Genomic DNA, 107,400 nt, shown 5'->3' on the forward strand with positions numbered 1-107,400 from the left:
CACGAATTTTTCGTCGTTGTGGATCGGGCAGACTTTCGGGTCGATCCGCGGAAAGGCGTAGAGCGCACCCATCGGCTTGACGCAACTGACGCCTGGAATGTCGTTGAGCAGTTCCCAGGTGCGGTTGCGTTGTTCCAGCAGGCGGCCAGGCGGCAGTATCAGGTCATTGATGCTCTGGTAGCCGCCCAGGGCGGTCTGGATCGCGTGCTGGCTCGGCACGTTGGCACACAGGCGCATGTTGGCCAGCATGTCGATGCCCTCGATGTAGCTCTGGGCGTGGTGCTTGGGGCCGGAAATGGCGATCCAGCCGGAGCGGAAGCCCGCCACCCGGTAGGACTTGGACAGGCCGTTGAACGTCAGGCACAGCAGGTCCGGTGCGAGCGAGGCGGTGCAGATGTGCACGGCGTCGTCGTACAGGATCTTGTCGTAGATCTCGTCGGAGAACACCACCAGGTTGTGCTGGCGTGCCAGTTCCAGCATGCCCAGCAGGACTTCGCGGGAATACACCGCGCCAGTCGGGTTGTTCGGGTTGATGATCACCAGCGCTTTGGTATTGGGGGTGATCTTGGCCTTGATGTCGGCCAGGTCCGGGAACCAGTTGGCTTGCTCGTCGCACAGGTAATGCACCGGATTACCGCCCGACAGGCTGACGGCGGCGGTCCACAGTGGGTAGTCCGGTGCCGGGACCAGCACTTCGTCACCGTTGTTGAGCAGGGCCTGCATCGACATCACGATCAGTTCGGAAACGCCGTTGCCCAGGTAGATGTCTTCGATGCCGACACCTTCGACCTGCTTCTGCTGGTAGTACTGCATGACGGCCTTGCGCGCACTGAACAGGCCTTTGGAGTCGCTGTAGCCCTGGGCGGTCGGCAGGTTGCGGATCACGTCCTGGAGGATTTCATCGGGTGCTTCGAAACCAAAGGGTGCCGGGTTGCCGATGTTCAGCTTGAGGATGCGATGGCCTTCCTCTTCCAGGCGTTTGGCGTGCTTGAGCACTGGGCCGCGAATGTCATAACAGACGTTGGCGAGCTTGTTCGATTTGCTGACCTGCATGGCGATGTGTTCCCGAAAATGAACGATCCAGACGTCGTATGAACTACCGTACTGGGAATCCTGCGTTCTCACACCAGCCTGGCACCCGGGTTGCGAACAGCAAAATCCGTTTGAGTGCGTGTAACGCGGCTGCCAGACTGGCGTCAAATGAGGCGCAATCATACGTGCCACCCGATCCGTGGAAAAGGTACAGATCGGGCTTTTTCAAATGCCGAGGTGTAACGATGGAAAAGCTGGAAAAAACCCTGGACGAATGGCGTGCGATGCTCGACCCGGACCAGTACAACGTTTGCCGTCTGAAGGGCACCGAACGACCGTTCTCGGGCAAGTACAACGGCACTAAAACCGACGGTGTTTACCATTGCATCTGTTGCAACGAGCCGTTGTTCGACGCGAAGGCCAAGTTCGACTCCGGTTGCGGCTGGCCGAGTTTTTACCAGCCGATCGGCGCGAGCGCGATGGTCGAGATCCGCGACGTCAGCCACGGCATGATCCGCACCGAAGTGGTGTGCGCCAAATGTGATGCGCACCTGGGGCACGTGTTCCCGGATGGCCCGCCGCCGACCGGCTTGCGCTACTGCATCAATTCAGTGTGCCTGGACCTGGTGCCTCGCCAGTAGCATGGGCGGCGCTGGACGGTGATCCATCGTCGTCGAAGGTAATGTCATGCGCGCCTTCGCTGGCGCGCCCGGTGCAGTTGGTCGGTATTCAGGCAATTAAATTGCACGCAATCTAATTGCTCGCTATGTTTGTCTCTTGTCCAACCTTTGGATCAAGGAGCGCCGCGCCATGAGTGACAAACTGCTGAACATTCCGTGCACCACCATCAACGGTGAGCAAAAGACCCTGGCCGACTACGCCGGCAAAGCGGTATTGGTGGTCAATACCGCCAGCGAGTGCGGTTTCACCCCGCAATACAAAGGTCTGGAGGCGTTGTGGCAGACCTACAAGGACCAGGGGCTGGTGGTGCTTGGCTTTCCGTGCAATCAGTTCGGCAAGCAGGAGCCGGGCGATGAGGGGGCCATTGCCGAGTTCTGTGAGTTGAACTTTGGTGTGAGTTTTCCGCTGTTCAAAAAGATCGACGTCAATGGCAGTGATGCCCATCCGTTGTTTGTTCAGCTGAAGAAACGCGCACCGGGTGTGCTGGGTTCTCAGGGGATCAAATGGAACTTCACCAAGTTCCTGATCGGCCAGGACGGCAAGCTGGTCAAGCGCTTCGCCCCCGCGACCAAGCCGCAGGATCTGACCCGCGAGATTGAAGCCCTGCTCAAATGAACGACCTGTCAGCCGATTCGCTGGGGCTCGACAGCCAGCTCTGCTTCAAGCTGTACGCCGCGTCGCGGGCGGTGATCCGTGGCTACAAGCCGATGCTCGATCAACTGGGGCTGACCTACCCGCAATACCTGGTGATGCTGGTGTTGTGGGAGTGGCAGCAGTGCGCCCCCGAACAGCCAACCGTCAAGGCCCTGGGCGAACGTTTGTCGCTGGACTCCGGGACGCTGACGCCGTTGCTCAAGCGACTGGAGCAGATGCAGTTGGTCCAGCGCCAGCGCTCGGCGCGCGATGAGCGCGAGGTGCACTTGAGTCTGTCGCAGGCCGGTGTTTCCCTGCGTGAGCAGGTCGGGCCACTCAAGGCGCGGCTGTTGTGCGACAGCGGCGTCGACCTGCAGCGCTTGAGTGAGTTGCGTGCAGGCCTTGATCAGTTGCTGGGGCAGATCAAGGCGTTTTCGTAGCGGGTGCCCACAGGTCCAGCAGGGCGGCCAGTTCTTCACGACGAAAGGGCTTGGCCAGGTAGTCGTTCATGCCCGCCGCCCGACAGCGTTCACGTTCCTCGGGCATGGCGTTGGCGGTCAGGGCGACGATCGGCAGGTCCGGCCAGCGACCGCTGCGGCGGATGTGCCGGCTGGCTTCATAGCCGTCCATCACGGGCATGTTGCAGTCCATCAGCACCAGGTCGAAGCGGCTCAGTTCCAGCTGATCGAGGGCTTCGGCCCCGTGGGCGGCGACCGTCACGTCGCTGCCCAGCTTGCTGAGCATGCCTTTGGCCACGAGCTGATTGACCGGGTTGTCCTCCACCAACAGGATTCGCGCCCGCTGCCGGGGTGAAAGGCCTTGTGTCGGCGAGTCGCTGACCAAGGACGTGTCAGCTTGCAGGGCGCGGCGCAGTGTGTGGTAGAGCGCTTTGCGAGCCAGGGGGCGAGCCAGTTGTTGCAGGGGGGCCAGGGAGGCGGTTTCCTCGCCAGGCATGAAATTGCCGTAGGCGGTGACCAGCAGGATGGGCGCATCGAACGCCGGTCGGAAGCGAAACAGGCACTCGGGGCAATCGGTGATCAACAGATCGGGATTGTAGCGGGTCAATGGATCGTCAATCGTGCGCTGTTCATAGGCAAGACCCCAGCCGGGAAGCAGGTTGCGCAGCAATTCGGCCAGGCCGCTGCCGGCCGATGTAATGGCCAGGACCTTGCCTGTCAGTGGGGCGTGAGGGGTGGCGGGAGCGTGTGTGGGGAGCGGAAGGTCGGCACAGAACTGGCTGCCGAACCCGGACTCCGAGCTGATGCTCAGACGACCCTGCATGGCATTGCACAGGTTGAAAGTCAGGGCCAATCCCAGCCCGGTGCCACCGAACTGACGGGTGATACCGGCACCGGCCTGGGTAAAGGGTTGGAAAATCTTGACCTGGGCCTCCTGCGCGATACCGATGCCGGTATCGCACACTTCGATTCGCACGCCATCCTCAAGGGTGCTCAAGCGCACATCCACCCGTCCGAAGCGCGTGAACTTGAGGGCGTTCGACAGCAGGTTGCTGACGATCTGGCGAACCCGCGTCGGATCGCCCAGCACCAGGGAGGGAAACTGCGGATCGATCAGGCATGTCAGCTCGACGCTGGGTGCCGCATTCTGTGACAACAGGTTGGCCGTGTCTTCGATCAGTGAGCCGAGGTCGAAGGGAATATGCTCGAGTTCCAGTTGTCCGGCATCGAATTTCGACAAGTCCAGGATGTCGTTCAGCAGTTCCACCAGTACTTTGCCGGAGTCGTGGGCAATCGACAGTTGCTGGCGTTGTTCGGCATTCAATGGGCTGTCCAGTGACAGCGCGATCATTCCCAGCAGGCCATTGAGCGGTGTGCGGATTTCATGGCTCATGTTGGCGAGAAAATCCGAGCGTGCCTGAGCCATGTCCAGCGCGGTCTGTCGCGCGACTTCCAGTTCCCCATTGGTCGACGTCAGGCGAGTGTTGATGGCTTTCAGCTCGGAGGTACGCGACGAGACGATATGCTCCAGCTGGCCGAGGTAGTCGGTCAGCCGGTTTTCCGCGGCGCGTCGCTGCTGGATTTCAATGGCCATGGTCTCGATGTGTTGGTTGGCGACCTTGACCAGTACGCCGATTTCGTCATTTTCATGGTCTGCGGGACAGTCCAGCGGCGGCTGGTCCGCGCTGCGTGGATCTCGCAGGCTCAGCTCGCGAATGACCCGGACCAGCGGCTGGGTGAGCATGACGTAGAACAATGCCAGGAGAATCCCGCTGAGTATCAGGCTACGGAAAAAACCGTTGAGCAAGGTGACTCCAGCTCGATTCAGAAAGCGGGTGCCGAAGGTGTAAGTGTCGACCTCCAGTAGCAGGGTGCCCAGGGATTCGTTGGGCAAGTGTTCGAGGAACAGGCGTTCCTTGAATTGGCGATTGGCGCCAAACAGGAAGTCGCTGATCACCCGGTAGGCGTTTTGTGAGCGCGGTCGCTCTACGTTGGCCAGCACGGTATTGTTGTTGTCTATCAGTTGCGCACCGATCACGGCCGGCGAACGCAACAGGCCGAGCGTCAGCTCCTGAGCCAGTTCGGCATCGATGTTGTAGGCGATCCGTGAGGCGGGGCTATGGCTGATTTCCAGCAGCGACAGGATTTCCCGATTGATGGAGGCGTCTTCACTGGCATAATCGATGCCTATTTGCAGCAGGCTCAGCAGCATGCCGAGAATGAAACCGACCAGCACGGTAAGCCTGGCTTGCTTGTAAGACAGGCGGTTGGTGAATTTGATGTCCATGGGGTGCTGAACCACTTTCGTTTCCCTTCTGGGCGAAGCATAGCTGATCATTACCGGGTTTCGGGCTGTCTGTCGGGTGCGCCATTATCCCCAACGGCCCGACATTGCGCGCTGTTTTTACCGTGCTGTCCCCATCATTACTGTGAACGAGCCTGAGGAGAAGTCGTGGACTCTCGATTGAATGCCTTTCTTGAACGCGCCGATGCGGTCCTGGCTCGTATCGAGCCTCTGCTGCCTGCGCAGCGCACCGCCATCGACTGGACGCAGTGCCTGGCCGCGCGCTGGCAACGTGAAGGGCGCAGCGGTTTTCTATTGCCGCTCGAGGTCAGCCTGGATATGCGTTTGTCCGACCTGATCGGTGTGGACAAACAGTTGGAGCAGTTGAACCGCAACACCCGGCAATTTCTCGATGGCATGCCTGCCAACCATGCACTGCTCTGGGGGGCGCGAGGCACCGGCAAATCGTCGCTGGTGCGGGCGTTGTTGGCCGAGCACGCCAAGGGCGGTCTGCGCCTGATCGAGATCGAGCGCGATCACCTGACGGACCTGCCCCGGGTGGTCGAACAGATTGCCAGGTTGCCTCAGCGCTTCGTGCTGTTTTGCGATGACCTGTCGTTCGAGGCGGGCGAGGGCGATTACCGGGTGCTCAAAAGCGTCCTCGACGGCTCGTTGGAGCAGGCGCCGGACAACGTGCTGCTGTATGCCACCTCCAATCGCCGCCACCTGGTGCCGGAAAAAGAGAGCGATAACGAGAACTGGAAAAGGGTCGACGGTGAACTGCACCCCAATGAGGCGGTGGAGGACAAGATCGCGCTGTCAGACCGATTTGGCTTGTGGTTGTCGTTTTATCCCTTCACCCAGGAACACTTTCTCGATGTGGTCGAGCATTGGGTGGGGCAACTGGCAGCCAAGGCCGGCCTTGAGTGGCAGCGTGATGAACAGCTCGACATCCTTGCGGTGCGCTGGGCCACGGGGCGCGGTAATCGCAACGGCCGTTGCGCGTATCAGTTTGCCCGGTATTGGGTAGGACTCAAATTGTTGGAGCACAAGGCATGATCGATTTGCAAGGCACTGGCGCGGGCCTGGAGGGCTATGGCCTGCTGTGTGCGCAACTGGAATCGTTGCTGGCGGATGAGCGTGACTTTATCGCCAATGCCGCGCAGTTTTCGGCGTTTCTGTTCAACCAGCTCGATGATCTGAATTGGGCCGGGTTCTACCTCAACCGCAATGAAGAACTGGTCCTGGGGCCGTTCCAGGGGCAGATCGCCTGCGTGCGGATTCCGTTTGGTCGTGGTGTTTGCGGTGCGGCAGCGGCCACCCTGACCACGCAAAGGGTCGAGGATGTGCACGCGTTCGCCGGGCATATCGCCTGCGACAGCGCCTCGAACAGCGAATTGGTGGTGCCGCTGGTCAAGGACGGTCGCCTGATCGGCGTGCTGGACCTGGACAGCCCATCCCTTGCCCGCTTCAGCGTCGATGATCAGGCCGGCATTGAACGGCTGGCGGCCATTTTCCTGCGCTTGACCGACTGCTGATCAACTGGCCAGCCCTGCCTTGGCGAGCAGGGTTGCCGAGTCCACGGCATCGATTTGCTGGGGCTCGAGGAATTTGTCGGCGTATTGCTGGTAGATCTTTTCGTTGACGAACAGCGCAAACAACTGCGGGTCGATATGTGCATCACGGCACATGAAGGCCATGATGGCCAGGGCCTCACTCAGGGGCTTGGCCTTCTTGTAGGGGCGATCCGCCGCGGTCAGTGCCTCGAAGATGTCGGCAATGGCCATCATTCGTGCAGGCAGGCTCATTTCTTCGCGCTTGAATTTGCGCGGATAGCCGGTGCCATCCATTTTTTCGTGGTGCCCACCGGCAATTTCCACCACGTTACTCAGGTGCCCGGGAAAGGGCAGGTGGCTGAGCATCAGGATCGTCTGCACGATGTGATGATTGATGATGTAGCGTTCTTCGCGGGTCAGGGTGCCTTTGGAGATGCTCAGGTTGTACAGCTCACCGCGATTGTATTTGTACGGTGGTACGTCGAGTTTGAACCCCCAGGGGTTGTCTTCCGGTATCAGTTCGGCGTCGTTGCGTTCGAACAGATGCTCGGGTCGATCCGCCAGCAGCGACTCGCTGACGGGGAGTCCAGGGGCCGGGGTGCGTGCCTGGCGGCGGTTCTCTTCCCAGGAAACACCCAGTCGGTCATCCAGTGTCCGGGTCCAGGTTCGCTGGGCGATGCCGTGCAGTCGTTGCAGGTCTGCATCGGCCATGGTTTCGCCCCCCAGGTTGCAGCGAGCGATGAAGGCGAAATCGTCATCGAGGGCGGCCAGCCTGGTATCACGTAGTTCACTCAGGTGCGGCTCGTGCCCGCCCAGGGCAAGCGCATGCCAGTAGTCGATCCAGGCATCGCGCTTGAGGACTTCGAAGCGCGTGCGGATCTCATGGATGCGGTCGTTGAGGGTTTCCAGCTTGGTGGCTTTGTCGACCACGTATTCGGGGGTGGTGACTTTGCCGCAGTCGTGTAACCAGGCGGCGATATGCAGGGTTTCCCATTCGTCATCGGTAGGCTGGTAGGCCATGAACTCCGGGGCCTGGCTCGCGGCGGCGGCCTTGGCGAGCATCAACGTCAGTGCGGGGACGCGTTGGCAGTGACCTCCGGTGTAGGGGCTCTTGGCGTCAATCGCGCCGGCCAGCAGCTTGATGAAGGCGTCCAGCAGCTGTTGTTGCCTGGCCTGCAGACGCTGGCTTTCGATACTGATGGCAGCGGCGCCCGAGACCGCCTGGATGAATGCAATCCGGTCTGGTCGAAGCTTCTCCAGGTCCGCGTGTGCGCCCGTGTCGGTGAGCAGCAGGACCAGTGCGCCGACGGTTTCGTTATGACGATTGTGCAGGCGAATGCCAATCAGGTGAGCGCTCGGGCAATTCATGGCGAGCAACACCGCTTGCAGGTCGGCGGCCTGTTCGAACCCGAGCACGGTCACCAGTGAGTCCTGGCTCAGCAGTTGCCGGAACCAGGCAGGGTGCTGGGTGTCGTCAGGGTCAAAGCCGCTGATGTTGAAGGCCGAGAGTGCCTGGGGCTGATCCTCGATGATCAACCCGTGGGGTTCGAGGCGGTTTCCATCGTGTTCACGCAGATAGATCAGGCCAGCTTGCGCCTGGCCGATCTTCACCGTTTCGAAGAGCACCCGTTGCAAGAGGGGTTCGAAGCGGGTTTCCGCAGACAGGCTGTCGGTGATTTCGAAAAAGCTGGCCAGCGTGTCTTTCATGCGTGCCATCGATACGCTGAGCTGGTCGACCTCCAGCACGGGGGAGCGCCGAGTGACCGGGTAGTTGAAGTCGAAGCTGCGGATGGCATCGGCTTCCTGTACCAGTGCGCGCAAGGGTTTGACCAGTATTCTTGAGGTCAGCCAGCCCAGCGGTACGCAGAGCAGCAAGGTGGCCAGGGTAATCAACGCGCCTTGCCAGCGCATTCGATAGGCGTCCACCAGCAACTCGTCTTCGGGAACCATCAGGGCCAGTTGCAAGCCTCGCGGGCCACCCTCGGCAATGCTACTGCGGGCAAAGATCCATTCACGGCTGGCCACCTCCAGCCGTTGACCGCTGCTGGTGTTCTTGAACAGGGCGTCCAGCGCCGGGCTCAGGTCCTTGACCTTGGCCAGGTGCGCCTTCTGATCGTTGATGATCAGTTTATTGCTGTCAGGGTAGGCGACGGCATTGCCATCACCATCAAACAGGACGATTTCGGTGCCGGGCGTTACCTGGTGCCTGGCCAGGGTCGCAGACAGCTGGGCCAGTGTCAGGTCGGCACCTATCACGGCGTTGGCGCCGCTGCGTCGGGCCAGGGTCGTACCGATATTGTGGGTCGAAAAGAAAATGTATGGCTCGGTGGTGATTTGCTCCTGGGTTGCGTTTGCACTGTTGAACCAGGCGCGAGTGCGTGGGTCGTAGGTTTCCTGTGGGTTGTCCCGGCGCTCGATCAGGGTCAGTGACGGGTCGTAGAACAGGGACTGGGAGCGGGTGTGTCCAGTGAGACTGTCACGGTCGATGCTCCAGACTTGAAAGGCGGCAGTTTCAGGTGCGTTGAGGGTCTGTTTCAGGGCTTCGCTGCGCAGCGGGCGGACCATGAAAAAGTCACCGTCAGCGTAGCCTGCATAGAGTGATGCCAGTTCGGTATTGTCATCCAGTGACTGGCTGAAGGGCCTGAGCAGCGCGAGTCGCTGCTCCAGGTCCGTCGCCTGTATCGCGGGGTTTTGTACCAACAGGTTCAGCAGGCGACGAATGGGACGGTAAGTCGTGTGCAGGTCATGCCGAACGTCCTGCTCTATCCGGTTGAACAGTTTTTCGCTGCTGGAGAGGATGATCTGCGTGGTTTGCCCATAGTTGAAAATACCCAGCACAATGCCCGTGAACAGCAGAAGCAAAGTGAACATCACGCTGATATGCACGTGCAGTGGAAATCGGCGTTTCTCCGGGCGCAGTGGGCTGGGCATCGCGGTGTCTCTCCATGGTCATTACACACTGCTGAGCACGCAAGCATAGTAAATGCCGGCCAATCTGCCTTGAGCCGCGGGGCCACCGAGCAAACCAGGGGGGGCGAACAACCTGGCAAGCAGGGGCCGGTTGTTCGCAGGCCCGGCGGCGCTCTGGCTCATCGGGTCGGTGTCAGGTCGGGAGCCTCGACTCGAGAAGTGGCTTGCAGGCTGAGCTGTCGTTGCAGGGCCTGCTCCAGCTCAAGGATGGCGCACCGCATCCGGTTTTTGTGGGTTTGGAGCCCGTCCTGAGAGAAGTTCTCGTGGCACATGCGTTCGAGTGCCTCGCAGCTGTCTATCAGGGGGGACGCCTGGATGATGCGCGCCGCCCCTTTGATTTTGTGTGCGACATCAATGAAGGCTTGCCGCCCGCTCGCAGGTGGCAGAGCAAGTAGCTCCTGCAGGTCGAGGCGGTTGCTGTTGAGCAGTTCGGCGAGTAGTAGATGCGCACGCTGGGGGTCACCTCCTGTGAGTAATTGCAGACCGTCCAGGCTGAAGACCTGGTCCTTGCTGATGGGCTCCAGTGCTTCCAGGCGTTGACTCAGCGTCGTCAGGCCGATGGGTTTGAACAGGCAATCATTCATGCCCGCCTGCAGGCATCGCTGTTTTTCCTCTGGCTGGGCATTGGCGGTGAACCCCAGCACCGCGCAACGTGGGCGCTGCTCTTCCTGCTCGTGGGCACGGATGGCATGGGTGAGCTCGTAGCCGTTCATCAGGGGCATGTTGCAGTCTGCAATCACCAGATCGAAATGGCCCTCTTTCCAGCTCCGAAAAGCTTCTTCACCGTTGTTGGCCGTGGCCCATCGATGCCCCAGGAAGTCGAGTTGCTGGCACATCAGTAATCGATTGGCGGGATGGTCGTCGACCACCAGCACGTTCAAGAGGGTTGCGGTCCTGGTGATCACCGGTTGCGGGGTGTCCCGGGCGACTGCGCCAGGCAGTGCGGTCATCGGCAAGCACACCCGGACCTGTGTGCCAGCGCCCGGTTCACTGGTCAACTGCAAGGTGCCGCCCATCATTTCACACAGGCCGCGGCAGATCACCAGGCCCAGGCCTGCACCGCTTCTGGCCCGGTGCCCGGTGTGGTCCACCTGGGCGAAGGGCTCGAACAGCCGACGCTGATCGTCCTCGCTGATGCCGATTCCGCTGTCACAGACCCATAGCTCCATGAGCCTTCGATCGGACTGCGGCGCGGGTTGCAGGTGGGCCTTGATGGTGACTTCGCCTTGCTCGGTAAACTTGATCGCATTACTGATCAGGTTGGACAGTATCTGTTTGAGACGCAGCGGATCCGTCATGACGTCGGGCAGTTCGTCCGCATCGGGAAACACCAGGATCAGGCTGAGGTTCTTTTGTCGTGCGAGGCCGTCAAAGACTCGCACGACCGCGTCCATGGTCTCGCCAAGGTTCACCCGTTCGGGGGTGAGGCTCAGGCGACCGGACTCGATTCGGGCGATGTCGAGGATGTCGCCAATGAGTTCGAGCATGTCCTTGGCCGAGTTGTAGGCCACTTCGATGGCCGGACGATCAAGGTGGTTCTGATCGGCGCGCCTGAGGGTCAGTTCGAGCATGCCGATCACCGCGTTCATCGGCGTGCGGATTTCATGGCTCATGGTGGCGAGGAATGTGCTCTTGGCGCGATTGGCCTCATCAGCCTGTTCCTTGGCAGACCTGAGTTCATCAAAAAGCTGCCGTCGTTCGCTGATATCGATCCATCCACCAATGATTCCCTGGACGTCGCCCGTCGAATCCCGGTAGGGAAGAATCCAGTGGTAGATCGTCAGCTTTTGCTGACCGATGTGCAGGGGGCGATCAAGAATCAGCGGAATGCCTTCGGTCACCACGCGTTGATAATCAGCGTGGTATTGCCTGGCTTCAAATCCATTGCTCATGGCACCTTGCATCACGTCTTTGCCGATCACGTCCTCGCGTCTGGCGCTGAAGGCTTGCAGATAGCTGTCGTTGCAACTTTTCAGCAGCCCCTGGCGGTCACGTACATAGATGGGGTGAGGTGTCCCGTTGACCAGTGTCTGCATGAATTCGAACTGGTCGCTGAGTGCACGCTCCGCCTTTTGACGCTGCTTGATCTGCCTGCGCATATGGGCATTCCAGGCCAGCAACGTCAGTAGCAGCACGCTGCCGCCGATGACCAGTTGATACAGCAAGCGCTGGTAGGTGCGCCAGGTGCTGCCGGAGGTTCCCGTGTAGCCACGCCAGCGACTGTTGATTATCCCCAGTTCATCTGGCGCGATGCTCAACAGGGCTTTGTCGAGGATGGCGCTCAGTTCGGGGGCGTCGCGCGCGGTCGCCAGGGAAAACGCGGCCTGTCGAGTGCCAATTGTCGCGCTGATCTGCAGCCGGTCCTCGAACACTTGCGAGTCGACGAAGTAGTTGGCAATCACCAACGAATTGACCGCGCCCTCTACCTGACCCTTGGCAAGTAGCTCTACCGTGCTGAAGGTGTCAGGTGTTTCAATCAGATGAATGGTTGGGTGCTCGCGGAGCAGGTCGTCGCGCAACGGATTGCCTTGGGTGATGGCGAGGCTTTTGCCTGCCAGTTGCTCCAGGCTGGTCGGGCTGGAGCCGCTTTTTCGGGTCAGCAAGACAAATGAATTCTCAAGATAGGGCCGAGTGAAGCTCAGCAGGGCTTCACGCTCGGTATTGGGAAGCAGGGCGGCTATCAGGTCGACCCGATTCTCTTGAACCTGCTTGATCATCTCGCTGTCGCTTTGGCTGCGCTGAATCTCGAAGCGCAAGCCGGTGCGCAGCCTGATCAGTTCGAGCAGGTCGGCGGTAATCCCTCTGAATGTTTCATCGGTGTCAAAGAACGTCAGCGGGGCGAAGGCATCGTTGACGGCCACGCGGACCACCGGATTTTGCGCCAGCCAGCGTTCTTCGCGGCGGGTCAGTTGCAGTTTGTGGTCAGTCAGAAGAATGTCGCTGCCGGCGCTCCAGCGCTTGGCGATGTTTTGCCGTTCGCCCGCGGGCACCGCCTTGAGCACGGTGTTGATGATGTGCAGCAGGTTCTGATTGTCCTTGCGAACGGCAAAGCTGAAGCCATAGGCCTCGTGTTTTCCGAAGTTGGCCATTCGCACATTCTTCAGGTAGCCCTTGTTGATCATGTAGTGGGTTGAAATGGTGTCACCCAGAAAGACATCGGCCTGGTCGAAGGCAACCGCATTGATTGCGTTCAGATAGGACGGATAGGGGGTGATGATCGCCTTGGGGTAGAGCGCCTTTACCTCTTCCGGTGGCAGGTAGTGATAGACCATGCTCAAGCGCAGGCCGGCCAGGCCCTCGGTCAACGAACGACTCTCGCTTTCCCGGGTCACCAGGACGGGTTGGTCGATGGCATAGGGGGTGGAGAGTGCGATATTCGAGTACCGGGCCTCGAAGCCATTGGCCGTTCCGAGCAGGTCGACCTCGCCATTTTCAAGTGCCTGGATGGCAGCTTCGCGGGATGGGTAGCGACGGACCTTGATGGGCAACCCCAGGGAGGCGGACAGGATACCGGCATAGTCGGCGGTAAAACCCTCGTATTCGTGGCCGCTGATCGTCAAGTCAAAAGGGGGGTAGTCGGGGGCCGAGCTGCCCAGGACCAGTTCGCGTTGGTTGAGTATCCACTGCCGTTGCGGTTCATCCAGTTGGATGGCCATGTGGCTTGCGGTTGAACGACTGAGCAATGTGTAATGTTCGACTCCGGGTTCGGCGATGGACACTGAGGCATTCAGGTATAAACCTGCGCTCAAATACAATAAATAGTCCTTTAGACACCTTGGCATCCTGTCTCTCACACTAAAGCGTTACGTTTTGCCATCTCGATAAGTTCTACCAGGGACTTGGCCTTGAGTTTCTGCATGAGTCTTTTCTTGTAGGTGCTGACAGTCTTGTTGCTGAGAAACATGCCCTTGGCGATTTCCTTATTGGTGCGACCCTGGGCGAACAATTGCATCACCATCAGTTCGCGATCATTGACGGACTTGAACAAGTCCAGTTCCGCGCAGAGTGCTTCGTCGTCGCGAGACGGGTTCAATGCCTGGCTGGGAAAATAGTTGTAACCGGACAACACGGCTTTGATGGCGCTGAGCAGTTCGCTGAGACCTTCCTGTTTGCAGACATAGCCTGACGCACCGGACCCCATGCAGCGGATGGCAAAAAGAGTTGGCGTTTGAGCCGTCAATACCAGTGTTTTCGGGCGGGTGCTCATGGCGTTGAAACGGGATAGGATTTCCAGCCCGTCAAGTTTGGGAATGCTGATGTCCAGGATGATCAGGTCAGGCATGCATTCGCGAACCATCTGCATCGCATCGACCCCGTTGTCGGCTTCACCTACTACTTTGTAGTCTTCGTGCTCTAGCAACATACGCAATGCAAGGCGAATGACGGGGTGATCGTCGACAATAAAAACTGAGTTCATAATCAAATCCCATACGTGCACAAATAAAGCGAGCACCTTAGCTCAGATATGGGAATCGACGTATGAACGGACGGGGCTGGGGGCGCAATATAAGACTAGTCCTACAATAGAAAGGGCAGAGGATTACATGTCAACTAGGTGGTTGTGGGTGAGGGAGGGTGTTTAGATAATGTATTAACGAATGTAATCAAGGTTGGAGGCGTGCTTGCTTTGTTCGCTAATGGCCGATGTTGGTGAATGAGTGATGGTGTTGTCTATATGTCTTGATGTTCTGCGAAATGATTATCATGGGAGGTTGATGTTGGCGTAATGCAGCGTCAATAAATAAATCAGCTCGGCTTGTGTCAGTGGTTTTGGCAGTAACCCCAATAAAGGCAGGTGTTGCTCGCGGGCCTGTTTTTTCAGCCTGTCCAGTTCGATTGTATCTAGGCTGCTCAGGATAATGGCCTGTTGAATCAGGCCCTGATGGTTGGCGATAGCAATCAAGTCGAGACCTGGAAGGTCTGGCAGGCATTGGTCGCACAGCAATATCTCGAAGGGTTTATGCTCCCGGTTCATCGCTTTTAATGCGGTGTCGGCACTGTCTGCGGTCGTGATATGGGTGAAGCCGTAACTTTCAAGCAAGTATTGGGTTGCCTTGAGTTGAAAGGGGTGATCCTCCACCAGCATGATGCGAAAATTGTATGAGAACATTTAGCTTACCATGCAAAATCGCCAACTTCAGGTGAAGGACAGTGGGGGATTGTTTAATTTGGTGCTAATGTTTTTTTGTTGCCGGATATCTATCTGTTGCAGGGCATCACTCTGTTGTTTCAGTATGGAATAATTGAGTGGTGTTTAGAGAGTAAACAGTAAGTTTACTCGACGTAAGATGTAGGGCGGTTCGCTCATTCTGTTGAACGCTGGAGCGGTGTTCAGTCGCACGCCAGATGACTGGGCGCGACTGAACCTTGGGGCTCAAGGGTGGCGGGAACGTCCGGTCATTTCCAGGGCCATTTCGCTGGCGTAGCTGTCGGTCATGCCGGCAATGAAGTCGATCATGCGTAAAAACGATGCGTGCAAAGGGCCGTGCGGGTCGGGAGCGTTGTTGCCGAGCAGGTCGAGAATGCGACGATTCTTGAATGAGGCCGTACGACCGCCATGCTGCTCCAGCGCGGCCCCGCAAAAACCGTTCAACAGAATCTCCAGGGTCGTATACGCGCCGATTTCATGCAGGGTCTTGCGTTTGTCCTGGAAGATTTTTTTACGCGCCATGTCCTTGGCATTCAGCACGCAACGCTTGGCCGGGCCGTGCATGTGTTCCACCAGATCACCTTGCAAGGTGCCCGCCAGCAGGGCGTCCTGTTGCTCGACGAATGCGCGCGCCGCTGCGTTCGTCAGGTGTTCGATGGCCTTGCCACGCAGGATCGCCAGTTTGCGTCGGCGCGAGTCGTTGGCACCCAGCAGGCGGTAGGTTTCCGGCAAGTCATCACCAACCAGGCCGAGCAACAGCGCCTCCACTTCGGCGTACTCCAGCAACTCCATTTCCAGGCCGTCTTCCAGATCGATCAAGGCATAGCAAATGTCATCCGCGGCCTCCATCAGGTAGACTAGCGGGTGCCTGGCCCAGCGTTGTTCGTCGAGTTGAGGCAGGCCCAGTTTCTGGGCAATTTGCTCCAGCAGTGGCAGCTCGCTCTGGTAGCAGCCGAACTTGTGCTTCTTGTAACCCAGCGAGTCGGCGTGGCGTGCTGTCCAGGGGTACTTCAGGTAGGTGCCCAGTGTCGCGTAGGTTAGCCGGGTGCCGCCATCGAACTGGTGGTATTCCAGTTGTGTGAGGACCCGAAAGCCCTGGGCATTACCCTCGAAGTTGAGGAAGTCATCCCGTTCGACTTCGCTCATGGCATCCAGCCAGCCCCTGCCTGCGGCTTGTTGGAACCAGTACCGGATAGCATCTTCGCCGGAATGACCAAAGGGGGGGTTGCCGATGTCGTGAGCCAGGCAGGCAGATTGCACCACCATCCCCAGGTCGCTGGGCTCGCACCAGTCGGGCAGGGCGCCGCGGATGGTTTCACCGACGCGCATGCCCAGGGAGCGCCCAACGCAACTGACTTCCAGCGAATGGGTCAGGCGGGTATGGATATGGTCGTTGCTGGTGACCGGGTGAACCTGGGTCTTGCGCCCCAGTCGCCGGAAAGCACCGGAGAAAATGACCCGATCGTGGTCTTTGTGGAACGGGCTGCGGCCGAGTTCTTCCGGGCTGTGCACCGGCTTCCCGAGGCGTTCACGATTAAGCAGGGTATGCCAATCCAAGGCCGGGCTCTCCGTAGGGTGACTGATGCGATAGGGTCTGTTGACGTTTGGTGGCGGCCGCGACCAAACGTCAACAGACCCTAGCTTCCCGGTTCGTGCCGCCGGCTGCAAGCGGAACCCGAGCCCGTCGGTATCGATACTCGGTGAACGGGCAGGTGGCATCGAACCTCTCGATAAAGAGATTCGAGCCCGGCAACGCTACAGCCAGTGACAGCGGACTAGTCTTTGCGTGAGGTGCCTTGCATCACCAGCTTGATCAGCGGCAACAGTGAGGTGCCCAGGCGGACCCATCGGGAGACATTGCGCAGGCCTCCACCCTTGGCGCCCTTGCCGGTGAGAAAACCCAGCAAGGTCACGGCGGCCACTCCCCAGAGTGGCGCGTGCTTGATGCCCAGGCCCTCCTGCAGGGTTTGCGACATGCCGCGTATTCGCTGCAAGGGTTGCAGCAATTGCCGGGACTCATGACGTATTTCCTGGCGATGCATTTCCATGCGCAAGCGGATCAGGGCCTTGCGCATTTCTTGCCGCGAGCTGTTCTTGGGGATCTCGGGCAGGCTCATGGCAGCAGGCGCTCCCTGTCGTTGTTCAGCTCTTCGAGGGTGGCGTGGAACGGCGACGACTCGTCGTAGACCGCAGCTTTCAGGCGCATGCCGCAGAACAGGGCCGCGAGCGCATAGAACACGCACAGGCCAACGATGGCCGGCAGGCGATAGGTGTCCCAAAACACAATCAACACCAGTGCCGAAAGACCCACCAGCAACAGCAGGGCGAACACCAGCGCAAGGCCGGCGAACAGCAACAGGCTGACCGTACGCGCCTTTTGCTCTTGCAACTCGATGCCGAACAACTCGACATGACTGTGCAGCAACCCAAGGAACGCGGCGCCCAGGCGCCGCGATGAGGAGCCGGAGTCCGTTTCCGGCGAACCGGATTCACCGATCGCCATATCAGCGCCGAGTCGCCAGCAGGCCAATCAGGAAGCCTACGCCAGCCGCGATGCCCACCGACTGCCAGGGGTTGGCCTGGACATATTCTTCTGTCGCAGAGACAGCGGCCTTGCTGTGCTCGCTCAGGGAGTCCTGGGTCAGTTTCAGGGTCTCGCGGGCGCGCAACAGGCTTTCGTGAATCTGACCGCGCAGTTCGTCGGCTTGATCACCGGCCAGTGTCGCGGTGTGTTCCAGCAGCCGTTCGGTGTCACTGACCAGTGTCTGAAAATCTTCCATCAGGATTTCTTGAGCAGTCTTTTCCGTTTTGCTGACCATGGTGATCTCCATAAGTGGCGTGTGAAGTGTTCGAGTATGAGCCGTTCGCGAAGGTTCAGTGCAAATGGCTGGTACAGCTTTTGCTATGTCGTGGTGCGTCAATCGGTGCTGTTGTACTGAAAACGGGCGTGCTTCGAGAAAACCTTAACCTAAATAATAGTAATCAGCGGAAACATCCAGGCAAGGATTGACCCCGCCGGTTTTTTTGCGCCAAAACGGTTCGCCGTAAGGTGAGTTGATGCCAGGGGAGGTGTCAACTTGGTGCGCAAAAAGACCTGGCGAACTGCTTTGGTGCTTTTCCCGGATTGAAGGTCTGCCAACCCCATGGAAAATCTGCAAAGTGCAGTGGACAGTCTGGTCCACGGTTCCAACACGCTCTTCATCCTGATCGGCGCGGTCATGGTCTTGGCGATGCATGCCGGTTTCGCCTTCCTGGAAGTCGGTACGGTTCGTCAAAAGAATCAGGTCAATGCCTTGTCGAAAATTCTCAGCGACTTTGCCATCTCGACCCTGGCTTACTTCTTTATAGGCTACTGGATCTCATATGGCGTCCATTTCATGCACCCGGCCTCGGTGATCAGTGTCGATCACGGTTATGGGCTGGTGAAGTTTTTCTTTCTGCTGACGTTCGCCGCCGCCATTCCGGCCATTATCTCCGGCGGGATTGCCGAGCGAGCCCGGTTCGTGCCGCAGTTGTGCGCCACCGCGTTGATCGTGGCGTTCATCTATCCATTGTTCGAAGGCATTGTCTGGAATGGCAATTTTGGCCTGCAAGCCTGGTTGCTCGAGCGCTTCGGTGCCGGTTTCCATGACTTTGCAGGTTCGGTGGTGGTGCATGCCATGGGCGGCTGGTTGGCACTGGCGGCGGTGCTCCTGCTCGGGCCGCGCAATGGACGGTATCGTGACGGGCGCTTGGTGGCGTTTGCGCCGTCGAGTATTCCGTTCCTGGCATTGGGCTCGTGGATTCTGATCGTCGGCTGGTTCGGCTTTAACGTGATGAGCGCCCAGACTCTGCAGGGGGTCAGCGGTCTGGTGGCGGTCAATTCGTTGATGGCCATGGTCGGCGGCACCGTGGCTGCATTGATCGTTGGCCGCAACGACCCGGGGTTTCTACACAATGGACCGCTGGCCGGGCTGGTCGCGATCTGCGCGGGCTCGGACCTGATGCACCCGGTGGGGGCCCTGGTGACCGGTGCCATTGCCGGGGCGTTGTTTGTCGGGTGTTTCATTGCCGCGCAAAACCAATGGAAGATCGATGATGTGCTGGGCGTCTGGCCATTGCATGGCTTGTGTGGCGCCTGGGGTGGCATTGCCTGCGGGATCTTCGGCCAGGCGGCGTTGGGCGGGCTGGGCGGTGTCAGCCTGATCAGCCAGTTGATCGGTACGGCGCTGGGTATTGTGGTGGCATTGATCGGGGGGCTGGTGGTGTATGGCGCAATCAAACGCTTGTATGGTCTGCGCCTGAGCCAGGAAGAGGAGTACTACGGTGCTGACCTGTCGATCCACAAGATTGGTGCCGTCAGTCAGGACTGAGGGGTGTCGGGTGCGCGCAGTTCTGCACCCCGATCTGCGCGCGGCTTCACCTCGTCATGGAAGTGGCTGGCGCTCGACGGTTTTTCATGTCCGGCCTAGAATGATCACCCATTCCTCAGTGATCTGTACCTCATGCCTTCTGAATGCCAGTTGTTCGGCACCCTTGGCTGCCATCTCTGTGAACTCGCCGAAGCGGAGCTGATGCCGCTGGTCGAGCACGGATTGTTGGTGGAACTGGTGGACATTGCGGACAGTGACGCGTTGTTTGAAGCCTACGGCTTGCGAATTCCGGTATTGCGCCGGGTCGATACGGGGGCCGAACTGGGCTGGCCCTTCGATGCCGAGCAGGTCGTGGCGTTTTTGCGCTGACCCCCTCGCTTTTGTTGCGACACGGACTCCGTTTGTCGTGATCTGCCTGTAATGCGTTGGCGCGCGCTCGAATATTCGTTTACTGTATGTGCATACAGTTATTCGGGTGGCCGTCATGTCCCTCACCATACTCGCAAGTCGTCAGCGCTTGCAGCTGCCGGATTCCGGTGAGCTGAGCATCAGTACCCTGCATTGTGCCGCTCGAGAGCAGGCGCATTGCGACTTCTCGCTAGACCGGATCGTGGGACTGGGCGCCGAGCAGGTGCGTGCGGTCCTGGTTGATGACGACAGCTTGCTGGGGTTCGGTATTTATCCCGGTGACCGCCTGATCGTCGATCGTTCGATCCAGCCTGTCCAGGATCAATACGTGGTGGCCCATCTCGACAGCGAAAACGATTACTGCGTGCGCCTGCTGGCGGCGGACCCCAAGGGCGGGCTGCTGCTCAAGGCTGCGCGGCCCTCTATCCCCTCGGTCCCCTTTGATGAACTCGACCCGGCCCCGATCTGGGGGGTCGTGCTGTGGGTCGTCAGCTATGTGGGTCGTGGGTGACGGGCTTGATTGGCTGGAACGCCAGGCGCACGCACGGGATTACGAAATGAGAGGGATGCAGCATGGTCAATGTTGAACAGTTGAAAGCCAGCGTGAACCGGATGTCGGTCGACGTGGTACGCGAGGCAGTACGGGAGTTACGCCTGGATGGCCTGGTGACGGAAGGGAAAACACCGTTCAACAAAGTGCACTTCAATACCTGCTTTGCCGAAATCGAGGCTCTGTTCCAGCGTGCGGGGTATCACCGTCAGTTGGACGTGGTCGGTTACCAGGGCCTGCTGTATGCGCTTTATGATCCTGGTCGCTGGGAAGCCGTCGATGTGTTGCGCTGGCTGAAAGAATTCACGGACGCGGCAGCGCTGCGCGAGTCCTTGACCGCGTGACGGACATCAGAGGGACCGTGTGGAATCTGTCCTAGGTCCGTTCAAGCGGTTGTTGGATAATAGCCATCAGAATTAACGGCCAGAGCTTTCGTATGTCCACCTCATCGTTTTCCGCCGCACAGAACCAGGCCAGTACGCTATATCTGCCACCAGGCAGTTGGGCGACCGTACTGGATTGCCTGTGCGAACACTTCAGCGCCATCGGGCGTGAACAATGGCTGGACAGGATCGCCCGCGGTCGCGTGCTCGACGGTCACGGCCAGGCGATTGCCGTGGACCTGGCTTACAAGGAAGGCCTGCGAATCCATTATTTTCGCGAGGTGCCTGATGAGAAGCACATCCCGGTCGTGGAAACGATCCTGTATGCCGACGAGCATCTGGTGGTGGCGGACAAGCCCCATTTCCTGCCGGTGACCCCCGCGGGTGAGTATGTCGAACAGACGTTGCTTCGTCGGTTGATCCGTCGCCTGGACAATCCGCACCTGGTGCCACTGCACCGTATCGACCGGCATACGGCGGGGCTGGTGCTGTTTTCCGCCAATCCGCAAAGCCGTTCGGCGTACCAGTCACTGTTTCCGACACGCACCATCGAAAAGCACTATGAAGCCATTGCCCGTGCGTTGCCGGCGTTGTCGTTTCCGCTGGTACACAAAAGCCGTCTGGTCGATGGTCAGCCCTTTTTTCGCATGCAAGAGGGGCCAGGCATCAGCAATACCGAAACCGCGGTCGAGGTCGTAGAAAAAAATGCTGATCTGTGGCGCTACGCGTTGTACCCGGTGACGGGCAAAAAGCACCAGCTGAGGGTTCACATGGCCGCGTTGGGGGCGAGTATCTGTAATGATCCCTTCTATCCCGACGTCTTGAAAGATGCAGAGGATGACTACGCCAATCCTTTGAAGCTGTTGGCCAAAGGCTTGCGCTTCGTCGACCCGGTGACCGGCCAGGAGCGGGTGTTCGAAAGCACCATCAGCCTGGACTGGTGAGCCGCTCCAGACAACAACAAGCCCGCGCTGGGCGGGCTTGGTCGTGTATCCGGAACGCGTCGCGACTTACAGGTCCTTGACGGTGCGAACCTGATCCTTGTTGATGCGGGTTTGCTTGCCGTCCAGCTGTTCGAACTCATAGAAACCCGACTTGTCATTGTATCTAGGGGTGTCGACAGACTGGATTTCGCGACCGTCATTCAAGGTGATGACTGCAGGTGAGGAGCAGCCCGCGAGGGTGGCCAAGCCCAAGGCAAGCATGAAAGTGGCGAGGGTCCGATGAGTCATGAGATGTCTCCGCTAATGAATTCTTGATGTCTGAACTTGAGACGTACAGCGCGCGTGCAAGTTCCAGAATAGGTCATTCTGGCACGCTGGCATGCAGACTTAACAGCTCCGGGGTATTGAGGTTGGCCAGGCGCCGGTCATTCTCTGGACACTGCAGTGCAATGGCATCAAGCATGCTCATGATACGTCCAGGGCTGCGCTCGCCCGCACTCCAGGCCTTGTCGAACTCATCCGACAGCGCGACAGGAATGATGCACAGCAACGGCTCCCAGTGTTCACCCTGACGCAACATCAAGGGTTTTTCCGGGTGCTGGCGGGCTGCCTCACGCATGGTTTGCAGCAGTTCGGCGTCCAGGCGTGGCACATCGCACGGCAGCACCATCAGGTGCGGGTGGCGTGCGGCTTTCAGCCCGGCGCGAATACCTGCCAAAGGGCCAGGGAAATCACTGTCGTCATCGTGTACCAACTGATCGGCATAGGGCGCATAGCGGTCAAGATTGCGGTTGCAGGAAATGATCAGGTCATCGGTCAAGCCCCGGGTCCGTTGGTGCAGATGCGCAATCAGAGGCAGGCCCTGCCATACGAGCAACCCTTTGTCCTGCCCCCCCATGCGCTGGCCACGCCCGCCCGCCAGGAGCAGGATGGAACAGGGCGGTAACTCAGTATTCAAGGGCATGACGCCTCTCCATCGGTGGGGCAAAAAAACAGGGCTCTGTGATATAACACCGGGCTGTTTCTCCTACAACTGGACGAGCCTATGAAAGCCAAGGCCGATGTACCTTTCGTTGCGCTGAACATCGCGGTGCTGACCGTCAGCGATACCCGAACGCTGGAAACCGATACCTCGGGCCAGGTCTTTGTCGATCGCTTGAACGCTGCCGGCCACCACCTGGCGGCGCGTGTCCTGCTTAAAGATGACCTGTACAAAATACGTGCGCAAGTCGCCACCTGGATCGCCGACGACCTGGTTCAAGTGGTGCTGATTACCGGGGGGACGGGTTTCACCGGGCGTGACAGTACGCCTGAAGCGGTCAGCTGCCTGCTGGACAAGCAGGTCGACGGGTTTGGCGAGTTGTTCCGACAGATATCGGTCGCTGATATTGGCACCTCCACGGTCCAGTCGCGTGCGCTGGCAGGCCTGGCCAATGGCACGCTGGTTTGCTGCCTGCCAGGTTCCACCAACGCGGTGCGAACCGGTTGGGATGGCATACTCGCCGAGCAATTGGATGCGCGTCACCGTCCCTGCAACTTCGTCACTCACCTGAAACAGGCGGCACCCTGTGAATCCCGCGGGTAAGCCAGGCAAGACGGGCAGCTTGATGCCCGTCGAAGTGGCGTTGGCACGCCTGTTGGAAATGGCCGGGGCATCGCCCATTGACGAGCGTGAGCGATTGCCGCTGGCTGCCGTCCAGGGACGTGTGCTGGCCAATGACCTGGTATCGACCCTTGATCTGCCGCCGTGGCCCAACAGTGCCATGGACGGTTACGCCCTGCGTCTGGCCGACTGGACGGGCGAGCCATTGGTGATCAGTCAGAAGATATTCGCCGGGCAAGCACCGGAGCCCTTGGCGCCGGGTACGTGCGCCAGGATCTTTACCGGCGCACCGGTGCCGGCCGGTGCGGACTGCGTCGAAATGCAGGAAAACGCCGAGGTCCTGAGTGACCTGCGGGTACGGTTCACCGAGCCGATGAAGGTCGGGCAGAACATTCGCCCACAAGGTCAGGAAACCACGGTGGGCGAGCAGGTGCTGAGTGCCGGCACCCGTTTGGGACCTATCGAGCAAGGCCTGGCAGCTTCACTGGGGTGCGCGGAGCTCGAGGTGGTGCGCAAGGTGCGCGTCGCCGTACTGTCTACCGGTGACGAACTGATCGAACCGGGGCAGGCCCTGGGGCCCGGACAGATCTACAACAGCAATCGGGTATTGCTGTGCAGTTGGCTGCAGCGCCTGGGCTGCGAAGTGGTGGATGCCGGTATTCTTCCGGACAATTTGCAGGCCACTCGCACGCGCCTCGCTGAGCTGGGTAGCGTTGACCTGATTCTTTCCACGGGAGGCGTATCGGTTGGCGAAGCCGACTTCCTGGGTGTCGCCTTGCGCGAAGAGGGTGAGCTGGCGTTGTGGAAACTGGCCATCAAACCCGGAAAGCCGTTGACGTTCGGTCACTTTCGGGGTGTGCCGGTGATTGGTCTGCCAGGGAACCCGGCCTCGACACTGGTGACGTTCGCGTTGCTGGCTCGGCCTTATCTCTTGCGCCGCCAAGGCGTGCAAGCAGTGGCCCCATTGCAGTTCCAGGTCCCGGCGGGATTTGTCTGGTCCAAGGCGGGCAATCGACGGGAGTACCTTCGCGGTCGGCTGGAGCAGGGCCGGGCGATTATCTATGCAAACCAGAGTTCCGGGGTCTTGCGTAGCGCGGCATGGGCCGAGGGGCTGGTCGAAGTGCTTGAGGGGCGCACCCTGGTCGAGGGCGATTGGGTCAACTTCATCCCGCTAAGTGAAGTGCTCGGCTGATCTTCATCGCGCTACCTTGTCAGGCCCGACAGCGAGTCGAGTGGGCCTGGCTCGCCGCCCTGCGACCCAGTCAGTTGATCAGCAAGACCAGTTGATCGATACGGCTGTTGGCGATCCAGCTGATGAGTCCGATGATCACGGTCATTGCGCCTGTTGAGTACGCAAGCCTCTGCTGGATGGATTTCAGGTCGCTACGCGCCGCTTCCATGTCTCTGCGGATGTGCCTGAGGTGGGCCTCCAGTTCGGCAAGGCGAGGTTCCAGGGTGCTTCCTCTGCTTGAATCGAGGCTACACAGGCATTCCGCTCGCTGATTGTCCTTCGGGGCTGCCGTGCGGATTGCCGGGATTCGCAAGTCATGGCTTGTCATATGGATGCACATCCTTGTGTGTGGCTAATCTGTTTCTGATAACGACTGACACAAGGTGTTCCAATATCAATTGACCGTCAATTCGGCTGATTCGTCGCAGCGTGTAAGAAAAAACTTCACACGTTCAGCGCTGCTGGACGCAGGCACGGTGCAATGCCGATGGCCTGCTGACGACGGGTTCTGGATGTCAGCAATGCGCCGGTGCCGCTGGAGAGGGTGAGCGCCTTCAGGGGAGGCTTGCTTTCGGGGCTGATGCAGATCAGTCGTCGAGGCTGATGATCTGCTCGCGCACGGCAAACAGCACCAGGCCCGCCACATCGAAGATCTGCAAGCGTTTCATGATTTGCGAGCGATGGGTTTCAACGGTCTTGATGCTCAGGCCCAGGCCATTGGCAATCTCGCGAGTGGATTTGCCGCGCACGATCAAGCGCAGGATCTCCAGTTGGCGTGCCGTCAGGTTATGGGTCTCGACGGTTTCCGGCGGTTGTCGGTGTGTCTGTACCAGTGCCTGATTGATCACCGTGTGTGCAATGGCCGGGCTCAGGTAGCGTTCGTTGTTGCGCAAGGCTTCGAGCGCGTGCTCCAGTTCCGTGGCGGTGGTGTCCTTGAGCAGGTAGCCGTGGGCTCCCGATTCCAGGGCACGCATGATCAACGCCGGTTCGGTGTGCATCGACAGGATCAGCACCTTGCTCTGGGGGCGAACCGCCTTGAGCGTTTGCAGCGCTTCGAGCCCACCGATGTCGCGCATGGACAGATCCAGCAGGATGATGTCTGGTCGCAGGTGCTCGACCATTTCGAGCACCTGGGCGCCATCAGTGGCTTCTCCGATGACCGAGTAACCGGGAATGTCCATGACCAGTGCGCGTACACCGGCCCTGATGAGTGAGTGGTCATCCACCAGAAGCAAGTTGCAAGTCAATGTAGAACCTTATTCGTGCTGGCCCGTTCAAGCGCGCGGGGCGCCCAGGGGAAAAGTGCGTCGATCTGCGTGCCTTTGCCGGGCTCACTGGTGACGCTCAGGGTGCCGCCCAATTGCTCGACCCGCTCTGACATCCCGGCCATCCCGCACTGCCCTTCACGGCCAGGATGGACGGCGGGGGAGAACCCCTGTCCGTCGTCACGGATGAACAGCGCAAGCCCTTGGGGGGTACGCTGCAAGCGGACCAACAGGTTATGGGCCTGTGCATGGCGCAGTATGTTGGTGACGGCTTCCTGGGTAATTCGAAACGCCGCCACTGCCATTTCCTCCGGGATGCCGGTCAGGCGCTGGTGGCATTCGAGGCTCCATTTCACGGCGGTATTGGCCAGTGTCTTGAGCAAGTGCGCGCGCAAACTGGCTTCCAGGCCAAGGCTGGTCAGTTGTCTTGGGTTGAGCAACGCGGACATGTCGCGAACTTTTGTCAGGGTTTCTTCCAGGGTTTCACACAACACGGTGCATTGGCTTTGCTGGTCGTCAGGCAGGCGGCGCTTGAGCCATTCGCCTTGTAGTCTGGCGGCTGTCAGTAATTGACCAATGTCGTCGTGCAGTTCACGGCTGAGTCGATGGCGTTCGTTTTCCTGCACTTGCAACAGGCGGTCGGCAAGTTCCTGCGGCTGAAACTTGATGGACCTGCGCGAGTGGCAATACTGCTCCAGGGCACAGCCTGCAGCCACCAGGTTCAACGCCACCAATACCAGTGGCATGGGGATGGAGAGGCCATAAACCAGCATGCTGCCCGCCGCCGAGCACAGGCAAAGCAGCAGGGTGATCCGGCGAAGGTACGTTCGGGACAGGCGCCAGGTTTGGATGGATTTCAGGCCGGCGTGCATAGCTGATGGAGCCAATGAGTGTTCGCTGCGGGCAGGCCGGTCATGGAGGTGACGGGGCTGTGTCTGGAAAAACCGGGTAAATGAATGGTCCGCTTCAAATTAGCGCAGTCTGATTGTCACAATCGGATTTTGCACTTTCCAGAAGGCAATGCCGGGCTGGATTCAGAGTGCCATTAATGTAGCGTCAATTAATTGGACCGCATGTTAACACTTAAGGCACGCCTGGTCGCGTTTGCCCTCTATTGTCCAACAGGCAGTAACAGGCTTGAATCCGAATGCCAGTTGATGACTGTTCACGGCTTTGAACGAGTTGTTCTGGCGTATTCGAAGTGCTCGCCAATCATTGGGCTTACATCGGCCATGTCGTTGTTGGAAATGAGTTATTCAAAGGCGACATGATTAAATGTTACATGGCGTGTCAATAGTTGTTCGGGGGGAGGTGCGCAGTGGGACTCAGGCATGTCTGGCCGTGAGAGTCGCACGCGCATAGCCTTTGGCGGGAACGCTGAACCGCAGGGGGGCACGTCCGATTTCCATCGCGAACGCTTCGAGCAACGACACCTGCTCGGCTTTGTCGAGGCTCAGTTCACCGGTATGGACGTCGACCAGCTCCAGTTGCCAGGCCATCAACGTGTAGCATTCTTTCAAGGCGCAAAGGGCCTGGGCGTGCAGGTCGATGTGAGGGGGCGCCTGGCTGAGCAGTGCGTGGATGGACGTCGCGAACTCCGACACCGTCCCCAGTGCCAGTGCGTCCGCACGGTTGGCCAGCGTGAGTAGCGTGCCGAGCATGCAATCGATGGCATCCTGATCGTTGTTGATCAGTTGCAGGTGGGCCAGGCACTCCTCTGACTTGGCCAGAAGGGTTTCCGCCTCGATCAGGAACTCAGGCAACCGTCGGCTCCAGTTTTTACGATCGTTCAGCATGCTTTTCTCCACGACATCAAGTCAGGTGGCGCAATGGGGTGTCGAGTGAACGGGCGTAAGGTACTGCCAGATAACCAGCCAAGTCTGTAGGACGGTTCCGGTTTTTCAGGATGGATGACGCAAGGTTTGTGTGTGTCTGGCGCGCGCTTATCCATTGCATCGATAGCAACGTGGGCGTGAAGCATGGCTATGGCACGCCCCCGTGAAGCGTGTTCCGATGGGCTGAAATAGAGGCCTGGCGTTGGTTCTGTGATCAAAAACAAAAGCCTGACTCCATTCATGCAATGAGAATGGCGTCACATTAATGGCTATTGGATATCGCGAATATCAGGTTGATCCTGATTGTGCCTAGGGGATTCCCTGATGGCGGGGAACCTGTCGCGCATTTGTTGGTCGCGAAGCCAGGAGAGAGGGGCCATTCAGTAGGATGTGATATTAATATAATATCAATTTTTTGCGGACCTGTATCCGAGGGTCAAGAAGCAGTGGCGCCCGCCGATACGCTGATTTAGTGAATTCATCAGAAAAGCCCAGGAGTCATTAATGGCCGGCATTCTCGACACGGTAGATCAACGCACGCAGCTGGTGGGTGAGAATCGCCTGGAAATCCTCATGTTCCGCCTGGCCGGTCGGCAATTGTTCGCGATCAATGTGTTCAAGGTGCAGGAAGTCCTGCAGTTGCCCAAGTTGACCTTGATGCCGCAGCGCCATCCGTTTGTCTGTGGCGTGATCAATCTGCGTGGCCAGACGTTGCCGGTGATTGACCTGTCCCAGGCCATTGGCATGCGTCCGCTGGTACCCGGCCCCAACAGCACCATCATTGTCACCGAGTACAACCGCTCGGTGCAGGCGTTCCTGGTCGGTGGCGTGGACCGCATCGTCAACATGAACTGGGAAGCCATCCTGCCGCCGCCAACCAGTGCCGGTCGCCAGCATTACCTGACCGCCATCAGCAAGGTCGATGACCAGTTGGTGGAGATCATCGACGTCGAGAAAGTCCTGGCCGAGATCGTGCCCTACAGCGCCAAGGTCTCCCGTGAAAAACTCGAAGATCCGGTACTTGAGCGCGCCCGTGGCCGTGAGGTGCTGCTGGTGGACGACTCCAACGTCGCGTTGTCGCAGTTGCGCGACACCCTGGGTCAGCTAGGGGTGAAAATGCACATTGCCAGCGATGGTCTCAAGGCCCTGAAGCTGCTCAAGGGCTGGGCGGACTCCGGGGTCGAGATGACCGACAAGCTATTGATGGTCTTCACTGACGCCGAGATGCCGGAGATGGACGGTTATCGCCTGACCACCGAGATCCGCAACGACCCTCGTCTGCGTGGCTTGTATGTGGTGCTGCACACCTCACTGTCGGGTAGCTTCAACGACTCGATGGTCAAGAAGGTCGGTTGCGACAACTTCCTGTCCAAGTTCCAGCCCGACAAGCTGGTCGACGTGGTGCGTGAGCGCCTGATGCGCGATCAAGTCCCTGCCTGACAACCGCACAAAAAAGGTGGGCACGCCGTCAGCCTTTGATTCGATGATCAAGCTCGTATAGGGTGGCGTTTTTGCCAATCAGGAGCTGGCCATGTTGCGTCTGAGCGCGCTGTACCGTTATCCACTCAAGTCCGGCAAGGGTGAAACCCTGCAGCGGGCGAGCCTGGACAAACTGGGGCTTGCCGGTGACCGACGCTGGATGCTGGTGGATGAGGCCAGTGGACGCTTCCTGACGCAGCGCGCGGTATCGGCCATGAGCCAGTTATCGGCCTTGTGGAATGCCGGCGGCGGCCTGACCCTCGCGGCGCCGGGCCATTTGCCGATTGAGGTTGCCTTGCCGGCAACGGATGCCGACTTGCGGGGTGTGACCATCTGGGGCGATACCCTGCGGGTGCCGGATGCCGGTGAAGTCGCGGCAGCCTGGGTCAGTGCGTTTATCGGCAAGCCGACCCGGCTGGTGCAGGTCCCCGAGGCGCTGGCCCGCACCACGCAGGCCGGCTATGGCAAGGACGACGATAAAGTGGCGTTTGCCGACGGCTTCCCGCTGTTGTTGATTGGCCAGGCGTCGCTGCAAGACCTGTCGCAACGGGTGGGGCGCCCCTTGGAAATGCTGAGGTTCCGGCCGAACCTGGTGATCGAGGGCAGCGAGGCGTTTGCCGAGGATGGCTGGAAGCGCATTCGCATTGGCGATGTCGAGTTCCGAGTGGTCAAGCCGTGTTCGCGCTGCATCCTGACCACCATCGATCCGCAGACCGGCGAGCGCAGCGAAGACCGCGAACCCTTGGCCACCCTGCAACAATACCGGGCCCGGGAAGAGGGCGCGATGTTCGGCCAGAACCTGGTCAATGATGGCAACGGCGTGCTGGAAGTGGGCATGCCGGTGACGATTCTCGAATAAGTTGCCAGTCCTGCAAGCAAAAATGCCCGTGTCCTTGGACACGGGCATTTTTCATCGCGAAGAGTCTCTTAACCGCGGTATTCGCACAGGTAAGCGCTGTCGACGGCGACCTTGAGCTGGAACTTGCTGTTGGCCGGTACGTTGAACTGGCTGCCGGCGGCGAAGGTTTCCCAGTCGCTGCTGCCAGGCAGCTTGACGGTCAGGGCGCCGGAGACCACGTGCATGATTTCACGCTGGCTGGTACCGAATTCGTATTCGCCCGCCGCCATGACGCCGATAGTGGCCGGACCTTCAGCAGTGCCGAAAGCAATCGACTTGACGGTACCGTCGAAGTACTCGTTGACTTTAAACATGGGCGATTCCTCGAAAAGGGCTAAAAAGGCCGGCCAGTATGCACAAGGCCATTTCGCCCGTCACCTGTTGCCCTCAAGGATTCGCCGGAAGCGTCAGGGGCAGCAAGCGTGCGGTATTTCGCGCGTCCTCCAGTGCCCGGTGCTGTTGTCCGGTGAACTGCAAGCCAGCCAGTTGCAGGGCGCCATTGAGCCCCAGCGGCCGCTCCAGGCGGCGAGCCTTGGCAAACCGCTGCTTGAGATTCATGTGCGGGACACGACTCAGGGCGCTGTCGAGCTGCAGGCGTTGCCATTCCTGAAGCAACTGCTTGCGGTCGTAGTCTCCCCAACTGACCCAACCTTCCAGGCGGGTGTGATGCTGGCCCAGCCAGCGCTCGAACAGCGGCCAGACATCGCTCAGCGGTTGGGCCGCATCGATACTGGCCTGGGTGATATGGGTCAGCTCCCGGCAAAAGGGGGTCAGCAATGGCCGCCGCAATGGCCGTACGAAGCGCTGGAAGTGATCCAGCTCACGGCCCTGGCGATTGACCAGCGTGGCGCCGATCTCGATGATTTCCATCTCTTCTATGGGCCAGCCACCGTCATCGGTTGTCGCTTCTAGATCAATTACCAGCCAATGAGGCATTGCAGGGTTCCTGGTATCCGCGTCCTGATAAGGCTGAGCGTAGCCAACCCCGACGGATCCGCCTAGCGGCTTATTCAACCTCCAGCAAAATCTGCCGGTTTTTGACCTGGTCGCCAGGGCTGACCTGCAAGCGTTTGATCACGCCATCGATGCCGGCCTTGAGCGGGTGCTCCATTTTCATCGCCTCCAGCACCAGTAGCAGTTGACCCTTGCTGACGGCCGTCCCTTCACTGACCAGTACATCGACAATGGCGCCATCCATGGGGGCCTTCAGCGTACCGCTACTGACACTGGCCTGGCCGCCGACTGCCGCCAATGTCCGGTCCTGCAACAGCAGGGCACCGGGGTGGGTAAACAGCCAGAGTTGTCCATGGGCCAATTGATAGCTGTACCGTCGGCGAATGCCGTCGATGTCCAGGTGGACGGAGCGAGGGTCGATGTCGAGCACGGTCAGTTGCAGTGTTTGCCCGGCCACCTGGATGCGTAACTGACCCGCGGCCTGGACCGTCACTTCGCTCGCCCAGCGACTATCGTGCGCACCGATTTGTTGCTGCAACGGGGCATTGGCGTTGTTGCGCCAACCCGTGAGCCCCGGCGCGTGGGCGCGGGCGGACTGCTGGTAGAAGATCGCTGCGGCAACGGCCAGTTCCTGGGCCGTGGGTGTGTGCGGGTGCAGGCTTGGGTGATCGCTGAAGTGTTGCGCGATAAAGCCGGTGCTGAAGTTTCCGGCAATGAACTGCGGGTGTTCCAGTAACCCGGCGAGCAGTCGCTGGTTGGTCTGTAATCCGAGCAAGGCACTGTCTTCGACTGCCCGCAACAGCTTGCGCCGGGCTTCTTCACGGGTCGCGCCGTAGGCGATGATTTTGCCGAGCATCGGGTCATAGAACGGGCTGACCTGCTGGCCTTCCAGCAGGCCGTGGTCAATCCGTACACCGTCCTGCACGGCCGGCTCCCAGCGAGTGATGTGCCCGGTCTGGGGCAAGAAACCCTGGGCCGGGTCTTCGGCATAGAGCCGCACCTCCATGGCATGGCCCTTGAGCGTTACCTGCTCCTGGTTCATGGGCAGCGGCAATCCGGCGGCAACGTCCAGTTGCCAGGCCACCAGGTCGATGCCGGTGATCAACTCGGTCACCGGGTGTTCGACCTGCAAGCGGGTGTTCATTTCCAGGAAATAGAATTGTCCGTGGGCGTCGAGCAGAAACTCGACGGTACCGGCGCCCACGTAATGGACGGCGCGTCCCGCTTTCAGGGCCGCTTCGCCCATCGCTTGACGCAGCTCGGCCGTCATGACTGGGCATGGGGCTTCTTCAATGACTTTTTGATGGCGGCGCTGGATCGAGCAGTCGCGCTCGCCGAGGTAGATCAATTGTCCGTGCTGGTCGCCGAACAGTTGAATTTCAACATGACGAGGGTCGATCAACGCTTGTTCGAGAATCAGTTCGTCGCTGCCAAACGCATGCAGGGCTTCGGAGCGTGCGGTGCGGATCTGTTCCAGCAATTGGTGGGGATTGTGCACCAGGCGCATGCCACGTCCGCCGCCGCCGGCGCTGGCCTTGATCATCAACGGGTAGCCGATGCGCTCGGCCTCGCGACTGAGGGTGGCGTCGTCCTGTTCAGGCCCTTGATAGCCTGCGATGCACGGCACACCGGCAGCCAGCATGGCGATCTTCGACAGGCGCTTGCTGCCCATCAGTTCGATGGCGGCGGGGCTCGGGCCGATAAAGGTCAGCCCGGCATCGGCGCAGGCGCTGGCGAAGTCGGCGTTTTCCGAGAGAAAGCCGTAGCCCGGGTGGATGGCGTCGGCTCCGCTGCGTCGTGCGGCATCGATGATCGCCTCGGCGTTGAGGTAGGACTGGGCAACCGCGGCGGGGCCGATGTTGATCGCTTCATCGGCCATGCGCACGTGCAGGGCGTCGGCATCGGCATCACTGAACACCGCCACCGTGCGATAGCCCAGGGCCTGGGCGGTACGCTGGATGCGGCAGGCGATTTCACCACGGTTGGCGATGAGGATTTTGCGCAGGGTGGGCATGGTTCAATTCCCTTGGTGAATGCGGTGTGTGTGAGGGCCCCATCGTCGAAACGCCGTCGGCTGCGGACCCGTTCGCGATGCCTTCAGGGCGCCCAGCCGGGTTTGCGCTTTTGTACGAAAGCCATCGTCCCTTCGATGCCTTCGGCACCGGTCACGGCTTCAGCGAACCACTGGGCTGCCTGATCGAGCAACGGCCCCGACAGCTGTTCGGTGCTGGCCAGTAACAGGGCTTTGGTCGCGGCGTTGGCGCCCGGTGCGCAGCACAGTACGTGGGCGAGTACCCCATCCAGGCGTTCGGCCAAGGCCTGGGTATCGTGCTCGACAAAATGCACCAGCCCCAGGCGCCGTGCTTCGTGGCCATCAAAGCGGGCGGCGGTCAGTGCCAGGCGCCTGGCCTGGGTCAGGCCGATGCGCTGGACCACGAACGGCGCGATTTGTGCTGGCAGCAGGCCCAGGCTGGTTTCCGGCAGGCCGAATTGCGCGTTGTGTTCAGTCAGCGCAATGTCGCTGACACACGCCAGGCCAAACCCTCCGCCGAGCACCGCGCCTTGCAACACGCTGATCAGCACTTGCGGTGCATGCTGGGCCTCTTCCAGGAGCGAGCCGAACGCACGGTTCAATTCACGGTAAGCCTCCAGGCCTTGGGCCCGTGCGTTGGCCATGTCCTTCAGGTCGCCGCCGGCACAGAAGTGGCCGCCGGCACCGCCCAGCACCAAGGCTCGAACATCCCGGTCATCGCGCACCGCCGCCAGCACCGCACGCAACTCAGTGACCATCTGCAGGCTCATGGCATTGCGGCAGTCCGGACGGTTCAAGGTGATGTGCAGCACGCCGTTGTGCTGCTCCAGCAACAGGGTCTGGCAAGCGGGCAGGGTGCTCATTGTTTCTTCCCGGGCAGGATGCCCATCAGTTTGCAGATGATCCCCAGCATGATTTCGTCGGCCCCGCCGCCGATCGACACCAGCCGCACATCGCGATAGGCACGGGCCACCGGGTTGTCCCACATGTAGCCCATGCCGCCCCAGTATTGCAGGCAGCTGTCACTGACCTCGCGTCCCAGGCGCCCGGCCTTGAGCTTGGCCATGGACGCCAGGCGGGTGACGTCCTGGCCTTTGATGTACTGCTCGGTGGCCTGATAGACCAGGGCCCGCAGGCATTCGATTTCAGTCGACAACTCGGCGAGGCGGAAGTGGATGACCTGGTTGTCGATCAGCGCGTTGCCGAAGGTCTTGCGCTCCTTGCAGTACTCGATGGTGCTGTCGACACAGTACTCCAGGCCCTTGATCATGTTGGCGGCCCCGAACAGGCGTTCCTCCTGGAACTGCAGCATTTGCATCATGAAGCCGGCGCCTTCGTGGCCAATGCGGTTGCGTTGCGGAACGCGCACGTTGTCGAAAAACACCTGGGCGGTTTCCGAACTGCGCATGCCCAGCTTGTCCAGGTTCGGACTGAGGCTGATGCCGGGGGTGTTCATCGGCACCATGATCAGCGACTTGTTGATGTGCGCCTTGTCGTCCGAGGTATTGGCCAGCAGGCAGATGAAGTCGGCGTTCGGCGAGTTGGTGATCCACATCTTGCTGCCGTTGATCACGTAATCGTCACCGTCCTTGCGGGCGGTGGTTTTCAGCCCCGCGACATCGGAACCGGCACCGACTTCCGAGACGCCGATGCAGCCGACCTGCTCGCCGCTGATCGCCGGGCGCAGGAATTCCTCGCGCAACTCATCGGAACCGAAGCGGGCCAGGGCCGGGGTGCACATGTCGGTCTGCACGCCGATGGCCATCGGTATCCCGCCGCAACGAATGGTGCCGAACTCTTCGGCGGCGACAATCGAATAACTGTAATCCAGGCCCATGCCACCGAATTTTTCCGGCTTGGAAATCCCCAGCAGGCCGAGCTCGCCGGCCTTGCCGAAAATCTCGTGGATCGGAAAGCGCCCGGCTTTCTCCCACTCGTCGACGTGGGGGTTGATTTCGCGCTCGACAAACTGGCGGACGGTACGGCGCAGTGCTTCGTGTTCCTGGGTAAAGATCATTGTTGTTGTTCTCCTGGCGAACCCTGATCGCTCCCACGCTCTGCGTGGCAACGCTTCTTTGGACGTTCTGCGTCCGCTGTTGGGACGCAGAGCGTCCCGGGCTGCATTCCCGCGTGGCGCGCGGGAACGACCGACCGACTAAAACCGTGCGACACCAAAACTGTTGGACTGCAGCTGACGAACATCGGCCTCGTGACAAACATCCAGTAAGTAGCCCAACAGCGTACGGGTGTCCCGTGGATCAATCAGCCCGTCGTCCCACAGGTTGGCACTGCCATAGAGGGCGGTGGACTGGCTGTCGAGTTTTTGCGCGGTGACCTGTTCCAGCATGTCGAGCATCTTCGGATCCGGGACCAGGCCGTCCTTGAGCTGTTTGGCTTCGGTGACGATGCGCAGCACCTTGCCGGCCTGGGCCCCACCCATCACTGCCGTACGGCTGTTGGGCCAGGCGAAGATAAAACGTGGGTCCAGGCCCCGGCCACACATCGCATAGTTGCCGGCGCCATAGGAGCCGCCGACCACCAGGGTCAGCTTCGGTACCCGTGCGTTGGCCACCGCCTGAATCAGCTTCGAACCATGCTTGATCACCCCTTGCTGTTCCGACTCGGTGCCGACCATGAAGCCGGTGGTGTTGTGGAAAAACAGCAGGGGGGTCTGGCTCTGATCGCACAACTGAATGAACTGCGCCGCCTTGCTGGCGCCTTGGGGGGTGATCGGGCCGTTGTTGCCGATAAAGCCGCAAGGTCGTCCCAGGATGTTCAGATGACCGCAGAGGGTCTGCCGGTCAAACTCACCCTTGAACTCCAGAAAGCGCGAGCCATCGGCGATGCGGGCAATGATCTCGCGCACGTCGTAGGGCTTTTTCGGATCATCGGGAATCAACCCCAACAGTTCATCGATGGGGTAGAGCGGTTCGTCCCAGGGCTGGGCGGCGAGCCGTGGCAGTCGCGCGTTCCACGGCAACAGGCTGACGATCTCGCGCACCAGGCGCACACCGTCGGCATCATTCTCGGCCAGGTACTCGGCGGTGCCGGCGATTTGCGCGTGCATTTCGGCGCCGCCGAGTTGCTCGTCGGTGGCGACCTCGCCCGTGGCGGCCTTGAGCAGCGGGGGCCCGGCAAGAAACAGTTTGGCCTTGCCGCGCACCACCACCACGTAATCCGACAGCCCTGGCTGATAGGCGCCGCCGGCCGTTGCCGAACCATGCACCACGGTAATCTGCGGCAAGCCCATGGCCGACATCCGCGCCTGGTTGGCGAAGCTGCGTGCGCCCTCGACAAAGATCTCGGCGGCGTAGTTGAGGTTGGCACCGCCGCTCTCGGCGAGGGTAATCACCGGCAGTTTGTTTTCCATGGCGATCTGCTGCAGGCGCAAGGATTTCTTCAGGCCACTGGGGGAGATGGTTCCACCCTTGATCGCGCTGTTGTTGGCCACCACCAGCACCCGCACGCCGGACACATGGCCAATCCCGGCGATCAGGCCGCCGCCGGCCTGGCTACCGTCCTTGTCATCGTGCAGCTTGTAGCCAGCCAGGCTCGCCAGTTCGAGAAACGGCGCGCCGGGGTCGAGTAACAGGTTCAAGCGTTCGCGCGGCAACAGCTGCCCGCGCTTGTCGAACTTCGCTTTGGCTTCGGCGGCCTTGCTCAGCAGGTTGCGCTCCAGTTGGCGGATCTGCTCGATACCGTCGAGCATCGCCTCGCGGTTTTGCGCAAACTGCGGGCTGAGGGGGTCTAGCAGGGATTCGATGACTGGCATGGATCACCCCTCGTCCTTGAGCACGTCGGGTAAATACGCTCGATGGAAACCATTGAACGACTCACTGTGTTGCGCCTTGTGCAGCGGCCACGCCCGGCTGCCAAGACTGGCGGCGCCGTCGATGCGCAAGGTGCTGCCGCTGACAAACGCGGCGGCCGGGCTCAGCAGGAACACGATCGCCGCGCTGACCTCCGATTCGGTGCCGATGCGTTTGAGGGGGACATGCTCACGCAGGGTCGGGATCACGGCCTTGAAGGCACCTTCGTAGGTGTCCATGCCACTGGAGGCAATCCAGCCCGGCGCTACCGCGTTGACGCGGACCCCGGCATAACCCCATTCGAAGGCGGCGGTCTTGGTGAAGTTGTCCATGCCCGAGCGCGCGGCCCCCGAGTGGCCCATGCCGGGCATGCCGCCCCACATGTCGGCGAGCATGTTGACGATCGCGCCGCCGGTCTTGCACATGGACTGGTTGAACACTTCCCGGGCCATCAGGAAGCCGCCCACCAGGTTGGTGCGCAGCACGGTTTCGAAGCCCTTCTGATTGATCGAGGCCAAGGGCGCCGGGTATTGGCCACCGGCATTGTTCACCAACCCCTGGATCGGACCATGTGTCTCGATCAATTGCGCCACCAACTGCTTGACCACTTCTTCATCGCGAATGTCGCAGGCCTGCCAACTGGCCTTGCCGCCGTCTTCGGTGATTTCAGCGGCGACCTGCTGGAGCTTTTCCGGCTTGCGCCCCACCAGCAGCACATGAGCACCGAGGGCCGCCAGTTCATGGGCGGTGCAACGACCGATGCCACTGCCACCGCCCGTGACGAGGATGTTCTGGCCAGCAAACAGATCGGGTTTGAATATTGAGTCGAAGGCCACGGTGACAGTCCTCTAGTTGACTTGGTCAGCGATGCTTTGCGGCACCGGGATCTGGATTTCCAGCAGCTGTTGAGCGAATGCCTTGCCTTGCGGGTCGATCCGCAGGCTGGCCACGCCACCGCCACCGAGGGCGTTTTCCAAGAGAAAGTTCAGGCTGTGGGTACCGGGCAGGTACCAGCGTTCGACACGCCCATGGACCGGGTCGAGTACGTGGCTCATCCAGTCGACCATCACCTCGGGCGTCAGCGCTTCGGCAATCCAGGGCAGGTAGTCGGGCGAGCGGGCCATCACGCCGATGTTGCTGTGATTGCCCTTGTCGCCGGAGCGTGCCACCGCCAGTTTCACCAGCGCCACACTGGCGTCGGCCCGGCCCTGGGGTTTGGGCGGGGCAAAGGGCACCGGCAGGGTGGCAGTATCGAGGTGATCGAGGGCGGGCAGAGGGCAGGCATGACGCTGGCCTTGCAGATCGACTTCCAGTGCGCAGGCGGTTTTGTCGATCAGGAACGAATACAGACGGATCAGCGGGTACACCGTCGGCCGGCCTCCGACGATGCCGGTCAAGCCCGGTGCCATGCCGGTGGCCGCCTGGGCGATCTCGCGGGAAAACAGGATCAACGCGTGCTTGTTCGGGTGCCGCACCGCGAGTTTGATCACCACCTCGCGGCTGTCCTGGCGCTGGCCGTGGGGGCCGTAGGTCGCTTCGCTGCCGAGCAGTTCGATGTTGACTTCGCTGTAGGGTGCCCAGCCACGTTGGCTGAACATCTCCGAGGTCCTGGCGATGATTGCGTCGCTGACTCGGCGGGCCTTGGCTACCGCATCGATGCCGGCGATCAGACAGCTGGCGGTACAGCGAAAGCCATCCGGATAGGTGGCGCTGACCTTGTATTGCGCCGAAGGGGGCAGACCCTTGGCGCCGTGCACCTGAACAAGGTGGTGGCCGTGCTGCTGGAGTTTGACCTGGCTGAAATCACACACCACGTCGGGTAGCAGATAGGCGCGTGGGTTGCCGATTTCATACAGCAGTTGCTCACCTACCGTCAGCGGGGTGACCAGCCCGCCGGAGCCTTCGGGTTTGCCGACCGTGAACTGGCCATCGGCGCTGACTTCGACGACGGGAAAGCCGATGTGCTCATAGTCCGGCACTGCTCGCCAATCGGTGAAGTTGCCGCCGGTGCACTGCGCTCCGCATTCAATGATGTGCCCGGCCAGTGCGGCCTGGGCCAGTTTGTCGTAGTCCTGCCATGACCAGCCGAACTCATGCACCAGGGCGGCGCTGACCACGGCGCTGTCGACCACGCGCCCGGTAATCACAATGTCCGCGCCCAGGCGCAGGGCTTCGACGATGCCGGGAGCGCCCAGGTAGGCATTGGTCGAGACGCACATCGGCGGCAGGGGCGCGCCGCTGAACATTTCCTGCACGCCGCGGGTCGCCAGTTGCTTGAACTGTGGTTGCAGGTCATCGCCCAGCAACACGGCGATTTTCAGGGGCACACCGGCCGCCTCGCATGCACCTTGCAGCGCGGCGGCGCAGGCCAGTGGATTGACCCCGCCGGCGTTGCTTATCACACGGATGTGCTGTTGGCTGATGCGGCCTAGGAGCGGAGCGAGCACCTCGACGAAGTCGGTGGCGTAACCGGCCTGGGGATCTTTCAGGCGGGCGCCGGCCAGCAGCGACATGGTGATTTCCGCCAGATAGTCGAACACCAGGTAGTCCAGCCGGGCGCCTTCGACCAACTGCGCAGCGGCGGTCGAGGTGTCGCCCCAAAAGGCACTGGCACAGCCGATACGAACGGTTTTGGTCATTGCGAGCCTCCGACAGAAGTGTTTTGAGACTACCAAGCAAGCGCTTGGTTTGTAAATGCCGGTTACAACTTCTGCCCAAGCGCTTGCTTGGTTTGCCCGGCCAGCTTAAATTGCCGCGCAACCCACTGCGTTGGCGGTGTGGCCGCACATTTGATTGAGCGACTGTAGGAGAGAACGGGTGGACGAGCAAAAAGCCCTGCTGGTAATGCGCGAGTTGGTCGACAATGGGCAACTGACCGACCCTGACAGCGCTCGTGGCAAACTGCTGCAGACGGCCGCTCACCTGTTTCGCAACAAGGGCTACGAGCGCACCACGGTGCGTGACCTGGCCAGTGCGGTGGGGATTCAGTCAGGCAGCATTTTTCATCACTTCAAGAGCAAGGATGAAATCCTGCGGGCGGTGATGGAAGAAACCATTCGCTACAACACCGCCTTGATGCGCGCGTCACTGGCTCAGTCCCCCACGGTGCGTGATCGGCTGCTGGCGCTGATCCGCTGCGAGTTGCAGTCGATCATGGGCGGTAGCGGTGAGGCCATGGCGGTACTGGTCTACGAATGGCGTTCGTTGTCCGAGGACGGGCAGGCCCAGGTGCTGGCATTGCGCGACATCTACGAGCAGATCTGGTTGCAGGTACTGGGGGAGGCCAAGGACGCGGGCTTCATTCGCGGCGATGTATTCATTACCCGACGTTTCCTGACGGGGGCCTTGTCCTGGACCACCACCTGGTTTCGCCCGGACGGCAGCATGAGCCTTGATCAATTGGCCGATGAAGCGTTGATTCTGGTGCTGGATGAGAAATGACGGGTTGACCAAAAACTAATAAATAGCCCTCCGTACATTGTCTAAGTGGGTGAAACCGCCTAGCGTGATGGGGGAGACAGTCTTTTCAGGGGTGGTGTTTTTGATGGCTTCGCCAGTGTGGACGGCTTCGCGGATCTTACTGATGGCGCTGGGTGCGTTGTTCGTACAGCCGACTTCGGCTGCCCAGTTGGTGCGAGTCGGTGCGGCGCACTTTCCGCCTTACACCGTCCGCCCGGAAAGCGGTGCCGACACCGGGTTGTTGCCGCAATTGGTAGTAGCCCTGAACCAACTGCAAACCGACTATCAATTTATCCTGGTACCCACCTCGATCCCGCGTCGCTTCGGTGACTTCACCCAGGGGCGGGTCGACATGGCGATCTTCGAGAACCCGGCCTGGGGCTGGCAGGAGATTCCCCACACAACCGTCGACATGGGGCTGGAAGATGCGGAAATCTTTGTCGCCCAACGACGTCCCGGTCGCGAGCAAACGTATTTTGCCGACCTGCAAGGTAAACGGCTGGCATTGTTCAGTGGATATCACTATGCCTTTGCCAATTTCAACGCGACCCCGAAGTTCCTCGCAGACGAATACAACGCCACGCTGACCTACTCCCACGACAGCAACCTGCTGATGGTCTTGCGTGATCGCGCCGATATTGCGCTGGTCACCCGTTCGTACCTGTTCGATTATTTCTTGCGTAACGAGGCGGTCGCGCAACAGTTGCTGGCGTCAGAACGCATCGATCAGGTCTATCACCATTACGCACTGATTCGCCCGACGGCCCCGATCAGTGGCGAGGCGTTCGGCAAGTTGCTGCAAGGCCTGCGGGACAATGGGCAGATGCTGAAGATCTTCGATCCATACAAGATTGCCATCGTCCCGGTGCCCAAGGGCTGAAGTCCGGTGCGCCCGCGCCGATTTGCCGGCCTGCCCTACATTTCCCTGTGCCGCTCACGTCACATCAACCAACGGTCGATGATTGCCGTGAGCCCGGGTTGCCCCCCTGTTCCTGGATGATCCGCGCACGCAACGGGTGGTGGCCGAGCCGCGCGCCGACGATGCGAAGATGATCGGGCACCTGCACAACCAGTGCTTGCACTGCGAAAAGGCATTCGATTTTCCCCACAAGCACGCGGCGCTGATGATCCTTGGGGCGTGAACGGTTTTTTGATCGTTGCGCGTTGGCGTGATTCGTTAGCCGGGAGCGCTTTTGTGGCGAGGGAGCTTGCTCCCGCTCGGCCGCGAAGCGGCCGTAATCTAATAAAGCGGGGTGCAGGTTCAGGGCCGCCTTGCGCCCCAGCGGGAGCAAGCGCCCTCGCCACAGGGGATAGAGTGTTCGGGGTCAACGACGGGCGTAGGTATCGCTGTGAGTGCCCGAGACCTTGCGACAATGCACCAGCGCATCACGGATCATGAAGTTCACCAGGGTGGGCGACACGCCCAGTTCCTTGGCGATGTCCTTCTGGGGCACACCGTGCAAGCGATACATCTCGAAGGCGTAGCGGGTGCGGCTCGGCAGTTTGCCGAGGGCGTCGGCGATATGTTCCAGGGTCGAGAAGTTGATGTGTGACGTTTCTGGCGAAGCCCCATGAATAACCACGTTCAAACCTTCTTCTTCAGTCCCTGAAAATTTCTGCTCCAACGCCTGTTTACGGTAGTGGTCGATCGCCAGGTTGCGCACGATCTGGAACAGGTAGCTGAGCTGCGCCTTGAATGAGGAGGTGATCTGTGGCGCCGACTGCAACCGGAAGAACGCATCCTGGACCACGTCTTCGGCGCGGGATCGGCAACCGGTAATACGAGCGGCGATCTTCACCAACGTCAGTCGGTGATCAACGAACGCCTGGATTAAGGGTGAATCGCACGTACTTGTGCAAACGGGTTCCGTCATGGAAGTCACCTTGCTACAGAAAGTTAATAGGACGACAAGGGATTTGGAGTCGTCCTACGTATCGAGCGACAAGCTATGACGAATGATAATTATTGTCAATTGCGGCGATGGTTAATTCTTCCAAACGAAGCGTCTTGCGAACGGCATCACGCTGGCAGGTCGTGAACCGCTGTGCGTCAAGCTGTCCTGCAGTGTGCGTCAGTGGTTGAGCGAGCTGCGCAAGGGCCAACCCCTGTTCGACAGCCTGTTCGTGTTGCGTCGAGGCGGAGGGTCGGTAGCGATTGTGCTCGCAGGCCTTGTCACATGCGCTATTGAAGCCGGAATTGACGCTCATGCGTGCGCGGGGCAGTCTGCCGGAGCATTTCTGACAGGCACACTGTGCAAAGGAGACAACGGATGCCCTTCGTTACGATTGATGGACAACCCCTTCACTATATTGACCAAGGTGTGGGTCCTGCGGTGTTGTTGGCCGGTAGTTACTTGTGGGACCAGGCTATGTGGACGCCACAGATTGCGGCCTTGTCGCAACAGTATCGGGTGATTGCCCTGGACCTGTGGGGGCACGGTGAGTCCGGGCCGCTGCCCCAGGGCACGGCCTCTCTGGATGACCTGGCGCGCCAGGCCCTGGCGCTGCTCGATCACCTGGACCTTGAGCGTGTGACGCTGGTCGGCCTTTCGGTCGGCGGCATGTGGGGGACGCGCCTGGCCCTGTCTCACCCGCAGCGCATCAACGGCCTGGTGTTGATGGACACCTACCTCGGCGCCGAACCCGAGGCCACCCGGCAGTACTATTTTTCGTTGCTCAAGCAGATCGAAGAGGCGGGTACGATTACGCCGCAGATTCTCGATATCGTGGTACCGATTTTCTTCCGGCCGGGAATCGACCCGCAGTCACCGCTTTATCAGCAGTTTCGCGCATCACTGGCAGCCTTGCCGCCTGAGCGTTTGCGCGAGAGCATCGTACCGCTGGGGCGGATCACGTTTGGTCGAGAGGGTGTGTTGGCGTGCCTGGGTCAGTTGAACCCGCAAGCCACGCTGGTGATGTGTGGTGACCAGGACACACCAAGACCGCCTTCGGAAACCATAGAGATGGCAGAGTTGATTGGTTGCCCCTATCGACTGGTGCCTGACGCCGGGCATATTTCCAATCTGGAAAATCCGCGGTTTGTCACTGAGGCCTTGTTGGCGTTCCTGGCTGACAGGCATCCGTGCAGCGGTTGATTGGAATTCGCAGGCCGCCCCCATTCGGGGCGCGGTACTGCACGGATCAAGCGCAGGCGAGCGGGCCCGCGATGGAGGGTCACTCGGCCCTGCGATCCGGCTCGCAGCCCTTGAGCACCAGGCGAATGATCGTCTGCGCCGCCGCTTCGTAATCCTCTTCATCGAGCTTGGCCTTGCCGGTGATGGCGGTGATCTGCCAGTCGAAGTCGGCGTAGGTCTGGGTCGCGGCCCAGATGCTGAACATCAGGTGATGGGGGTCGATGGGGGCGATCTGGCCGCGATCGATCCAGGTCTGTATGCAGTCGATGTTGTGCCTGGCCTGGCCGTTGAGTTGCTCCACCAAATCGGCGCTCAGGTGCGGGGCGCCGTGCATGATTTCGCTGGCAAACACTTTGGAGGCAAACGGCAGGTCGCGGGAGATGTGGATCTTCGAGCGAATGTAGCCACCGAGCACTTCACTGGGCTCTCCGTCGGCGTTGAACGGCGTCGAGGCCTGCAGGATCGGCTCGATGATGCTTTCCAGAACCTCGCGGTAGAGGTTTTCCTTGGATTTGAAGTAGTAATAGACGTTGGGCTTGGGCAGCCCCGCCTTGGCCGCGATATCGCTGGTTTTGGTCGCAGCGAAGCCCTTGTCGGCAAACTCTTCACTGGCGGCACGCAGGATCAGTTCTTTATTGCGCTCGCGGATAGTGCTCATAAAACAGGTGATTCCTTGCCTGTACTGGCGGTTGCGCATGGTAGCACCGGCCTCGCGCGACGCTCAAGAATGCCCTTACGCAGCGTGGCAGGCTATGCTGCACATCACTTATTGACGAAGGACACCCTGAGCCATGGCAGGAAGCAGTTTGCTGTTGTTGATCGATGACATTGCCGCGGTGCTCGACGATGTTGCGTTGATGACCAAGTTGGCCGCGAAAAAGACCGCTGGCGTCCTCGGTGACGATCTGGCGCTCAATGCCCAGCAGGTGTCTGGCGTGCGCGCCGAGCGGGAAATTCCAGTGGTCTGGGCGGTGGCCAAGGGCTCGTTCATCAACAAGCTGATCCTGGTGCCGTCGGCGCTGGCCATCAGCGCATTCGTTCCCTGGCTGGTCACGCCACTGCTGATGCTGGGGGGGGCTTACCTGTGTTTCGAAGGGTTTGAAAAGCTGGCGCACAAGTTCCTCCACAGCAAGGCCGAAGATCAGGCCGAGCATGCGCAGTTGGTCGAGGCCGTGGCCGACCCGGCGGTCGACCTGGTGGCCTTCGAGAAGGACAAGATCAAGGGCGCGGTGCGCACTGACTTCATCCTCTCGGCGGAAATCATCGCCATCACCCTGGGTACCGTGGCCGACGCGCCGCTGACGCAGCAGGTGATCGTGCTGTCGGGGATTGCCATCGTCATGACCGTCGGCGTTTACGGCCTGGTGGCGGGCATCGTCAAGCTCGACGACCTCGGCTTGTGGCTCACGCAGAAACCGGCGCAGATGGCCAAAAGCATCGGGGGCGCGATCCTGCGAGCTGCACCGTACTTGATGAAAAGCCTGTCGGTGATCGGTACGGCCGCGATGTTCCTGGTTGGGGGCGGGATTTTGACCCACGGCGTGCCTGCGGCGCATCACTGGATTGAAGGTGTGAGCCAGAGCGCTGGCGGCTTCTCGTGGATCGTGCCGAGCTTGCTGAATGCCGTGGCCGGGATTGTGGCGGGGGCGGTGGTGCTGGCCGGTGTGATGATGGTGAGCAGGGGCTGGCGTGCGGTCAAAGGCTGAACAAGCAATGTACGCACGCTCCCACAAAGGACAGGGGATGACAGGTGCATGAAAAAGGCCATTCGATGCGAGTCGAATGGCCTTTTTGTTACCGGCGTGATTACTCGGCGATCTGCAGCTTGCGGGCTTCGCTGTACACGTAGCGTACCTTCTCGTACTCGAACGGCGAGTTTGTCTGGCCGTAGCGGAAGCGGGTCTGGTAACGCTTGTCGATGCCACGCAGGATCAAGATTTCCGGATGGTTCTCGCTGACTTCCGACACGTTCAGGAAGTTGACAGCGGACTCAGCCGTATAGTCGACCACCAGCCCGCCGGTGTCGCGCAGGTTCGAGGGGCCGAGGATCGGCAGCATGAGGTAGGCGCCACCCGGAACGCCGTAGAACCCCAGGGTCTGCCCGAAGTCTTCGTTTTGGCGTGGCAGGCCCATCGAGGTCGCCGGATCCCACAGGCCGGCAATGCCGATCGTGGTATTGAGCAGCAGGCGCCCGGTGGTCTCCAGTGAGCGCTGGCCCTTGAGTTGCAACAGGCTGTTCATCAGGTTGGGCACATCGCCCAGGTTGTTGAAGAAGTTGCTGACACCGGTGCGCAGAAAGCTCGGGGTGATATAGCGGTAACCGTCGACCACCGGCAGGAACACCCACTGGTCGAAGCGGTAGTTGAAGTGGTAGACCCGACGGTTCCACGACTCCAGCGGGTCATAGATATTAAGGGCGCTGAGGGTCGAACGCTCGAATTCGCGCTGGTCCAGCCCCGGGTTGAACTTGAGTTTGGTCAAGGGTTCGGTGAAGCCGTCCGGATCTACCACGGTCGGGGTGTTGGCCTTGCTGTTGTCGGCATTGGCATAACCTGCGCAGAGCAACGCAGCGAGAAACAGGAGAGGTTTAGCCACGGAAGAACTCCAGCATGTCGTCGGCGTTGACGCGATAGTTGAGGTTGCCGCAATGGCCGCCGTGAGGGTAGACCGTCAAGCGGTCGCCGAAAGTCTTGCGCAGGAAGCCCAGGTCGCCAGGGCCAAGGATCACATCGTCAGCGTTGTGCATGACGGCGATTTTCGGGCTGTCGCGCAGGTAGTCCTTCAGTGCGTACAGGCTGACCTGGTCGATCAGTTGCAGCAGGCTGCCGCCGTCGGTACGCGCGCGCCACATGGGAATCACCTGCTCGGTGAGGTAGCAATCGAAGTCGCATTGCAGGGCGCGTTTGAAGAACGGCGTCAGGCTGGTGCCTTCGGCGATCGGGTACTTGGGCGGGGTGATCAGGCCGCGGCGGTTGACCAGGTCCGAGGTGTAGGCGATGTCGGCGGCCGAGAAACGGAACGAGGTACCGATCAGCATGGCCATCTGTTCGTTGGTCAGATGCTCTTTTGACTGCTGGAAGTCATAGACCAGCGCATCGTTGAGGTCGATGTAGCCTTTTTCCTGGAAGTAGCGGGTCAGCTTGTTGAGGACCAGTTCATAAAACGTGGTGCTGTTGTTGATGCCCTTGACCTCGGTTTGAACCATCTTGTCGAGGTTGGTCACGGAGGTATAGAGGTTCACCGGCGGATTGAGCAGCAGGACTTTCTTGAAGTTGAAGCTGCGCCGGGTTTCGTCCAGATGGGCGACGAAGGCGGCATCCAGTGCGCCCAGGCTATAACCGGTGAGGTAGTAGTCAGTGACCGGCAGATTCGGGTTGTGCGCGCGCACGGCTTGCATCACGCGGTACATGTCCTCGGCATCTTCCTTGCTCACGCCCGGGGTGGCGAAGCGGGACGCGGAGGCAATGAAGTCGAAGCTGGTGGGCGAGGACAACTGGACAACGTGATAGCCGGCCTTGTAGTAGAGGCGCTTGAGGTATTCGTTGAGGCTGCTGTCGTAGCGTGCGCCGGTGCCGGCGATCAGGAAGATCAGCGGTGCGGCGTGGTCCTGGGTGGCCATGCGGTAGGTGAGTTTCTTCACCGCCCAGAAATTGTCCGGCAATTCGAAGGCGCGCTCGGGGCGCAGTGCCAGGCTGTAATCACCTTGGTTGATATCTCCGTCCAGTGGCAGCTCTGGTCTCAGCTCTGGTGGTGTCGTGGCAATCGTCGCTTCAAACGGGTTGGTAAGCGGGTAGCCATAACTGGCGGCATCGATATCTACCGCCAGTGCGGACGCACTCAAGATAAGGCCGCCGAAAAGGGCAGCGAAGCGCAAGGAACGGAGCATGACTAAATCCCTTAGAGGAAGGTGCCTAATGAAGTTCGCAGGCTATGACCACAGGTTTCGCGCCAAAGTGCCATGCATCGGTACTAAAGTGGCTGAGTGGTGGTCAATAGTAGCTGGACGATACACTTTGCAGGCATTTGATGACCAGTTATCTATTCATTGCGCTTGCTTCGCGGCCTCGTGCGATTAAGCTGGGCGCCGTTTTGCCTATCGGAGAGTTTCATGTCCCGCCGTTTACCCGTGATATTGCTGTGCATCGTACTGCCGCTGTGGCTGGCCGCCAGTTATGGCGCGCGTTATGGCTTTATGGAAGATGCCCAGTGGGTCGGCATTTGCGTGGATCAGGCCAGCCGCTGGGAATGCCAGTTGCGCTCCGGGCTGGGGCTGATGATTCACTTCAAGGTCATGGGCTGGGCCGCGTTGGCCGCAGCGGTGAGTGGTTTTGTCGTTCCGGGGCGGGCGGGCTGGTGGCTGGCGATGCTGGCGCTGGTGTTCGGCTTCCCGGCACTGGCCTTGTACAACACCAGCCTGGCGGTGTTTGCGGTGGTGATTGCGGGGTTGCGGTTGGTGCGGGCGTCTCGTAGCGCCTGATCTGTGATCATCGCGAGCTTACTCGCGATGGGGCCGTTACTGACGCTGAATATTGCACAGGCGAGTTCCACTCACTACCTATCAGTTCTGATAGTAGACGTCCGTCCCGATAACTCCGAATCTAGCCATCCGAACACCGGATATGAAACGGATGCCGCCATGACTGTTCAGCGAGACACGTTGTTGTGCCGCTATCACTATGATCCATTGGATCGGGTTGCAAGTTGTGCGCCGCTGAATCAACAGAGCATTCAGCGCTTTTACCGAAAAGGTCATTTGGCCACTGAGATGCTAGGGCAGGTTCAGTATTCGGTGTTCGAACACGAAGCACGGCTCCTGGCACTGCAACAGCATCAGGCGGGAAGAGTTGACTGTGCCTTGCTGGCGACCGACCTGCAACGCTCGGTTCTACATTCCGTCACCGTTAGCCAGCATCAGCAACCTGTTTACTCCCCATATGGTCATCGTTCTCCCGAAAGTGGCTTGATCAGTCTTCTGGGGTTCAATGGTGAGCGTAGGGATCTAGTGACCGGGCATTATCTGCTTGGGATCGGGTACCGTGCTTTCAATCCAGTTTTGATGAGATTTAATAGCCCGGACAGTCTGAGTCCGTTTGAGGATGGTGGGGTGAATGCGTATGCATACTGCTTGGGGGATCCGGTTAATCGTGTGGATCCGAGTGGACATGGTCCCTGGCGTGCTGCTTATTTTAGTTCTAAGCAGCACGCGGCGGGCAATGCGGTTTTCGGCGCCTTCGGTAACACCGTAAGCACGCCACTTCTTTCAGTCAAAGCCGTTGGAAACTCTGCCGTAAAAAGATCTGCAGGGTTGGTTTCAAAATCTGGAAGCCTGAATGTTTCTCAGATTGACGCACTAGACTTGGCACTTCCAGAGGCTCTTGATCATGGAAGGATGCGCAATGCATTGGCGGTGAGAGTGCAAGCACAAGAAACATTGGATACTGCCCGAGAACAGTACTCAGTTCTTCAGCGTTTTGCCGCATCCCCGCCAAGGAATAAAGACGGAACTGTGGCGGTAGAGAATTTCGCCCCTTCAGACATCGTGAACCAACCAGCCGCTAAACGGCTCGATTTTGCTATGCGTGGCGCTGCTGATGCGCAAGCAGTTTTTGAACACGTGAGAGGGGAGTACTTCACTAGGTACCCCCAGAGCTTCAAGGCGTTTGTCACTCATATTCGGTCCACCAAAAGACGGCGGTCTATCTAGAGTTCAAGAAGATTTTTTCGATCAGCGCTGACCTTTGCTCGCTCGCAAGCTCCGCCACAGTGCCGCTACCATAATCAGACTGACCAGTGCCCAGCCCCAAGCTTGCTGATTGAGCAAGCCTTCGCGGTACAGCTGCGGGGCGATGCTGGCGCCGATGATGAAGGTCAGCAGGGCGATTTCACGGCGAGGAGCACTGACCGGGCGAGTCAGGTAGACCAGTGCTGGCAGCAGCAGGGCGGCGCTTGGGAAGCTGCGATACCGCGGTTCGAACACCAGTCCCAGCATCATCACCGCACCGGCAAAACCGGCCGCGGCCAGCAGCCAGCCGGCGCGACGCTCCAAAGCATTGAAGGCGCGTGCACGCCAGCCGGTCCTGGCGCTCAGGCCAAGTGCCCCATGGACCAGGACCAGCAGGTTCAGTGCGACCAGCAAACTAGCCCAGATCCATTCATCGGCAGAGCGGCTGGTGACGCGCGCCAACTCGGCGAAGGTTCCGATAGAGCAGGCCGCGACGGCGCCCAGCAGCGGCAATATCAATGCTGAGCGGGTGCTGCGCACGCGGCCTCCCAGCATCAACGCGCCGAGGAAAACCAGTCCGCCCACGGCCAGCAATTGCGGCCAGTACGGCAGGTTGCTGACCGGGCCTGCGAGAACACCCTTGTCCTGACGGTCTGCGTCGAACAACCCCCAATATCCACCGACCGCGCCTTCGCTGCCGCGTTTCCAGGGTTGGTCGAACGCTTCGATCAGGTTGTAGTGCCAGCCTTGCTGTTCGGCCATGGCGACAAAGCCGCGAATGAAGCGGGCTTCGTTGACCCGGCTGGGCACGGCGGTTTCCCGCTGGCGGCCTTCGCTCGGCCAGCCGGTTTCGCCAATCATCACGTCTTTGGGCGCGAAGCGATTGCCGAACACCTGGCGTACCTCGGCGACGTGTTGCAGGGCGGCGTCGATGTTCGACGGATCGTCTTCCCAGTACGGCAGCAGGTGAATGGTGAGGAAATCCACTGTCGGGGCGATTTCAGGATGTTTGAGCCAGAATTCCCAGACGTCGGCGTAGGTCACCGGTTGTTTGACCTGGCTTTTGACGTGATTGATCAGTTTGGCCAGTTGCGTGCCAGTGATTTCCTTGCGCAGCAGGGCCTCGTTGCCGACGATCACCGCAGTGACCACGTCCGGGTGGGCGTTGGCTTCGGCGATCAGCAGCTCGACTTCCTTGGCGGTGTCCACCGGGTTGCTGTTGACCCAGGCGCCGATCATCATTTTCAGGCCGTGCTTGCGCGCCAGGTCCGGCAGGGCTTCGAGGCCGGTCATCGAGTAGGTGCGGATGCACTCAAAGCGGGTCGCCAGCAGTGCAAGGTCGGCGTCCATGCGCTCGGGACGCAGGTTGAATGGCTGGTCGAACGGCGATTGGTCTTTATCGAACGGAGTGTAGGAGGCGCACTGCAGTTTGTGCGTGGCGCTGGCGGCATCCGGCAATACCACCGGTTGGCCGAGGCCGTACCAGTAGCCACACAGGGCAAACAGGCCGAGCAGGCAGGCAAACAGATAAGCGAAAAAAGGGAAACGCGAGCTGGCGGGCATGGTCAAGCCATCCGGGAACAAAGCCGCGCATCTTACCTGTATTTGCCAGAGGCTTGGTGGGCTGCATGATGTTGCTATGCAAAGTTCGGGCGGGAGTTGCCCGGGTAATTCGCCGAGGTGTCGTTACTGGATTTCCGATGTCGTTTCTCGCTGCCTTGAGGTCGCTCGCAGAGCAGGTCGCCGAGGTCGCGCGGTTGATGATCGAGGCATCAGTACTCCGCTGATGTTCGAACGAGTTTGCGGTGAGGCGTGATGGAGGCGCTGTGCACATACGTTGACGCTGCTCGGCATTCGTCGGGCGCAGCACTTTCGGGGAAGTAACGATGAAGATGCGACGACTCTTAGGCGCCGGTGCCGCTCTGGCACTGGCGATCGGCTCCACGCAGGCATTTGCCGACAGCAAAACCCTGAGCATCGGCTATGTCGACGGTTGGTCCGATAGCGTGGCGACCACTCACGTGGCGGCGGAGGTGATCAAGCAGAAGCTCGGCTATGACGTGAAACTGCAAGCCGTGGCGACCGGGATCATGTGGCAGGGCGTGGCCACGGGCAAGCTCGATGCCATGCTCTCGGCCTGGCTTCCGGTGACCCACGGTGAGTACTGGGCGAAGAACAAGGACAAGGTGGTCGACTACGGTCCCAACTTCAAGGACGCAAAAATCGGCTTGATCGTGCCGGAGTACGTCAAGGCCATTTCCATCGCTGACTTGAAGGATGACACCACCTTCAAGAACAAGATCGTCGGCATCGATGCCGGTTCAGGCGTAATGCTCAAGACCGACCAGGCCATCAAGGACTACGGCCTCGACTACAAGCTGCAGGCCAGTTCCGGCGCCGGGATGATTGCCGAGCTGACCCGCGCGGAAGAGAAGAAAGAGTCCATTGCCGTGACCGGCTGGGTACCGCACTGGATGTTCGCCAAGTGGAAGTTGCGCTTCCTTGACGATTCCAAGGGCGTTTACGGCGCGGCGGAAACCGTCAACAGCATCGGCAGCAAGGGGCTGGAGAAGAAGGCGCCGGAAGTCGCCAAGTTCCTGCATAACTTCCAGTGGGCCTCGAAAGACGAAATCGGCGAAGTCATGTTGGCGATCCAGGATGGCGCCAAGCCGGATGTCGCGGCCCGGGATTGGGTGGCCAAACACCCGGAACGAGTGGCCGAGTGGGTCCAGTGATTTAATTCGACGCGTCTAGTCAGCACCTTCCAGGCCCGCTTGGCATTTTTGCCTCGCGGGCCTTTGTTTTTGTCCGCGTTCAATGGGTGAAACCGACACTTTGCGTTCTAAGACTAAGGTCGTCTGGAACCTCTCCTTGAGCCGCATACAGTGGATAACGTTCCAATACATATCTGTGCTGCGAGGATAAAAACAATGAACGACAGCATTTACCTCTCGATTCAAAACAGCCCGCGCTTCAAGGAGCTGGTTCGTAAAAGGGAAAAGTTCGCCTGGATACTCTCGGCGATCATGCTTGGGCTGTACTCCGGATTCATTCTTCTGATCGCTTACGGGCCGCACGTACTGGGGGCGAAGATCGGCCCTGAGTCGTCGATTACCTGGGGCATCCCGATTGGTGTGGGGCTGATTGTTTCGGCCTTCATTCTGACCGGCATCTATGTACGACGCGCCAACGGCGAGTTCGACGATCTGAACAATGCGATTCTGAAGGAGGCCAAGCAATGATCCGGCGCCTATTTGCAGTCCTGGGCCTTGCCGCCTTCGCTCCCGCCGTTTGGGCGGCCGAGGCACTCACCGGCGAAGTGCACAAGCAACCGCTCAATATTTCGGCAATCCTGATGTTCGTGGCCTTTGTCGGCGCGACGCTGTGCATCACCTACTGGGCCTCCAAGCGTAACAATTCGGCTGCCGACTACTATGCGGCGGGCGGCAAGATCACCGGTTTCCAGAACGGCCTGGCGATTGCCGGTGACTACATGTCGGCGGCGTCCTTCCTGGGGATTTCCGCGCTGGTGTTCATGTCCGGCTATGACGGTCTGATCTACTCGATCGGCTTCCTGGTGGGCTGGCCGATCATTCTGTTCCTGATCGCCGAGCGTCTGCGTAACCTGGGTAAATACACCTTTGCCGACGTGGCGTCCTACCGCCTCGGGCAGACCCAGATCCGCACCCTGTCTGCCTGCGGTTCGCTGGTGGTGGTGGCGTTCTACCTGATCGCGCAAATGGTCGGTGCCGGCAAACTGATCCAGTTGCTGTTCGGTCTCGATTACCACGTTGCGGTGATCCTGGTGGGTATCCTGATGTGCATGTATGTGTTGTTCGGCGGCATGCTGGCGACCACCTGGGTACAGATCATCAAGGCTGTGCTGCTGCTGTCCGGTGCTTCGTTCATGGCACTGATGGTGATGAAGCACGTCAACTTCGACTTCAACATGCTGTTCTCCGAGGCGATCAAGGTTCACCCGAAAGGTGAAGCGATCATGAGCCCGGGTGGCCTGGTGAAAGACCCGATCTCCGCGTTCTCCCTGGGCCTGGCGCTGATGTTCGGTACCGCGGGCCTGCCGCACATCCTGATGCGCTTCTTCACCGTGAGTGATGCAAAGGAAGCTCGCAAGAGCGTGCTGTATGCAACTGGCTTCATCGGCTACTTCTACATCCTGACCTTCATCATCGGCTTTGGCGCGATCCTGCTGGTCAGCACCAACCCGGCCTTCAAAGACGCTGCTGGCGCCTTGCTGGGCGGTAACAACATGGCGGCGGTGCACCTGGCCAACGCGGTGGGTGGCAGTATCTTCCTGGGCTTTATCTCGGCGGTAGCGTTCGCCACCATTCTGGCGGTGGTTGCCGGCCTGACCCTGGCCGGTGCATCGGCGGTGTCGCATGACCTGTATGCCAGTGTGATCAAGAAGGGCAAGGCCAACGAGAAGGATGAAATCCGCGTTTCGAAAATCACCACCATTGCCCTGGCGGTGCTGGCGATCGGCCTGGGTATCCTGTTCGAAAGCCAGAACATCGCGTTCATGGTAGGCCTGGCGTTCTCCATTGCGGCGAGCTGCAACTTCCCGGTCCTGCTGCTTTCCATGTACTGGAAGAAGCTGACCACCCGTGGGGCGATGATTGGCGGCTGGCTGGGCCTGATCAGTGCGGTGGGCTTGATGGTGCTGGGTCCGACCATCTGGGTGCAGATCCTGCATCACGAGAAGGCGATCTTCCCGTATGAGTACCCGGCGCTGTTCTCGATGATGATTGCGTTTGTCGGGATCTGGTTCTTCTCGATCACCGACAAGTCGACGGCGGCGGACAATGAGCGGGCGCTGTTCTTCCCGCAGTTCGTTCGTTCGCAGACCGGGTTGGGGGCGAGTGGGGCGGTTTCGCACTAAGGCTTCAGCGAACTACACATAAGCTGCGTTAAACGAAATGCCCCGGTCCAGAGACCGGGGCATTTTTGTTGGGCGTTGATTAAAATGCCAGGACAGTGGCGGCTCATCGCTTGAATCACAGCATTGGGCGCCACCAACGTGCGCTGCCCGGCATCACCCCTCACGGCCCTCTTTGGACCATTACTGGCCGGATGCCCCGTCGGTAGCTGAAGCCACGCCGCGAGCGAAGTCCAAGGGCTACGCATTACCCGCTCGTGTATCTTGAAACGCCCTTCCCGACGCTATCAAGTGAAATGCACGGCGCCTATTCAGGCTCCCACTGCTTCGACGCGCGTATGCCCTCGGGCAAAGCGGGTCGCCGATGTCTGCAACAACAGAGCGACGGTCAATGTGACCAGCAGCACCGGCGTGGCCAGGGCATTCGCCCGGCTGACATACAAGCCCACAGCGGCCTCGCTGTAGCGGCAGGCGATGGCGACACGGATATGCACCCGCGCACCGCCGAAAGCCATGCCGAGAATCAACAGGCTCAGTGCTTTCAGTAACAGAGTGTCTGGCATCAGCAACCACATTGACGTGGAAATCACCGATAGCGCGATCAGGGCTGACAGATAAGCCAACAGGTTACGACCGGTATTGGCAATGATGACCAGCACCCCGATCAGCGCCATGCCCATGCCAAACACCGCATCGAGCACACCAAGTTCAAACAGCGCCCAGCCGTGGCTCGACACATAGACGGGCAGCATAAAGTTGAACGCCCCCGAGGATTGGCCAGATAAGTACCATCGGCACAAACAGCGTCAGTGGAAGCCTGGCTGGAGCCGCTACTTCGCCAGCCGCCCGTCGATTCATATTGAAGTACGCGCAGGACGCGCGCCCATAGCATTGAAAATACGCTGTCCATAGAGGCCGACGGCCAGGCCGAGCACGATCAGCACCACCGCCAGTACTTTGCTCAGCGGCACACTTTCGTTGAATACGAAAACAGAACCGAGCATGCCGAAGATCGGCACCAGCAACGACAGTGGCGCTACCGTTGAAACGGGATAGGTCTTGAGCAGCGAGTTCCATATCCAGTAGGCGAACAGGGTATTGGGGTAGACCTGAAACAGAATCGACAGCACGGCGGTCGTGTCTACCTGATTGACGAACGTGGTATAGCCGGCGCTGCCGTTAACCGCGTAGTCGAGGGCGAACAACGGGATCGGCGAGAAGGCGCTGGACCAGACCAGAAAGCCGAAGACATCCTTGGTGCTGGCCTTCTTGTTGATGATATTGGCTACGCTCCATGAGGCTGCGCCAACCAGTACCAGAAGCACGCCTGGCAGGCTGACCGAGCCATCGCTGATCATGATGATGCACAAGAGCCCGGCGAGTGCGATCAGCATGCCCAGCACCTGAAAGCGTGTCAGCGCTTCCTTGAACACCCACCCGCCCAGCAGGAGGGTGAAGAACGCGCTGAACTGCAGCACCAGCGAGGCGATTCCTGCCGAGAGTCCGGCCTTGATGCCCAGGTTTACCACGCCCCACAGACCGATGCCGAACACCAGCCCGTAACCGATGATGTAGCGCCAGGGCACATCGGGCTTGCGGATGAAGAAGATCGCCGGTAACGCACAGAGACTGAAGCGGATACCCGCCAGGATGAACGGATCTACGGTTGCCAGTCCCAGTTTGATCACCGAGAAATTGACACCCCAGATTGCCGTGATCAGTACAGCCAACACTACGTGCAGTGGTTTCATTGATGAGTTGCCTTCATGATGGTGGGCTGTGTCACGCTACGGACGTCAGGCTATCGGCGAGGCTCACTCGGGAAAACAGCGCTTGCATCCAGGCCTGGGCTCTACCTGGAGGTCGATTATCTGGTCAATTTCCCCGCGCGGATTCACCGAAGCGGCGGCGTTGAGAAAAGGAGTGCGATCACCATAACCAACATTCTTTACACGGTTAAGCATAATCAAACCTCTTTTAGTTTGTTTAAACGCTTTAAATAAAGACCGGACTGCAACTGCAACGATCAGCTAATGATATCAATGGCTACTTCACCTCTTATCCGGCATTGACAGGCCAGTCGGTATTCTTCACCGCTGTAACCCAGTACCTCGATAAAAGCCTCTTCATCATCATCCCGAGGATTCAACGCCCCGATACCTGATGTAACCCTGATCAGACAGGCGCCACACGCCCCTACGCGGCAGCCCAGAGGAATCACGCTTTTTCCTCCAGCCTCGTACTCTATATCCGTAAAGGGGGCATTGACCGGTAGCTGAAATTCAAGTTGATGCGAGGTAATAGTTAATGTGTGCAGTGCCATACATGCCTCATATTAATGTTCAAGTTTGTGTGGCAGGCACACAGTTCCACGCCAGAGTTTGTAAACAATGGAAATAGGTTTTCAAGGTTCAAGAAGTTATCGGGAAGTCAGCTCCAGATACAACCAATACAACAGGGCTATCCCACTGAAGGCGGCACCCAACAGGCAAACGGCCACCCAGCCAAAGTGAGCATAAGTGTAAGTGGCAGCCATTGCGCCCACACCGCTACCCACTGAGTAGAAACACATGTAGGCGCCCACCAGACGGCTTTGCGCATCGGGCCGCGCCGCGAAGATCAGGCTCTGATTGGTCACATGCACCGCTTGCACGGCAAAGTCCAGCAGGACTACGCCCACCACCATGGCCAGCAATGAGCTTTCAATAAACGCGGTTGGCAGCCAGGACAAGGTCAATAGCACCAGTGCAATGCCTGTCGTGCGGTTGCCGAGCCCTTGGTCGGCCAGTCGTCCGGCCCGTGCTGCGGCCAGTGCGCCGGCCACTCCGGCCAGACCGAACAGGCCGATCTGGGTATGTGACAGCGACAGCGGAGGCGCGCTTAGCGGCAGTACCATTGCGGTCCACAACACGCTGAATGCGGCGAATATGAGCAAGGCGAAGGTGCCTCTGACGCGCAGCGTGTGTTCTGTCAGATACAACTGGAAGACCGAACGCAGTAACTGCCAGTAGCTGCCTTTGACTGGCGGCGTTGTCGACGCTGGCATGGTTCGGTATAGCACCAGCGCCATGCCAACCATCAAGGCTGCCGACACGAAGTAGACGCCTCGCCATCCGGCCAGGTCGGCCACCGCGCCAGAGACGAAGCGGGCGAGCAGTATGCCCAGCACTACGCCACTGGTCACCGTTCCGATGGCTTCGCCACGTTGGTCCGGGCTTGCCAGTGTGGCAGCGTAGGCGACCACCACTTGAACCACGACGGCCATCAGACCGACCAGCACCATCGCGCCGAGCAGCATGCCCCAACCTTGGGCCAGTCCTACTGCGCACAAGGCCACGGCCGACATCAGCATCTGCGTCAGGATGAGTTTCTTGCGGTTCAGCAGATCGCCCAGAGGGACTATGAAAAGCAGTCCCACCGCATATCCGGCCTGAGTAGCAGTGACCACCACGCCGATAGTGCTGGGCGGAACCGACAGGCTGGCGGCCATGGACTCCAGCAGCGGTTGTGCGAAATAGACATTGGCCACGGCCATGGCGCAAGTGACAGCGAAGAGAAGTGTCTGGTAACGGCTGAGGGGGGTGACTGCACGCCCCTGAGGGGGAAGAGTGGTAGCTCCGCCTGCTGATTTTTCGGCTTCGAAGTCCATTTTCAAAGGTTTTTGAGGGTTCAGCGTCATCACTCCATCCTTGGAATTATGTGGTTTCGAAAGAAAACCGATGCGTTGATTTTTAGCAAATCAAGTTTTAATATACAACTAGTTTTTGTAAAAAAAATCGTCTGCCGTTAGGGCTTTTTCATAAACAATCTGCCCGGGAAGGTTGGAGAGTCATGGCCAGACAGAAGCAACTGGCACAGAGCGAATGCCCCGTGGCCCGGACACTTGAGGCTATCGGAGATCGTTGGGTATTGATGATCATTCGTGACGCTTTCGATGACGTTCGCCGCTTCAGTGAATTCCAGAAGCGTCTTGGGCTTGCCAGAAACATCCTTACGGTCAAGCTCAAGATGTTGGTCGAGTTGGGCGTATTCGACGTCCAGCCGGCGTCCGACGGCAGTGCCTACAAGGAGTATGTTCTAACCGAGATGGGGCGCTCCGTGTTTCCCATAGTGGTCAGCATGCGCCAGTGGGGTGAGCGCTTCCTCTTCAGTAAGGGCGAGCGTTATTCGGTTCTGCTGGACAACGACCTGGCGGAGCCGGTCGAGATCATCGCGGTCCGTTCCAGAGGGGGCAAGGTATTGACCCCGGCAGATTGCCACCGGCGCGTGGTCAGGCGCGATGCCTGATAGTCGCCGGCTCTGCCGGCAGCCCAGACAGTCATCCTGTTTCTTGAGGGGCGCGTCATGGGCATCGAAATCCTCTCACTGTCCGATCCGGTCCGCTGATCCGGCTGTCATTGGGGAAATGCATGGCGGCGCCAGATGCGGGTTGTATGCGCCGTGCAACCATTGAAGCTATACATTGGGGATAGCCTTCGGCCACCTGGGCTGAGCGACGCTTGTGTGCACTGCCAGCCAGTCGCCGACGTTCATGCAGTCAATTAATGTATCCACCTTGTCTGCCGCAGCAGGCGTCTGATTGTTCGGCGTCTCGCGGGCCGGCGGAGCAGGCTCAGGGCGAGGGCGCCCTGAGCCTGGGCGAAGGGCTGAACGAAAGGGGCAAGAGTGCTTTGGTTACTTTGGGCTGGCACTCGGCTTTTCGAAAGTGACCTGCCGTGAGGGCGGAACCATAACGGGCCGTTATCGAGGAAACGGATATGTACTCGATCATGGTGCTAGTTGCCGTTCGCTAAAAAGGACACAAACAAAAACGGCCGCTATATAAATAGAGGCCGTTTCCGGTGCAACTCAACAAGCTACAACAAGGCAGCGCTTACTTGCGGTCTTCCAGCTTGGTAATGTCACGCGACTCGTAGCCGGTGTACAGCTGGCGCGGGCGGCCGATCTTGTACGGGCTGGAGAGCATTTCTTTCCAGTGGGAGATCCAGCCGACGGTCCGCGCCAGGGCGAAGATCACGGTGAACATGCTGGTTGGAATGCCGATCGCCTTGAGGATGATCCCCGAGTAGAAGTCGACGTTCGGGTACAGCGAGCGCTCGATGAAGTACGGGTCGGTCAGGGCGATCTCTTCCAGGCGCATGGCCAGTTCGAGTTGCGGATCGTTCTGGATGCCGAGTTCCTTGAGCACTTCGTCGCAGGTCTTTTTCATGACGGTGGCGCGTGGGTCGCGGTTTTTGTAAACCCGGTGACCGAAGCCCATCAGTTTGAACGGATCGTTCTTGTCCTTGGCCTTGGCAATGAATTTGTCGATGTTCGAGACATCGCCAATTTCGTCGAGCATGGTCAATACGGCTTCGTTGGCGCCGCCGTGAGCCGGGCCCCAGAGGGCTGCGATGCCGGCAGCGATACAGGCGAACGGGTTGGCGCCCGAGGAGCCTGCCAGGCGTACGGTGGAGGTCGATGCGTTCTGCTCGTGGTCGGCATGGAGGATGAAGATCCGGTCCATGGCCTTGGCGAGTACCGGGCTGATCGGTTTGATCTCGCACGGGGTGTTGAACATCATGTGCAGGAAGTTTTCCGCGTACGACAGGTCGTTGCGCGGGTACATCATGGGTTGGCCCATGGAGTACTTGTAAACCATCGCTGCCAGGGTCGGCATCTTGGCAACCAGGCGGATCGCGGAGATTTCGCGATGCTGCGGGTTATTGATGTCCAGGGAGTCGTGGTAGAAGGCCGACAGGGCGCCGACTACACCGCACATCACGGCCATTGGGTGGGCGTCGCGACGGAAGCCGTTGAAGAAGGTCTTCAACTGCTCGTGAACCATGGTGTGGTTCTTCACGGTGCCAACGAACTGGGCCTTTTGCTCTGCTGTCGGCAGTTCGCCGTTGAGCAGCAGGTAGCAGGTTTCCAGGTAGTCCGACTTCTCGGCCAGTTGTTCGATCGGGTAGCCGCGGTGCAGCAGAATGCCGTTATCGCCGTCAATATAGGTAATCTTCGACTCGCAGGAAGCGGTCGACATGAAGCCCGGGTCAAAGGTGAAGCGGCCCGTGGCCGTCAGGCCCCGAACGTCGATAACATCGGGACCAACGGTGCCGGTTAAAATGGGCAGCTCGACGGGGGCTGCGCCCTCGATGATCAACTGCGCTTTTTTGTCAGCCATGTGGCCTCCTATTTATGCTTGAAATCATCAGACAGACCCCCCACGCAGGGCCCGCACCACTATAGTGAGATAAATTCGAATGTCAATTTGCCTAAAGTCTTGCTCCAGAAGGCTTTAACCGGACTTTTTCCTCGAAATTACCTGCCGTTTACGCCTTTTATTGCGCTTGTGCAATCAGCTATTAGGGGAAGGTGAACGCGTTGTCATTAGTAGCCTAACTGTCTATACTCGGCCACCGACCGCCAGGGGCTTTTGGGCCTGCTTTATTGGGGGTCGCATCCCTGGGTGGTGGTTACCTGACCAGTGCACTCCCCAACAACTTTGCCCTGATTGTTAGGGGCTCTTCAGTGTGAAAAAAAAGCCGTGAAAAGCCAACGACCTGTAAACCTAGACCTAAGGACCATCAAACTCCCCATCACCGGCGTTACGTCGTTTCTTCACCGTGTTTCCGGCATCATCCTCTTCCTGGGCCTTGGCTTCATGCTGTATGCATTGGGCAAATCCCTGGGTTCCGAGGAAGGTTTTGCCGACGTGAAGGCATGCTTGACCAGTCCGCTGGCCAAGTTCGTAGCATGGGGCCTCCTGTCCGCTCTGCTGTATCACCTGGTAGCCGGTGTGCGCCATTTGATCATGGACATGGGCATCGGTGAGACGCTGGAAGGCGGCCGCCTGGGCTCGAAAATTATCATCGCCGTTTCCGTGGTGTTGATCGTTCTGGCAGGAGTTTGGATATGGTAACCAGCGTTACGAACCTTTCGCGTTCGGGCCTCTATGACTGGATGGCGCAGCGTGTGTCTGCGGTTGTTCTCGCGGCTTATTTCATTTTCCTGATCGGATACCTCGCAGCGAATCCGGGCATTGGCTACGAGCAGTGGCATGGCCTGTTCGCCCACAACGGGATGCGTATCTTCAGTCTGCTGGCCCTCGTTGCCCTGGGCGCTCACGCCTGGGTCGGCATGTGGACCATCGCGACCGACTACCTGACGCCGATGGCGCTGGGCAAGTCCGCGACTGCAGTACGTTTCCTTTTCCAGGCAGTATGCGGCGTTGCGATGTTCGCTTACTTCGTCTGGGGTGTGCAGATTCTCTGGGGTATCTGATTCATGGCTAACATTCCAACGATTTCTTTCGACGCCATCATCATTGGCGGCGGCGGTGCCGGCATGCGCGCAGCGCTGCAACTGGCACAAGGTGGTCACAAGACCGCCGTAATCACCAAGGTTTTCCCGACGCGTTCGCACACCGTATCGGCTCAGGGTGGCATCACCTGTGCTATCGCTTCCTCGGACCCGAACGATGACTGGCGCTGGCACATGTACGATACCGTCAAGGGTTCCGACTACATCGGTGACCAGGACGCTATCGAATACATGTGTCAGGAAGGCCCGGCTGCCGTTTACGAGCTGGACCACATGGGTATGCCGTTCTCGCGTACCGAGCAAGGTCGTATCTACCAGCGTCCATTCGGTGGTCAGTCCAAGGACTACGGTAAAGGCGGCCAGGCTGCGCGTACTTGCGCCGCGTCCGACCGTACCGGTCATGCTCTGCTGCACACCCTTTATCAGGGCAACCTGAAAGCCGGTACCGTGTTCCTGAACGAGTACTACGCTGTCGATCTGGTGAAGAACGGCGAAGGCGAGTTCGTCGGCGTGATCGCCATCTGCATCGAAACTGGCGAAACCACCTACATCCGCGCCAAGGCCACCGTGCTGGCCACCGGCGGTGCAGGTCGTATCTATGCGTCGACCACCAACGCCCTGATCAACACCGGTGACGGCGTTGGTATGGCCCTGCGAGCAGGCGTGCCGGTACAAGACATCGAAATGTGGCAGTTCCACCCGACCGGTATCGCCGGCGCTGGTGTACTGGTTACTGAAGGCTGCCGTGGTGAAGGTGGATACCTGATCAACAAGCACGGCGAGCGTTTCATGGAGCGTTATGCTCCGAACGCCAAAGACCTTGCTGGTCGTGACGTTGTTGCCCGTTCGATGGTTAAAGAAATCATCGCCGGTAACGGTTGCGGTCCGAATGGCGACCACGTGATGCTCAAACTCGACCACTTGGGCGAGGAAGTGCTGCACAGCCGTCTGCCAGGCATCTGCGAACTGTCCAAGACTTTCGCACACGTTGACCCTGTTGTTGCTCCGGTTCCGGTTGTTCCGACCTGCCACTATATGATGGGCGGCGTTCCGACCAACATTCACGGTCAGGCAATCACCCAGAACGACGAAGGCGTCGACGAAATCATCCCTGGCCTGTTCGCAGTGGGTGAAGTGGCGTGCGTATCGGTTCACGGCGCCAACCGTCTGGGCGGCAACTCGTTGCTCGACCTGGTGGTGTTCGGCCGTGCTGCCGGCTTGCACCTGGAAAAGGCGCTGACTGACGGTATCGAATACGACGAAGCCACCGACGCCGACATCAATGCGGCCCTGGCACGTCTGTCCGCCCTCAACGAGCGTACCGAAGGCGAAGACGTGGCTACCCTGCGTCGCGAGCTGCAAAACTGCATGCAGAACTACTTCGGTGTATTCCGTACCGGCGAATACATGCAGAAGGGTATCGCCCAGCTGGCTGACCTGCGCGTGCGCATCGCCAACGTCAAGATCAACGACAAGTCGCAGGCGTTCAACACTGCGCGTATCGAAGCGCTTGAGTTGCAGAACCTGCTGGAAGTGGCCGAAGCCACCGCCATCGCTGCTGAAGTACGTAAAGAGTCCCGCGGTGCTCACGCCCGTGAAGACTTCGAAGACCGTGACGACGAAAACTGGCTGTGCCACACCCTCTACTTCCCGGGTGACAAGCGCGTGACCAAGCGTGCCGTGAACTTCTCGCCGAAGACTGTTCCGACTTTTGAACCTAAGATTCGGACTTATTAAGGGTGGCCGCCATGTTGAAAGTCAGCGTTTATCGTTACAACCCTGATCAGGACGCCGCGCCGTTCATGCAGGAATTCCAGGTCGATACCGGTGGTAAAGACCTGATGGTGCTGGACGTCCTGGCCCTGATCAAAGAGCAGGACGAGGGTTTCTCCTATCGTCGCTCTTGCCGTGAAGGTGTTTGCGGTTCCGACGGCATGAACATCAACGGCAAAAACGGCCTGGCCTGCGTCACGCCGCTGTCTGCTGTCGTAAAAGGTAACAAGTTGATCGTTCGTCCTCTGCCAGGTTTGCCGGTTATCCGTGACCTGGTCGTCGATATGAGCATCTTCTACAAGCAATACGAAAAGGTTAAGCCTTACCTGCAGAACGATACGCCGGCTCCGGCCATCGAGCGTCTGCAGTCCCCTGAAGAGCGTGAAAAGCTCGACGGTCTGTACGAGTGCATCCTGTGCGCTTGCTGCTCGACCTCGTGCCCGTCCTTCTGGTGGAACCCGGACAAGTTCCTGGGTCCAGCTGCCCTGCTGCAAGCCTACCGCTTCCTGGCAGACAGCCGCGACACCAAGACGTCCGAGCGTCTGGCTTCGCTGGATGATCCGTTCAGCGTATTCCGCTGCCGCGGGATCATGAACTGCGTCAACGTATGTCCGAAAGGCCTGAACCCGACTAAGGCCATCGGTCACATCCGTAACATGCTTCTGCAAAGCGGCGTGTGATTCAGCTGTTGTACCCGGTTGTTGTAAATGTAGTACCGCTGTACCCGTAGAGGCTAAGGCGCGGGCTTCAACCCGCGTCGTAGCTATAACCAGAGCAGCAGCTTATAAGGCTGCGGCTCTTATTTTGAAGAAATGAGACAAGCAGGGGCATCCGGGCTGGTACCCGGACTATCAGCGTGATCCTAAGTGGCTTGTTTTGGTCGCTGCACTCGGACTTCTGCAAGTTTGCTCGGTGTCTTCGCCGGTGGTGTTCCCCTAACCGAGGGTGACCAAGCATGCAAGAAAGCGTGATGCAGCGCATGTGGAACAGCGCCTACCTATCCGGTAGTAACGCTGCCTATGTGGAAGAGCTCTACGAGCTCTACCTGCACGACCCTAACGCTGTGCCAGAAGAGTGGCGCACCTACTTTCAGAAGTTGCCGACAGACGGCAACTCTGCCATCGATGTTTCGCACTCGACAATTCGCGACCATTTCGTGCTGCTGGCAAAGAACCAGCGCCGCGCCCAACCGGTTTCCGCCGGCAGCGTGAGCAGTGAGCACGAGAAGAAGCAAGTTGAAGTGCTGCGGTTGATCCAGGCCTACCGTATGCGTGGCCACCAGGCAGCCCAGCTTGACCCGCTGGGGCTGTGGCAGCGTCCTGCACCTGCAGACCTGTCGATCAATCATTACGGCTTGACCAATGCCGATCTTGATACGACCTTCCGTGCCGGCGACCTGTTCATCGGCAAAGAGGAAGCGAGCCTACGCGAAATTCACGAAGCGTTGCAGCAGACATATTGCCGCACCATCGGCGCTGAATTCACGCATATCACCGATTCCGAGCAGCGCCAGTGGTTCCAGCAGCGTCTGGAAAGCGTGCGTGGCCGTCCGACCTACTCGGCGGACATCAAGAGCCACTTGCTCGAGCGCGTGACCGCCGGCGAAGGCCTGGAAAAATACCTGGGTACCAAATACCCGGGCACCAAGCGTTTCGGTCTGGAAGGCGGCGAAAGCCTGATTCCGATGCTCGACGAGCTGATCCAGCGTTCCGGTTCCTACGGCACCAAGGAAATCGTTATCGGCATGGCCCACCGTGGCCGTCTGAACGTGCTGGTCAACACCTTCGGCAAGAACCCGCGCGAGCTGTTCGACGAGTTCGAAGGCAAGAAGAAGGTCGAGTTGGGTTCCGGTGACGTTAAATACCACCAGGGCTTCTCGTCCAACGTGATGACCAGCGGCGGTGAAGTTCACCTGGCCATGGCGTTCAACCCGTCCCACCTGGAAATCGTTTCCCCGGTGGTCGAGGGTTCGGTTCGCGCCCGTCAGGATCGTCGCAACGACCCAACCGGTGAGAAGGTTCTGCCGATCTCCATCCACGGTGACGCTGCATTCGCAGGTCAAGGCGTGGTCATGGAAACCTTCCAGATGTCGCAGACCCGCGGTTTCAAAACCGGCGGTACCGTGCACATCGTGATCAACAACCAGGTCGGTTTCACCATCAGCAACCCGCTGGACTCGCGTTCCACCGAGTACGCTACCGACGTTGCGAAAATGATCCAGGCGCCGATCCTCCATGTGAATGGCGATGATCCGGAAGCCGTATTGTTCGTGACCCAGTTGGCCATCGACTACCGCATGCAGTTCAAGCGTGACGTGGTGATCGACCTGGTCTGCTACCGTCGTCGCGGCCACAACGAGGCCGACGAGCCAAGCGGCACCCAGCCGATCATGTATCAGCAGATCACCAAACAGCGCACCACCCGTGAGCTGTATGCCGATCGCCTGACTCAAGGCGGTGTGCTGGACGCGGAGCGTGTGCAGTCGAAAATCGACGAATACCGCAACGCACTGGACAACGGCCTGCATGTTGTAAAAAGCCTGGTTAAAGAGCCGAACAAAGAGCTGTTCGTGGACTGGCGTCCGTATCTGGGCCATGCCTGGACTGCGCGTCACGACACTCGCTTCGAACTCAAGACCCTGCAGGAACTGTCCGCCAAGCTGCTGGAAATTCCAGAAGGCTTCGTGGTTCAGCGCCAGGTTGCGAAAATCTACGAAGACCGTCAGAAGATGCAAGCCGGCGGCCTGCCGATCAACTGGGGTTACGCCGAAACCATGGCGTACGCGACCCTGGCGTTCGAAGGTCACCCGATCCGCATGACGGGTCAGGACATCGGTCGCGGTACGTTCTCGCACCGTCACGCTGTCTTGCACAACCAGAAAGATGCAGGGACCTACATCCCGCTGCAAAACCTGTACGAAGGCCAGCCACGTTTCGACCTGTACGATTCGTTCCTGTCCGAAGAAGCCGTACTGGCGTTCGAATACGGTTACTCGACCACTACGCCTGACGCACTGGTGATCTGGGAAGCCCAGTTCGGCGACTTCGCCAACGGTGCCCAGGTCGTTATCGATCAGTTCATCACCAGTGGCGAACACAAGTGGGGCCGTCTATGCGGTCTGACCATGTTGTTGCCGCACGGTTACGAAGGTCAGGGGCCTGAGCACTCCTCGGCTCGTCTGGAGCGTTACCTGCAACTGTGCGCCGAGCACAACATTCAGGTAGCCGTACCGACTACGCCGGCTCAGATCTACCACTTGCTGCGTCGTCAGGTGATTCGCCCGCTGCGCAAGCCATTGATCGTACTGACGCCGAAGTCGCTGTTGCGTCACAAGCTGGCCATCTCGACTCTGGAAGATCTGGCCGAAGGTTCGTTCCAGACCGTTATCCCGGAAATCGATGCTCAGGATCCGAAAAAGGTCGAGCGCATCGTTCTGTGTAGCGGCAAGGTCTACTACGACCTGTTGGAAAAACGCCGTGCCGAAGGTCGTGACGATATCGCCGTCGTGCGTATCGAGCAGCTGTACCCATTCCCTGAGGACGACTTGAACGAAGTCCTGGCTCCTTATACCAACCTCAAACATATCGTTTGGTGTCAGGAAGAGCCGATGAACCAGGGTGCCTGGTACTGCAGCCAACACCACATGCGCCGCATCGTAGGCAATCACATCAAGTCTCTCGTACTTGAGTACGCGGGCCGTGAGGCTTCTGCTGCACCTGCTTGTGGTTATGCATCGATGCACGCTGAGCAGCAGGAAAAACTGCTGCAAGACGCCTTTACTGTTTAACGCCTTCGCGCACCTGAAACCGAATTTAAGGAACCACAGACAATGGCTATCGAGATCAAAGCCCCCACTTTCCCGGAATCGGTTGCCGATGGCACCGTTGCCACCTGGCACAAGCAACCGGGCGACGCGGTCAAGCGCGACGACCTGATCGTCGACATCGAAACCGATAAAGTCGTACTGGAAGTGTTGGCGACCGCCGACGGCGTGTTGGGCGCTATCGTCAAGAACGAAGGCGAAACCGTTCTGTCGGACGAAGTCCTGGGCTCCATCGAAGCGGGCGGCGTTGCTGCCGCTCCAGCCGCTGCTCCAGCTGCTGCCGCACAGGCTGCTGCTCCGGCCGCTGCTGGCGAAGACGATCCTGTTGCTGCACCAGCTGCTCGCAAGCTGGCTGAAGAAAACGGCATCAACATCGCTTCCGTTGCCGGTACCGGCAAAGGCGGTCGCGTGACCAAGGAAGACGTAGTCGCTGCCGTTGCCGCCAAGAAAGCCGCACCGGCTGCCGCGCCTGCCAAGGCTGCCGCACCTGCTGCCGCCGCTCCTGTGTTCGCCGCTGGCGACCGCATCGAGAAGCGTGTTCCGATGACCCGCGTTCGCGCTACCGTTGCCAAGCGTCTGGTTGAAGCTCAGTCGAACATGGCGATGCTGACCACGTTCAACGAAGTCGACATGACTGAAGTCATGGCCCTGCGTTCGAAGTACAAGGACCTGTTCGAGAAGTCCCACAACGGCGTACGCCTGGGCTTCATGTCGTTCTTCGTGAAAGCGGCCACCGAAGCGCTGAAACGCTTCCCGGCTGTCAACGCCTCGATCGACGGCAGCGACATCGTTTACCACGGCTACGCTGACGTCGGCGTTGCAGTTTCCAGCGACCGCGGTCTGGTTGTACCGGTTCTGCGTAACGCCGAACTGATGAGCCTGGCTGAAATCGAAGGCGGCATCGCCACCTTCGGCAAGAAGGCGCGCGACGGCAAGCTGTCGATGGACGAAATGACCGGTGGTACGTTCACCATCACCAACGGTGGTACTTTCGGTTCGATGATGTCGACTCCGATCGTCAACCCGCCACAGGCGGCTATCCTGGGCATGCACAACATCCTGCAGCGTCCTATGGCGATCAACGGTCAGGTCGTTATCCGTCCGATGATGTACCTGGCTCTGTCCTACGATCACCGTTTGATCGACGGCAAAGAAGCTGTGACTTTCCTGGTGACCATCAAGAACCTGCTGGAAGACCCGGCTCGTCTGTTGCTGGATATCTGATAGAAGCAGTTGCGAGCTTCAAGCTACAGGCTGCAAGAAAAGGCAGCCCCGCTTGAAGCTTGCGGCTTGAAGCTTTTCGCTAAAGAGGATTTTTTGAATGTCGCAGAAATTTGACGTAGTAGTGATCGGCGCGGGCCCTGGCGGCTACGTAGCTGCCATCAAGGCCGCGCAGCTGGGTCTTACGACCGCCTGCATCGAGAAATACACCGACAAGGAAGGCAAGCTGGCCCTCGGCGGTACCTGCCTGAACGTCGGCTGCATTCCATCCAAGGCGCTGCTGGACAGCTCCTGGAAGTTCCACGAAGCCCAGGACGGCTTCGCGATCCACGGTATCAACCACGCTGGCGTGACCATGGACGTACCGGCCATGGTCGGCCGCAAGGCCAACATCGTCAAAGGCCTGACCTCTGGCGTTGCGACCCTGTTCAAAGCCAACGGTGTGACCTCGATCCAGGGTCACGGCAAGCTGCTGGCCGGCAAGAAAGTCGAAGTCACCAAGCCAGACGGCTCGGTTGAAGTCATCGAAGCCGAAAACGTCATCCTCGCTCCGGGCTCGCGTCCGATCGACATTCCGCCAGCTCCGGTTGACCAGAATGTGATCGTCGACTCCACTGGCGCCCTGGAATTCCAATCGGTTCCAAAACGTCTGGGCGTGATCGGCGCTGGCGTGATCGGCCTGGAACTGGGTTCGGTATGGTCCCGTCTGGGCGCTGAAGTGACTGTCCTGGAAGCCCTGGACACCTTCCTGATGGCTGCCGACACCGCTGTTTCCAAAGAAGCACTGAAAACCCTGACCAAGCAAGGTCTGGACATCAAGCTGGGCGCGCGGGTCACCGGTTCCAAAGTCAACGGCGAAGAAGTTGTCGTGACCTACACCGACGCCAAAGGCGAACAGACCATCACCTTCGACAAGCTGATCGTAGCCGTTGGTCGCCGTCCGGTGACCACCGATCTGCTGGCCGCTGACTGCGGCGTGACCCTCGACGAGCGCGGTTTCGTGCACGTTGACGATCACTGCGCGACCACCGTACCGGGCGTTTTCGCGATCGGCGACGTGGTTCGCGGCATGATGCTGGCTCACAAGGCCTCGGAAGAGGGCATCATGGTTGTCGAGCGCATCAAGGGCCACAAAGCCCAGATGAACTATGACCTGATCCCTTCGGTTATTTATACTCACCCGGAAATTGCATGGGTCGGTAAAACCGAGCAGGCCTTGAAAGCTGAAGGCGTTGAAGTTAACGTCGGCACTTTCCCGTTCGCAGCCTCTGGCCGTGCCATGGCAGCCAACGATACCGGCGGTTTCGTCAAAGTCATCGCCGACGCCAAGACTGATCGCGTATTGGGCGTCCACGTAATTGGCCCGAGCGCAGCAGAACTGGTCCAGCAGGGCGCAATCGGCATGGAATTCGGCACCAGCGCCGAAGACCTGGGCATGATGGTCTTCTCCCATCCGACCCTGTCCGAAGCCTTGCACGAAGCAGCTTTGGCCGTGAATGGCGGCGCCATTCACATCGCCAACCGCAAGAAGCGTTAAGACAATAAGAAACCACGGCGGAATGGCCCGTCGTGAGCCTTGCACGCAAGACTCACCGCGGAATATCCGCTGGACGCAGTCTTGCGTAGCTCAGCTACGCAAGCAGCAGTCAAAGGTGGTGCGGCACTTGAACAAGTGCAGCACCGAATGCGCAGTACCTAACGAAGACGGTAATAAGCATGAATCTTCACGAGTATCAGGGTAAGCAGCTGTTCGCTGAATACGGCCTGCCAGTATCGACCGGTTACGCGGTAGACACCCCGGAAGCAGCAGCAGAAGCTTGCGACAAAATCGGCGGCAGCGAGTGGGTTGTCAAAGCCCAGGTCCACGCCGGTGGTCGCGGTAAAGCGGGCGGCGTCAAGCTGGTTCGCAGCAAAGAAGACGCTAAGGCATTCGCTCAACAGTGGTTGGGCAAGCGTCTGGTGACTTACCAGACTGATGCCAATGGTCAGCCAGTCACCAAGATCCTGGTTGAATCGTGCACTGATATCGCTAAAGAGCTGTACCTGGGCGCTGTCGTTGACCGTTCGAGCCGTCGCATCGTGTTCATGGCTTCCACCGAAGGTGGCGTGGATATCGAGAAAATCGCTCACGACACCCCTGAGAAAATCCTCAAGGCCACTATCGATCCACTGGTTGGCGCTCAGCCATTCCAGGGTCGCGAGCTGGCATTCCAGCTGGGCCTGGAAGGCAAGCAAGTTGCTCAGTTCGCCAAGATCTTCGTAGGTCTGGCCAAGCTGTTCAAGGATCACGACCTGGCTCTGCTGGAAGTGAACCCGCTGGTGATCAAGGCTGACGGCGATCTGCACTGCCTGGACGCCAAGATCAACATCGACGCCAACGCGATGTACCGTCAGCCTAAGCTGAAGACTTTCCACGATCCGTCGCAAGACGATCCGCGCGAAGCGCACGCTGCCAAGTTCGAACTGAACTACGTAGCGCTGGAAGGCAACATCGGTTGCATGGTCAACGGTGCTGGCCTGGCGATGGGTACCATGGACATCGTCAACCTGCATGGCGGCAAACCAGCCAACTTCCTCGACGTGGGCGGCGGTGCTACCAAAGAACGCGTTACCGAAGCGTTCAAGATCATCCTGTCCGACACTAACGTCGCTGCAGTACTGGTCAACATCTTCGGCGGCATCGTTCGTTGCGACATGATTGCCGAAGGCATCATCGGCGCGGTGAAAGAAGTCGGCGTGAAAATCCCGGTTGTTGTTCGCCTTGAAGGCAACAACGCTGAGCTGGGCGCTAAAGTACTGGCAGAAAGCGGTTTGAACATCATCGCTGCTACCAGCCTGACCGACGCTGCTCAACAAGTTGTTAAAGCTGCGGAGGGCAAATAATGAGCGTCCTGATCAATAAAGACACCAAAGTTATCTGCCAGGGTATTACCGGTTCGCAAGGTAGTTTCCACACCCAGCAAGCCATCGAATACGGCACCAAGATGGTGGGTGGCGTAACTCCGGGCAAAGGCGGCACCGAGCACCTGGGCCTGCCAGTGTTCAACACCGTGAAAGACGCTGTAGCTGCCACTGGCGCCACCGCCAGCGTGATCTACGTTCCGGCTCCTTTCTGCAAGGACTCGATCCTGGAAGCTGCCTTCGGCGGCATCAAGCTGATCGTGTGCATCACCGAAGGCATTCCTACCCTGGACATGCTGGATGCCAAGGTCAAGTGCGACGAGCTGGGCGTGATCCTGATCGGCCCTAACTGCCCAGGCGTGATCACTCCAGGCGAATGCAAGATCGGCATCATGCCAGGTCACATTCACTTGCCAGGCAAAGTCGGTATCGTTTCCCGTTCCGGCACCCTGACCTACGAAGCTGTGAAGCAGACCACTGACGCCGGTTTCGGTCAGTCGACTTGCGTCGGCATCGGCGGTGACCCGATCCCGGGTTCGAACTTCATCGACATCCTGAAACTGTTCCAGGAAGACCCGAAGACCGAAGCGATCGTGATGATCGGTGAGATCGGCGGTTCGGCTGAAGAAGAAGCGGCTGCCTACATCAAGGCACACGTGACCAAGCCGGTTGTTTCCTACATCGCTGGTGTGACTGCCCCTGCGGGCAAGCGCATGGGCCATGCTGGCGCAATCATCTCTGGCGGCAAAGGCACTGCAGACGAGAAGTTTGCTGCCCTGGAAGACGCAGGCGTTAAAACCGTGCGTTCGCTGGCAGACATCGGCAAGGCTTTGTCCGAGCTGACCGGTTGGGCAATCAAGTAAGCCTCGCGCTTATCTGACGCTTCACCAAACAAAGGCCACCTTCGGGTGGCCTTTGTCGTTTGTGGCATTGCGGAAAATATCCAGTTCTTGTGGCGAGGGAGCTTGCTCCCGCTCGCCTGCGGAGCAGGCGCAAAACCAGAGAGCGCGGATCACCTGAAAGAATAGAGTCGCCTGAATCGGGACCGCTTCGCAGCCCAGCGGGAGCAAGCTCCCTCGCCACGGGGGGCAGAGGTGAAATATAGATATGTAAACGCGACAGAATAATGTCGCATATCGGATAGTTCGCCCTCAAATAGTGCGTTTGTCGGACAAATTCGTTAGGCTAGCCGCCATTTTGCGATTGCGGCCCACAAGGTTGCTGCGCGCTAAACAGGTCAGTCCCAAACGGACCGGCAGCATTTCCCTCACCCATCAGGGAAATCCCTCTCTAAATTCCGATTCAGTAGTGTGGTATTTCCTTAATGAAAGTGTTGAAAGGCCAGGACATTCTGGCACTTGGTTTTATGACGTTTGCCCTGTTCGTCGGGGCTGGCAACATCATCTTCCCGCCTATCGTCGGTTTGCAGTCCGGACCTCATGTCTGGATGGCGGCGCTGGGCTTTCTGATCACCGCGGTGGGTTTGCCGGTGGTCACCGTGATCGCACTGGCCAAGGTCGGCGGCGCCATGGACGCCTTGAGCAGCCCGATCGGCAAAATCGCCGGTGGTGTGCTGGCTGCCGCTTGCTACCTGGCCGTGGGGCCGCTGTTCGCCACGCCGCGTACTGCTACGGTGTCCTTCGAAGTGGGCCTGGCACCGCTGACCGGTGAAAGTCCGCTGGCGCTGTTCCTCTACAGTGCGGTGTATTTCCTGGTGGTGTTCTTCATCTCGCTGTACCCGGGTCGTCTGCTGGATACGGTCGGCCGTTTCCTGGCGCCGTTGAAGATCATCGCACTGGCCGTCCTCGGTATCGCGGCATTCATGTTGCCGGCGGGTGACGTTGGTCAGGCAACACCCGAATACATCGCGGCGCCGTTCTCCCAGGGGTTCATCAATGGTTACCTGACCATGGATACCCTGGGCGCGCTGGTATTCGGCATCGTCATCGTCAACGCCATTCGTTCCCGTGGCGTCGAGTCCCCGGCCTTGATCACCCGATACGCGATCATCGCCGGACTGATTGCCGGCGTCGGCCTGGTGCTGGTGTATGTGAGCCTGTTCCGTCTCGGCTCGGGCAGCCATGAAGTGGCAGCCGGCGCGGCCAACGGCGCGGCGGTACTGCATGCTTATGTGCAACACACCTTCGGTTCCCTGGGCAGCGGTTTCCTGGCCGTGCTGATCTCCCTGGCGTGCCTGGTCACCGCGGTCGGCCTGACCTGTGCCTGCGCCGAGTACTTCAGCCGAGTGCTGCCGCTGTCCTATAAGACACTGGTGGTGATCCTGGCGGCGTTCTCGCTGGTGGTGTCTAACCTGGGCCTGACCAAGCTGATTGCGTTCTCGATCCCGGTACTGACTGCTATCTACCCGCCGTGCATCGTGCTGGTGGCCTTGAGCTTCTGCAAAGATTTCTGGCTGGAGCAGGGCCGCATTGTCGGGCCAGTGATGCTGGTGTCGTTCATCTTCGGCTTGATCGACGCACTCAAGGGTGCGGGCCTGGCTGACTGGCTGCCGACCCAACTGGCGCATCTGCCGCTGGCTGAGCAAGGCCTGGCGTGGCTGGTGCCGTGCGTCTTCACCCTGGTGGTCGCGGTCGCTTGTGACCGTATGCTGGGCAAGCGCAGCGAAGCCCTGGCGTAATCTGCGACACCCGCCACAAGCGGGATGCGCTAAAGACCGAAATGCCCCGTATCAATCGATACGGGGCATTTTTTATGGGCGAGTGGCGCCAAAAGGGGGCGATACGACCCTGTTACTCTCGATAGCGCACGACCGTTGCCTGGGAGCCCTTGTAAGTGCAGTCACCGGACGCAATCGGTTTATGGTCTGGTTGCACCAGCACCGATAGCCATTGTTCGCGAGTGCTTCCAATCGCTGTTACTCGGTATCCGTTTCCATTATCACCAAACGAGGTATCGAGTTCCCCTTGCATTGTATAGCGAGCGATAAGGGAGCGTTCGCTGCCGGGGAGGCCAGTGGAGCCTGCGACAACGAGTTTATGGTCAGGGGTTTCAGCGATGGCATGCCATCGACAGGTTTGACCGGATGGGAATTCGCTAATTACCGGCTCGCCCCGGTTGAAAGCCTGATTGGGTGTGCCATCACGGTTGAACGCCGCGAGTATGCCCCTGGCTCTGGTCTGCGAACCATCCGTAGCGGGGTCCATGTGCCCGGCAATAAAAAAGCTGCCGTCATCGTGTAGCAGTAGAGCGTTTAAAGATGTTTCTCCCTCACCGACCTTGTAGCGAAAGGAACCTCCTTCTCTGAAACTGCTATCAAGCGTGCCCGTCATGTCATAACGGGCAATGTTTCCATACCTGGCCGCATCCATTCCGACAACGGTAATGAAGCCAGCGTCTGATACGTCTAGCGCGTTGCCGAAGCTCGGGTAGATTCTAAATTTGGAAACTGGCTGTCCGTCACGGCTATACACGCGGATATTGAAGTCAAATCCGGGTCCGTTTTTCATTATGACTTCCCCGTTCGGTCCAATCGCCGTTTTGGATGTCGGGGTGTTGCTCATATTTTCAGGCGTATCTGAAGGTTCGGTTTCATCCAAAGAATAAGGGGAGGGGAAAACAACTCCGTTATCTCCATAGTTGCTGTCAGGAGAGCCGTCAGCAAGAAATCTGGCGAAGGCCAGCTGCGATGCTCCTCCAATACGATCACCTATCAGCAGGATTTTTCCTTCCTGAAGCAGATGGGCCCCGACGACTGACAGGCTGGTTTGATCACGAAAGCTTCCTGTCACGATGCCATTGATTCCGAAATCCCTATCTGGACTGCCATCTTTACGTAACTGAGCAAGCAGAAACTTCTGCGTTCCTTCGCTGTTGACAGACCCTACGAGGAGTATTTCTCCGTTAGCCCTTATCCCGACTATGGTTAGCGGCGAACTGCCAGGCACAAAGTCGAAGGCTACGCCGTTCTCTGCGAACTCAGGGTCAAACCCCTCTTGGATGGGATCAATTTTGCGATCGGACATGATCATTCTCGCTATCGTAAAATGAATGGAATTCCCGAGAGGCCCATGACTCGGGAGCCTATCTCAACTTACTCGGCGTTGAGTTACATGAATAGCTGTTAGAAGTGACAGCTATTGATCTGATGTAGTTCATAGTCTGAATGCATCCCTTCAGTGCTGGCACACACTGTAGTTCGTGATGCTTGTTTGATTGAGCATGTGGCTGGCGATGGCGCGATTGTGGGTGTGCCGCGTGCCTTTTTTCTCGGGAGGGCGTCGAAGCTGTACTTGTGCACTGCGCGGAAGGATCAGTCGTTGAATTTGCGCAACCGTGATATCGCGCGATCGCCTCGCATACCGTTTTTTCCTTTAGTCCACACCATTCAGGGACATGCATGTCGTTCATCCACGCCAACCTGATTCACCTTATCGCCGCGCTCTGGTTTGCCATCTGCTGGGGCGGCTACACCCGCTATGCATCGTGGAAGGGCCGTGACACCGCGTGCCTGGCCAGCGTACTGCACTTGTACCGCGAAGACTGGATGCGCCGCATGCTGCTGCGTGACAACCGCATCGCCGACGCCAGTGTGATCGGCAACCTGGAGCGCAATGCCTCGTTTTTCGCTTCCAGTACGCTGATTATCCTCGCCGGTATTCTCACGGTGCTGGGGGCGTCCGAGCGGGCGGTGTCGTTGCTGGCGGACATTCCGATGGTCCAGCAGGCCTCCCAGGGGATGTCGGAAATCAAGCTCCTGTGCCTGGCGCTGGTGTTCGTCTATGCCTTCTTCACGTTCAGTTGGTGCATGCGCCAGTACAACTTTGCCGCGATCCTGGTGGGGTCGGCACCCATGGTGGGGGAGCGTCATGTTTCCGAGCAGGAGCGCAAGGCGTTTGCCGCACGGGCGGCGCGAGTGATCTCGATGGCGGCCAACCAGTTCAACTTCGGTTTGCGCTCCTATTACTTCGGCATGACCATGCTCGCCTGGTTTGTCAGCCCCTGGTTGTTCATGTTGATGAGCGCCGGCGTGGTGCTGGTGTTGTATCGTCGGGAGTTCCATTCCGATGTGCTGGAGGTCATGGTCTATACCCCGACCGAGGCGCCATTGCCTGAGGTGGGCAAAGAGGCGGCTTGATGGCGCACACCCCGCAAGTGGCAGGTTGATGAATAGCCTGCCTGTTCGTTGCTGCCAATGTTGAGTCCGGTATTTCGGGCGATCCTGCTCCAAGCCTGTATTACGGACAAAAGAAAACCCGCACAAGGCGGGTTTTCTTTTGTCACGCTAAAAACTGAATTAGTTCTTAGGTGCTTCCGGAGCGGCTTCTTTTGCTGCGTCTACGCTCGATTCAGCCTGATCTTTGGCGGCTTCGGCGTTTTCTTTTGCCGCTTCGTTCACTTTATCCTGAGCTTCGTTCATTTTTTGCTGGGCTTGCTCAGCAGGTTGGTTAGGCGCTTGAGCTTTGTCCTCGGATTTTTTATCGCAGGCAGCGAGACCGAGGGAAGCGGTCAACATCAAGGCAATAGCTAAAGTCTTACGCATGGGGTGTTTCTCCTTGTGGAAAATATCTAGTTGGCCTTTCGAACGCGGAGTCAGGGGTTAAGTTCAATGTTTCGTTCAGATATATAAGTTTGTTCTTGCGGGAACTTTTCCTAACACCCTCAACAGCTGTCCGGCGTCACTAAAAAGAGTCTTTCCCGAATGACAGAAAACCCCGTTTTTGAGCGTGCAATGCGGTTTTTATCGGCACTGCGTCATTGCCAGGTATTGGGCTTGCGCGTACACAGCGTCAATCACGAAGGGCTGACCATTACCTTGCCCTATAGCCCAGAGATCGTCGGAAATCCACAGACGGGGGTGATTCACGGCGGAGCGATCACCTCGTTGATGGACACTGCTTGCGGCATGGCAACGCTGTGCGTGCTGCCGGAATTCGAGGTGTGCCCGACCCTGGATTTGCGCATCGACTACATGCACCCGGCCGAGCCCCATAAAGATGTGCATGGCTTTGCCCAGTGCTACCGGGTGACGATCGACGTTATTTTTACTCGCGGTTTTGCTTATCAGGACGACCCCGAACGACCGATCGCCCACGTGGTTGGGACTTTCATGCGCATGGGCAAGGGCGTCAAGGGCACCAAGGGCTTTGGCGGTGTGATCAGTGGTGAAACGAAATGAGCGATAACTTCAAGGCACAATTGCAGCAGGCCCATGAGCGTGGCGATTACGCTTCGGTGCTGCACCTGATTCCCTACGCCAAGCTGATTGGCGTCGAGTGTTCGAGGGTCGGGGATGAGTTGCTTTTTCGCCTGCCGGCCAACAAGGACAATATTGGCAACCCGCTATTGCCGGCGATTCACGGAGGCGTCATTGCAGGCTTCATGGAGTTGGCGGCGGCCTTGCATCTGCTGGTGTTCACCGGTTCCCCGGGGGTGCCGAAAATTATCGATTTCTCCCTCGATTACCTGCGTGCCGGGCAGTTTCGCGATACCTATGCCAAATGCCAGGTGTGCCGGCAGGGGCGGCGCGTGGCCAACGTGGCGATAACCGCGTGGCAGAGCACCGAAGCCGAGCCGATTGCCACGGCGCGCGGACATTTCAAGATTGAAGAACACCCAGGCCCTTGAAATCCGACGCTGTGCCCCCAACTCTGATGACATCCCGCCGCCACCCCTTCAGGGAGCGGCCACTGCCATCCAATCGGAGTTTGATGACCATGAGCGTGGAAACTCAAAAGGAAACCCTGGGCTTCCAGACCGAGGTGAAGCAACTGCTGCACCTGATGATCCATTCGCTGTATTCCAACAAGGAAATTTTCCTTCGCGAACTGATCTCCAACGCCTCTGACGCTGTCGACAAATTACGTTTCGAAGCCCTGTCCAAGCCTGAGTTGCTGGAAGGTGGCGCCGAACTGAAAATCCGTGTGAGCTTCGACAAGGACGCGAAAACCGTCACCCTCGAAGACAACGGTATCGGTATGAGCCGTGAAGATGCGATTACGCACCTTGGCACCATTGCCAAGTCAGGCACCGCTGATTTCATGAAGCATATGACGGGCGATCAGAAGAAAGATTCGCACCTGATCGGTCAGTTCGGTGTCGGCTTCTACTCCGCCTTCATCGTCGCCGACAAGGTTGATGTCTTCAGTCGCCGTGCCGGCCTCGCTGCGGGCGAAGGCGTGCACTGGTCGTCCAAGGGCGAAGGCGATTTCGAAATTGCCACCGTCGACAAGGCCGACCGTGGCACTCGTATCGTCCTGCACCTGAAGTCCGCTGAAGACGAGTTCGCCGATGGCTGGCGTCTGCGCAACATCATCAAGAAGTACTCCGACCACATCGCGCTGCCGATCGAGTTGCCAAAAGAAGCCGCTGCCGTTGAAGGTGAAGAGACTCCGGCGATTGAATGGGAAACCGTCAATCGTGCCAGCGCCCTGTGGACCCGTCCGCGTACCGAGATTGCGGATTCGGAGTACCAGGAGTTCTACAAGCACATCGCCCACGATTTCGAGAACCCGCTGAGCTGGAGCCACAACAAGGTCGAAGGCAAGCTGGAATACAGCTCGTTGCTCTACGTGCCGGCCCGTGCGCCGTTCGACCTGTACCAGCGCGAAGCGCCGAAAGGCCTGAAACTGTATGTGCAGCGTGTGTTCGTCATGGACCAGGCCGAGTCGTTCCTGCCGCTGTACCTGCGTTTCATCAAGGGTGTGGTCGACTCCAACGACCTGTCGCTGAACGTGTCGCGGGAAATCCTGCAGAAAGACCCGATCATCGATTCGATGAAGTCGGCGCTGACCAAGCGCGTGCTGGACATGCTGGAAAAACTGGCGAAGAACGAGCCTGAGCAATACAAGGGCTTCTGGAAGAACTTCGGTCAGGTCATGAAAGAAGGCCCGGCTGAAGATTTCGCCAACAAGGAAAAAATCGCTGGCCTGCTGCGTTTTGCCTCCACTCAGGGCACCGACGGCGAGCAGGTTGTAGGCCTGGCTGACTACCTGGCTCGCGCCAAGGAAGGTCAGGACAAGATCTATTACCTCACCGGTGAAACCTACGCACAGGTCAAGAACAGCCCGCACCTGGAAGTCTTCCGCAAGAAAGGCATCGAAGTGCTGCTGCTGACCGACCGTATCGACGAGTGGCTGATGAGCTACCTCAGCGACTTCGACGGCAAGAGCTTTGTCGACGTGGCACGCGGTGACCTCGACCTGGGCAACCTGGACTCGGAAGAGGACAAGAAAGCCGCGGAAGAAGTCGCCAAGTCCAAGGAAGGTCTGGTCGAGCGGATCAAGACCGCGTTGGGTGACAACGTTGCCGAAGTGCGGGTTTCCCACCGTCTGACCGATTCCCCGGCGATTCTGGCCATCGGTGAGCAGGACCTGGGCTTGCAGATGCGTCAGATCCTGGAAGCCAGCGGTCAGAAAGTGCCGGACTCCAAGCCGATTTTCGAATTCAACCCGGCTCACCCGCTGATCGAGAAGCTTGACGGTGAGCAGAGCGAAGAGCGTTTTGGCGACCTGTCGCACATCCTCTTCGATCAGGCAGCCCTGGCTGCCGGCGACAGCTTGAAAGACCCGGCCGCCTATGTGCGCCGGCTGAACAAGTTGCTGGTTGAACTGTCGGTTTAACCGCGTTGTAGAAAAACCCGCTTCGGCGCAATGCTGTTCAGTTAAGGTGATGAGGTCGCAATTGTAGGAGCGAGCTAGCTCGCGATGGACGTTAACGATTACGCGTACTTTCTGAGTAATCACGTAGTTCTTGAGTTCATCGCGAGCGCGCTCGCTCCTACAAAGGTCGGCGTTCGCTTAATTGAACAGCATTGCTGCTTCGGCGGGTTTTTTCATTCTGGTGTTTCTTTACGGGAGTGAGTCATGAGTCAAATCACTGTGCGTTCCGTGGTCTATCAGGTTGATGGCAAGTCGTATGAAAGTCGTCTGGCGTTCGATGCCAGCCATTCGGGTGCGCGTCCAGGCCTGTTGATGGCGCCGAACTGGATGGGGGTCGGCGCCGGTGCCGAGGAAATCGCCAAGTCCGTCGCGTCCAAGGGCTACGTGGTGTTGATCGCGGACCTCTACGGCCAAGCGGTTCGCCCGCAGAACAACGATGAGGCTGGCGCGGCGATGATGCCGCTGAAGAATGACCGCCCATTGCTGCGCAAGCGCATGCAAGCGGCATTCGAACAGCTGCAGAGCCAGGGCGAGGCGGCGGTCGATACGTCGAAGCTGGCCACGTTCGGCTTTTGCTTCGGCGGTTGCTGCGCATTGGAATTCGCCCGTACCGGCGCGCCATTGAAAGCGGCTGTGTCGTTCCACGGTACCCTCGATACGCCGAACGTCAACGATGCGAAAAACATCAAGGGATCGGTGCTGGTGTTGCATGGTGCCGCCGATCCATTGGTGCCCAGGGAGCAGTTGCCGGCATTCGAGGCTGAGATGAATGCTGCAGGCCTGGATTGGCAGTTGTTGAGTTATGGTGGGGCGGTGCATTCCTTTACGGATCCCCATGCGAATGTGCCGGGGATGATGATGTATGACGCGAAGGTCGCCGGTCGTGCGTTTACTTCGATGCATAACCTGTTGGATGAGGTGTTCAAGGGCTGAGGCGTTGTTTGCGGGTGGCCGGCTCTTGTGGGGGGGCAGTCGATCCCCTTGTGGGCTTGCCAGCGAAGGCGGCCTGGCAGCCAACCATTTTCTCGCGTAGGTACACCTGTGGGAGCGGGCTTGCCCGCGAAGGCGGCCTGACAGCCGACCATTCTCTTGCAGGTGCGGTGTACATATCCGTTGCTGCGGTCATGGCGGCTGGCGGTTTCGCCCGACGGCGACTCACTTTTTTTACAAGCGCCTAAAAAAAGTAAGCAAAAAAACGCTTCGCCCCGAGCGTCCGGCCCCTCGCCGAGGCTCGGGGTTCCCTCGCTTCGGCATTCCTCAGGGGGCATCGCCCTCCGGTCGGCTTCGCTCGACCTCCATGCGATGTCCTCGACTGGGTCGAGGGGCGCTGCGCGCCATTCCCCTGATGAACGCCTGCGCTCGGCCTACCGATGGGGCGGGTGAATCAAAAGCCAAAGCAAGATCAAGAGCGGCAGGCGAGCTAACGCTCGGCCTGTTGAGTGGTGGGAGAGCAAAGCAAAGCAAAGCCAAAAGCTGAACTTTCGGAGAGTGGTGGGGCTTTCTGGTGGTTGTGGATTTGGCCGTCCGACGACCGTTGCGCTTGGGTTTGTCGGGGGTGATTTCAGCCTCGGCCACCTGGCAGTTCGATCCGTTCATTTTCGCCCGGGACGGTTGGCCAGTCCCCGGCTGCCCAGCGTCGACGTGCTTCATCGATCGCCGCCGGGTCGCTGGCGACGAAGTTCCAGTTGATCCGTCGTGGCCCGTCCAGTGGCGCTCCGCCAAGCAATACGGCGTGGCAGTCGCTTTCGGCGAACAGGCTCATTGCTTCGCCCGCTGGCAGCACCACCAACGAGAGTGGCTCAACGGGCTCACCATTGAGCTGCGCCTCGCCATCGAGCACATAGAGCGCGCGTTCTTCATGTTCGGTGGGGATCAGCAGGGTCGTTGCGGTTTGCAGTTCAAGCTCTGCGTACAGTGTTGGCGAGAGTACCGGTACCGGCGATTCCAGGCAAAAGCCCGTTCCGGCAATCATCCGGATCTTCACCCCGAGGTTGTCGCTCACGGGCAGGCTCGCGGCGGGGTGGTGGCTGTAGTGGCCGGGGCCTTGTTCGTGTTCCTTGGGCGATGCCAGCCAGATTTGCAGGCCGTGCAGTGTGAAGTCGGTAGCCCATAGCGCTTCGGGTGTGCGCTCGACATGGGCAATCCCGCTGCCGGCGGTCATCCAGCTGACGTCGCCCGGTTTGACGAGCTGCTCCGATCCCAGGCTGTCCTTGTGCAGCAGTTCGCCTTCGAACAGGTAGGTGAGGGTGGACAGGCCGATGTGCGGGTGCTGGCGGATGTTCATGCCGCGGCCGGTCGGATAGGCCGTTTCGAGCATGTGATCGAAGAATACGAAAGGCCCGACGCTTCGGCATCTGGCCGAAGGCAGCGGGCGGAGGATCGGCTGGCCTTCGACGTCTTCGGCGCGCGGGCGGATGACGAGTGGAGTGTTCATATGGCATTCCAGGCTGTACGAATGATGCCGCTGAGCATAACCCGCACAGCCCGGGTGTGCCGCTATTGGCTGAATGGACCTTCGGACAGGTGGGTTTCGATGGTCACTTCGCTGGTGGTCATCAGCTTGTGGATCGGGCAGCGGTCGGCAACCCGATGTAGCTCGTTGCGCTGGGCGTCGGTGAGTACGCCCTTGAGGGTGAGTTTGACGTGCAGGGCGTATTGCCCTGTCTGTTCCTGGCTGTTGTCGTGTTTGACCTCGACCGTGACGCCGGTCAGCGGGATGCCTTTCTTCTGGGCGTACAGCTTGAGGGTCAGGGCCTTGCAGGCGCCCAGGGCCGTGTCGAAGTAATCGTGTGGCTCGGGCGCCGAGCCTTCGCCCCCCGCGGATACGGGGACATCGGCAAAGAGTTGATGGTCATCGATCTGGACGCTGTGACGAAAACCTTCGCTGGATTCAGTGTTGACGATAACGGTCATGGCTAGCCTCTTGATCAGTGGGGGGAGGAAAAGACCTTGCAGTTATAGAGCATCCAGCGACCGAGGCGTTCCACTTTCTTGGCGGCCAGGCCCAAGGGCGTTAGCCGGGGGGAGGTGTGCCGCGCTTTGTCATCAGTCTGTCACCCCGGCGTCATACCCTCGCGCTCATCTCAATCAAGGAGCGTGATATGCCCCTCACCCGTTTACGCGCATTGGCGGCGCTGATGTTGATCAGTGGCTTGGCCAGCGCCGAAGTCCGCGTTGACGGTCCGGTGGAATATGGTGTGTTTGAAGGGCCTTCGGCCGAACTGCAATCGGGTGAGCGCGTGTTGCGCCGCAGCAATGAGTCGATCCGGCAGACCGAAACCGTACCCGCCAAACTCGGCACCAAGTTCGGCATGCGTTATCAGTTGGTGGGTAAAGTGGCCGAAGGGCAGCCGCTGACCCTGCTGTACTTCACCCCGGGCATTCGGACGGCGGACGGTGTGCGCCACGACAAATTCGAAGTGACGCAAAAACTGGTGCCTGGCGCGCCACAGGATGTAATGGCCTACGAATTCACGGAAAGCCATGAAATCGTGCCGGGAGAGTGGCGCTTCATGGTGTTTCAGGGGGACCGCCTGTTGACCCAGCAACGCTTCACGGTTCGCTGAATCGATATCGACTCGTCCGTCAGCCGGCTTCCATGAGGTGTAATCCGCCATTGGCAGCGATGTCAGCGATAAATCCCGGACAATAAAAAACGCCCCGAACCAGTCGGGGCGTTTTCATGTACGGCGTTGTGGCGGGGTATTACTTGCCCTGCCAGCGCTTCAGTACCAGGGTGGCATTGGTGCCACCGAAGCCGAAGCTGTTGCTCATCACGGTGTTGAAGGCCACGTCTTCACGGGTCTTGGTCAGGATTGGCATGTCTGCCACTTCCGGATCCAGTTCGTCGATGTTGGCCGAGCCTGCCATGAAGTTGCCTTCCATCATCAGCATGCAGTAGATCGCTTCGTGAACGCCGGCGGCGCCCAGGGAGTGACCCGACAGGCTCTTGGTGGAGCTGATGGCCGGGGCCTTGTCGCCGAACACTTCACGCACACCTTTCATCTCCATGACGTCGCCGACCGGAGTCGAGGTGCCGTGGGTGTTCAGGTAGTCGATCGGAGCGTCGACGGTGGACATGGCCATCTGCATGCAGCGGATGGCGCCTTCGCCGCTTGGAGCGACCATGTCGTAGCCATCGGACGTCGCGCCGTAGCCGACGATTTCCGCGTAGATCTTCGCGCCACGGGCCAGAGCGTGCTCCAGCTCCTCGACCACGACCATGCCGCCACCGCCGGCGATGACGAAACCGTCACGCTTGGCGTCGTAGGCACGGGAGGCCTTTTCCGGGGTCTCGTTGTACTGGCTGGACAGTGCGCCCATGGCGTCGAAAAGGAACGACTGGCTCCAGTGTTCTTCTTCACCGCCGCCGGCGAACACGATGTCCTGCTTGCCCATCTGGATCTGTTCCATGGCGGTACCGATGCAGTGAGCACTGGTGGCGCAGGCAGAAGCGATGGAGTAGTTCAGGCCCTTGATCTTGAATGGAGTGGCCAGGCAAGCGGAAACCGTGCTGCTCATGGTCCGCGTGACGCGGTATGGGCCGACGCGCTTGACGCCTTTTTCGCGCAAGATATCCAGCGCTTCCATCTGGTTCAGGGTCGATGCGCCACCGGAGCCGGCGATCAGGCCGGTACGCGGGTTGGACACTTGCTCTTCGGTCAGGCCGGAGTCAGTGATGGCGTCTTTCATGGCCAGGTAGGCGTAAGCCGCCGCGTGGCCGACGAAGCGATAGATCTTGCGATCGATCAGCTCTTCGAGTGGTAGGTCAATGGAGCCGGAAACCTGGCTACGCAGACCCATTTCGGCATATTCCGGATTGAACCGGATGCCAGGGCGGCTTGCACGCAGGTTAGCGGAGACGGTCTCTTTGTCATTGCCCAGGCACGAAACAATGCCCAGACCAGTGATAACGACGCGGCGCATGCGAATAACCCTTAGAAGTTGTCAGTGGAGGTAAAAACGCCGACCCGAAGGCCGTCGGCGGTGTAGATCTCACGGCCGTCAACGCTGACCGAACCATCGGCGATGGCCAGGTTGAGCTTGCCCTTGAGCACACGTTTGATATGAATGTTATAGGTGACTTTCTTGGCTGTCGGCAGTACCTGGCCAAAGAATTTCACTTCGCCCGAACCCAGGGCCCGGCCACGGCCCGGCAGGCCTTGCCAGCCGAGGAAGAAGCCGACCAGTTGCCACATGGCATCGAGGCCCAGGCAGCCAGGCATCACCGGGTCACCTTCAAAGTGGCAGCCGAAGAACCACAGGTCCGGAGTGATATCCAGCTCGGCGACCAATTCACCTTTGCCGTACTTGCCGCCTTCTTCACTGATCAGGGTGACGCGATCTACCATCAGCATGTTCGGGGCGGGCAGTTGCGCGTTACCTGGGCCGAACAGCTCACCGCGACTGCAGCGCAGCAGGTCTTCCCGGGTAAAGGCGTGTTGTTTGGTCATGCGAGCTCCTCAATAGTCCCATGTGGCAGGTGGGGCAAATCTTCCCGGCCAGTCAAAGCATTCATGCCTTGAACTGGCAGCCTACTCATAGACTATTGCGTTGTAGTGAAAGTCACAGCACAAGGGACATGAATGTACACTTGTGCACTGAAATTATTATTCAAGCCCAAAATCGAGCCTGTGCAGGTGCCTAAGACTGCCGCACTTTCGCCTTTCACGCCAGTCGCAGATGGTCGAAAGCACTGCACTACTGTACCCAACGCTGCAGAATTTGCTGCAGATCAGTGCGTTTGAACGGCTTGGCCAGGTAATCGTTCATTCCCGCCGACAAGCAGGCCTCACGGTCACCCTGCAAGGCATTGGCGGTCAGGGCGATGATCGGTAGGTCGCCGCAGCCGGGCAGTTGGCGGATTTGCCGGGTGGCTTCGTAACCATCGAGCGTTGGCAGCCGACAATCCATCAGGATGGCCTCGAACGCCTGGTTTGCGGCGCTGTGTACGGCCTGTGCGCCGTCGGTGGCGATGCTCACGGTAAACCCCAGGCTGCGCAGCATGGCTTCGATGACGGTGAGGTTGACCGGGTTGTCCTCCACCAGCAGCACGTTGCGCCCCTCACCGTGATGGTTGGTCACGGGCGTGCGCGGCACCGGCACCGGTAATGTCTGGCGGGACAGGGCCAACGGCACTTCCAGGGTAAACACCGAACCTTGTCCTTCCTCGCTTTGCGCGCGCAATGTGCCGCCCATCCGCTCGGCCAGCGTACGGGCGATCGGCAAGCCCAGGCCGGTGCCGCCGTACCGCCGGGAGATGGAGCTATCGGCCTGCTGGAAGGCGTTGAACATCAGTTCCAGGCTCTCGGCCGCGATACCGATCCCGCTGTCACGCACCGAGCAGGTGAACCACAGCAGTTCGTGGTCCAGCGATTGCCATTGGGGCTCGATGGTGATCTGCCCATGTTCGGTGAACTTCAGCGCATTGCCGATCAGATTGACCAGGATTTGCCGAATCCGGGTCGGATCGCCCGCGACCTGCAAGGCCTGCATGCCGTCAGGAAACTTCAGCTCAAGGCTCAAGCCGCGCTGCGCGGCGCTGTGGGCGAAGGCCTGGGCGCAGCTGCCGATCAGTTCGGCGAGGTTGAACGGGATATGTTCCAGTTCCAGCGCCGAGCGCTCGATGCGCGAGAAGTCGAGGATGTCGTTGATGACCTTGAGCAGGTGTTCGGTGGACTCCGATGCGAGTGCGGCGTACTCGGTTTGCTCCGCCGTCATCTCGGTGGTCTCCAGCAGCTGCAACATGCCCAGCACGCCGTTCATGGGGGTGCGCAATTCATGGCTCATCATTGCCAGGAAGTCGGACTTGGCGCTGTTGGCCTTTTCCGCCTCTTCGCGTGTCTGGATCAGTTGTGCCATGGCCTGATGCTGTTCGCGGCTGGCCTGCTCCAGGCCATCGGCAAGGTTATTGATATGGCGTGACAGGCTGCCCAGTTCGGCGTCGTCGACGATCGGCAGTGGCCGCTGGTAGTCGCCTTGCTGGATCGCCTTGACGGCGTTGCCCATGGCGCTGATTGGCTCCGACAGGCTGGCGGCCAGGCGGCGAGCCAGCAGAAAAGTGAAGAGCAGGGCAAACAGCGCCAGGATCCCGGCCTTGAACACGATCTCCTTTTGCCGCTGGCTGAAGGCATCGTTGGACATGCCGACAATCACCCGCCCCAGATAATCTTCGGAAGTGCCCGGGGTGGGGGGCGGGCCTTGCAGGAAGTCATCGTTGAGCCGGATCCGTTGCAAGCGCACCGGGGCCTGGAACACCTCGACCTGTTGTGGGCGCCCTTTGCTGGCATCGGGTTGCTCGACGTACACCAGCACATTGTTGGCGCTGTCCTGTACTTGCAAAAAACGTACGTGAGGGGTGGCCAGGGTCGCTTTCATCAGGCTTTCGAGTACTTCCCGGTTGCCGGAGATCACTCCGTACTCGGTGGCCGGGGCCAGTTGGTTGGCGATCAGTTGCCCGGTGTGGTTGAGCTCCTGGCGCAGGTCCTGGATCCGCACGAAAGTAAAGAAGCTGATCAGCAACAGGGTCAGCAGCAGCGCCGGGCCAAGGCTGATGACCTGGGTGCGGGTATTGATGCCCCAATGGCGACGGAACGTCATGGAAGGTGTTCTCCTTCGGCCAACTGCGTTGCAACCTCGGCGGGGTCTATCTGTCCGATCCCCAGGGAGCGCGTGACTTGCGGATTGTTGGCGACCTTGAAGCGATTCGGGTAGAGGCTGCGCGGCCAACTGACCGGTGCCCGGTCAAGCAAGTCGCCAAGGACCGCCAGCCAGTCGCTCTGGTCGCTGTAGGTGCTGGCCAGACTGCCGGCCTTGACGAAGCCGGCGTTGGGGCCGATCAGGGCAAGCTGTTGGCCATAGCTGCTGAGCAGCAGGTTCTTGACCGTTTTCGGGTTGTACAGGTCCGGGTCGTCGAGCCCCAGCAATACATCGCTGTTGCTGAGCAATGTCTGCAGGGGGCGGCTGTCATTGGTGTTGTCCCAGCGTTCGCTGACGATTTCCAGCGACAGTTGATGGGCCGCCTGATGCAGTTCCTTGAGCAGGAATTCGCTGTTTTTGCCGTACAGCACGCCCACGCGCCTGGCTTGCGGCAGCAGGTTGCGAGTCAGACGCAGTTGTCGGCTCAAGGGTGGGTCGCTCCAGAGCAGGCTCAGGTGCAGCGGTTGAGTGTCGCCCACACGTTGATTGGCCTGCAGGCGGCTGACGCGCAACACCAGTGTCGGCGGTCCCTGGCTGTCTTGCAGGCGCCAGTCCAGGGCGGCCAGGTCCAGCAGGATAAGGCGTGTACTGCTGGGGATGCGTGCCGGTGGGGGCAGTTCGCCCAGCGGGACAAAGCGTACCTGGTCCTTGGGTCGCTGCCCGGCCAGGGCATGGGTGAAGGCTTGCATGCCAGGCGTGTCGTCGGCCGCGGTCAACAGCACATCGGCCGCCCGCACCGGCAGCGCGATCAGGCAGGCAAGCAACAGCAGGCCGGCCCAGGGGCGCAGGCTGCTCAGGAGGCAGGACCCATGGCGAATGTCGGCCATGTCAAAACACCAGCTCGGCGCTGAAATAGAGCACCTGGCGTGAGTCATAGTTGTTGTCGACAACGGTGGTCGGTTGATTGTCGAGGCGTTGCTGGAGGACTCCGGCCAGTTCCAGGCTGGCCTTGCCCAGGCTGAGGCGTTTGGCGATCCGGGTGTCGACGCGCTCGAAACGGTAGCCGTTGAGCGCGTCATCACCGTAGTAGAACAGTGCGCTGTTCCAGTCGTTGCCCCAGTCGCGCAGCCAGCCGGCCGAACCACTGTTGCGCGCGGTCAGTTGTTCATCCTGGGGGTTGCTGGCCTGGGCGTCGACATAGGCATACGTCAGGCGCAACCGGTCGGCAGCGCCCAGTTGCCAGTCCAGCTGGGCCTCCGTGCCACTGAAGCGTGCGGAGTTGGCGTTGCTGGCGATGTATTGGTTGTTGCGCAGCGGTTCACTGATCATGCCGGTGATTTCATCGTGGAACAGCTTTATATCGGCATTCAGTCCCCACTCCACGAAAAAGCCGTTATAGCCCAGTTCTCGTGAGCGCATGTGTTCCTGTTCGAGGTCGCCGGGGCCGCGGGTCTTGACGAAGTATCGGGCGCTGGTCCGGCCGTAGGCGCCGGGGTTGAGCGCGGTCACCTGATAGCTCCAGTTGACGTTGTTCTCGAACATGTCAGGGGAGCGGACGGCTTCCGAGTACACCGCGCGCAGGCCATGGCGTGGATTGATCAGGTAATTGATCGCCACCCGAGGGGTCAGGGAGTCGCCGATCAGCCGGGAATTTTCGTACATGGCACCGCCCTGAAGCAGCCAGTGCTCAGTGGCACGCCACTCCAGCTGGCCGAACCCTCGCCAGGTCGTGTCATCGAGGGTGCCATTGAAGTACGTCTCGGAGTCGGCCCGGTCGTAACGATAGTTCATGCCGCTGACCAGTCGCAGGCTATCGGCCAGGCTCAGGGTGTCCTGCAGCTCAAGGTCGTAACGCGATTCCCGGGAGCTCTGGTCAATGTCGCCGCAGACGGTCTGGCTGGCGCCCGCTTTCCATTGCTCAAGCACTTGATTGCCCAGTGCCTGTTCCGCTGGCGTGCCGCTGGGCGCGCCAGGCCCGGTATAGCTTTGCATGTGCCGCGCCAGTTGTTCGGCGTAGTTGGGGTTGAGCTGCCAGAGCTCGGTGAGCTGCGGGCTGAACGACACCTCGGCGTCGCAGGCCCGCCAGGTCTGCTGGCGATCCCAGTGCTGTGCCGAGCCCTGGATATACAGGCTGTGATCGGGGTTGATGTCCAGGTTCCAGCGCAATGAGCCGGCGTAGTCCTTGGCGACCACATCGGAGTTGTTGCCGGCCGCGGTAATCCCGGAAAACACCGGGCGGTAGGTATAAGGCCGCTGGTTGCTGCCATCTTTGGCGTTGAGCTGCCAGTCAATGCTCTGTTGCTCGTCGAGGGTTTGACTGACGGCCAGGTTGAAGCGGTTCAGGCGTCGACTGTCGCGGTAATCGTCACCCTGGCGGTCCGAATCGAAACCGTCATCCTGCTGGCCGGACAGTGACAGGCGCAGGTCGCCGGTTTCCCAGCCGGTGCCCTGGCTGGCGTACCAGTCATCGATGCCGCGCTCACCCCGGGTGATTTTCAGTCGTGTGCCATGACTGGCCGATGGGGCGCGGGTGATGATGTTGACCACCGCCATCAGCGCATTGGCACCGTAACTGACCGTGTTCGGCCCACGGAAGACTTCGATGCGCTCGATGTCCTCCATGGCCACCGGGATGTCGCTCCAGTCCACCGTCGCCAGGCCTGCGCGGTACACCGAACGGCCGTCGATCAGCACTTGCATGCGTCGTGCGCCATCGGCATTGCTGCCGTGGTAGTTCACCACCGCCTGGTTACCGCTGATGTTGCCGACCATCATCCCCGGTACCAGCCTGAGCAGTTCGCTGATGTCCCGGGCCCCGCTGGTCTTGATCAGTTCGCTGTCGAGCACGGTCATGCTGCCCGGGACGGCGGCCGGCGACTGTTTGAGACGAGTGGCGGTCAGCACCTGCGGCAGCTGCGCGTTGTCGAGGAACAGGTCATCGGCCAGCAGCGTATCGCTGAAGATCAGTGCCAGTGCCAGCGAAGGGCGTAGGTGGGAAGGGCCAACAGACACGATACAGCCTTGATAGCGTTTAGATGTCGCGCATGTTAACCGAGCTCGTTGAGTTTTCCAGTCACGATGCTGGCGTTTTCCTAGGTTTTATTATCAGGCTTCCTACAAATGCTGGTAATTGTCGCAGGGGCTGGCCGACGGTGGACCGCTCCGTATAATGCGGACATCGCCACTGGTTTGGATGAATGGATTGAATATGACTGAACAGCGCCCGATTGCGGTCCTGGGAGGCGGAAGCTTTGGTACCGCTGTGGCTAATCTGCTGGCTGAAAACGGTCAGCAGGTGCGGCAATGGATGCGAGATCCCGAGCAGGCGGAGGCTATTCGCGTCAATCGCGAAAACCCTCGTTACCTCAAGGGTATCAAGGTGCATCCGGCCGTGGAGCCGGTCACCGATTTGCTGGCCACCCTGACCGAGTGCGACCTGTGCTTTGTCGCGCTGCCGTCCAGTGCCCTGCGCGCGGTGCTCGCCCCCCATGCCGAGCGACTGAGTGGCAAGCTGCTGGTGAGCCTGACCAAGGGCATCGAAGCCCATACCTTCAAGCTGATGAGCGAGATCCTTCAGGAGATCGCTCCACAAGCGCGGATTGGTGTGTTGTCCGGGCCGAACCTGGCACGTGAAGTGGCCGAGCATGCGCTGACGGCCACCGTGGTTGCCAGTGAAGACGAAGCGCTTTGCCAGCGTGTACAGGCGGCGCTGCACGGTCGTACCTTCCGCGTCTACGCCAGCGCAGACCGCTTTGGCGTGGAGTTGGGCGGGGCGCTGAAAAACGTTTACGCCATCATTGCCGGCATGGCGGTCGCGCTGGGCATGGGCGAAAATACCAAGAGCATGCTGATCACGCGCGCGCTGGCGGAAATGACGCGCTTTGCCGTGAACCAGGGCGCCAACCCGATGACGTTCCTGGGGCTGGCCGGGGTGGGCGATCTGATCGTGACCTGTTCGTCACCCAAGAGCCGCAACTATCAGGTCGGTTTTGCCCTCGGTCAGGGCTTGAGCCTGGATGAGGCGGTGACCCGCCTGGGCGAAGTCGCCGAGGGCGTCAATACCCTCAAGGTGCTCAAGGCCAAGGCCCAGGAAGTGGGGGTCTACATGCCGTTGGTCGCGGGGCTGCATGCCATTCTGTTCGAAGGGCGCACGCTGGAGCAGGTGATTGAACTGCTGATGCGCGGCGAACCGAAAACCGATGTCGACTTTATCTCCACCAGCGGTTTCAACTGAGCACTCAATTTACAGGGACTGGGAGCAAGACATGAGCGATCCAAAAGCAGAAGCCAAGTACGAATCCATCCTGCTGCGTGTGCTGTGGATGCTGGTCTATGTGCTGGTCTGGCAGGTGGCGCAGTTTATCCTCGGCGCCGTGGTGCTGGTGCAGTTGATCTATCGGCTGATCTACGGCGCCCCGAGCGCCAGCCTGATGAACTTCGGTGACAGCCTCAGCCAGTTCCTGGCGCAGATCGGCCGTTTCGGCAGTTTCCATAGCGACCAGAAACCCTGGCCGTTCGCCGATTGGCCAACCCCGCGCACGCCTGAAGGCGAGGCCCCGCACGCCGTGGCGCCGGCGCCGCACCCGACCCGGGACGAGGAGCCGAAGCTATGAAGCTCTGGGTGTTGCGTCACGGTCAGGCCGAGTCCTACGCCCCCAGCGATGCCGAACGGGAACTGACCGCGCAGGGTCGCGAAGAAGTGCTGCGCAGTGCCGCGCACCTGATCGGCCAGCCGCTGCACGCCATCATCGCCAGCCCCTATGTCCGCGCCCAGCAGACGGCACAACTGGTGCGTGAGGCATTGGGCTTCGAGCCACAGATTCTCACCGTGTCCTGGCTGACGTCGGACAACAATCCGTTGGCGGTCGTCGGCCACCTCGACTATGCGGACAACATCCTGCTGGTCAGCCATCAGCCGTTGGTGGGCAACCTGATCGGCTTGTTGCAGCACGGCCACTTGCGCGCACCGCAACCGATGCACACCGCCAGCCTGGCCGAACTGGAAGCGGATTACCCACTGGCGGGGGCGATGACGCTCAACAGCGTCAAGCACCCGTAAACGCAGGGCCGAACCCGATACCGTGGCGACGGGGCTTGCCCCCGTCGGCCAGTCTGCGTTCGGACGAAGCAGTCGTCTTCAGTGTGTTCGGTCAGTCCGACAACACGAGGTGACCGGTTTTAGGGCCGCTTCGCACCCCAGCGCGGGCAAGCCCGCTCGCCACAGGTGCGTGGTTTCCGCTCCCTGATTTGTTCGTAAAAAAAGCCAACCAAGCAACCGCTTGGTTGGTCTATGCTTGCCGCCACCTCGAACAAAAAGGAGCGTCCTCCATGTCCGCCGCTTTTCGTTTGCCGCTGCAAGTGTTCTACGAGCGCGAAGCTCGCCATCCTCATCAGCGCTTCCTGGTGCAGCCCGTGGGTGGCGGACAGGTGGAAACCCTGACCTGGGCTGACGTCGGGCACCAGGCGCGGTGTGCCGCCCACTGGCTACGCGCCCGCGAATTGCCCAGGGGCAGTCACATTGCCCTGATTTCGAAAAACTGCGCGCACTGGATCATTGCCGACCTGGCGATCTGGATGGCCGGGCATGTTTCCGTTCCGCTGTACCCCAACCTCACCGCCGACTCGGTGGCCCAGGTGCTCGAGCACTCGGAAGCGGCACTGGCGTTCATTGGCAAGCTCGACGACTGGCCGGGCATGTCCAGGGGCGTCAAGGCCGAGCTTCCCACCATCAGCCTGCCGCTGTGTCCGGCCGGGACGTTCGACTACAGCTGGGCGGACCTGCAGCGCAGCTCTCCGATCCAGGACAACCCGACTCCAGGCGCCGATGAGCTGGCGACTATCATCTATACCTCCGGCACCACCGGCCTGCCCAAGGGGGTGATGCACAGCTTTGGCGCCCTGGGGTTTGCGACCACTCATGGCACACAGCTGTTCAACCTGAATGAGTCGGACCGGTTGTTGTCGTACTTGCCCCTGTGCCATGTCGCCGAGCGGATGTTTGTCGAACTGGCGTCCATCTATACCGGGCAAACGGTGTTCTTTGCCGAAAGCCTCGACACCTTCCTTGCCGACTTGCAGCGCGCACGGCCCACCGCATTGTTTGGTGTGCCGCGGATCTGGACCCGGTTTCAGATGGGGGTCTACAGCAAGATACCGGCCAAGCGCCTGGATTTTCTCCTGGGCCTGCCAATCATCGGCAAGCGGATCGGGCACAAGGTGCTCGCCGGACTTGGCCTGGATGCCTTGCGCATTGCCCTGTCCGGTGCCGCGCCGGTGCCGTTGGCCTTGCTGCACTGGTACAAGCGCCTGGGGCTGGATGTGCTGGAGGTCTACGGCATGACCGAAAGCTGCGGTTACTCCCATATTTCCCTGCCGGGCCAGAGCCTGCCTGGCTGGATCGGCAAGCCTTGTCCGGAGGTGGACGTTCGCATCGACGAATCCGGCGAGGTGCTGGTGCGCAGCGGCGCGACCATGCTGGGTTATTTCAAGGAGCCGCAGAAGACCGCCGAGACCCTCACTGAGGACGGCTTCCTGCGCACCGGCGACAAGGGCGAGCAGGACGCCGAGGGCTATCTGCGCCTGACCGGGCGCCTCAAGGAAATCTTCAAGACCAGCAAGGGCAAGTACGTGGCGCCGGCACCGATTGAAAACCGCCTGGCGGTGCACTCGCGCATCGAGCAGGTCTGTGTGGTCGGCGATGGACTGAGCGCGCCACTGGGGTTGTGCGTACTGTCGGCGGTGGGCTTGCAGGACGCCGCCAGTGCAGCACGCGCGGCCTTGCAGGCAAGCCTGGAAAGCCTGCTGCAGGAGGTCAATGGTGCCCTCGACAAACATGAGCGCCTGCGCCAGTTGGTGGTGGTCAAGGATAACTGGGCGGTGGAAAACGGCTTCCTGACCCCGACCCTGAAGATCAAGCGCAACGTGATCGAAGCAGCTTACGGTGCACGGTTTGAAGAGTGGAGTGCGCGTAGCGAGGCGGTCCTGTGGCAGGATTGATTGCGACAACACCAATAACAAAGGACGTAGTGATGAGCCTGTGGCGGACCCTTCCCAACATTGAACACTTGAACGAGACTCAGAAGAACACCATTGGCGAAGTGCTGGATATACGCTTCGAAGCCTTTGATGACGAGTCACTGACCGCCAGCATGGTCGTCGATCACCGTACCCGTCAGCCCTTTGGCTTGTTGCACGGTGGCGCCTCGGTGGTCCTGGCTGAAACCGTGGGCTCGATGGCCAGTTTCCTGTGCCTGGACCCCGGCAAGTACTACTGCGTGGGCCTGGAAATCAACGCCAACCACTTGCGCGGCCTGCGCAGCGGACGGGTGACGGCGGTGGCCAGGGCGATCCACATCGGCCGTACTACCCACGTCTGGGACATTCGCCTGAGCGGCGATGAAGGCAAGGCCAGTTGCGTGTCGCGCCTGACCATGGCGGTGGTGCCGCTGGGTGAGGCGCCACCGGCTCGTTGAGATACATCAGCATTCCATGTGGCGTGGGAGCAAGCTCCCTCGCCACAGAGTCCACCGCGCAAATGGCCTGACTGTCATCATTCATGGCAGTTACAGTCATTGCCGCGGGATCGCGTCTTGCGGACAATCAACACCTGATTTTGTTTATGGACACGCCGTTATGCCGCAGCAGATTTTTTTCACCCATGCCAATGGCTTTCCTTCAGGCACTTACGGCAAGTTGTTTGCCGCGCTGGCGCCGGAGTATCAGGTCGCGCATCTGCAGCAGCATGCCCATGACCCCAGGTTTCCGGCGGACGACAACTGGTACAACCTGGTGGATGAACTGATTCATCACCTGGAACAGCAACCCGGGCCTGTGTGGGGCGTCGGGCACTCCTTCGGCGGGGTGCTGCACCTGCACGCCGCCCTGCGTTGCCCGCACCTGTATCGCGGCGTGGTGATGCTCGATTCCCCTGTGCTGACCCGCACGGACCAGTGGGTCATTCGTGCGGCCAAGCGCTTTGGCTTTATCGATCGGCTGACCCCGGCGGGGCGTACCCTGGGGCGTCGCGAAGAGTTTGCCGACCTGGAGTCGGCGCGTCGTTACTTCGCCGGCAAGACCCTGTTTCGCGGCTTTGACCCGGAATGCTTCGACGCCTATCTGCAGCACGGCCTGCACAAGGTCGGTGAGCGTCTGCGGTTGCGCTTTGATCCGGCCACCGAGATCAGTATCTACCGTGGCGTGCCGCATACCAGCCCGGGGCGCACCCGCCAGTTGAAAGTGCCGCTGGCCGTGGTGCGTGGCCGCCAGAGCAAGGTGGTCATGCGCCATCATGCAAACTCCGTCGGCCGCCTGCCTCAAGGCGAGTCGCTGACCATGCCCGGTGGTCATATGTTCCCGCTGGAGCGCCCACAGGACACGGCCGCGCTGCTCAAGGACCTGTTCACCCGCTGGGAAGGCCGCAGCGAGCGGAGCTGCGCATGAGCAGCGTCGAAGAGGTCCGACTGAGCCTGCCGCATATCGAGTTGGCGGCCCATCTGTTCGGGCCCGAAGACGGTCTGCCGGTGATTGCCCTGCACGGCTGGCTGGACAACGCCAACAGCTTTGCGCGGTTGGCGCCCAAGCTTGAGGGCTTGCGGATTGTTGCCCTGGACATGGCCGGTCATGGGCATTCCGGGCATCGGCCATTGGGCGCCGGTTATGCGCTGTGGGATTACGCGTACGATGTGCTGCAGGTTGCCGAACAACTGGGCTGGAAGCGTTTTGCGCTGCTGGGCCACTCCCTGGGGGCGATTGTCTCGGTGGTGCTGGCCGGTGCGTTGCCCGAGCGCGTGACGCACCTGGCGTTGATCGATGGGGTGATTCCGCCTACCACCCCCCACGACAATGCCGCCGAACGCATGGGCATGGCGCTGCAGGCGCAACTGGACCTGCAGCACAAGAGCAAGCCGGTCTACAGCACCCTGGAGCGGGCCGTGGAAGTACGCATGAAAGGCCTGGTTGCGGTCACTCGCGAAGCGGCCGAACTGCTGGCGCAACGGGGGTTGATGCCCGTTCCCGGCGGTTACACCTGGCGCACCGACAGCCGCCTGACGCTGGCGTCCCCGATGCGTCTGTCGGATGAGCAGGCCATGTCCTTCGTTCAGCGCATCCAGTGCCCCGCGCACCTGGTGGTGGCGGCTGACGGGATGCTGGCCAGGCATGCGTCGTTGCTGGAACGTCTACCCTTTAGCCGAGAACAGTTGCCGGGTGGCCACCATTTGCACCTGAATGACGAGGCGGGCGCCACCCTTGTTGCAGACTGTTTCAATCGGTTTTTCGCCATTCCTTGACTTGCGCGGGGCAACTGTCGAGGCTGGGCGGGTTGAAATGGGAGACAACCATGATAGATCTCTACACCGCTGCGACCCCTAATGGCCACAAGGTCTCTATCGTGCTCGAAGAACTCGACATGCCCTACACGGTGCATGCCTTGAGTTTCGACCAGAAGGAACAAAAGGCACCCGAGTTTCTCAAGATCAATCCCAATGGCCGGATTCCGGCGATTGTCGACCGCGCCAACGGGGATTTCGCCGTGTTTGAATCCGGCGCGATTCTCATCTATCTGGCTGAACTGAGTGGGCAACTGTTGCCCAATGATCCGAAAGGGCGCTCGGTGGCGATCCAGTGGCTGATGTTTCAAATGGGCGGTATCGGTCCGATGCAGGGCCAGGCCAATGTGTTTTTTCGCTACTTTCCGGAAAAACTGCAGGGCGCCATCGACCGCTACCAGCATGAAACCCGGCGCTTGTATGAAGTGCTCGACACCCGCCTGGAGTCCGTCGAGTTCCTGGCCGACGCCTACAGCATTGCCGATATCGCGACCTACCCGTGGGTCCGTGGCCATGAATGGTCCGGGGTCCCGGTCGACGGCTTGCCCGCCCTGCAGCGCTGGATGGCGGCGATGGCGCAACGCCCGGCTGTGCAGCGTGGTTTGCTGGTGCCGCAACGCGTTGACGACGCCAGCGTCATAAAGGGCGCCCAGGCCATGCTGATCCGATGAGAGTGCCTTCCAGTTTGAAAAGAATGAGTGTTGCCTGCTGGCTTGCGGCAGGGTGTTTCAGTGGGCTGGTGGTCGCCGCCGATGTTCCTGGCAGCCAGGATCTGCCAGGGGTGCCCCGGATGGTGGATGCGCAGATTGTCGACTACCGCCCGGCGGCCGAGCTTGAGCGGATTTACCCAATGGGTTCGATCCGCAAAATCAGCGGCCAGTTGCGTTTCGACGGGCAGGTCAATGCCCGTGGGCACATGACCTCGGTGACCTACGAACTGCCGCCGGATCATTCGTCCCTCTCGGCCTTTACCGCAGCCCGCGAAGCCTTGCAGAAGCAGGGCGCCGAACTGTTGTTCTGGTGCCAGGCCCGTGATTGCGGAGAAAGCAGCCTGTGGGCCAATGAGGTCTTTGGCAACGCCAAGCTCTATGGCGTCGATAACGCACAGGCTTACCTGCTGCTGCGCCTGGCGCCGCCCCAGGACAATTCGCTGGTGGCGCTCTACAGCATCACCCGCGGCAATCGCCGGGCGTACCTGCATGTCGAGCAGTTCGAAGCCAGTGCGCCACTGGGCGACCTGTTGCCGACCTCCGCCACCTTGTTGCGTCAACTCAAGGACACGGGAGTGCTGGATCTGCCACGCCTGAACGGCGACCCACAAACGGCCTGGCTGACCTTGCTGTCCCGTGGGCTGAATCTGGACACCACGTTACGCATCAGCTTGTCCGGGGCTAATGCCGAAGCCTGGCGCCAGGCGCTGGTCGATCAGGGCGTGCGTACCGCGCGCCTGGAGCTTGGCACGGTGGAAACGCCAGGCCTGCGGCTTGAGCTTCTGCGTTAAGCTTGCGGCAGGCGAGCGCGCTGTCAGCCGTTCGCCTGCCTCCTTGTCGATTGACCCTGTTCGAGATTCTTCATGCTCAATAATGATCGGCTATTGGTGCAGATCCTGCTTTTGGTGTTGTTCGGTGCCAGCTTCTGGGTGATGGCGCCCTTCTGGTCGGCGCTGTTCTGGGGCGCGGTGCTGGCGTTCGCCAGTTGGCCGCTGATGCGTCTTCTGACCCGCTGGCTCAATGGTCGTGAATCCCTCGCGGCGGGCGTGCTGACGCTGGGCTGGATGGTGCTGGTGGCGGTGCCGCTGGTGTGGCTGGGGTTCAACCTGGTGGACCATGTGCGCGACGCAACCGCGCTGTTCAAGGATGTGCAGGTCGATGGCCTGCCCGAAGCGCCGGCGTGGCTGGGTGGTGTACCCCTGGTCGGCGAGCGGTTGGTGGGGCTCTGGAACAGCATCGACCAGCAAGGTGCGGCGCTGATGTTGTCGGTCAAGCCCTACCTCGGACAGGTCGGCAACTGGTTGCTGGCGCGCAGCGCGCAGATTGGCGGCGGTATCCTTGAACTGGCCTTGAGCATTGTCTTCGTGTTCTTTTTCTATCGGGATGGCCCACGCCTGGCGATGTTCGTCCATCGCCTGCTGGAACGCCTGATCGGTGATCGTGCCGGTTACTACATCTCGCTGGTGGCCGGTACCGTGCAGCGGGTGGTCAACGGGGTCATCGGCACGGCCGCCGCCCAAGCCGTCCTGGCCTTGATCGGCTTCCTGATTGCCGGCGTGCCAGGGGCGTTGGTGCTGGGCATCGTCACGTTCCTGCTCAGCCTGATTCCCATGGGGCCGCCGTTGGTGTGGATTCCCGCCACGGCCTGGCTGGTGTGGAAGGGTGAATACGGTATGGCGGTATTCCTCGGTATCTGGGGTACGTTCATCATCAGCGGTGTCGACAATGTGCTCAAACCGTACCTGATCAGCCGTGGCGGCAACCTGCCGCTGGTAATTGTGTTGCTCGGGGTGTTCGGCGGCTTGATTGCCTTCGGTTTTATCGGCTTGTTTGTCGGGCCGACCTTGTTGGCGGTGGCCTACAGCCTGTTGATCGACTGGAGCAAGAGTCAGACACGGGTTGAAGAAAAGCGCGAGTAACCGGTTTTTGCTGTCGGGCCCCCATGCCGGGCTCGACGCAAATGGCGTGTCTGCCGGGTTTTTATCCGCCCAATGACGCCGTTGACGATGAATTACTGATCATCGGGTCCCGGACGGGCTCGTGTTCCGCTACAATGCGCGCCGATTTCGACTTGCCTGAGAGCCCACTCATGTCCGCCTGCCAGACTCCTATCATCGTCGCCCTGGATTTCCCTACCCGTGACGCCGCACTGAAGCTGGCCGACCAGTTGGACCCGAAACTGTGCCGGGTCAAAGTCGGTAAAGAGCTGTTTACCAGCTGTGCTTCGGAAATCGTCGGGACCCTGCGCGACAAGGGTTTTGAAGTGTTCCTGGACCTCAAGTTCCACGACATTCCCAACACCACCGCCATGGCCGTCAAGGCCGCTGCGGAAATGGGCGTGTGGATGGTCAACGTCCACTGTTCCGGCGGCCTGCGCATGATGGCGGCCTGCCGTGAAGTGCTGGACCAGCGCAGCGGTCCAAAGCCGTTGCTGATCGGTGTGACCGTGCTGACCAGCATGGAGCGTGAAGACCTGGCCGGGATCGGCCTGGACATCGAGCCGCAGGAGCAGGTGCTGCGCCTGGCCGCATTGGCGGAGAAGGCCGGGATGGACGGCCTGGTGTGCTCGGCGCTGGAAGCCCGGGCCCTGAAGTCGGCGCACCCGTCGCTGCAACTGGTGACCCCGGGGATTCGTCCGGCGGGCAGCGCCCAGGACGACCAGCGTCGCATCCTGACCCCGCGTCAGGCGCTGGACGCCGGTTCCGACTATCTGGTGATCGGCCGTCCGATCAGCCAGGCCGCCGATCCGGCCAAGGCGTTGGCTGCGGTCGTCGCCGAACTGGCCTGATCAAGCACTGAAGATCCGCATGTGAGAGAGCGCCGCTCGGCACTCTCCCACAGGGATTGGCTGTCGCCAGGTGTCGCATTAAACCTTCAGCACCAACTTGCCAAAGTTCTCCCCGCTGAACAACTTCATCAGCGATTCCGGGAACGTCTCCAGCCCGTCAACGATATCTTCCTTGCTCTTGAGCTGTCCCTTGGCCATCCAGCCGGCCATTTCCTGCCCGGCGGCCGCGAACTGCGCGGCGTAATCCATTACCACGAAGCCTTCCATGCGTGCACGGTTGACCAGTAGCGACAGGTAGTTGGCCGGGCCCTTGACCGCTTCCTTGTTGTTGTACTGGCTGATGGCGCCACAGATCACCACGCGGGCCTTGAGGTTCAAGCGGCTGAGCACCGCGTCGAGGATGTCGCCGCCAACGTTGTCGAAATACACGTCCACACCTTTCGGGCATTCGCGCTTGAGGCCGGCGAGCACGTCTTCGCTCTTGTAGTCGATGGCACCGTCAAAGCCCAGTTCGTCGATCAGGAACTTGCACTTGTCCGCACCACCGGCGATACCCACCACGCGGCAGCCTTTGAGCTTGGCAATCTGCCCGGCAATGCTGCCAACGGCACCGGCGGCGCCCGACAGCACCACGGTATCCCCGGTCTTCGGTGCGCCGACGTCCAGCAGGGCGAAGTAAGCGGTCATGCCGGTCATGCCCAGCGCCGACAAATAGCGCGGCAAGGGCGCCAGTTTCGGATCGACCTTGTAGAAACCACGGGGCTCGCCGACGAAGTAGTCCTGCACGCCCAGCGCACCGTTCACATAGTCGCCCACGGCAAAGCCCGGGTGGTTGGAGGCGATGACCTGGCCCACGCCCAAGGCACGCATGACCTCGCCGATGCCCACGGGCGGGATGTAGGACTTGCCTTCGTTCATCCAGCCACGCATGGCCGGGTCCAGCGACAGGTACTCATTCTTGACCAGGATCTGACCGGCCGCCGGTTCGCCGACCGGCACTTGCTGATAGGTAAAGGTCTCGCGGGTCGCGGCCCCCACCGGGCGTTTGGCGAGCAGGAATTGACGGTTGGTCTGGGCAGTCATGGCGGGCACTCAAGGGGGGATGAAGTCTGATTGATAGACCCTCGTGGCCGTTGTCGCAAGGTTTGCCGATGCAGCGAATACAGGTCGATCCAGTGGAGTGATAGTCATGCGGGGAGGTTCATCACTGGCACTCATGAGCAATCAACCGGCCTTCTGATAGTGGTGCCGCGTGACGGGGCGGGGTGGCTAGACTGGGGCCGCGCGATCACGCCCATCTTTCGAGGACATAACAATGAGCATGAGATTTTCCGGCCAGGTAGCGTTGGTGACAGGTGCGGCGGCCGGTATTGGCCGTGCGACCGCCCAGGCATTTGCCGCCGAAGGATTGAAAGTAGTCGTCGCGGACCTCGATGTGGCGGGTGGCGAGGGTACTGTCGAATTGATCCGCGCGGCTGGCGGTGAGGCGGTGTTCGTGCGCTGCAACGTGACCCTGGAAAGTGACGTGGAAAACCTGATGGCCCAGGCAGTGAGCACTTATGGACGCCTCGATTATGCCTTCAACAATGCCGGGATCGAGATCGAAAAGGGCCGGCTGGCGGAGGGCACCCTCGATGAGTTCGATGCAATCATGGGCGTCAACGTCAAGGGCGTCTGGTTGTGCATGAAGTACCAGCTGCCGCTGATGCTTGCCCAGGGGGGCGGGGCCATCGTCAATACCGCTTCGGTGGCCGGTCTTGGGGCTGCGCCGAAAATGAGTATCTACGCGGCTTCCAAGCATGCGGTGATCGGTCTGACCAAATCAGCCGCCATCGAGTACGCGAAGAAAAAAATCCGGGTGAACGCAGTGTGCCCTGCGGTGATCGACACCGATATGTTCCGCCGCGCCTATGAAGCCGATCCGAAGAAGGCTGACTTTGCCGCCGCCATGCACCCGGTAGGACGTATTGGCAAGGTGGAGGAAATTGCCAGTGCCGTGTTGTACCTGTGCAGCGACGGCGCCGCGTTTACCACCGGCCATTCACTGGCGGTCGACGGTGGGGTAACGGCGTTCTGAGAAATTGACGAAAAGCGCGTTGTTCGCCCGAGGTACGACTCGGTCAGGGTGATCACCGTCCCGTGGCGAGGGAGCTTGCTCCCGTTGGGCAGCGAAGCGGCCCCCGATAAGGCTATTGCGGTCCTTCAGAGAGAACTCCGTGAGCGGTTTTGGGGCTGCTGCGCAACCCAGCGGGAGCAAGCTCCCTCGCCACGGGATATCGCCCAGCAATACGCATTCTCACGGGCCTTCAGTGTCCGGCTCCGGCACGTCAAGGGGCTGAGGTTTGTGTTTCAAAGAGTTAGACGCTCATGTGTTGGCGGCGTTGTCGCACATCGACATGAGGGGCCCTGTGCTTAACTGTTTTTCGGACATGCCATCAAACAGTTGGAGTGGCTCTCTCATGGAGTTGAGAATCGATCGCCAGGCGCTGGTGCCCGTGGTGCAGCAAATCGTCGACGCCCTCGTGGGCTGGATTCGCCTGAGTCGCGTCGCACCCGGAACGCGTTTGCCGACTATCCGGCAACTGGCCCGGGATAACCTGCTCAGTCAGTCCAGTGTCGTCGAAGCGTATGGGCGCATGGTTGCCCAGGGTGTGCTCGCCTCGCGTCAAGGTTCGGCATTTTTTGTCGCGGCGCCGCGGCCCGCGTCCCACGGTTGCGCTGCCGAGTTGGCCCTCGCAGGCGGTGGTGCGGCAAGTGAAGGTCCATTGGACCGTTTGCCGCTCGGGCGCGGTGGCATGCCCGAAAGTTGGCGGGAGAGCGATGACCTCCGTTATGCCATTCGCCAGGTGGCCGGCACCGACATGGCCGGACTGTTCAATTACAGCACCTCCCATGGCTTGCCGGCCTTGCGCCAGCAGATCGTCAAGCGTCTGAAGCAGCAGGCAATCGTTGTCGAGGAACAGCAGGTGCTGACGACCGCAGGCGCTACCCAAGGGCTTGATCTGATTATCCGGGTGCTGCTCAAGCCGGGTGATTGTGTCGTGGTGGAAAGCCCGGGTTATTCGAACCTGTTCGAGCAACTCAGGTTGTGGGGCGTCCGCCTGCTGGAGGTTCCGCGAACCCCGTGCGGGCCTGATACCGAAGCGTTGGAACGGTTGCTGGAAGGGCACGCGCCACGGGCCTTGTTCATCAACAGTCAGTTTCACAACCCGACGGGCAGTTGCCTGACTCGCGAGGTGGCGCAGCGGGTGCTGGAACTGGCCGAGCGTCATGGGCTGATCATTGTCGAGGACGACGTTTATGCTGATTTCCAGGAGCGCACGGGCAGCCGTCTTGCCGCGCTGGATACCGGTGGGCGAGTGGTGTATGTCGGCAGTTTTTCGAAAACACTCAGCAGTTCGTTGCGAGTCGGTTACGTGGTGGCCAGCGCTGAAAGGATCGCGAGCCTGGCACGGGTCAAGATGATCAGCAGCCTGGGTGCCTCGCGGTTTTGCGAATCGGTGCTGACCTGTCTGCTGGCCAATGGCGCGTACCGCAAGCTGGTGCAACGTCAGCGCCAGCGCCTGAAACGTGACATGAGCACCGCGTTGCAGGCGCTGGAAGAGGTCGAGTGGGAGGTCTTCGGCAAACCCGCAGGCGGCCTGTACCTCTGGGCGCGACCCAAGGCGTGCGACCCAGCCCGGGTACGTACGCTCGCCGAGCGCCTGGGGGTCTCGCTGTCGTCCGCAACCGCTTTCAGCCCGGGTGGCCGGGCCAGCGACTGGTTGCGTATCAATGTGGCTTATGCCGGTGACTCACGGGCACTGGCTTTCTTTCGGGCCTGCGCATTACCAGATCGACCTCAAGCGTTCTGAAAGCGACCGACACATAGCTTTTTGCCATTATTGCGGCGCGGGAGACTTGTGCTTGGGGTCGCCCCGTTGCGACTCTGCGTCAACAGGCAATGGCCGCGTCGCCATTGGCCACTGAAGGGGGTTGCGAGCAATGATTTCGGGCGTGCAAGGACGTTTTGCCAACCTGGGTATGGCAAAGAAACTGGGGCTGGGGTTTATGCAGGTTTTGCTGTTGACGGCGCTGGTGGCCGCCATCGGTGTCTGGTCCTTGCACACCATCAGTCAGCGCTTCGATGGCCTCAAGCAGATGTCGTCGCTCAACAGCGGCTTGCTCAAGGTTCGTCTGCTGGAGCAGGAGTACGCCTTGCACGGCGACTCGAAAACCGTCGATGCCCTGCATGAACGTGTCGATGCGCTGATCGTTCTGGCCGGCCGGCTCAAGGCTCAGTCAGCAGCCAATGCGGCGCTGATGGATGGGGTCGAGCAATCCCTGGGCGCCTATCGCAAGGCCTTCGACGAATTTGTCGAGCTGGCCTCGGCCAAGGACCTGGCGCTGGAAATGGCCAGTTGGTCGGTCTCCAGCGTGGCCAATAACCTTGATGTGTTGCAGGCCGGGCTTGCCGACGATGGTGCCTATTCACTCAAGGAGTCCGCGGGCAAGGACGGTGCCGAGTTTATCGAGCAGGCTAATCAGGTCAGCCAGGTGTCGAAGCTGATGCTGCAGGCGATGAACGAAGCGCGGCTACGCCTCGAGCAGAGTCGCAAGGCCAGCGAGGACGGTGCCGGGCAGGGCAGGATCGAGCAGGCTGACCAGGCACTGGCCCAGGCAGAAGCGCTGAAGGGTACGGTCAAGGATGCGGGTTATCAGACGGTGCTCAGTGAAGTGGCCGGGCATATCACCAGTTTTAGCGAGAAGCTCACCGAGTACACCGGCTTGCTGAGCCAGGAGAGGCTGGTGTATCAGCGGTTGCATGAGCGTGCCGATGAAGTCGTGCAACGGGTCGATCAAGCCTATGGCGGGCAGGATCAGGCGATGCAGGTGGAGCTCAAGAACAACGCGCTGCTGATCATTGGGTCTTCGGCATTGGCATTGTTGGTTGGGGTGATTGCCGCATGGCTGATTACCCGACTGATCGTTGCGCCTCTGCGCAGTGTGATTCGCGTGGCCGAGCAAATCGCCGCGGGCGACCTGAGCGCCACGGTGCAGGTGACGCGTCGCGATGAAATCGGCCAGTTGATGCAAGCGATGCAGACCATGGGGGCCGGGTTGAGCCAGATCGTCAGCGGGTTGCAGGCGGGCATCGAGCAACTGGCGAGCTCTGCGCAGTCGTTGTCAGCCGTGACCGAGCAGACCACTCTCGAAGTCAGCAGCCAGAAGGAAGAGACCGAGCAAGTCGCCACCGCGATGAACCAGATGACGGCCACCGTACACGACGTGGCACGTAACGCCGAGGAAGCGGCGCTGGCGGCGCAAACGGCCGATGGCAAGGTCGAAACCGGCCAGCAGGTGGTCCGCCAGAGTATGCAGCGGATTGAACAGCTGGCCGACTCGGCAGGTTTGGCCAGCGCCAGCATCGAGAGTCTCAGTTCGGAAATCCAGAACATTGGCACCGTGCTTGGTGTCATCAAGAGTGTCGCCGAGCAAACCAACTTGCTGGCGCTCAACGCGGCGATCGAAGCGGCGCGGGCGGGGGAGCAGGGCAGGGGCTTTGCCGTGGTGGCGGATGAAGTTCGGGCATTGGCCAAGCGTACCCAGCAATCGACCGAGGAAATCGAGCGGCTGGTCAGTGCCTTGCGCGCGGCCGCGCAGGTGTCGGTGCAGCAGATCCAGAGCAGTGGCGAACTGGTCAAGCTCGCGGTCAGTGATGCGTTGCAGACCGAAAGCGCGCTGGGCAGCATCGCCGCGGCGGTATCGCTGATCCAGCAAATGAACCAGCAGATTGCGGCAGCCGCCGAGCAACAGAGTTCGGTGGCTGAAGAGATCAACCGCAGCGTGACCAGCATCCGGGCCAGTGCCGATCAGTCCTCGGTGGCCATGCAAGGCAATGCCGCGTCAAGCATCGAACTGGCGCAGTTGGGGGGTGAGCTGAAGGGGATGGTGGGGCATTTCAGGTTGTAGCGCAGGGAGAGTGGCTCAGGATCCCGCGCGCCTGTCGGTGAATCCCTTCAGGCGCTGGCAAGGCGGGTGATCGTTCGCGGTACGGCGCACTCAGTCGTAAATGGCCTTCTTCTTCCAGTCCGCATCGGCCTCGACGTCCTTGAGGCCTTCGGTCAATTCGTTGACCTCGCCTTCAACCGGTGCAATGTGGGTCAGTACCATGGAGTTGGCGCGAGCCAGGAGCTTTTCCAGGTACTGCAGCTGTTCGCTGTAAACCTGGGGATCCGGTTGTTTGCGCAGGTACTGCACGCCGCGCTCGAACGCCAGGCGGGCCTGGCCGGGCTGTTCCTGTTGCAAGGCGTGCTGGCCGAGGTTGTTGAAGAACTCGATGTGCAGCAGTACCAGAAGATGGCGAATCTGGCGGATCCAGCCTTTGGCTTCGTTGGTCGGCAGGAAGCCGTCGTGGGCCGCCCGCGTAACCTGGCCATGCAAGGCCTCAAGCAGGAAGCGCACGTCCTTGGCCTTGGCTTCGGTCTGGATCGGCGCTGGCGGGTTATTGACCGCAATGGACTCGCCTTGTGCGACCTGGGCTGTCAATTCATCAATACGAGCCTTCAGGCTGGTGCTGGATTTATCCAGGTTCAGCATGCGCTGGCAGACATTGAGCTCCAGCCGGGTCAACAGCAGTTTGAGCGCCGGGGTCATCAGCTGCCCGGGGAAGGTCTCGGTGATTTCGCCACAGCGGCGCAGGCGGTCGTTGAGTTCGACCTTGGTGCGGGCCTTTTCCAGTTTATTGTTTTCCACCACATGGTTCATGTAGCCAATGGCGATCAATAGTGCGATCCCGACTATTACTAGCAGGGTGATCATGAGTGGTGTCACCGTGAAGACCTCTTTATTGGGTTTGCGTACGAGTGTAGTGGCTAAGCCTGGGGGCGGATAGGGCGGTGCGATGGGCTGGAACGGCCGATTGTGCGACGTGTAAAGGCAATGCATGGATGGATGCATATCGCCAGTATCCTGATGGAAAGGACTATAGCGCCTTGGCGGGTGACAGAATATAGGCGTCAAAGCCCGGTTGGACGAAAAGCCCGAATCCCCCCTGAAAGGGCGGCGAAGTCATTGATTTAAATAAATTTATATCGGGGGGTTGACGACCCCTCAATCCATCCATAGAATGCGCGCCACTTACAGCGGAAAGCGAACAGCGGAACGCGGTAGGGAGTGAAGTTTTAGCTGTGTCCCCTTCGTCTAGTGGCCTAGGACACCGCCCTTTCACGGCGGTAACAGGGGTTCGAGTCCCCTAGGGGACGCCATTGCGGGAATAGCTCAGTTGGTAGAGCACGACCTTGCCAAGGTCGGGGTCGCGAGTTCGAGTCTCGTTTCCCGCTCCAATTTTAAACAGCAGTGCTTTCGGGCGGTGCTGAGTGAAACCAGGACCAAGTCTTCGGATACGGGCCTGGACACTGGAACACACACCATGTGTTCCGGGTAGCGTGTCCCCTTCGTCTAGTGGCCTAGGACACCGCCCTTTCACGGCGGTAACAGGGGTTCGAGTCCCCTAGGGGACGCCATTGCGGGAATAGCTCAGTTGGTAGAGCACGACCTTGCCAAGGTCGGGGTCGCGAGTTCGAGTCTCGTTTCCCGCTCCATA

Annotated in this window: 99 protein-coding genes, 4 tRNA genes and 2 pseudogenes (1 of these 105 cut by a window edge); 60 read left to right on the forward strand and 45 right to left on the reverse strand. The window is 59.8% G+C overall.

Annotation, left to right across the window (positions count from 1 at the left end; genetic code table 11):
- A protein-coding gene (locus tag CKW25_RS08185) for a pyridoxal phosphate-dependent aminotransferase (protein ID WP_095078680.1) crosses the window boundary here: on the reverse strand, positions 1-1,053 show its 5' portion. The gene continues 159 nt to the left of window position 1, outside the view; only the first 1,053 of its 1,212 coding nucleotides appear in the window; the start codon lies at positions 1,051-1,053; the stop codon falls past the left edge of the window.
- Between the two features lie 224 nt (positions 1,054-1,277).
- Between CKW25_RS08185 and msrB the strand changes: the two genes are divergently transcribed.
- The 3 genes from msrB (at position 1,278) to CKW25_RS08200 (ending at position 2,786) form a co-directional block, all read left to right on the forward strand.
- Positions 1,278-1,673 carry a peptide-methionine (R)-S-oxide reductase MsrB gene (msrB, locus tag CKW25_RS08190; RefSeq protein ID WP_095078681.1) on the forward strand — a complete coding sequence of 132 codons (396 nt, stop codon included), beginning with the start codon at positions 1,278-1,280 and terminating at the stop codon, positions 1,671-1,673.
- A gap of 169 nt (positions 1,674-1,842) precedes the next feature.
- The gene (locus CKW25_RS08195) at positions 1,843-2,328 is read left to right on the forward strand and encodes a glutathione peroxidase (protein WP_095078682.1); all 486 of its coding nucleotides are present in this window, start codon (positions 1,843-1,845) and stop codon (positions 2,326-2,328) included.
- Entirely contained in the window at positions 2,325-2,786 is a 462-nt protein-coding gene (locus CKW25_RS08200) for a MarR family winged helix-turn-helix transcriptional regulator (RefSeq protein ID WP_095078683.1), read from the forward strand. The genes CKW25_RS08195 and CKW25_RS08200 overlap by 4 nt, the downstream gene beginning before the upstream one ends.
- Here CKW25_RS08200 and CKW25_RS08205 read toward each other — a convergent pair.
- A complete protein-coding gene (locus CKW25_RS08205; protein WP_095078684.1) occupies positions 2,770-5,091 on the reverse strand; it encodes a response regulator in 2,322 nt (773 codons plus the stop codon). The two genes, CKW25_RS08200 and CKW25_RS08205, sit on opposite strands and share 17 nt — an antisense overlap.
- A gap of 165 nt (positions 5,092-5,256) precedes the next feature.
- On the opposite strand from CKW25_RS08205, the gene CKW25_RS08210 reads away from it, so the two are divergent.
- Both CKW25_RS08210 and CKW25_RS08215 read left to right on the forward strand, forming a co-directional pair.
- The gene (locus CKW25_RS08210; RefSeq protein WP_095078685.1) at positions 5,257-6,147 is read left to right on the forward strand and encodes an ATP-binding protein; all 891 of its coding nucleotides are present in this window, start codon (positions 5,257-5,259) and stop codon (positions 6,145-6,147) included.
- Complete coding sequence (locus CKW25_RS08215; RefSeq protein ID WP_095078686.1) at positions 6,144-6,626, forward strand: GAF domain-containing protein; 483 nt, start codon at positions 6,144-6,146, stop codon at positions 6,624-6,626. The genes CKW25_RS08210 and CKW25_RS08215 overlap by 4 nt, the downstream gene beginning before the upstream one ends.
- Here CKW25_RS08215 and CKW25_RS08220 read toward each other — a convergent pair whose 3' ends face one another.
- The 8 genes from CKW25_RS08220 to CKW25_RS08255 all read right to left on the reverse strand — a co-directional run bounded on the left by CKW25_RS08220 (position 6,627) and on the right by CKW25_RS08255 (position 17,582).
- On the reverse strand, positions 6,627-9,575 hold the full coding sequence (locus CKW25_RS08220; RefSeq protein WP_095078687.1) for an HD domain-containing phosphohydrolase: 2,949 nt from the start codon (positions 9,573-9,575) through the stop codon (positions 6,627-6,629).
- A gap of 158 nt (positions 9,576-9,733) precedes the next feature.
- Positions 9,734-13,396, reverse strand: a complete 3,663-nt coding sequence (locus CKW25_RS08225) for a transporter substrate-binding domain-containing protein (RefSeq protein WP_095078688.1) — start codon at positions 13,394-13,396, stop codon at positions 9,734-9,736.
- A gap of 8 nt (positions 13,397-13,404) precedes the next feature.
- Positions 13,405-14,031, reverse strand: a complete 627-nt coding sequence (locus CKW25_RS08230) for a response regulator transcription factor (RefSeq protein ID WP_095078689.1) — start codon at positions 14,029-14,031, stop codon at positions 13,405-13,407.
- Between the two features lie 285 nt (positions 14,032-14,316).
- A complete protein-coding gene (locus tag CKW25_RS08235) occupies positions 14,317-14,724 on the reverse strand; it encodes a response regulator transcription factor (RefSeq protein WP_095078690.1) in 408 nt (135 codons plus the stop codon).
- 264 nt (positions 14,725-14,988) lie between these two features.
- Positions 14,989-16,320: a deoxyguanosinetriphosphate triphosphohydrolase gene (locus CKW25_RS08240; RefSeq protein ID WP_095078691.1), complete on the reverse strand. Its 1,332-nt coding sequence runs from the start codon at positions 16,318-16,320 to the stop codon at positions 14,989-14,991.
- A gap of 218 nt (positions 16,321-16,538) precedes the next feature.
- Entirely contained in the window at positions 16,539-16,880 is a 342-nt protein-coding gene (locus CKW25_RS08245) for a hypothetical protein (RefSeq protein WP_095078692.1), read from the reverse strand.
- Positions 16,877-17,266, reverse strand: coding sequence for a phage holin family protein (locus CKW25_RS08250; RefSeq protein WP_095078693.1), 390 nt, complete (start codon positions 17,264-17,266; stop codon positions 16,877-16,879). Before CKW25_RS08250 ends, CKW25_RS08245 begins: the two co-directional genes overlap by 4 nt.
- 1 nt (position 17,267) lies before the next feature.
- Entirely contained in the window at positions 17,268-17,582 is a 315-nt protein-coding gene (locus CKW25_RS08255) for a YqjD family protein (protein WP_095078694.1), read from the reverse strand.
- 324 nt (positions 17,583-17,906) lie between these two features.
- Between CKW25_RS08255 and CKW25_RS08260 the strand changes: the two genes are divergently transcribed.
- The 5 genes from CKW25_RS08260 (at position 17,907) to CKW25_RS08280 (ending at position 21,400) form a co-directional block, all read left to right on the forward strand.
- Positions 17,907-19,115, forward strand: coding sequence for an ammonium transporter (locus CKW25_RS08260; RefSeq protein ID WP_095078695.1), 1,209 nt, complete (start codon positions 17,907-17,909; stop codon positions 19,113-19,115).
- A gap of 132 nt (positions 19,116-19,247) precedes the next feature.
- A complete protein-coding gene (locus tag CKW25_RS08265; RefSeq protein ID WP_095078696.1) occupies positions 19,248-19,484 on the forward strand; it encodes a glutaredoxin family protein in 237 nt (78 codons plus the stop codon).
- A 115-nt stretch (positions 19,485-19,599) separates the two neighbouring features.
- Entirely contained in the window at positions 19,600-20,034 is a 435-nt protein-coding gene (locus CKW25_RS08270; RefSeq protein ID WP_095078697.1) for a LexA family transcriptional regulator, read from the forward strand.
- Between the two features lie 62 nt (positions 20,035-20,096).
- The gene (locus CKW25_RS08275; RefSeq protein WP_095078698.1) at positions 20,097-20,417 is read left to right on the forward strand and encodes a transcriptional regulator; all 321 of its coding nucleotides are present in this window, start codon (positions 20,097-20,099) and stop codon (positions 20,415-20,417) included.
- A 92-nt stretch (positions 20,418-20,509) separates the two neighbouring features.
- Positions 20,510-21,400, forward strand: a complete 891-nt coding sequence (locus CKW25_RS08280; protein WP_095078699.1) for a pseudouridine synthase — start codon at positions 20,510-20,512, stop codon at positions 21,398-21,400.
- Between the two features lie 66 nt (positions 21,401-21,466).
- Here the strand turns inward: CKW25_RS08280 and CKW25_RS08285 are convergent, their stop codons facing one another.
- Together CKW25_RS08285 and mobA are read right to left on the reverse strand one after the other, a co-directional pair.
- Positions 21,467-21,688, reverse strand: a complete 222-nt coding sequence (locus tag CKW25_RS08285; RefSeq protein ID WP_095078700.1) for a YgdI/YgdR family lipoprotein — start codon at positions 21,686-21,688, stop codon at positions 21,467-21,469.
- A 73-nt stretch (positions 21,689-21,761) separates the two neighbouring features.
- Positions 21,762-22,364: a molybdenum cofactor guanylyltransferase MobA gene (mobA, locus tag CKW25_RS08290; protein WP_095078701.1), complete on the reverse strand. Its 603-nt coding sequence runs from the start codon at positions 22,362-22,364 to the stop codon at positions 21,762-21,764.
- 81 nt (positions 22,365-22,445) lie between these two features.
- Between mobA and moaB the strand changes: the two genes are divergently transcribed.
- Entirely contained in the window at positions 22,446-22,985 is a 540-nt protein-coding gene (moaB, locus tag CKW25_RS08295) for a molybdenum cofactor biosynthesis protein B (protein WP_095078702.1), read from the forward strand.
- Positions 22,986-23,007: 22 nt separating this feature from the next.
- Positions 23,008-24,195 carry a gephyrin-like molybdotransferase Glp gene (glp, locus tag CKW25_RS08300; protein ID WP_172736470.1) on the forward strand — a complete coding sequence of 396 codons (1,188 nt, stop codon included), beginning with the start codon at positions 23,008-23,010 and terminating at the stop codon, positions 24,193-24,195.
- Between the two features lie 70 nt (positions 24,196-24,265).
- Here the strand turns inward: glp and CKW25_RS26975 are convergent, their stop codons facing one another.
- The 4 genes from CKW25_RS26975 to CKW25_RS08320 form a co-directional block, all read right to left on the reverse strand.
- On the reverse strand, positions 24,266-24,562 hold the full coding sequence (locus tag CKW25_RS26975; RefSeq protein WP_256577945.1) for a hypothetical protein: 297 nt from the start codon (positions 24,560-24,562) through the stop codon (positions 24,266-24,268).
- A gap of 259 nt (positions 24,563-24,821) precedes the next feature.
- Positions 24,822-25,481 carry a response regulator transcription factor gene (locus CKW25_RS08310; RefSeq protein WP_095078704.1) on the reverse strand — a complete coding sequence of 220 codons (660 nt, stop codon included), beginning with the start codon at positions 25,479-25,481 and terminating at the stop codon, positions 24,822-24,824.
- Positions 25,478-26,371 (reverse strand): sensor histidine kinase, encoded by an 894-nt coding sequence (locus CKW25_RS08315; protein ID WP_095078705.1) that lies wholly within the window; start codon positions 26,369-26,371, stop codon positions 25,478-25,480. The genes CKW25_RS08310 and CKW25_RS08315 overlap by 4 nt, the downstream gene beginning before the upstream one ends.
- A gap of 453 nt (positions 26,372-26,824) precedes the next feature.
- Entirely contained in the window at positions 26,825-27,295 is a 471-nt protein-coding gene (locus CKW25_RS08320; protein WP_095078706.1) for a hypothetical protein, read from the reverse strand.
- Positions 27,296-27,838: 543 nt separating this feature from the next.
- Between CKW25_RS08320 and CKW25_RS08325 the strand changes: the two genes are divergently transcribed.
- Positions 27,839-28,774 carry a chemotaxis protein CheV gene (locus CKW25_RS08325; protein WP_095078707.1) on the forward strand — a complete coding sequence of 312 codons (936 nt, stop codon included), beginning with the start codon at positions 27,839-27,841 and terminating at the stop codon, positions 28,772-28,774.
- 91 nt (positions 28,775-28,865) lie between these two features.
- Positions 28,866-29,672 (forward strand): MOSC domain-containing protein, encoded by an 807-nt coding sequence (locus CKW25_RS08330; RefSeq protein WP_095078708.1) that lies wholly within the window; start codon positions 28,866-28,868, stop codon positions 29,670-29,672.
- A gap of 68 nt (positions 29,673-29,740) precedes the next feature.
- Here the strand turns inward: CKW25_RS08330 and CKW25_RS08335 are convergent, their stop codons facing one another.
- The 8 genes from CKW25_RS08335 to CKW25_RS08370 form a co-directional block, all read right to left on the reverse strand.
- A complete protein-coding gene (locus CKW25_RS08335) occupies positions 29,741-30,025 on the reverse strand; it encodes a pyrimidine/purine nucleoside phosphorylase (RefSeq protein ID WP_095078709.1) in 285 nt (94 codons plus the stop codon).
- Between the two features lie 73 nt (positions 30,026-30,098).
- Positions 30,099-30,647 (reverse strand): exonuclease domain-containing protein, encoded by a 549-nt coding sequence (locus CKW25_RS08340; RefSeq protein WP_095078710.1) that lies wholly within the window; start codon positions 30,645-30,647, stop codon positions 30,099-30,101.
- Positions 30,648-30,717: 70 nt separating this feature from the next.
- Positions 30,718-32,679, reverse strand: a complete 1,962-nt coding sequence (locus CKW25_RS08345; RefSeq protein ID WP_095078711.1) for an acetyl/propionyl/methylcrotonyl-CoA carboxylase subunit alpha — start codon at positions 32,677-32,679, stop codon at positions 30,718-30,720.
- An 83-nt stretch (positions 32,680-32,762) separates the two neighbouring features.
- Complete coding sequence (locus CKW25_RS08350; protein ID WP_095078712.1) at positions 32,763-33,560, reverse strand: enoyl-CoA hydratase/isomerase family protein; 798 nt, start codon at positions 33,558-33,560, stop codon at positions 32,763-32,765.
- Positions 33,557-34,714 (reverse strand): citronellyl-CoA dehydrogenase, encoded by a 1,158-nt coding sequence (gene atuD, locus CKW25_RS08355; RefSeq protein ID WP_095078713.1) that lies wholly within the window; start codon positions 34,712-34,714, stop codon positions 33,557-33,559. The genes CKW25_RS08350 and atuD overlap by 4 nt, the downstream gene beginning before the upstream one ends.
- Before the next feature lie 138 nt (positions 34,715-34,852).
- On the reverse strand, positions 34,853-36,469 hold the full coding sequence (gene atuC, locus CKW25_RS08360) for a geranyl-CoA carboxylase subunit beta (protein ID WP_095078714.1): 1,617 nt from the start codon (positions 36,467-36,469) through the stop codon (positions 34,853-34,855).
- A gap of 3 nt (positions 36,470-36,472) precedes the next feature.
- On the reverse strand, positions 36,473-37,342 hold the full coding sequence (locus tag CKW25_RS08365; RefSeq protein WP_095078715.1) for an SDR family oxidoreductase: 870 nt from the start codon (positions 37,340-37,342) through the stop codon (positions 36,473-36,475).
- 12 nt (positions 37,343-37,354) lie between these two features.
- Positions 37,355-39,145 carry an acyclic terpene utilization AtuA family protein gene (locus CKW25_RS08370; protein ID WP_095078716.1) on the reverse strand — a complete coding sequence of 597 codons (1,791 nt, stop codon included), beginning with the start codon at positions 39,143-39,145 and terminating at the stop codon, positions 37,355-37,357.
- Positions 39,146-39,323: 178 nt separating this feature from the next.
- Here CKW25_RS08370 and CKW25_RS08375 point away from each other — a divergent pair, with 178 nt between their 5' ends.
- The 3 genes and pseudogenes from CKW25_RS08375 to CKW25_RS08385 all read left to right on the forward strand — a co-directional run.
- On the forward strand, positions 39,324-39,947 hold the full coding sequence (locus tag CKW25_RS08375; protein ID WP_095078717.1) for a TetR/AcrR family transcriptional regulator: 624 nt from the start codon (positions 39,324-39,326) through the stop codon (positions 39,945-39,947).
- Positions 39,948-40,050: 103 nt separating this feature from the next.
- Entirely contained in the window at positions 40,051-40,845 is a 795-nt protein-coding gene (locus CKW25_RS08380) for an ABC transporter substrate-binding protein (RefSeq protein WP_095078718.1), read from the forward strand.
- A 91-nt stretch (positions 40,846-40,936) separates the two neighbouring features.
- Positions 40,937-41,138 (forward strand): annotated as a pseudogene (locus tag CKW25_RS08385) (GNAT family N-acetyltransferase); the annotation flags it as partial.
- A gap of 152 nt (positions 41,139-41,290) precedes the next feature.
- On the opposite strand, the gene CKW25_RS08390 reads toward CKW25_RS08385, so the two are convergent.
- Positions 41,291-41,839, reverse strand: coding sequence for an RNA polymerase factor sigma-70 (locus tag CKW25_RS08390; RefSeq protein ID WP_095078719.1), 549 nt, complete (start codon positions 41,837-41,839; stop codon positions 41,291-41,293).
- Between the two features lie 396 nt (positions 41,840-42,235).
- Here CKW25_RS08390 and CKW25_RS08395 point away from each other — a divergent pair, with 396 nt between their 5' ends.
- Positions 42,236-43,060, forward strand: a complete 825-nt coding sequence (locus tag CKW25_RS08395) for an alpha/beta fold hydrolase (RefSeq protein ID WP_095078720.1) — start codon at positions 42,236-42,238, stop codon at positions 43,058-43,060.
- Positions 43,061-43,139: 79 nt separating this feature from the next.
- On the opposite strand, the gene CKW25_RS08400 is transcribed toward CKW25_RS08395, so the two are convergent.
- Positions 43,140-43,757 (reverse strand): TetR/AcrR family transcriptional regulator, encoded by a 618-nt coding sequence (locus CKW25_RS08400; RefSeq protein ID WP_095078721.1) that lies wholly within the window; start codon positions 43,755-43,757, stop codon positions 43,140-43,142.
- A 133-nt stretch (positions 43,758-43,890) separates the two neighbouring features.
- On the opposite strand from CKW25_RS08400, the gene CKW25_RS08405 reads away from it, so the two are divergent.
- On the forward strand, positions 43,891-44,805 hold the full coding sequence (locus CKW25_RS08405; protein WP_095078722.1) for a DUF808 domain-containing protein: 915 nt from the start codon (positions 43,891-43,893) through the stop codon (positions 44,803-44,805).
- A 100-nt stretch (positions 44,806-44,905) separates the two neighbouring features.
- Here CKW25_RS08405 and CKW25_RS08410 read toward each other — a convergent pair whose 3' ends face one another.
- The gene (locus CKW25_RS08410) at positions 44,906-45,694 is read right to left on the reverse strand and encodes a VacJ family lipoprotein (protein WP_095078723.1); all 789 of its coding nucleotides are present in this window, start codon (positions 45,692-45,694) and stop codon (positions 44,906-44,908) included.
- Complete coding sequence (locus CKW25_RS08415; protein WP_095078724.1) at positions 45,687-46,985, reverse strand: serine/threonine protein kinase; 1,299 nt, start codon at positions 46,983-46,985, stop codon at positions 45,687-45,689. The genes CKW25_RS08410 and CKW25_RS08415 overlap by 8 nt, the downstream gene beginning before the upstream one ends.
- A gap of 222 nt (positions 46,986-47,207) precedes the next feature.
- Here CKW25_RS08415 and CKW25_RS08420 point away from each other — a divergent pair, with 222 nt between their 5' ends.
- Positions 47,208-47,576, forward strand: coding sequence for a hypothetical protein (locus CKW25_RS08420; RefSeq protein ID WP_095078725.1), 369 nt, complete (start codon positions 47,208-47,210; stop codon positions 47,574-47,576).
- Between the two features lie 159 nt (positions 47,577-47,735).
- A complete protein-coding gene (locus tag CKW25_RS08425) occupies positions 47,736-48,803 on the forward strand; it encodes an RHS repeat-associated core domain-containing protein (RefSeq protein WP_095078726.1) in 1,068 nt (355 codons plus the stop codon).
- 21 nt (positions 48,804-48,824) lie between these two features.
- Here CKW25_RS08425 and CKW25_RS08430 read toward each other — a convergent pair whose 3' ends face one another.
- The gene (locus CKW25_RS08430) at positions 48,825-50,426 is read right to left on the reverse strand and encodes a glycosyl hydrolase family 17 protein (protein WP_095078727.1); all 1,602 of its coding nucleotides are present in this window, start codon (positions 50,424-50,426) and stop codon (positions 48,825-48,827) included.
- Positions 50,427-50,707: 281 nt separating this feature from the next.
- On the opposite strand from CKW25_RS08430, the gene CKW25_RS08435 reads away from it, so the two are divergent.
- The 3 genes from CKW25_RS08435 to CKW25_RS08445 all read left to right on the forward strand — a co-directional run bounded on the left by CKW25_RS08435 (position 50,708) and on the right by CKW25_RS08445 (position 53,718).
- Entirely contained in the window at positions 50,708-51,556 is an 849-nt protein-coding gene (locus CKW25_RS08435) for a glycine betaine ABC transporter substrate-binding protein (RefSeq protein WP_095078728.1), read from the forward strand.
- A 195-nt stretch (positions 51,557-51,751) separates the two neighbouring features.
- A complete protein-coding gene (locus CKW25_RS08440) occupies positions 51,752-52,063 on the forward strand; it encodes a DUF485 domain-containing protein (protein ID WP_095078729.1) in 312 nt (103 codons plus the stop codon).
- Positions 52,060-53,718, forward strand: coding sequence for a cation acetate symporter (locus tag CKW25_RS08445; RefSeq protein WP_095078730.1), 1,659 nt, complete (start codon positions 52,060-52,062; stop codon positions 53,716-53,718). The genes CKW25_RS08440 and CKW25_RS08445 overlap by 4 nt, the downstream gene beginning before the upstream one ends.
- A gap of 308 nt (positions 53,719-54,026) precedes the next feature.
- Here the strand turns inward: CKW25_RS08445 and CKW25_RS08450 are convergent, their stop codons facing one another.
- The 4 genes from CKW25_RS08450 to CKW25_RS08465 all read right to left on the reverse strand — a co-directional run bounded on the left by CKW25_RS08450 (position 54,027) and on the right by CKW25_RS08465 (position 57,394).
- Entirely contained in the window at positions 54,027-54,467 is a 441-nt protein-coding gene (locus CKW25_RS08450; protein WP_256577946.1) for a hypothetical protein, read from the reverse strand.
- A gap of 102 nt (positions 54,468-54,569) precedes the next feature.
- A complete protein-coding gene (locus CKW25_RS08455) occupies positions 54,570-55,466 on the reverse strand; it encodes an EamA family transporter (protein ID WP_095078731.1) in 897 nt (298 codons plus the stop codon).
- Between the two features lie 275 nt (positions 55,467-55,741).
- Positions 55,742-56,038 carry a 2Fe-2S iron-sulfur cluster-binding protein gene (locus CKW25_RS08460; protein ID WP_095078732.1) on the reverse strand — a complete coding sequence of 99 codons (297 nt, stop codon included), beginning with the start codon at positions 56,036-56,038 and terminating at the stop codon, positions 55,742-55,744.
- A gap of 96 nt (positions 56,039-56,134) precedes the next feature.
- On the reverse strand, positions 56,135-57,394 hold the full coding sequence (locus CKW25_RS08465; protein ID WP_095078733.1) for an MFS transporter: 1,260 nt from the start codon (positions 57,392-57,394) through the stop codon (positions 56,135-56,137).
- Between the two features lie 152 nt (positions 57,395-57,546).
- Between CKW25_RS08465 and CKW25_RS08470 the strand changes: the two genes are divergently transcribed.
- The gene (locus CKW25_RS08470; RefSeq protein WP_095078734.1) at positions 57,547-58,002 is read left to right on the forward strand and encodes a helix-turn-helix domain-containing protein; all 456 of its coding nucleotides are present in this window, start codon (positions 57,547-57,549) and stop codon (positions 58,000-58,002) included.
- Positions 58,003-58,588: 586 nt separating this feature from the next.
- On the opposite strand, the gene gltA is transcribed toward CKW25_RS08470, so the two are convergent.
- Positions 58,589-59,878, reverse strand: coding sequence for a citrate synthase (gltA, locus tag CKW25_RS08475; protein WP_095078735.1), 1,290 nt, complete (start codon positions 59,876-59,878; stop codon positions 58,589-58,591).
- 363 nt (positions 59,879-60,241) lie between these two features.
- On the opposite strand from gltA, the gene sdhC reads away from it, so the two are divergent.
- The 10 genes from sdhC (at position 60,242) to brnQ (ending at position 73,373) form a co-directional block, all read left to right on the forward strand.
- Positions 60,242-60,616 carry a succinate dehydrogenase, cytochrome b556 subunit gene (gene sdhC, locus CKW25_RS08480; RefSeq protein WP_056852964.1) on the forward strand — a complete coding sequence of 125 codons (375 nt, stop codon included), beginning with the start codon at positions 60,242-60,244 and terminating at the stop codon, positions 60,614-60,616.
- Positions 60,610-60,978 (forward strand): succinate dehydrogenase, hydrophobic membrane anchor protein, encoded by a 369-nt coding sequence (gene sdhD / locus CKW25_RS08485; protein ID WP_045057756.1) that lies wholly within the window; start codon positions 60,610-60,612, stop codon positions 60,976-60,978. Before sdhC ends, sdhD begins: the two co-directional genes overlap by 7 nt.
- Before the next feature lie 3 nt (positions 60,979-60,981).
- Positions 60,982-62,754 (forward strand): succinate dehydrogenase flavoprotein subunit, encoded by a 1,773-nt coding sequence (sdhA, locus tag CKW25_RS08490; protein WP_095078736.1) that lies wholly within the window; start codon positions 60,982-60,984, stop codon positions 62,752-62,754.
- A gap of 11 nt (positions 62,755-62,765) precedes the next feature.
- Entirely contained in the window at positions 62,766-63,470 is a 705-nt protein-coding gene (locus CKW25_RS08495) for a succinate dehydrogenase iron-sulfur subunit (protein WP_095078947.1), read from the forward strand.
- Between the two features lie 275 nt (positions 63,471-63,745).
- Positions 63,746-66,577 (forward strand): 2-oxoglutarate dehydrogenase E1 component, encoded by a 2,832-nt coding sequence (locus CKW25_RS08500; protein WP_095078737.1) that lies wholly within the window; start codon positions 63,746-63,748, stop codon positions 66,575-66,577.
- 42 nt (positions 66,578-66,619) lie between these two features.
- Entirely contained in the window at positions 66,620-67,837 is a 1,218-nt protein-coding gene (gene odhB / locus CKW25_RS08505) for a 2-oxoglutarate dehydrogenase complex dihydrolipoyllysine-residue succinyltransferase (protein ID WP_095078738.1), read from the forward strand.
- A 97-nt stretch (positions 67,838-67,934) separates the two neighbouring features.
- Entirely contained in the window at positions 67,935-69,371 is a 1,437-nt protein-coding gene (gene lpdA, locus CKW25_RS08510) for a dihydrolipoyl dehydrogenase (RefSeq protein ID WP_095078739.1), read from the forward strand.
- Positions 69,372-69,550: 179 nt separating this feature from the next.
- Positions 69,551-70,717, forward strand: a complete 1,167-nt coding sequence (gene sucC, locus CKW25_RS08515; RefSeq protein ID WP_007919879.1) for an ADP-forming succinate--CoA ligase subunit beta — start codon at positions 69,551-69,553, stop codon at positions 70,715-70,717.
- Entirely contained in the window at positions 70,717-71,598 is an 882-nt protein-coding gene (sucD, locus tag CKW25_RS08520; protein WP_095078740.1) for a succinate--CoA ligase subunit alpha, read from the forward strand. The genes sucC and sucD overlap by 1 nt, the downstream gene beginning before the upstream one ends.
- Before the next feature lie 461 nt (positions 71,599-72,059).
- On the forward strand, positions 72,060-73,373 hold the full coding sequence (gene brnQ, locus CKW25_RS08525) for a branched-chain amino acid transport system II carrier protein (RefSeq protein ID WP_095078741.1): 1,314 nt from the start codon (positions 72,060-72,062) through the stop codon (positions 73,371-73,373).
- A gap of 112 nt (positions 73,374-73,485) precedes the next feature.
- Here the strand turns inward: brnQ and CKW25_RS08530 are convergent, their stop codons facing one another.
- Entirely contained in the window at positions 73,486-74,718 is a 1,233-nt protein-coding gene (locus CKW25_RS08530; protein ID WP_172736462.1) for a hypothetical protein, read from the reverse strand.
- 374 nt (positions 74,719-75,092) lie between these two features.
- Between CKW25_RS08530 and CKW25_RS08535 the strand changes: the two genes are divergently transcribed.
- Complete coding sequence (locus CKW25_RS08535; RefSeq protein ID WP_095078743.1) at positions 75,093-75,830, forward strand: DUF599 domain-containing protein; 738 nt, start codon at positions 75,093-75,095, stop codon at positions 75,828-75,830.
- 159 nt (positions 75,831-75,989) lie between these two features.
- Here CKW25_RS08535 and CKW25_RS08540 read toward each other — a convergent pair whose 3' ends face one another.
- Positions 75,990-76,235 carry a hypothetical protein gene (locus tag CKW25_RS08540; RefSeq protein ID WP_095078744.1) on the reverse strand — a complete coding sequence of 82 codons (246 nt, stop codon included), beginning with the start codon at positions 76,233-76,235 and terminating at the stop codon, positions 75,990-75,992.
- A gap of 159 nt (positions 76,236-76,394) precedes the next feature.
- Here CKW25_RS08540 and CKW25_RS08545 point away from each other — a divergent pair, with 159 nt between their 5' ends.
- The 4 genes from CKW25_RS08545 to CKW25_RS08560 all read left to right on the forward strand — a co-directional run bounded on the left by CKW25_RS08545 (position 76,395) and on the right by CKW25_RS08560 (position 80,286).
- Complete coding sequence (locus CKW25_RS08545; protein WP_095078745.1) at positions 76,395-76,871, forward strand: PaaI family thioesterase; 477 nt, start codon at positions 76,395-76,397, stop codon at positions 76,869-76,871.
- Positions 76,868-77,320: a PaaI family thioesterase gene (locus tag CKW25_RS08550; protein WP_095078746.1), complete on the forward strand. Its 453-nt coding sequence runs from the start codon at positions 76,868-76,870 to the stop codon at positions 77,318-77,320. The genes CKW25_RS08545 and CKW25_RS08550 overlap by 4 nt, the downstream gene beginning before the upstream one ends.
- A gap of 89 nt (positions 77,321-77,409) precedes the next feature.
- Positions 77,410-79,314 (forward strand): molecular chaperone HtpG, encoded by a 1,905-nt coding sequence (gene htpG / locus CKW25_RS08555; protein WP_095078948.1) that lies wholly within the window; start codon positions 77,410-77,412, stop codon positions 79,312-79,314.
- Positions 79,315-79,557: 243 nt separating this feature from the next.
- Positions 79,558-80,286 carry a dienelactone hydrolase family protein gene (locus CKW25_RS08560; protein WP_095078747.1) on the forward strand — a complete coding sequence of 243 codons (729 nt, stop codon included), beginning with the start codon at positions 79,558-79,560 and terminating at the stop codon, positions 80,284-80,286.
- A gap of 628 nt (positions 80,287-80,914) precedes the next feature.
- On the opposite strand, the gene CKW25_RS08565 is transcribed toward CKW25_RS08560, so the two are convergent.
- On the reverse strand, positions 80,915-81,787 hold the full coding sequence (locus tag CKW25_RS08565; protein WP_095078748.1) for a pirin family protein: 873 nt from the start codon (positions 81,785-81,787) through the stop codon (positions 80,915-80,917).
- A 62-nt stretch (positions 81,788-81,849) separates the two neighbouring features.
- The gene (locus tag CKW25_RS08570; protein WP_095078749.1) at positions 81,850-82,266 is read right to left on the reverse strand and encodes an OsmC family protein; all 417 of its coding nucleotides are present in this window, start codon (positions 82,264-82,266) and stop codon (positions 81,850-81,852) included.
- 188 nt (positions 82,267-82,454) lie between these two features.
- Here CKW25_RS08570 and CKW25_RS08575 point away from each other — a divergent pair, with 188 nt between their 5' ends.
- On the forward strand, positions 82,455-82,919 hold the full coding sequence (locus CKW25_RS08575; RefSeq protein WP_095078750.1) for a DUF3859 domain-containing protein: 465 nt from the start codon (positions 82,455-82,457) through the stop codon (positions 82,917-82,919).
- 139 nt (positions 82,920-83,058) lie between these two features.
- On the opposite strand, the gene fabB is transcribed toward CKW25_RS08575, so the two are convergent.
- The 5 genes from fabB to CKW25_RS08600 all read right to left on the reverse strand — a co-directional run bounded on the left by fabB (position 83,059) and on the right by CKW25_RS08600 (position 90,003).
- Positions 83,059-84,279, reverse strand: a complete 1,221-nt coding sequence (gene fabB, locus CKW25_RS08580; RefSeq protein ID WP_095078751.1) for a beta-ketoacyl-ACP synthase I — start codon at positions 84,277-84,279, stop codon at positions 83,059-83,061.
- Positions 84,280-84,290: 11 nt separating this feature from the next.
- On the reverse strand, positions 84,291-84,806 hold the full coding sequence (fabA, locus tag CKW25_RS08585) for a 3-hydroxyacyl-[acyl-carrier-protein] dehydratase FabA (protein WP_095078752.1): 516 nt from the start codon (positions 84,804-84,806) through the stop codon (positions 84,291-84,293).
- A 247-nt stretch (positions 84,807-85,053) separates the two neighbouring features.
- Complete coding sequence (locus CKW25_RS08590; protein WP_095078753.1) at positions 85,054-86,952, reverse strand: ATP-binding protein; 1,899 nt, start codon at positions 86,950-86,952, stop codon at positions 85,054-85,056.
- The gene (locus CKW25_RS08595) at positions 86,949-87,878 is read right to left on the reverse strand and encodes an ABC transporter substrate-binding protein (protein WP_095078754.1); all 930 of its coding nucleotides are present in this window, start codon (positions 87,876-87,878) and stop codon (positions 86,949-86,951) included. Before CKW25_RS08595 ends, CKW25_RS08590 begins: the two co-directional genes overlap by 4 nt.
- A gap of 1 nt (position 87,879) precedes the next feature.
- Positions 87,880-90,003 carry a TonB-dependent siderophore receptor gene (locus tag CKW25_RS08600; protein ID WP_095078755.1) on the reverse strand — a complete coding sequence of 708 codons (2,124 nt, stop codon included), beginning with the start codon at positions 90,001-90,003 and terminating at the stop codon, positions 87,880-87,882.
- A gap of 196 nt (positions 90,004-90,199) precedes the next feature.
- Between CKW25_RS08600 and CKW25_RS08605 the strand changes: the two genes are divergently transcribed.
- The 11 genes from CKW25_RS08605 to pyrF all read left to right on the forward strand — a co-directional run bounded on the left by CKW25_RS08605 (position 90,200) and on the right by pyrF (position 99,815).
- Entirely contained in the window at positions 90,200-91,225 is a 1,026-nt protein-coding gene (locus tag CKW25_RS08605; RefSeq protein WP_095078756.1) for an NAD(P)H-dependent glycerol-3-phosphate dehydrogenase, read from the forward strand.
- 31 nt (positions 91,226-91,256) lie between these two features.
- Positions 91,257-91,604, forward strand: coding sequence for a DUF4389 domain-containing protein (locus CKW25_RS08610; protein ID WP_095078757.1), 348 nt, complete (start codon positions 91,257-91,259; stop codon positions 91,602-91,604).
- Positions 91,601-92,050 carry a phosphohistidine phosphatase SixA gene (gene sixA, locus CKW25_RS08615; protein ID WP_095078758.1) on the forward strand — a complete coding sequence of 150 codons (450 nt, stop codon included), beginning with the start codon at positions 91,601-91,603 and terminating at the stop codon, positions 92,048-92,050. The genes CKW25_RS08610 and sixA overlap by 4 nt, the downstream gene beginning before the upstream one ends.
- A gap of 269 nt (positions 92,051-92,319) precedes the next feature.
- The gene (locus CKW25_RS08620; protein WP_095078759.1) at positions 92,320-93,987 is read left to right on the forward strand and encodes an AMP-binding protein; all 1,668 of its coding nucleotides are present in this window, start codon (positions 92,320-92,322) and stop codon (positions 93,985-93,987) included.
- A 32-nt stretch (positions 93,988-94,019) separates the two neighbouring features.
- Positions 94,020-94,463, forward strand: coding sequence for a hotdog fold thioesterase (locus tag CKW25_RS08625; protein ID WP_095078760.1), 444 nt, complete (start codon positions 94,020-94,022; stop codon positions 94,461-94,463).
- 160 nt (positions 94,464-94,623) lie between these two features.
- A complete protein-coding gene (locus tag CKW25_RS08630) occupies positions 94,624-95,430 on the forward strand; it encodes an alpha/beta fold hydrolase (protein WP_095078761.1) in 807 nt (268 codons plus the stop codon).
- Positions 95,427-96,278 carry an alpha/beta hydrolase gene (locus CKW25_RS08635; RefSeq protein ID WP_095078762.1) on the forward strand — a complete coding sequence of 284 codons (852 nt, stop codon included), beginning with the start codon at positions 95,427-95,429 and terminating at the stop codon, positions 96,276-96,278. Before CKW25_RS08630 ends, CKW25_RS08635 begins: the two co-directional genes overlap by 4 nt.
- Before the next feature lie 50 nt (positions 96,279-96,328).
- Positions 96,329-96,988 carry a glutathione S-transferase family protein gene (locus CKW25_RS08640; RefSeq protein WP_095078763.1) on the forward strand — a complete coding sequence of 220 codons (660 nt, stop codon included), beginning with the start codon at positions 96,329-96,331 and terminating at the stop codon, positions 96,986-96,988.
- Positions 96,989-97,011: 23 nt separating this feature from the next.
- Positions 97,012-97,818 carry a DUF4892 domain-containing protein gene (locus CKW25_RS08645; RefSeq protein ID WP_095078764.1) on the forward strand — a complete coding sequence of 269 codons (807 nt, stop codon included), beginning with the start codon at positions 97,012-97,014 and terminating at the stop codon, positions 97,816-97,818.
- 72 nt (positions 97,819-97,890) lie between these two features.
- Positions 97,891-98,946, forward strand: coding sequence for an AI-2E family transporter (locus CKW25_RS08650; RefSeq protein ID WP_095078765.1), 1,056 nt, complete (start codon positions 97,891-97,893; stop codon positions 98,944-98,946).
- A 170-nt stretch (positions 98,947-99,116) separates the two neighbouring features.
- Positions 99,117-99,815 carry an orotidine-5'-phosphate decarboxylase gene (gene pyrF, locus CKW25_RS08655; protein WP_172736464.1) on the forward strand — a complete coding sequence of 233 codons (699 nt, stop codon included), beginning with the start codon at positions 99,117-99,119 and terminating at the stop codon, positions 99,813-99,815.
- A gap of 78 nt (positions 99,816-99,893) precedes the next feature.
- Here pyrF and CKW25_RS08660 read toward each other — a convergent pair whose 3' ends face one another.
- Entirely contained in the window at positions 99,894-100,898 is a 1,005-nt protein-coding gene (locus CKW25_RS08660) for an NADP-dependent oxidoreductase (protein WP_095078767.1), read from the reverse strand.
- Between the two features lie 232 nt (positions 100,899-101,130).
- Between CKW25_RS08660 and CKW25_RS08665 the strand changes: the two genes are divergently transcribed.
- The 4 genes and pseudogenes from CKW25_RS08665 to CKW25_RS27365 all read left to right on the forward strand — a co-directional run bounded on the left by CKW25_RS08665 (position 101,131) and on the right by CKW25_RS27365 (position 105,767).
- Positions 101,131-101,892, forward strand: a complete 762-nt coding sequence (locus CKW25_RS08665; protein WP_095078768.1) for an SDR family oxidoreductase — start codon at positions 101,131-101,133, stop codon at positions 101,890-101,892.
- Between the two features lie 382 nt (positions 101,893-102,274).
- Positions 102,275-103,669 carry a PLP-dependent aminotransferase family protein gene (locus CKW25_RS08670; RefSeq protein ID WP_095078769.1) on the forward strand — a complete coding sequence of 465 codons (1,395 nt, stop codon included), beginning with the start codon at positions 102,275-102,277 and terminating at the stop codon, positions 103,667-103,669.
- Between the two features lie 1,012 nt (positions 103,670-104,681).
- Positions 104,682-104,909: pseudogene (locus CKW25_RS27360) on the forward strand (HAMP domain-containing protein); the annotation flags it as partial.
- Entirely contained in the window at positions 104,904-105,767 is an 864-nt protein-coding gene (locus CKW25_RS27365; protein ID WP_371854919.1) for a methyl-accepting chemotaxis protein, read from the forward strand. The pseudogene CKW25_RS27360 and the gene CKW25_RS27365, both read left to right, overlap by 6 nt.
- Positions 105,768-105,857: 90 nt before the next feature.
- Here the strand turns inward: CKW25_RS27365 and CKW25_RS08680 are convergent, their stop codons facing one another.
- Positions 105,858-106,616 carry a hypothetical protein gene (locus CKW25_RS08680; RefSeq protein ID WP_172736466.1) on the reverse strand — a complete coding sequence of 253 codons (759 nt, stop codon included), beginning with the start codon at positions 106,614-106,616 and terminating at the stop codon, positions 105,858-105,860.
- 370 nt (positions 106,617-106,986) lie between these two features.
- Between CKW25_RS08680 and CKW25_RS08685 the strand changes: the two genes are divergently transcribed.
- From CKW25_RS08685 to CKW25_RS08700, 4 genes are all read left to right on the forward strand, one after another.
- Positions 106,987-107,062 (forward strand) — tRNA-Glu (locus tag CKW25_RS08685).
- A 2-nt stretch (positions 107,063-107,064) separates the two neighbouring features.
- A tRNA-Gly gene (locus tag CKW25_RS08690) sits at positions 107,065-107,140 on the forward strand.
- A 104-nt stretch (positions 107,141-107,244) separates the two neighbouring features.
- Positions 107,245-107,320, forward strand: a tRNA-Glu gene (locus CKW25_RS08695).
- Between the two features lie 2 nt (positions 107,321-107,322).
- Positions 107,323-107,398, forward strand: a tRNA-Gly gene (locus CKW25_RS08700).
- Positions 107,399-107,400 lie beyond the last annotated feature (2 nt).

This window comes from Pseudomonas sp. Irchel s3h17 (assembly GCF_900187505.1).
Taxonomy (GTDB): Bacteria; Pseudomonadota; Gammaproteobacteria; order Pseudomonadales; family Pseudomonadaceae; genus Aquipseudomonas.

Bases quoted from the DNA above. Each gene is read 5' to 3' on its own strand.
- CKW25_RS08370 (WP_095078716.1), bottom strand. From the start codon at position 39,145: ATGACCAAAACCGTTCGTATCGGCTGTGCCAGTGCCTTTTGGGGCGAC.
- CKW25_RS08415 (WP_095078724.1), bottom strand. From the start codon at position 46,985: ATGCTCCGTTCCTTGCGCTTCGCTGCCCTTTTCGGCGGCCTTATCTTG.
- CKW25_RS08280 (WP_095078699.1), top strand. From the start codon at position 20,510: ATGTCCACCTCATCGTTTTCCGCCGCACAGAACCAGGCCAGTACGCTA.
- odhB (WP_095078738.1), top strand. From the start codon at position 66,620: ATGGCTATCGAGATCAAAGCCCCCACTTTCCCGGAATCGGTTGCCGAT.
- CKW25_RS08540 (WP_095078744.1), bottom strand. From the start codon at position 76,235: ATGCGTAAGACTTTAGCTATTGCCTTGATGTTGACCGCTTCCCTCGGT.
- CKW25_RS08260 (WP_095078695.1), top strand. From the start codon at position 17,907: ATGGAAAATCTGCAAAGTGCAGTGGACAGTCTGGTCCACGGTTCCAAC.
- CKW25_RS08650 (WP_095078765.1), top strand. From the start codon at position 97,891: ATGCTCAATAATGATCGGCTATTGGTGCAGATCCTGCTTTTGGTGTTG.
- CKW25_RS08380 (WP_095078718.1), top strand. From the start codon at position 40,051: ATGGCTTCGCCAGTGTGGACGGCTTCGCGGATCTTACTGATGGCGCTG.
- CKW25_RS08565 (WP_095078748.1), bottom strand. From the start codon at position 81,787: ATGAACACTCCACTCGTCATCCGCCCGCGCGCCGAAGACGTCGAAGGC.
- CKW25_RS08215 (WP_095078686.1), top strand. From the start codon at position 6,144: ATGATCGATTTGCAAGGCACTGGCGCGGGCCTGGAGGGCTATGGCCTG.
- CKW25_RS08195 (WP_095078682.1), top strand. From the start codon at position 1,843: ATGAGTGACAAACTGCTGAACATTCCGTGCACCACCATCAACGGTGAG.
- CKW25_RS08335 (WP_095078709.1), bottom strand. From the start codon at position 30,025: ATGTTTAAAGTCAACGAGTACTTCGACGGTACCGTCAAGTCGATTGCT.
- pyrF (WP_172736464.1), top strand. From the start codon at position 99,117: ATGTCCGCCTGCCAGACTCCTATCATCGTCGCCCTGGATTTCCCTACC.
- CKW25_RS08670 (WP_095078769.1), top strand. From the start codon at position 102,275: ATGGAGTTGAGAATCGATCGCCAGGCGCTGGTGCCCGTGGTGCAGCAA.
- CKW25_RS08235 (WP_095078690.1), bottom strand. From the start codon at position 14,724: ATGTTCTCATACAATTTTCGCATCATGCTGGTGGAGGATCACCCCTTT.
- CKW25_RS08330 (WP_095078708.1), top strand. From the start codon at position 28,866: ATGTTGCGTCTGAGCGCGCTGTACCGTTATCCACTCAAGTCCGGCAAG.
- lpdA (WP_095078739.1), top strand. From the start codon at position 67,935: ATGTCGCAGAAATTTGACGTAGTAGTGATCGGCGCGGGCCCTGGCGGC.
- CKW25_RS08390 (WP_095078719.1), bottom strand. From the start codon at position 41,839: ATGACGGAACCCGTTTGCACAAGTACGTGCGATTCACCCTTAATCCAG.
- CKW25_RS08205 (WP_095078684.1), bottom strand. From the start codon at position 5,091: ATGGACATCAAATTCACCAACCGCCTGTCTTACAAGCAAGCCAGGCTT.
- CKW25_RS08455 (WP_095078731.1), bottom strand. From the start codon at position 55,466: ATGAAACCACTGCACGTAGTGTTGGCTGTACTGATCACGGCAATCTGG.
- CKW25_RS08275 (WP_095078698.1), top strand. From the start codon at position 20,097: ATGGTCAATGTTGAACAGTTGAAAGCCAGCGTGAACCGGATGTCGGTC.
- htpG (WP_095078948.1), top strand. From the start codon at position 77,410: ATGAGCGTGGAAACTCAAAAGGAAACCCTGGGCTTCCAGACCGAGGTG.
- sdhA (WP_095078736.1), top strand. From the start codon at position 60,982: ATGGCTAACATTCCAACGATTTCTTTCGACGCCATCATCATTGGCGGC.
- CKW25_RS08545 (WP_095078745.1), top strand. From the start codon at position 76,395: ATGACAGAAAACCCCGTTTTTGAGCGTGCAATGCGGTTTTTATCGGCA.
- CKW25_RS08605 (WP_095078756.1), top strand. From the start codon at position 90,200: ATGACTGAACAGCGCCCGATTGCGGTCCTGGGAGGCGGAAGCTTTGGT.
- CKW25_RS08595 (WP_095078754.1), bottom strand. From the start codon at position 87,878: ATGGCCGACATTCGCCATGGGTCCTGCCTCCTGAGCAGCCTGCGCCCC.
- CKW25_RS08420 (WP_095078725.1), top strand. From the start codon at position 47,208: ATGTCCCGCCGTTTACCCGTGATATTGCTGTGCATCGTACTGCCGCTG.
- CKW25_RS08665 (WP_095078768.1), top strand. From the start codon at position 101,131: ATGAGCATGAGATTTTCCGGCCAGGTAGCGTTGGTGACAGGTGCGGCG.
- atuD (WP_095078713.1), bottom strand. From the start codon at position 34,714: ATGATCTTTACCCAGGAACACGAAGCACTGCGCCGTACCGTCCGCCAG.
- CKW25_RS08265 (WP_095078696.1), top strand. From the start codon at position 19,248: ATGCCTTCTGAATGCCAGTTGTTCGGCACCCTTGGCTGCCATCTCTGT.
- CKW25_RS08610 (WP_095078757.1), top strand. From the start codon at position 91,257: ATGAGCGATCCAAAAGCAGAAGCCAAGTACGAATCCATCCTGCTGCGT.
- CKW25_RS08350 (WP_095078712.1), bottom strand. From the start codon at position 33,560: ATGAGCACCCTGCCCGCTTGCCAGACCCTGTTGCTGGAGCAGCACAAC.
- CKW25_RS08285 (WP_095078700.1), bottom strand. From the start codon at position 21,688: ATGACTCATCGGACCCTCGCCACTTTCATGCTTGCCTTGGGCTTGGCC.
- glp (WP_172736470.1), top strand. From the start codon at position 23,008: ATGCCCGTCGAAGTGGCGTTGGCACGCCTGTTGGAAATGGCCGGGGCA.
- CKW25_RS08550 (WP_095078746.1), top strand. From the start codon at position 76,868: ATGAGCGATAACTTCAAGGCACAATTGCAGCAGGCCCATGAGCGTGGC.
- CKW25_RS08405 (WP_095078722.1), top strand. From the start codon at position 43,891: ATGGCAGGAAGCAGTTTGCTGTTGTTGATCGATGACATTGCCGCGGTG.
- CKW25_RS08225 (WP_095078688.1), bottom strand. From the start codon at position 13,396: ATGCCAAGGTGTCTAAAGGACTATTTATTGTATTTGAGCGCAGGTTTA.
- CKW25_RS08560 (WP_095078747.1), top strand. From the start codon at position 79,558: ATGAGTCAAATCACTGTGCGTTCCGTGGTCTATCAGGTTGATGGCAAG.
- CKW25_RS08575 (WP_095078750.1), top strand. From the start codon at position 82,455: ATGCCCCTCACCCGTTTACGCGCATTGGCGGCGCTGATGTTGATCAGT.
- moaB (WP_095078702.1), top strand. From the start codon at position 22,446: ATGAAAGCCAAGGCCGATGTACCTTTCGTTGCGCTGAACATCGCGGTG.
- CKW25_RS08395 (WP_095078720.1), top strand. From the start codon at position 42,236: ATGCCCTTCGTTACGATTGATGGACAACCCCTTCACTATATTGACCAA.
- fabA (WP_095078752.1), bottom strand. From the start codon at position 84,806: ATGACCAAACAACACGCCTTTACCCGGGAAGACCTGCTGCGCTGCAGT.
- CKW25_RS08315 (WP_095078705.1), bottom strand. From the start codon at position 26,371: ATGCACGCCGGCCTGAAATCCATCCAAACCTGGCGCCTGTCCCGAACG.
- sucD (WP_095078740.1), top strand. From the start codon at position 70,717: ATGAGCGTCCTGATCAATAAAGACACCAAAGTTATCTGCCAGGGTATT.
- CKW25_RS08500 (WP_095078737.1), top strand. From the start codon at position 63,746: ATGCAAGAAAGCGTGATGCAGCGCATGTGGAACAGCGCCTACCTATCC.
- CKW25_RS08660 (WP_095078767.1), bottom strand. From the start codon at position 100,898: ATGACTGCCCAGACCAACCGTCAATTCCTGCTCGCCAAACGCCCGGTG.
- CKW25_RS08435 (WP_095078728.1), top strand. From the start codon at position 50,708: ATGAAGATGCGACGACTCTTAGGCGCCGGTGCCGCTCTGGCACTGGCG.
- CKW25_RS08450 (WP_256577946.1), bottom strand. From the start codon at position 54,467: ATGCTGCCCGTCTATGTGTCGAGCCACGGCTGGGCGCTGTTTGAACTT.
- CKW25_RS08590 (WP_095078753.1), bottom strand. From the start codon at position 86,952: ATGACGTTCCGTCGCCATTGGGGCATCAATACCCGCACCCAGGTCATC.
- CKW25_RS08620 (WP_095078759.1), top strand. From the start codon at position 92,320: ATGTCCGCCGCTTTTCGTTTGCCGCTGCAAGTGTTCTACGAGCGCGAA.
- CKW25_RS08625 (WP_095078760.1), top strand. From the start codon at position 94,020: ATGAGCCTGTGGCGGACCCTTCCCAACATTGAACACTTGAACGAGACT.
- sdhD (WP_045057756.1), top strand. From the start codon at position 60,610: ATGGTAACCAGCGTTACGAACCTTTCGCGTTCGGGCCTCTATGACTGG.
- CKW25_RS08630 (WP_095078761.1), top strand. From the start codon at position 94,624: ATGCCGCAGCAGATTTTTTTCACCCATGCCAATGGCTTTCCTTCAGGC.
- CKW25_RS08645 (WP_095078764.1), top strand. From the start codon at position 97,012: ATGAGTGTTGCCTGCTGGCTTGCGGCAGGGTGTTTCAGTGGGCTGGTG.
- CKW25_RS08325 (WP_095078707.1), top strand. From the start codon at position 27,839: ATGGCCGGCATTCTCGACACGGTAGATCAACGCACGCAGCTGGTGGGT.
- fabB (WP_095078751.1), bottom strand. From the start codon at position 84,279: ATGCGCCGCGTCGTTATCACTGGTCTGGGCATTGTTTCGTGCCTGGGC.
- CKW25_RS08535 (WP_095078743.1), top strand. From the start codon at position 75,093: ATGTCGTTCATCCACGCCAACCTGATTCACCTTATCGCCGCGCTCTGG.
- CKW25_RS08465 (WP_095078733.1), bottom strand. From the start codon at position 57,394: ATGACGCTGAACCCTCAAAAACCTTTGAAAATGGACTTCGAAGCCGAA.
- CKW25_RS08470 (WP_095078734.1), top strand. From the start codon at position 57,547: ATGGCCAGACAGAAGCAACTGGCACAGAGCGAATGCCCCGTGGCCCGG.
- CKW25_RS08640 (WP_095078763.1), top strand. From the start codon at position 96,329: ATGATAGATCTCTACACCGCTGCGACCCCTAATGGCCACAAGGTCTCT.
- CKW25_RS08440 (WP_095078729.1), top strand. From the start codon at position 51,752: ATGAACGACAGCATTTACCTCTCGATTCAAAACAGCCCGCGCTTCAAG.
- CKW25_RS08200 (WP_095078683.1), top strand. From the start codon at position 2,325: ATGAACGACCTGTCAGCCGATTCGCTGGGGCTCGACAGCCAGCTCTGC.
- mobA (WP_095078701.1), bottom strand. From the start codon at position 22,364: ATGCCCTTGAATACTGAGTTACCGCCCTGTTCCATCCTGCTCCTGGCG.
- brnQ (WP_095078741.1), top strand. From the start codon at position 72,060: ATGAAAGTGTTGAAAGGCCAGGACATTCTGGCACTTGGTTTTATGACG.
- CKW25_RS08220 (WP_095078687.1), bottom strand. From the start codon at position 9,575: ATGCCCAGCCCACTGCGCCCGGAGAAACGCCGATTTCCACTGCACGTG.
- CKW25_RS27365 (WP_371854919.1), top strand. From the start codon at position 104,904: ATGGGGGCCGGGTTGAGCCAGATCGTCAGCGGGTTGCAGGCGGGCATC.
- msrB (WP_095078681.1), top strand. From the start codon at position 1,278: ATGGAAAAGCTGGAAAAAACCCTGGACGAATGGCGTGCGATGCTCGAC.
- CKW25_RS08255 (WP_095078694.1), bottom strand. From the start codon at position 17,582: ATGGTCAGCAAAACGGAAAAGACTGCTCAAGAAATCCTGATGGAAGAT.
- CKW25_RS08230 (WP_095078689.1), bottom strand. From the start codon at position 14,031: ATGAACTCAGTTTTTATTGTCGACGATCACCCCGTCATTCGCCTTGCA.
- CKW25_RS08270 (WP_095078697.1), top strand. From the start codon at position 19,600: ATGTCCCTCACCATACTCGCAAGTCGTCAGCGCTTGCAGCTGCCGGAT.
- CKW25_RS08245 (WP_095078692.1), bottom strand. From the start codon at position 16,880: ATGAGCCTGCCCGAGATCCCCAAGAACAGCTCGCGGCAAGAAATGCGC.
- CKW25_RS08445 (WP_095078730.1), top strand. From the start codon at position 52,060: ATGATCCGGCGCCTATTTGCAGTCCTGGGCCTTGCCGCCTTCGCTCCC.
- CKW25_RS08680 (WP_172736466.1), bottom strand. From the start codon at position 106,616: ATGATCACCCTGCTAGTAATAGTCGGGATCGCACTATTGATCGCCATT.
- CKW25_RS08530 (WP_172736462.1), bottom strand. From the start codon at position 74,718: ATGTCCGATCGCAAAATTGATCCCATCCAAGAGGGGTTTGACCCTGAG.
- CKW25_RS26975 (WP_256577945.1), bottom strand. From the start codon at position 24,562: ATGACAAGCCATGACTTGCGAATCCCGGCAATCCGCACGGCAGCCCCG.
- CKW25_RS08250 (WP_095078693.1), bottom strand. From the start codon at position 17,266: ATGGCGATCGGTGAATCCGGTTCGCCGGAAACGGACTCCGGCTCCTCA.
- CKW25_RS08570 (WP_095078749.1), bottom strand. From the start codon at position 82,266: ATGACCGTTATCGTCAACACTGAATCCAGCGAAGGTTTTCGTCACAGC.
- CKW25_RS08320 (WP_095078706.1), bottom strand. From the start codon at position 27,295: ATGCTGAACGATCGTAAAAACTGGAGCCGACGGTTGCCTGAGTTCCTG.
- CKW25_RS08425 (WP_095078726.1), top strand. From the start codon at position 47,736: ATGACTGTTCAGCGAGACACGTTGTTGTGCCGCTATCACTATGATCCA.
- CKW25_RS08340 (WP_095078710.1), bottom strand. From the start codon at position 30,647: ATGCCTCATTGGCTGGTAATTGATCTAGAAGCGACAACCGATGACGGT.
- CKW25_RS08495 (WP_095078947.1), top strand. From the start codon at position 62,766: ATGTTGAAAGTCAGCGTTTATCGTTACAACCCTGATCAGGACGCCGCG.
- sixA (WP_095078758.1), top strand. From the start codon at position 91,601: ATGAAGCTCTGGGTGTTGCGTCACGGTCAGGCCGAGTCCTACGCCCCC.
- sucC (WP_007919879.1), top strand. From the start codon at position 69,551: ATGAATCTTCACGAGTATCAGGGTAAGCAGCTGTTCGCTGAATACGGC.
- CKW25_RS08460 (WP_095078732.1), bottom strand. From the start codon at position 56,038: ATGGCACTGCACACATTAACTATTACCTCGCATCAACTTGAATTTCAG.
- CKW25_RS08400 (WP_095078721.1), bottom strand. From the start codon at position 43,757: ATGAGCACTATCCGCGAGCGCAATAAAGAACTGATCCTGCGTGCCGCC.
- atuC (WP_095078714.1), bottom strand. From the start codon at position 36,469: ATGCCAGTCATCGAATCCCTGCTAGACCCCCTCAGCCCGCAGTTTGCG.
- gltA (WP_095078735.1), bottom strand. From the start codon at position 59,878: ATGGCTGACAAAAAAGCGCAGTTGATCATCGAGGGCGCAGCCCCCGTC.
- CKW25_RS08635 (WP_095078762.1), top strand. From the start codon at position 95,427: ATGAGCAGCGTCGAAGAGGTCCGACTGAGCCTGCCGCATATCGAGTTG.
- CKW25_RS08345 (WP_095078711.1), bottom strand. From the start codon at position 32,679: ATGCCCACCCTGCGCAAAATCCTCATCGCCAACCGTGGTGAAATCGCC.